A 96,474-nucleotide genomic window follows, 5' to 3' on the forward strand; every position below is an offset into this window, starting at 1 on the left:
GCAAGAGAAAAAGCAGTTCCATCTGTTTTTGCGAAAGTGAATAAACAAACTGGTGTCCCGACAAATGCGATTATTTTTACAGGAATCATCGCACTAAGCGCAACGTTTACAAGTGCGTTTGGCTACGCAGATGCAATTGGATTTTTAGTTAGTGCTGCAGTCTTTGCAAATTGGCTGATGATGGCGATTATGAATATTGCTCTGATCGTTGTCAGGGTGACACGACCAGAATTGCGTCCACAATTCCGATTTCCATTAAACATTAAAAATATTCCCGTTTTAGCAATCGTGGCGACAATTGCATGTCTGTGGATTCTGACGAATATCGCAACCTTGCCTCTCATTATCGGTATTTCATGGATCGTTCTAATCACCGCATGGTATTTCATTTATTCAAAGAACCGCTGGGATTATTTAGATGAAGAAAAAATGCTCGAACTGACAGAAGACAAACGTGCATAAAACACAAACAGGAGTGATAAACATGAAAAATGTATGGTTACAAGAAAACAAGTGGGAAGATGTAGAACATTATTTATCAACTAAAAAAACGATTCTTGTACCATTTGGTAGTGTTGAGCAGCATGCTCAACACTTACCGATGGGGACAGATGCTTTTGTTGCGCAAAAGGTCGCAGAAGAAGCAGGAAAACGGACGAACACGTTAGTTGCCCCGCTCACTTGGTACGGATGGGCTCCGCATCACATGGCTTATCCCGGAACTGTTACATTAAGACCCGAAACATTAACAGCGGTTGTCGAGGATGTTTGCCAAAGCCTTATTTACCACGGCTTTGAAAAAATCATTTTAGTGAATGGCCATCGTGAAGCGAATCTGCCGCCAATAAAAGTAGCCATTACTCGATTAAGAAATAAAACGGGAGCATTTTTAGCCATCGCTGATCCCTTTTACTTAAATTCTGAAAAAGGTAAAGAACTAAGGAAATCAGAACCAGGAGGATTAGGGCATGCTGAGGAATTAGAAACTTCTCACATGTATTATTTACACCCAGATTTATGTAACCCTGATCGAGCAGGTAAGAATATTCCTGAAAAACATCGTTTCTTGCAGCATGATCCGTATGTTGAAGGAGATCGCGTATTTAGTCCAAGTGATGTAAACACATATCGAGAAGTAACAGAACAAACCGGTCTAGTCGGAGATGCAACACCAGCTAGTGAAGAAACCGGTCAAAAATATCATGAAGCTTTAGTGGCCAACTTAAAAGAGCTGATCAAATACTGCGATGAGGACGTCACCATAACGTTAAGAAATCAGTCGATTCCTCTTTAAATTTTAAGAAAAGCGCAAGGCGCCCGCCTATCGGCGACACTCTTTACCTGCGACGAGTAACCGCAGGAGCAACGAGCGATTCTTCATTGATTTCTCTACGAGCTGCTTCGACGCATTCTCTTCTTCGATTGATCTTGCAGAGGAAGAAGCACGGGGTCTGCGACGAGTAATCGCAGGAGCAACGAGCGATTCTTCGCTGATTTCTCTACGAGCTGCTTCGACGCATTCTCTTCTTCGATTGATCTTGCAGAGAAAGAAGCACGGGGTCTGCGACGAGTAATCGCAGGAGCAACAAGCGATTCTTCGTTGATTTCTCTACGAGCTGCTTCGACGCATTCTCTTCTTCGATTGATCTTGCAGAGAAAGAAGCACATAGTCTGCAACGAGTAATCGCAGGAGCAAATCTTTTCGTGCGACGAGTAACCGCAGGAGCAACGAGCGATTCTTCATTGATTTCTCTACGAGCTGCTTCGACGCATTCTCTTCTTCGATTGATCTTGCAGAGGAAGAAGCACGGGGTCTGCGACGAGTAACCGCAGGAGCACTGTTTTTCTGCGACGAGTAATCGCAGGAGCAACAAGCGATTCTTCATTGATTTCTCTACGAGCTGCTTCGACGCATTCTCTTCTTCGATTAATCTTGCAGAGGAAGAAGCACGGGGTCTGCGACGAGTAACCGCAGGAGCAAATCTTTTCGTGCGACGAGTAATCGCAGGAGCAACGAGCGACTCTTCGCTGGTTTCTCTACGAGCTGCTTCGACGCATTCTCTTCTTCGATTGATCTTGCAGAGAAAGAAGCACATAGTCTGCAACGAGTAACCGCAGGAGCAACGAGCGACTCTTCGCTGATTTCTCTACGAGCTGCTTCGACGCATTCTCTTCTTCGATTGATCTTGCAGAGGAAGAAGCACGGGGTCTGCGACGAGTAATCGCAGGAGCAAATCTTTTCGTGCGACGAGTAACCGCAGGAGCAACGAGCGATTCTTCGCTGATTTCTCTACGAGCTGCTTCGACGCATTCTCTTCTTCGATTGATCTTGCAGAGAAAGAAGCACGGGGTCTGCGACGAGTAATCGCAGGAGCAACGAGCGATTCTTCGCTGATTTCTCTACGAGCTGCTTCGACGCATTCTCTTCTTCGATTGATCTTGCAGAGAAAGAAGCACGGGGTCTGCGACGAGTAATCGCAGGAGCAACAAGCGATTCTTCGCTGATTTCTCTACGATCTGCTTCGACGCATTCTCTTCTTCGATTGATCTTGCAGAGAAAGAAGCACAAAGTCTGCGACGAGTAACCGCAGGAGCACTGTTTTTCTGCGACGAGTAACCGCAGGAGCAAGCGCTGCCTCTTCCTCTTCTAGTATCACTTTGAAGCTAGATCCGTCAACCGGGCAATACGCCACGTTCTGTGTCATGACCGGCATTAGGACGTCCTGTCCGTCGAGGCAAATCGCTAGATCACATCTTCGGCTAAAACCCCCCGCGTCCTGCGGGAGCGACGAAGTCAGCACATCCGTGTGGAAGCTCGTGTAGTAAACGCTCGTGCCTGAAGTCTAGACAACAATCGAGAGATTGAAATTTTATACTATCTTAACCTTTAAAAAGAGGAATGTGCCACAATCCCTTTAGAAACGTGCTTTAGGATTAGCTGCTTGAAGGCAGAGTGAGGTTATGTTGATAACACTCACTCTGCTATCCTTAAAGAAGTAGCTATACGGATTCACTGTTTTTTTGCAACATCGCTTCCTCCATACAAGGTCTGAACATTTCTGTTTAATTTTTCCTTTACTCGATCCTTACATCTCTCAAGAACGGGAAGCTGCTTGGGTACTGGAAGAATCCGTGGATATTTTCCCGCAGTCCTGCCAACAGGACGGAATGGTATAAAGGTACGATTGGTGCATCGTCTACGATTAACTGCTGCGCTTCAACATAAAGATCAAGGCGTTCGTTGTCATCAGTGGACTGTCTTGCCTTCTCTAATAATGAATCAACTTTATCATTGGCATAAAAAGAGCGATTCCCTGGGCTACCTGCGTTATCAGAGTGAAACATTGGATAAAGGCCGTAGTCCGCGTCTAAAGTTACGGTACCCCAGCTTCCAACAAACATACCCACTTCGCCATTCGCCGTTGCTTCTAAATAAGTTCCGATTTCTAGCGTTTCAATACTGATCTCGATTCCTATTTCACTTAATTGAGCCTGAACAAGCTCTGCGATGTTAGATGTATTGCGATCATAGGTTAGAATGGTTGCACTGAAACCTTCATCAAAACCCGCTTCCTCCATTAACTCCTTTGCTTTATCTATATCATGCTCAATCTCATCAATATCCTCATTATAGCCGAACACTGTCGGAGCTAATGGCCCCTTTGCAGGCAGTCCCACTCCATCCAGAGCTCCCTGGATTATTTCATCTTTCTTGATTGCCATCGCTATCGCCTGACGTACCTGAAGATTGTCAAAAGGCTCTATTTCAACATTCATGCCTACATAAGTCATGCTGGCACTCTCTGATTCTTTCACATATGTTGCATCATTGGCATTAATCTCACTAATATCATTAGCATTTACAGGATAAACGATATCCGCTGCCCCCGTCTGTAATTCTCCTATCCTCGTTAAATCCTCGGGAACCACTTTAAAGGTAACAGACGCGGTCTGTACTTCGCTGCCCCAGTAATCCTCGTTTTTTACTAGCTTCGTATATTCCCCGCTCACTCTTTCTTCAAATTTGAAATATCCTGTTCCGAATGGATTTTCATTCACTGCCGTCAAGAGATTCCCTCCATTCTCAATTGTTTTATAATCTTCATTAATGGAGTTCAGGCTAATCATATGCCCACCCGGGTGCGCTAAATGGGATGGCAATGCGGAAAACGGATACTCAGTCGTAATATATACTGTATATTCATCAACAACCTCAACCGTTTCAATCATATTAAACAAGAAAGAAAGTGGTGACCCTACATCCGGGTCACGAACTCGATCTAAATTAGCCTTAACAGTTTCTGCGTTGAATTTACTTCCGTCGTGAAAAAAAAACGTCCTCCCTAAGCTTTGCTTCCCAAACCGTATCCCCTATGGGTTCAAGACTCTCTGCCAGAGCCGGCTGAATTTCTAAGTCTGTATTTAATTCTACTAAAGTATCATACATAGCATTCATGACATAAAGTGAATTTCCATCGTTAGCTCACCACCAACACAGTTAACACCAAGAATAATAAAATACTCAGCTTTTTTTTCATATTCTCTCTCCCTTTTCCTTAAAACTTTCCTAAGTATTTTCAATGTAGCAATTTACCTAACTAATATATATTAAACTTTTTAAATTTATGTAAAAAGTGTAGAATGATTCTTGAATCCGTGATGAATGATTTTATTTTTTGTATGAATCCTAAAAGTATTTCGATTTAACTTGGTGAAGTAAATACTCGAATTCGTTACTAGCCGACGCTTTCACTCCAAAGCACAAGTCCGATTATCTACTCGTGCAGCACTTGTGCCTAGAGGTGAAGGTGAGTAGGTGATGGCATATCAACACGTGTTATTACGGAATCAGGATATATAAAGATTTCCATTTTCACCGACTAACAACAAACGAGCAGATAACCAAAATAGTCACCTGCTCATGCTAATTTATTCTGTTAAAACAGCATAAATGTTATTTTCATAAAAGAAAAAGTAACCTTACAATAGTCTTCCATCTACCTTATATAAATTCATCATGTAAATGGTAAATTGCCTAAAAATTTATTAAAATGGTCCTAAATTTATAGCGAGAGCGACCATCAGTGCAATCGCCCCAATGACGACCCAAATGAATAATAAAGGCAGCATAAACTTTAACCACTTTACCCATGAAACTCCTGCCACAGCTATACTAGCCATCAATATTCCAGAAGTAGGTGCGATCGTGTTCGTAAATCCATCCCCCATGTTATATGCAAGTACAGCAATCTGCCTTGGGATCTGGATCACATCCGCAAGCGGTGCCATGATTGGCATAACGATAGCAGCTTGTCCACTGCCAGAAGTGATGATCAGATTAAACAATAAATTAAACCCATACATACTTAACGCACCGATAGCTGCAGGAAGAGGTTCGATAATTGAAGAAATACCATGCACTACGCTATCGAGTATTTGCCCGTTTTCAAGGACTACTACAATAGATCGTGCGAGCCCTACAATTAGAGCTGCGTATACCATTCCTTGAGCACCTTTGACAAATTTTTTGACAAAGTCATTTCCATTAATCTTAGAAATCACAGCTGTACCGATCCCAATGATCAGAAATATTGCCGCCATTTCATTTAAGCCCCAGTCTGCTCGGAAGACCCCAACGGTATATGTTGTTAAGCATAATGCGAAATAGAACAGAATCATTTTTCTAGTACGAGTAAATGGTAGAACATCGTCCTCATTACTGTTACGATCATCACTAAAAAGCTTATCCCCCATAACACTTTTTCCAGGATCTCTTTCAATTTTTTTAATGTAGTGAAGAATATATAGAATGGAGGATACGAGGATACATAAATAAATGATAAATCGGAACCATAGAGCACTGAACACTGGCAGACCTGCAATTTCCTGTCCAAAACCAGTTGTTATAGGATCAAGCCCCGCCACAGTATAACCAGAGTAAGCACCTAAATAAACTAAGGCAACACCTACAATGGCATCCAGTTTAAACGCTTTGGCAATTACAATGCCTACAGGAATAAAAGCGATCACAGCTGTATGCAATATTCCTAGAAAGCCTGCAATAGAAAAAACAGTACAAACAGATATGACAAGGAGAATTTTTCTGTCCTTCGTTTTATCTATCAAGCGCATAATACCAGCATTAATTGCACCTGATGATTCAATAATCGCAAACGAACCTCCTATTATTAAAACAAGGAAAATAATATTCGCTGACGCGATCATCCCTTCTTGGATCGCAATAAATAAATCCATAAACCCAACAGGGTTCCCTTCAACATCCGTATAGCTACCAGGAATAACTGTAGGAACCAACCCTTCATCCTCTCGTTCAAATGACCCTGACGGGATTAAATAAGTTGAAACCGCTGCCAACATTAACATGATAAACAAAAGAATATAAGAATCTGGCATTTTAATAGATTTCTTCGCTGTAGACTGTCGATCCTCTCCCTTTTCCACATGTAGTCCCAAAATGACTCCCTCCCCCTAAAAGGATTTTTAACCTATTATTAAATTTTCTAAGTCCCTCGGATAATAAGTAATCATCTCCATTCCATCTTCAGTAACAACAATTGTGTCTGAGTGGCGAAAAGCTCCTAACCCTTCAACATATAATCCCGGCTCGACTGAAAACACCATCCCTTTCTCTAAAATAGTGTCGTCTCCTAAATCAAAGAATGGTGCTTCATGGTTTAATAACCCCATATTATGACCAGTATGATGTCTCACATATTCCTTCAAACCTTTTTCTTCATAGTATCTCTGGACCTCTTCTTCAACTTTAGAAGCTGGGATCCCCGGTTTAATCGTTCTGAAGGCTATCTCCTGTGTTTCATACATATGGTTGAAAAAATGCTCCTGCTCTTTACTTACTTCCTTAATAAACATCGTCCGTTCTAACTCACTCTTGTAACCCCAAACATCAGCAGTTGCCTGAGAAACGACATTTTCCCCTTTTTTAAATAATGCATTTTGGTTTTGTGAATGTGGAAATGCCGAATGTGGCCCGATTTGTCCACGATAAAATGCATGAGCTGGATTGCCATAAGGTCTGTAGCCTTGTCCTAGTGTTTCAAACATTGCCTTCGTTGCTTCAGATGTAGCTCTGCTCTCCACTTCCATTTCACGTTTCCCAGGCTCTGTGTATTTTACAAGGAGGTGATGTGCAAGGTTGCCCCACCTTGCTGATTCCTTTATTAATTCAAGTTCATTTTCAGACTTAATATAACGCAGCCTTTCCACCTCACCTTTTAGAGAAACGGGATCCTTCATACCCATTAATTCAGTAATTTCCCGGCCAGTATATCCCTTTGCTGAACTGTACCCTTTTGCATCTACTCCGGTTTTTACTTTTTGAAAACCATATCCCGTCAACACTTCCTTCAGGTGCTCCATTGGATGTTTCAACCCGGGATATTCTGGATAATCATGGACATAATCGATGACAGCATATTCCTCCGCATGGGCAGTTTCCATTATCGGAACAAATAAATGTGTCTTTAAATTAGTATCAACAAAGAATGCTATCGGTCTTTCTGATGGCCTGAAATGAAAACCAGTAAGGTAAAATATATCTGTCGTACTGAATAAAATCGCCGTTTCTGCATTTTTCTTCTGCATACACTCAAAAAACTTCCTTTGGCGGTCTTTAATCTCGTCTTTCTTAATTTCTAATATCACGATGCACCCTCCATTGACTAAATTTTCTATAAATTCATACTATCAGTCCAGAATTTATATGTATAATATATAATAGATAGCTATTGATACCTTAAAAGTATAAAAGGGGAAATATGATGATGGAGTTGCGCCACCTGCGTTATTTTGTTACTGTTGCTGAACACTTGCACTTCAGTATTGCTGCCAAAAAATTAAACATTTCTCAGCCTCCACTAACGAGACAAATAAAACAGCTGGAAGAAGAGCTTGAAGTAGAATTATTTATAAGAACGAATAGAGAGGTCAAGCTTACAGAGGCAGGAAAGTACTTTTATGAAGCTGCAAAACAAACACTCGACAAAGTGGAACGGGAAAGAATAAAAGTAAAAAAAATACATAATGGTGAAACAGGATCTTTAACGATAGGGTTTGGCGGATCAGTCGTATATGACCTGCTACCGAAAATTATCCAAGTAGTACATCGAAAGTATCCTGACATACACTTAAACGTAAGGCAGCTAACGACAGAAGATCAGGTGAAATCGCTTATAAATGGAGAAATTGATGCAGGATTACTAGTTCCCCCAATAGAAAATGAAAAAATCAGCCTATTACCGATACGGGAAGAAGTTTTCGTTGCTTGCGTCCCGAAAAATCATCCTTTAGCTAAACGGGAACAAACTGTCAGTGTTGAGGAATTCGCCAATGAAAAAATAATCCTAACGCCGAAAAATGCGGGCAAGGGGTACTATAACTCTGTCATTGAATTGTGTCGTAAAGGAGGGTTTTATCCTAACATTACCCAAACTGCTCAAGAACAGCAAACACTCGTTTCACTTGTAGCATCGGAGCTTGGAATTGCCTTTGTTCCGGAATCAACTAAAAAAATCATCCACGAAAATGTTAAGTATGTAAGCCTGAAGCAACAACATAAAAAAATTACAGCTGCAGCATGGAATATCGATAACTCTGTTCCCGTTGTTAAGCTGTTCATACAATTATTAAGAAATAACTTTGTTAAAAAGTCGTAATTATTCAACAAGGAGGTCACTCGCTAAAGCATACTTAATGGCTCATCAAAGTTTCAAAAAAGGGCACTTTGAAGACTAGAGAGTGAAGTTTTTTCAAGTAATCATAACCAAATTAAGACGAGAAATTTACACCTGGTGTGTTAACTATTAGCAAAATCCTTGAATGGAATGGAAAAGCAGAGACCGGGGAATTAAAACGTCGTACACTGAAGGAAAAACGTTTGAAAAAGCCTGGCCTTGATGCTGCTTCTGCATCAAAGCCAGGCTTTCATTATTCCTCATCGTTCGTGACAGCGCCCATACAGGACTGATGGGGTTTCACCTCTTGCAAGTTATTTAACATCAGCATTGAAGGAGGATGAATCAGCTAGTTCTTCCTTTGATTTAACAGGTCTTTTTGACCAGTATGTAGCTAAGATTGGACCTGAAATGTTATGCCATACCGCCCCGGCAACACTTGGAAGTGCAGCAAGAGGACCGAAATGGACACTTGCTAAAGTTACACCGAGACCGGAGTTCTGCATACCTACTTCAAGGGAAATGGCTCTTCGTGCAGGTTCATCCAGCTTTAATGTTATAGCTGTAAAATAACCTAACAGAAGTCCAAATGCATTATGAATCGCTGCTGCAGTAAATATTAACAGTCCCGCTGAGGCAATATTTTCTACATTCCCAGCCACAACAGTTGCTACAATAATGATAATTGCTAGCACGGAAATAAGGGGGATAACCTTAATCCCTTTTTCAACCACTGTTGTTAAGTAGCGACGAATTAGCAGCCCTAAAGCAATTGGTATGATAATCACTTGTACAATCGACATAAACATAGCTCCAGCATCAACAGGTAGCCATTGCCCAGCAAGGAGAAGCAAAATAAAAGGAGTTGTTACTGGCGCTAATAATGTCGAAAGAGACGTCATAGCAATGGACAGTGGTAAATTCCCTTTTGCTAAATAAACCATGACATTCGAAGCTGTTCCCCCAGGTACAGACCCCAGCAGTACAAGACCTGCCGCAAGTTCTGCCGGCAAATTCATAACATATGCGATGGCAAAGGCACATAACGGCATAATGATAAATTGGGCACCTACACCAATAATAACGGGAAGGGGATTTTTTAATATTATTTTAAAATCGACAGCTTTTAACGTCAGTCCCATTCCAAACATAACAATTCCTAACAAAATCGTAACGTATGGACCGAACACTAAAAAGGGATCCGGCATCATGAAAGCAATGACTGCGATTAAAATGACCCAAATCGCAAAATATTTTCCAGCTGTCGTGCTAATCAACTCCAATAATTTCATTGCATTACTCCTCAACTTTCGTTTTTACGATTTTATTAGGATTCATTATTCCTTTTGGATCAAGTGTCCGCTTTAATTTTTCCATAAGGAGCAATGCCGGACCATGCTCTTTCTCCTGATATTTTTGTTTTCCTACTCCTACACCATGCTCTCCGGTGCACGTTCCACCACGTTCTAAAGCATACAATACAATCCGTTCGTTGAACTCATCCGCTCTTTCTAGCTCTTCTTGATTAGATAAATCAAGCATTAGCAGCACATGAAAATTCCCGTCTCCAACATGGCCGACAATACCGCCAATTAACATTAATGTGTCGAGCTGTTCTCTTGCGTGCTCCACTGCTCCTGCAAGCTCGGAAATAGGCAGACAAACGTCTGTCACCATCAGCTTTTTACCCGGATAACCGTGAATGTAGGCGTAAGCAAGATTATGGCGAGCCTCCCATAATTGATTCCTAGCAGCATTATCAATTTCAAAATCGATTTGTTCACAGTTATGGTCTTCAGCGATTGTTTTCATAAATTCCACATCTTGTTTTAAACCGGCTTCATTTCCATGAAATTCTAAAAACAACGTAGGCTTCTCGTTGTAGTCCGTCTGCATATGTTTGTTTACTTGTTTCATAGAAGGCTCATCAACAAGCTCCACTCTTGCAATATCAATGCCTGCCTGTAAAATGCTTACTACTGCTGCAACAGAATCTGATATTGAAGGAAATGATACCCGCGCCGCCATGACTGCTTCAGGAATTCCGTAAAGACGAAGGGTCAATTCAGTAAAACAGCCTAGTGTTCCTTCTGAACCTACAAACAATCCATTCAAATGGTAACCAGATGAAGATTTTGCTGAGAGATTCCCAGTGTTTATTACAGTACCATCAGCTAAAACAACTTCTAAATCACGAACCTGATCACGCATAATACCGTATTTAACAGATGTCGTACCACTTGCGTTTGTAGCAGCCATCCCTCCTAGTGTTGCATCAGCTCCCGGATCTACTGAAAAAAACAGCCCATACTTTTTCAGCTCTTTATTCAGCTGCGAACGAGTCACCCCAGGCTGAACCTTGACTAAAAAATCCTCTTCTCTCACTTCAAGCACTTTATCCATTAATGTAAAATCAACCGTAATTCCACCATTATATGGGATAACATGCCCTTCCAGGCTACTCCCTATTCCAAATGGAATAACGGGAATATGATATTTGTCAGCAACCTTCAAAATTGCCTGTACATCCTCTGTCGTTTGAGGATAAACAACACAGTCAGGCAGACTCGTTGAGTGATATGACTCATCTCCTCCATGCTGTTGTAACGCTGTTTCATTTGTTGTTACCTGACTTTTCGAAAGTACGCTCAATAATTCACTAATGACATTTTCATTTGTTACGTGCATGTAACTCTCCCCCAATCTTCTGTAACGATTCTGCAGAAATCCTGCCAGTTTGTCAGAAACCGACAACCAGCTTAACCTCTTTCGTCAATCTTACTAAATACTCTGAAAAAATCAACAATTCCTTTTTATAATAAGACGTTGTTGCAAGAACGGAATCCGCAAAAGTAACTAAAACAAAGCTTGTCTGGAATCAAAGGATAGGGAAAGTAAGACTTTAACGACAGATCCCTACTAATTCGGGAAATTTAATGGAGAATGCAGTATTAATTCATTTTCCAAATGGAAGTATTTTTTACTGGAGCAGAGGATTAATATTTTGAGCTATTCCTTAATCAACCACGACACTGATATCGTACTTTTATGCCATAAACTTTCGTTTTGAGCCATCTGTAGCATTAGCAAAGCGTTTACCAAATCTCCTTCAACAGGTCATCCGCCTCCTTATTACTTCATTGTAAAAAGAACTAATTTGTGAATAGCTTTATCTAATGTTTCTGCAAACTCTTGTGTGTTTGAGGTCGCTTGCCATCTGTTTTCACGTACTATATCCATGGCTTCCTCAAGTTCTTGACTCTCTATTCCTTGATTTTTCATCAGCTCTATCGCTTTTTCGAGTGAATCAACCATTCTCATCGGTCCATAGCCATGTGGCTCTCTATATAACCCCTTTGCGCTTGTCAGTACATAAGCTGCAAAGTCAAAAAGTTGCTCTTCACTCAGCCTTTCTTTATCTTCCTTGCCCGAATTTGTCATAGGAAATCACCTCATTTGTCTGTTTCATATTCTTCGGTCTTGGCGTTTGATTTGGATAGCCTAAGCTAATGAGAAGTTCTGGCTCAATTTCATCCGGTAATTGTAAAATGTATTTAACCGACTTTTGATGGAAAGACCTCGCGGGACAAGACCCGACACCGTAAGAATGTGTCACCAGCATAATATAAGAAGCGACAATTCCAATATTAACGAAACGGAGAGCTTCCAGCGTATCAAGACCCCCTCTTTTCAGCGCTTCTTCTTTATTCGAACAAATGACAACGATAGCTGCAGGGTAATCTGCAACACCTTGTGCAAAACGCTTTAACTTTTTTATTTGCCCTTTATCTTGAACGATAACAAAATGAGACTCTTGAGCGTTACTCCCCGATGGGCTGTATAAAATCGCTTCCTCAATCGATTTAAAAACTTCGGAAGGGATCGGTGTCTGCGTAAAAGCTCGGATACTCCTTCTTGTTTTAATAGCCTTTGTTATATCCAATCTCATCACCATCCTCGTATTAATTGAATGAAAATCCTCTTTTTTTAAAACTAATATTGGCTCTTTTCAAAGCCTCTAATTGATTCGTGGGAGGTTAATAGTTCGAGAGTTTTATTCCAAATAGAATCAATAACAGGTATTCCCTCTAGCTCCATCCGATTTCGTATCACTTTCCTCACTCCTATTTACAATGATACAGAGAACTTCCCTTCATCAATCACTTGTTCATCTTCAATCCAAACAGAAGGCTTCAACGTGACACAATCAATATGAACACCTGCATCAATCGTTCCACCAAACGTAACATTTGAACCGAAAGCAACGTGAATAGTACCAAATGCCTTTTCGTCCTCTAAAATGTTTCCACTCACTCTAGCTGTGTTATTCGTACCGATTCCAAACTCAGCAACAACACGTCCATCGCCATCACCTAAAAGGTTTAACAATTTACTTCCAGCTTCTTCACTAGCAGACACTAAACGGCCTTCTTTCACCTTTAGAAGGATAGGAGATGACACTTTTCCTATTCCTGCAATCGATCCATCAATTTCTATTTCCCCTTCTGACCCTTCCATGACAGGCGCCAAATAACTTTCACCAGATGGTAAGTTACCGGATGCACTAGGAGCCTCAAAAACACCTGTACTACTAATAGCCTTCCTGCTTTTAATATTTAAGTTAAGAACATATTCTTGGTTTTTACCTGTGACAATCTTTATTCGATTTGCAGAATCTAACCTTTCTGTGAATAATCTCGTAAGATTTTTTACTTGGTCATAGTCAGCTTTCATTGCTCCATCAGTAAACATGTCCATTGTAATACCTGGCATTGTTATGACCTTTGTTCCAGCCTGACTCGCTGCCTTTCTTGCGCGAGTATGGGTTAAAGAGTGCTCACAAATACAAAGGCAAACATCCGCCTCCTTCATCATAGCTGAGATTGTGGCAGGCGGTTCCTCCCCGGAACGTGACATCGTTTGCATAATACTAATTTCAGATTGAAACCCAAGAGCACACAAGCTGTCAAATACTAGTCGGCCAATGCCTTCTTTCTCTAAATCTGTTATGACGACTACTCGTTCACCTCCTGAAGCCAAAACATTTTTCTCCATCATGTTTCGAACAATTGGTAAAAAATCATCGAGCTGATTCATACTTCAATCTTTCCTTTCTTTTGTAAAAATTCATTAAACCAATACTCGTAAAAATAAAAATCAAGCCAATTAGCATCGTCCAAGTTACTTTTTCATCAAGGAAGAAATAACCGAGAAAAAGGGCAACCGTGGGCATAAGATACGTAATAAATAATGCGTAAACAGGACCGCCATAAGCGACTAAAGTATAAAAAATGACATATCCTAATCCGGAGCTCAACACTCCTAAAACAAAAAATACGAAAACGTAATTCCAATCTAGCATATACGTAATGGCATCTGGCTGAATAAACATCATGAGAAAACCACAAATAAGCATCGCTATTATTAATGTCATAAATGCAAGAATATAGGGGGATGTATGTTTTTGGTACTTTGTTGAGATCACACCCGTCATCGCGTATGACAATGTGGCAATCAGTAAGATTAAAGCCCCAAGAAATTCATTCGACTCGTATGAGACTCCTTTCATTAAAAAGATAAATACTACCCCAAAAAAACCTATTAAAATGCAGATCCACTCAAATGGCCTAGCTTTATTTTTCAAAATAATAAGACTTAAAACCATCCCAAATATGGGTGTTAACGCATTGATAACCCCACTTAAAGTCGTTTCCATATATTGTAGACTGATTGTCATCAATGTCCATGGGATAGCTGCTCCTAACAAACTTATCGTAAATAATGATGGAGAAAGCTTTATGTTAGTAAAAACTCTTTTTTTGATAAGAATGGGTAATAAAACAATAACGCCTAATAAGCAGCGAAAAAACACGATTGAAACAGGATGAAAATCGACTAATAGTATTTTTGTCCAAAAAAATGTTGAGCCCCATAACGCACTCAACAACAATAAGAAAAAAATATACAATGAACCATTCACCCCATTTCCTAAAAGCCACTCTCAAATAGCCGAAATCATTACTTTTATACTAACTCTGCAGCCACCCTAGAAACGATACTTCTGGAAAGAATGACCGGAAGACCAGTTGAAGATTTCACTCTGCGTTTCTGTTCCTCTGTATATCCCATACAATCAAGGACGATCAATGTTACTCCTTTTTTTAATAATTCATTGCCTGCACTTTCAAAGTCTGCACCTTCATAAGGAGAGGAAATAGCTACTTCAAGTGGTGTTCCTTCCCATTTCTTTGTCAGTTGATCTCTTTGTTCTTCTAACGGAATCATGAGCCCTAATTTTCCATCACCTATCACAGATTTCACAACGTATTTTAATACTTGATCGGGAAATAGTATCGGTTTTTCGTGGACAATTGTTGGAAAACTTCCTGTACAAACCAAAATAGAGCTCGATACTCTCTGTTCAATTTCTTGAACCTTCTTTTGTAAATATGGCTCAAGTTTCACTTTTGATAATTTTGCACTCTTACCATTCCTCAATCTTGATACATAAGTGAGCTCCCCTTGTTCCGGAGATAACTCACTTATGTCTTTCTCAGATAAATCGTCCAAAGCGCCAATTTCATCAAAAACAACGCCTGATCCGAGCAATGGTTGCATTTCATTGGTCATATCCGAACGTGGCGATTGACCAATTGTAATCAATCCAATGCTTTTACTCATGACTGACACCCTTACCATAAGTCTGTAAAACTTTCATTTTCCCATAAATATTTTCTAAATGATTGAATTCTTTTTCATCGAAAAATGTAATAGAACCATTTGTAAATTCTTTTGCCACCTCAATCGAAAACCTCACCGCTTGAGCGATGTCGACTTCATGACTTGCACCTGTTCCACATCCAGGTACCGCTGATTCAGCAGTAATCGCTAATCCTACGACTGGCTTATCCGTAGCGACAGACGGCTGAAGAATCGAGTTGATATGATAAACATCGTTGCCATAAGGTGTAATATCTTGCGTTGTTACAGTGAAGGTTTTCGGTAGTTCACCTGTAGACATTTGTAAGATTCGCAATAAATCATCACTAAATTTTAAGATATAACCTTCTTTGACTGTAGGCGATAAAGCAATTCCTTTATGGTTAATAATATGATTCCCTTTAGTCGTATCAATCGAAAGAATAGAATCCATTTCAGGAAGTACCTCATATTTATTCATTGTTAAAATATCAACGGGTGATCCCATGAAATCCACTGGCTCATGTGGTTGAGTAGGAGCATTTGGACAAATGTGTGTGGTGATATAAACATCTCCTTCTAATCGATCACCTTTATCCGACATTTCCGCTAATTTTGCAGCTGCTGCTACGGCAGCTACAGCCCCGTCTGCATCTGAAACCAATCCTATTCTGGAAGGTCGTGCCCCAATACCACCTAATCGACCAACAAGTCCAAACGTTTTGGCAGAACCTCCAGATGACTTTCCGTTCGTTCCTTTAACGAATATTTTGATAAAATCGGTCGTACCTTTTTCTCCTACTACTGTTTCGCTAGTTGCTTCAACATGTTCATATCCTTCAAACAATTGCACAACTTTTTCGCCGTTAATAGATGGATCATCTAGTAATTCAACAGATTGTATAGCATATTTCAATGACATCTAACATCATCCTTTCACTTCATCAAATACAACTCTTTTATTAATGACACTCTGAATTTTTTCTAATAATACATTGTTTGACATTGTAGAACTTAGAAGTAATTGTTCTTTTGGAACAGATATGACTGCTATTTTCGCACCATCTTGAATCTCAGCACTGACTAGTGGAATGCCTGTTTCAGCATCGAAGGTCATCAATAAATCTGGAAACGTCCCTTTCCTCTCACCATTCTCTTCAGCTGTCATATACTCATTCCAAAATGTAAGGTGAAGATCATCAACATAAAGCTCTCCAACATCAAAGCCACCTTTTGTAACTAATGAATAATGATGAACCTTTCCAACTTTAATGACTCTCCCTTGCAACACGGTAGCAACTGCTTCAACTTTGTTTAAAGGATTTTCTTCTTTTAAAAACACTTCTCCGACTGAAATAGCTTGACTGATTCCACCAACGGCAGCATGTTTTTGGATATAATCTACTTCTACTGGATTTCGAGCAACTCCGACCATTCCGCCAGCTTCAACAGACATTTGACGGATCACATTTGAGGTATATTCAAGACTTCCTTTGACATATCCTGATATTTCATACTCAGCTTTTCCGCCTGCCGCTGCTTGATACGACACATAATCTTCAACCTCAGATAAATTCAATGCCCCCATCGAACCGGTTGGATGTGCTCTTCCATTACATGGCGCATCAAGGACTGATAAACCAGTTAAGGCTGCCTGTATCCAACCATTAACAGTCGTAGATGCTCCATTTTCATTTGTCATGAGCGCACTTATTGAACTATGATAATTTCTTTGCAATAAGTTCACACTAGAATATAATTGTTTTGCATTCACATATTGATTTTTAGCTGCTGGTGCCCCGACCAACGCTACACAAGCAACATGATCCGTTTCATCTAATTCATCAATGGTAGTAAGGCTTACTTCACCTATTTCAAGTGCGAGCTTTCCCTTTTGTAAGCCATCCTTAATCCAGCCTCCTCCGCCACCACCTAATATAGCGCCGCCGTATACAGCCTGTTCCATTAACTCATCGTTCATAGATATCTTAGCCATATTGATCCTCCTTTTTCTCATAGGGTGCTTAACGTGCTCTCCAAATTGAACTGAAGAAGCTATACAAAGCATCACCTGCAATAAATCCTGCTGCTGTTGTAAACATAGTAGATTCAGCTTCTGGACCACGAACTTTCAAAATAATGAACCTAAGGGTAATACCAGCGATTACGGCCCAACCCGCTAATGGGTTCATAATTAATAACCCAGTTGCTAATAAAATTCCCATTTGTCGTTTAGGTCCACCAATTAATTGAACGAGTGCACCAGGCACTGCCCAAATTAATAAATAAAGCCCTATATTACCTGAAATTCCAGATTCAATTGTTGCAGCATATACATGGTTGACCGGTGGAACTAAATCTTGAGAAAAGAATACATCATGGAATAAAGCAACCATTACGATCGCAACACCAAAACCAATCATCGCTGATTTAAGCTGCATTTTCCGTCCATAAAGTTCCATTTTCATATCTTTTGTATTTCGGATAAGTGTTCCACTCTTCAAGTCATAACCAAAGTCTGCAAACGCTGGACCTGTTGCAGCTGTATAACCAACTAAGAATGCTAATGCAATTGGTGGGAATCCCATCAAAATACCAATTACTAATGAAATTAACGTAACCGCAAATGCAGGAAACCAGCCCGAGTGCATAGCAGCTACACCGACAATGACTTGTGTAGCAAGAGCAGCAAATGCTGCAAATAGTAGAAACAGCACTAACTGTCCAAATGATAGCTCTGCTAAAAGTCCACCTATTAATGAAACAACAAGTGCACCTCCGATAAATGCGACAAAGCCAAAGCCAAATCCTCTTGTTACATCTTTCTCTGTTCTACTAGGGAACCAGCCCTCTTTTTCTAATGTTACGGCTGCTAGTTCATCATTTTTCGCTTTACGATCTTTTGCTATTGTGATGACGAATTGGATGAGAGCAACTAGTCCAGCACCGATCATCATTCCATGAGGAATATAAAATTGATCTAAATCAACATTAAATAACGGGATTGAATACCCTTTTATAAGTAATCCAAGTCCGAACATTGATAAAGCCCAAATATTACCGATAAAAGCAACACCAAAGGCTGACATTGGAATACCCGCCCATGCACCAGCAACACCACCTGCAATACCGATACCAAGGAATTTTGCTTTCTTTCCCCCTTGGTCACCTGCTTTCAAAGCTTCTGCAGTTGCGATACCAGGCGGCCAAGGTTCATTAGAACCAAATAGTTTTGAATCATAAACTTTATATAAAATGAGAGCGTCAATAATTAAAGCAATCCCTGCACCAATTAACATCGGGATAATTAAATCCGGTCTTCCTAATACAAACGGCAAACCGATTGGTATTAATAAACTATTTGCAGCACCGAAAGTCGCAGAAGATATCGTTGTTTGAATAAGGTTCTGACTTTCAAGTGATTTATATCGATAAAACATTTGCATTGGAATACGAGCAATGAGCATTGCTATTAAAGCACCAATAATCGACGTATTTGGTGTAATTCCTAATGTCACGATAATTTGCATACCGATAATTGCACCGAAAATAGCGATAAAAATTGAAAAAAGAATAAAGGGTATGTCAAAATTTTTCTGATTCATATCCATTCCTCCTTTACTTTATTTTGTTAATAAATAAGCAACAGCTTGTGCTTGTACAAGGTCTATAACCGGAACATCAATGTGCTTTTTTAATTCCCTTTTCAACCCAATTGTTGAAAATCCTGTGCAAGCAAACAGTATCGAGCTAGCCCCTTGTTCTACTAACTGCTCAGCGGCTAATATCGCTTTTTTTACAGATGATTCAGTTAGTAAATCAGTTGTTTTTGTAACTCCTTCAGGACACTTATGAGCTATTAAACGTTCACCTAAAATATTTTTTATCCCTTTTGGTACATCTTGTGTAATTCCTAATACTCCTACTCGATCACTAACCATCAATGCAGCATAAGCGCCAGCTTCACCTGCACCATAGACCGGGACATCTACTATTTCCCGGCAAGATTGAACACCAGGATCAGCAGCGCAACTAACCGTAATCGCAGAAACTTGATCTTTCTCTACCATTTCTTTAGCTAACGACTCAATTTTAGGGATCGCTAATTCTTCTGTTTCCTGACTATATATTCCATGCCATTGATCAGGAATACACCTTGAAACCGTACCAATTCCAAACTCTTGATCCATTATGACTGAGTGCTCCTGTAATATTTGTTGATCCTCGGTCGTTAACACGCGAATAATTCCTAGCATAGATAAAAACACCCCCTGTACCTTTTGACCAATTATAAATTTTCAGAATAATAAAAAACATGCACAAAATGTTCCATCATTTTTAAACATTTTTGTTCACATTGTTCAGACGCACAAAAGCCATTTCAAATAATTCTAATTTATTCCAAGTGCCAGGCACCTGGAAAGTTACTTCCAGGTGCCTGGCACTTGGTAAAAATATGGGACAGGAATTTGAACAGGAATTTGGGAACAGGAATAGAAACAAAAATAACCGCATCTACAATGACGCGGTTAATAAATGTGAATCTTTTTCATCTTTAATAAAAAGTATAATAAAAAGCGAGTATCACTATCATCCAAGTTAATATTTAATAATGTCTCTATTTTATTAAGTCGATATTTTAATGTTCGCCGATGAATAAATAATCGTTCTGAAGTCTTCGATTGGTTCCCATTCTCTTTTAAAAACACGTCCAATGTGTCAATTAATTCTTCACTTTTATCGTCAAACGTTAGCGTATCTAATGTCATTTCAATGAAGTGAAGAACATCTTTATCATTTTTTAACTTTAAGAGTATTTTATCAACACCCATCTTTTCATAATGAATAATACTTTCTTTGATATCTAGGTCTTCCCTTGTTTTTAAGCAAACCTCCGCTTCATCAATCGCTTTACTTATTTCCTGCAAATGATGATGGGGAAGGCTGACTCCACAGTATATTTTAGTTTTAAATTTCGTTTCCAACTTTGTGACTATCTTTTTAAGTCTCTCAATAATCTTAGACCTGCTATGCTGATCTTTACAAGTATAAACCCCATAGAAGTAGTACTCTTTATGATACATTATCGTTCCTTCTAAATATTCATCCAACGTTTCATATAACTGTTTGTATAGTAAAAATAATGTATAATCTCTTGAATTTTGATCAACTGGACTATTCAAGATAACATCGGAAAAATCAAGTGAAAAAAAACCATAAAGATAGTTATCAAAATCTATCTTCCATTCCGGTTGCTCACCTTCCGTTAAATTTTTATCATTCAGTAAATCATCTATATATTTGTTTTCTCTCATGTACCTCTTTTCAACGTCAAATTGTTCTTTTAATAATAACAACTTAGCCTGTTCTTTAATGCTTATTTCACAGCTTTTTAACATATCAATTGTCGAATGAGGACGACCTTGTAAAATAAAGTGTAATCTTGCGACAACTTGCTCCTTTTCCGTTAGCAGCATAACTATTCTGTCTTGGTCAATCAAGCTTTCATTATTCGCATTAGAGTAATCAGCATATTCAACAGGTAAACTAAGCAAATTAAATGACTTTCTCTTTTGATTAGGTACTTTCTTTGCGGTAGCTAATAGTCGATGATCGATACTCTCTAAATAAACATTTCCGCCAGTTAATGATGACAAGCCTGAAAGAAAGCCTTTTAAACTGTTGACTTCGGTATTTAATAGCTTATTTAATAATTGAAACTGATTCGTTTGATACGCTTTTTTCTCTTCATATATTTTTTCAAATAGAGTCGTTAATATATTCACAAAAGATACTTCGACATTTAAAGCAATGATCGGCATGTGATATTCATTTGCTAAATCATACATCTCTTGTGGTAATTCTTCTACATACCTTCCAACTTTAATGACTAGACCCGCTCCATTCACATCAATTAACGTTTTAAACATATTAATTTGGGCATCTGGCCTGTCCTTAATAGAATAAAAGGTAGAGATTATTAATATTCCTTCTGTCAGCCAGTCATTGATATCAGGAACTTCCATTACTTCAGCTGCTTCGACCTTCCTATTCAACCCTCTATGACCTGCTAAAATCTTCGCATGCCGAAGATCCCCCAATTTTAATGCTTCAGAAACATCCACTACTAGCACCACCTTTTAGAAAAGGGTATTAGTACTATTATAAATTAATTTATTATTTTAAATAGATAGAATTGAAACATTTTTAAATTCACTACAACTGAAAAATATTGGATACTCTTATAAAATTTATTTATTCACTCTAGGAATAACATTAAAAATGTATTTTCGGTGAGGCGGGCGGGATTATTAAAGGAAGAGAATCATTCTTTTTGGAGACGATGAGAAAACTCGTGGAAGATTACAGAGATTTGTAACAATCCGATTAACCAGGCGGCATAGCTAGTACAGGTCATTTGCAGGAATAGCCGCATCATTTGCGTCTGATGCGGCTGCTCTAGATATGTTTTAGAAAAAATCAAATAGAGGGGCTTATATTGGATTTTAATTTGAGTCAAGTGCTAACATCATTTTTCGCCACGAAGGGGGCTGATTCTCCTCACCGCAACGGATCATAAGGGGTTAAGTCGAGATCAATGTCTTCGTTTAACGCGATTTTTGCTGCGAGCGAGCCTACATAAGGTCCCATCGTTAAACCTGATGCGCCTAAACCTGTTGCGATAATGAGATTTTTTACTTCTGGTACTTTCCCTAACAGCGGTTTGTAGTCTTGACTCATCGGTCGGAAGCCAACCCTCACTTCCTTTAATGTCGTCTCTTTCAAGCCAGGTGCCACGCTTAAACCTTCATTAAGTACTTCTTGAACACCACCTGCCGTTAAACGATAATCAAACCCGCTCCCTTCCTCACGGGTTGCTCCGAACGCAATTCGGTTGTCGTTGAAGGCAACTAAATAATGACTGCTACCTTGTGGTAAGACGACTGGCCACGAAGAAGTATCTTCGTCTGTTGTGACATGTGCAATTTGCCCGCGCTGAGCTTCTAAGTTAATAGTGAGCCCAACTGATTGCAATAGCTCCTTCGTCCAAGCACCACCCGCGACTATAACTTTATCTGCATAAATGGTTTCTTCTTCTGTTTTGATGGCAACCGTTCCATCATTTTGTTTGGTCAGTGCCACTTTATTTTCGATTAGTTTCCCACCATTTTTTTCAAAGCCACTTACTAATGCCTTTGCAAGCAGCCTTCCGTCAAGACGGGCAGATCCTGATACGTATAAAGCATGTAGCCTTTCATCAAGAGGCGGGAATAATGTTTTCGCTTCAGGCGCAGGCAGGATGTCAATCTCCCCTACTTCAGGATGAAGACTCTTCTTCTTTTCCACCTTTTCCTTTAACGCCTTTAATTCCTCTAAATCAGAGCTCGTCGCTAAAGCACCTGTAAAGCCATATCCTGTCTCCGTTTCCCCATCCTTTTCAAGAGATGCGATGAGGTCGGGATAATAAAGCGCACCCTTACTCGCTATCGCATACCAATCTGGATCATCTAACCTGGAAATCCATGGACAAATGATGCCTGCACCTGCGGATGTTGCCTTTCCTTCAAAAGCTTTATCGATTAACAGCACATCCTCCTCTTTCTTCGATAAGTAATAAGCCGCACAAGCACCGACAATTCCTCCACCAATAACTGCATATGTCATCTTCTTCCCTCCCAATAAGTATCTAGCATTCTCTTTTGAAAAATTACGAAAAATGAATTAAAAACTATTATATATGGGAGCAGTTCATTTCAGCAATAAAAGAAGTGCTTTCGACAAATCTCGGGAAGTGACTGACACTTGACGACTAGTTTTCGTCTTTTGGAGGACACAGGATCCACTATTAAGTCAAAAAGTCGATGATTACATGTGTTTTGAGGTGAATAACGGAACAGGAGTCCTCGAATGTTTAGAGAAGGGCGTTTTTTGGTCGAATAAGGTATCTGGTGTCCGCCAAAATTCACAGCAGATTGCTGGAGCACCTTGGAAGACCTATGCGGACACAGGTTCCTCTATATGCGCTTAAAAAGGCTAGTTTTCGTCTTTTGGAGTCCACAATGTCAGCAAACCTATGGAAAAAGGATAAATTCGAGGTCATAGCGAACTCGATGTCCGTTTAAGACAAGGTTCAGCAGCAATCGAATGTGCTTTGTAGAACTGCCTAAAATTCGACAAATTCCGGGAAGTGCCTGGCACTTGAAATGTCTTGCAATAATAAGGATGTTGTATGTATAATACAAATACAAACAACGTAAACTAAAAAAGACTGAGTACTACTAGTACTCAGTAATGCAACTACATGCCGCATGAAGAGCGGCTAACCTTTAATCAAGTAGATTATTTTATGAAAAAGTAACTATCTTAACCTTTGGTCGGGGCTGGACGGTTACTTTTTTCTTGTTTCATTGACGATTAAGATCATTAGAGTGACTACGCTTATCAAAACTAAGTTTGATTGCAATGTTACTGTCAATGTCTCGTATATCGTCATATTTTCCACCTCCCTTCTACCGGGAGATGGCCAACCGCCCATCCGCTTTATGTAATTGCTAATCCAATTATATCAAACAAACGTTCCCTCATACAGTTTATTATCATATCCAAATCCAATTCAATATAAAACTCTCATGCAAATACTTCTCTAAAATAGTAGACTCGCTATTTTAATATTCTAACTTATCCAAAAGACTTCCCAGTATTTTTCACTAAATTACTTTTCGTTCAAATAGAATTGCGAATTTCTACGCATCTCTGCGGGAATTTATCTGCATCACTCAAACTGTATATGGTATTTTATGTATATTTTGGAATCTATTATGTATAATGATGTGTGGAGTGAGAGCCTCCACGATTCCATCCGTTACAACTGTGAAAAAACTGACGTTCTTTACTATTGCAGTCTATTTATTTGTTATTTGCTTGATCAAACAGAGAATATTTGTGCAGGTTATTATTGTTGTAATTTTCTTGAAAAAGAGTAGTATTATTGGTGAAACAGATATGGAATTGATCATCGGTATTGCAATTGTACTTATTGTGTTTTTTCTTCCACTATTATTGAAAGGAGAATGTAAAAATATCGAAAACAATCGTGTCATAGAAATGTTGAAAGAGATTCGAGACAAATTAACTTTGATGAGTGATAATGTTTAAAGAAGCTGCAGTTGTTGTTATTTTACTGATGATGAGCGTTTGAGGAAGATTCCAATTGAAAAAATGGAGGACTTTAAATTGAATAAAACTTTATTACACCTTGAAGGTCTTGCCATCTTTGCGCTAAGTCTTTATTTTTACTGGTATAACGATTTTAGTTGGATATTATTTATTATTTTGATATTAGCACCAGATATATCTATGCTCGGTTACTTACTAAATAATAAGATTGGGGCAATGCTCTATAATTTATTTCATACTTATATAACCGCAATTGTCGTTATATTCCTAGGGATATTGTTATCCAGCTCAACTGTTTTAGCAATAGGATTAATATGGTCAGCCCATATCGGAATAGACAGAACGGTTGGTTATGGATTAAAGTACCCAACTGAATTTAAAGACACCCATTTAAATCGTGTTTGAAATCGGTCGCGAGATCAAATCAATCTAATGAATATTGTGCGGACGAGGACAATCGTTCTGTTAAACCAATAAATACGTATGGTTTTAAGGAGCTTGAGACCAGGATGGACCTTATTCGGTTTTATGAGAGCGATTTTTGGATGATTTTTATATAACGACTCCAGTGTCCGCAAACCATAATGATTACATTCAACGAACTCGATTTCCGCACAAAGAAAACTCTGCAAAAAACGGGGAACGATTCTTTAACCAGGATCGTTCTTTTTCTATATAATGAATGACATGTTAAATTATGCTAGAATAAATATTCATCATTGTTTTTGAGGAGTGGGAAAATGGGTTCGTCAAAAAGAAATAACAAGTTCGAACTAGTGTTTCATATATTTATATCATTATTTGCAACCATCATAATAATCTCGTCTATAGTAGGATTTGAGGATATGGAACGAGCTACAATGTATATTATTCTTAGTATCATCATTGTTTTCAGTAGCTTTTATCGAATCTTTAAGATTATTTATCAATGAAAATCCTTTCATGCCAACCTTTTAACGTTCTTTCATTTTATCAATAAATGTAATCCTAAAATTGCTAAATTGAGTTTTTATTTTGCGTAAAAATCATAATAATCAAAACTACCATTTGCTTTTCTACATTCCTTTTTGAAATAGTATCAAGATGATAAAGTCTTGCCCACACCTAATAGTCCACAACAAAAACCGGTGTATGTAGAACTTATACATGCATCACAGAATTCGCCGAACCTTTTATACTCCTTTATCTCAATATATCCCGTCTTTTTTTCATTATATACCTCTTTATTTTTGACATAGGTTTAGTCTGCTCCCTGTGTGATTTTCCTTTTCTTGTCATAACAATGCTTTCAGCTACTGTTTGAGTATGAGTAAGTTCTACGTTTATTATAATTTGATACCTTAGAGACGGCAGTACGTAAGTGTTTATCTTCGTTTTTGAGACTGGGTTCCAGAAGTAACTATTCCCGTGCGACTAGCATAGGCTGTAAATGTTTAATGAAATTGATTACTTTAGAAGGAGGAAAGTAATGGTAAACCAACAGAACATAGGTGTGACAGGGAATTCAAACACCAATAGTGTTGGCGTAACAAATGGATATAACTCGCTACCAAAAAAACGTTCACTACTAAATTCATTAAGGGAAGGCGGCTATATCCTTTTTGCTAGGCATGCGGAAGCAACAATAGGAGAAGATCAGTGGCATCTCGATTTTAATGATTGTTCTACGCAAAGAAATCTTTCTTATAATGGCAGAAGGCAAGCTGTAGCTTATGGAGAAGCAATTCGTCGTTTACAAATTCCTATACAGAGCCCAGTTCTTGCTAGCCCATTTTGTAGAAACGTTGAAACTGCAGCATTAGCTTTTGGTGAAACTAATGTTCGAATAGACCCATTTGGGGTTGAGATTTATTATTTAAGTGCTAATTTGAGTTTAGAACAGCAACAAAGAATACTACACTCTCTTAATTCCATTTTAGAGACTGCGCCATTAACTGGTCATAACCAGGTTATTATTTCTCATAGTTTTCCAGAAGGAATTGGTTTGGGGAGGATTCCAAACATGGGAACGGTTGTATTGGAACCTCTTGGCCAAGGTAATCGTTTTGAGGTCATCACCAGATTATCCTTACCAGAAGTGATTGGAATGGTTGAATAAAATAACTGAGTAAATTTTGTAGTAACAGTTTAAAGTGTTCGTCTTCTGGAAGTTACCGTCTTGAATTATCTGTTTTAACTGGAGTCATTGGTGGGAGTCTTTATGTCATTCCTTTGAGTGCTATTTTGTCCTAATAGTTTTTCTAATGTCATATATATAACCACTATTAGGAGGGTATCCTTAACAAAAATACCAATGCCCTTTAATGAACGGGTTGCTACTGCTTTACATGAAGCACGATTAGACATAGTGTTAACTACAATGTAATAATTATTTGGAGCATAGAAGAAGGCGTCTTTTCGACATATTTCGGGAAGTGACTGGCACTTGTCAGAAAGGTTGAATAAAGAATAGTGATATAAGAATCACCACTGCTGTCCATAGATACGCTAGATGAGCCGCCTTTTCATTCCCCTCCCCTTTCATACGACTATTGCGAACAGTTGAAAATACAAACACAAATAAGAGAAAAAGGAAATAACTAAAGAAAATATAAATTAAAAAACGCCATTGTTCTGTCCATTGAAATAAAGGTCCTAAAAATGAGCTAAACATAAAGATAAAAACCGAAACCGTCCCAACTCCAACAATGATCACCGGCATCTTATTCCACAATGGATGACTAAATAAGCGCTTACCTTTTTTAGCCTCAAATAGAAACAATAAATAAAAACAGCTTAATACTATTCCAGAAAATATAAAAAAGCCAAAACCACTATTAATAAGTGTTGAATTTCCAGATGAAACTGTTAAGTTAAGTTCCCCTGACAATACCTCAGCTAAATATAAAACACCAATAAAAGCTAGCAAAATGAGTCCTTGATAGATTGTCCATTTCGAACGTACCATGTTATCCCCCACTACGAAAATAGTATTCTAGAATGATTATATTTGTACCGTAACGATTAAATCGGATCGTAACTTAGCAGCCAAAGATTTAAAATGTGAACCGATGCATTCGACAAATCTCGGGAAGTGCCTGGCACTTTGGTTGGCACTTTGGTTAAACGTTCATGAAGAAAAGACCTTCATATACAGAACTTTTGTATATGAAGGTCTTTTTGCTTTTCGACATATTTCGGGAAGTGCCTGGCACTTGTCAGAACTTATGCGGTTTGTTGTTCATTTTCTTCGAGGTCTTCTGTTGAGTCGACGACGACACTTGCTGAAGCGTCACCTACTACGTTGACAGATGTTCTAAACATATCAAGAATTCGGTCAATTCCAGCGACTAATGCAATACCTTCGATTGGTAGATTGATCGCAGTTGCGACCATTGTCAGCATGACTAAACCGGCTCCAGGAACGCCTGCTGTACCGATTGAAGCGAGAGTCGCAATCAACACAACCATTAATATTTGACTGAATGCTAATTCCATTCCATAAAACTGCGCGATAAACATAACCGCGATCCCTTGGTATAACGCGGTTCCGTCCATGTTGATCGTCGCTCCTAACGGGAGAACGAAACTACTCGTGCTTTTCGATACACCGAGGTTTTCTTGCGTATTTTTCAATGTCACAGGTAACGTTCCAGCACTACTGCACGTTGAGAAACCAACTGTTGCTGCTGGTAAAATTCCTTTAAAAAACTTGATCGGGCTCATTTTCCCAAACGTTTTTACCATTATCGAATATGTGACGATGACGTGGACAAGCGCTGCAATCGCCATCGCGATAATAACTTTAATGAGCGGCATTAACACAGACGCACCGTGCGTTCCAACAACCGGAGCTAGTAAACCAAATACACCGATTGGAACGACTAGCATTACAATGGAAGTAATTTTGTACATCACTTCAGCTAGCCCATCAAAAAAACGTTGAACGGGCGCTGCCTTTTCACCGACCATCGTAATTCCGATTCCGATAAAGATCGCTGTAAAAATAATTTGTAAAATAGCACCACTCGTTAAAGCCTCAAACGGGTTGGTCGGAATAATATTTAATAATGTATCGACTACCCCTTCTGTTTCTGTAGGTTCAACACTTCCTGAATCTACTGAAACATCTACCCCAGTACCTGGTGATAATAGATATCCAGCAAGTAACCCGATCGAGATGGCAATCAAAGTCGTAAATAAATAATAACCAATTGTTTTTCCACCAAGTCGACCTAGTTTTTTAATGTTCCCCGCACTTGTTACACCAACAACAATCGTCGCTAAAATAAGAGGTACGATAATAAATTGAATTAAGCGTAAAAATGCATCACCGAGCGGTTGAATAAACGTTGCATTTTCGCCTAAAATTAAACCGACAATTATAGCTAAAACAAATGCAATCCCAATTTGAGCTACAAAGTTTTTCCTCATGCTTTCCCCTCCTAGAAGTCTCTTCTCTGATGTATATCATTTTATTATTAACATTATACAAGTTCAGTTCATATAATGATATATTCTTTTAAACTACTAGTTATCATGGCCTATGAAAAGCAGTCGAACAGAGGTATCACACAGTATAAAATAACTACCCAATTACACAACAAGTATCCAGTTTCCGGTTATAATGATCATACCTCCTCGGGCAGAGCGTATCTCATATGTTAAACTAGTTGAAAATAGGTATGGAGGTTTTTTAATATGAAAATCAATTTTACGAAAAAGCAGTATAAACAATTACTTAACATTGCCTTTTTAGGAAATTGGACAGCAAACTCGACGAGGTTACCTGACGAAATACATGAAGAATATCACGACATATACCAATATATTTGTTCCTTTGCTAAGAATTTTGGATATGACAATGTGATTACTTACGATAAAAAGTTCGATCAATATTTTCCAACATTGGAATTCGAAGAACCTTTACAACCAATTATTGATGAAAATGATGACAGAGTATTTTGGGAGGAACTTAGTAATCGTTTAGCCAAAAGAGACATAGCGATGACTGGTGAGGAATTCCAAACAAATGATGACTATATAGAAAAACTTTTTAAAGCAAAAGAAAAATACGAAATTGAATTTGGGCAAAACGGAATTGAAAATTTGGTTATAAAAGAGAGAACCTCCAAATGATAAGATAATATACTCTTTTTGCACACTTACTTCCCCATCACCATTTATCGTGGCATGGCTTTTTTAATTTGCACTTATTAGCGAAATCTGCGCCAAATGATTTTCAGTACAATAATTGCTTAAAAACAAGGACCTCAATCCAAACAATAACTAATCACAACAAAATTTGAACGTCCCTTCTCTATATGAATATAAGAGGATTTCCCGTTGGGATGGAGAATGAGTAAGAAAAGAGAAAATGGTAGGGGGATATTCATGATTCAAGATCAATGGTTTACAACACAAAAAATTGATCAACATACGTTCGCGATAAGTGAATACGGGCATTGGGAAAAAGTACATTCCTTTTTATTATTAGGCGAACAAAAAGCAGTACTTATCGATACTGGTCTTGGTATCGATCATATAAAAAGGATTACCGACCAGATAACCGATTTGCCGATCGATGTCATTACGACTCACGTTCACTATGATCATATTGGAAGTCATGGAGAATTCGAACGAATTTATGTCCATGCGGAAGATAAAGATTGGTTAATAAACGGAATTCAAGGCTTGCCAATCGAACAAGTGAGAAAAGATATTCAGAGAGATATCACATTACCAACTCCCAAAACGTTTAACCCGGAAAAATATGTACCATATCAAGGAGAGCCAACGGGAGTTTTATCAGATGGTAATATCATCGATTTAGGCAATCGAAAACTGGTCATATATCATACGCCAGGGCATTCTCCTGGTCACATATCGGTTTTGGACGAAACAAACGGCTATTTATTTACAGGGGACTTATTTTATGGTGAAGCACCGGTTTATGCATTCTACCCTTCAACAAACCCTGTAGATCTCGTCGACTCATGGGAAAAAATATCGGCTATCCGCAACGTGTCAATGGTTTATGGATCGCACAATACATTAGGGCTTGCACCAGAAATTTTAGAGGAAGTCAAAAGAGCAGTGACATACTTGAGAGAAAACGATTTAGCCAAATTCGGAACAGGTATTCATAAATTCAACGGATTTAGTGTGCAGTTTTAAATTTCAACGAAAGTATTACGTCGAGCCTTGTGCGAGAATTTTTTACGGACATCAGATCCCTTATCTTCTCAATTTCTACTGTTTTCGCAACTTTCACGGACATCCAGTTCGTTATTTGTCCAAATCGATGTTAAATGTGTGCCTACAGCTTTCCATAACGGAACCAGTGGCCGACAAACTCCGATTACTATGCATATTCGACGCATTAGCGAACCTCATGTCCGCACACACACCAACTCCTTCCTGCGCGGACATCTGGTTCGTTATTTGTCCAAATCGATGCTAAATGTGTGCCTCCTGCTCTCCTTAACGGAACCAGTGGCCGACAAACTCCGATTTCTTCCCGTTTTCGATACATTAGCGAACCTCGTGTCCGCATGCACACCAACTCCTCCCTGGGCGGACAACAGATCCCTTATCTTCTCTATTTCTACTGTTTTCGCACACACACTAAACCGCCTTAAGCATGCTTAAGACGGTTAAATTAAGATGCTTATCACGAGACAATACTTTGCTCCAACCTCCTTGAAGCAGCAATGATCATTACGAGTTAGCCTCTCCCGAATTGCAACATGAGCCCGTGACCTTTGAGTGATCGTATTCGTCATGTAGTCGCCACCACTCATACCGCGGGGTTTGCCTCCATCCCTCGGGCGAGTCCTCCCAATCCTCCTGTCGGCCGAGTGGTGTCATGTCTAGCCAGTTATACGTGCCGAAAAGAATGTCAGTCCCGCGTCCCGTTGTATGGTAAGTGTGAAAAACGTGGTCGTTATTCTGGTAAAAGACGCTCACACCACCCTGCTCGCCACTTTCGTCAGTAGCTCCAAAGTCATAATTGAAATCGCTGCCGTATGAGGAATACCAGGGGACATTCCAACCCATGCGCTGTTTATATGGCGTAATCTGTGAAAGTGGGGCACGGGACACCAATACCAACGTGGTGTCTCGGGCATGCAAATGAGCTAAGTGACCGATGTTGTCAACTATAAACGAGCATCCGGGACAACGGTGATCCGAACCCGGTTCCATCATGAAGTGATAGACAATAAGCTGGCGTCGACCGTCGAAAAGGTTAATCAGACTCTCATTACCGTTCGGTCCCTCAAAAACGTAATCTTTTTCGATTTCCACCATTGGCAGCCTACGCCGCTCTGCGGCTAAAGCATCTTGGGCACGTCTAGTCTCCTTCTCCTTGATGAGAAGCTCCTTACGCGCTCTGAACCACTCTTCTTGAGAAACAACTTTTGGATGTGACAACTTGTTTTTTTCTAAATGAATGTTTTCCTTGTTCATTGTAATCGTCCTTTCTCTAAAAAAGTGTAGTTGATACCGAATACTTAGACATAGATCTTGGACAGTTCAACCAATCCATCCGCCTACTCCGAAACTTACGAGATGGGAGTGGGTTAGGGCAAAGACGTCAAGGTGGCCGACAACGTCCACGGCGAGTTCGCGTAGGCTGTTCTTCAAATCCACTGGATCGAAAGTGCACAGGTCAGCCCGAAGACGCGCTTATTATAGTGCGAATAACGACCCTTGAGCTTGCTGCGAGGTGTTCGAAGCACACACTCTCCTACCTGTTCATTGGACAAGCCAACGGTGCGACGCTAATACAGATGGTTGCCGGGTTCGGGATTATGAAAAGACTCGACTAGAGGTTGCCCGTTAGGCTGCACTCTCCCTATCATTGTTATATGTCATATTATTTTCATTCTCTTTTGTATTTGCCAGCTTGCTTCCTTTTGTATTGTTTTGATCTTTTCTATCTATTTTGATCAACCTTTTCATAAGATTATCACATACACTTGCTGAACATTTCTTTTCGATTGCTCAGTGATAACCCTAGTATATAAAACGGTCTTTTTATGGGAGGCTCCCCAGAATACATATTCGAGGAAAAGTCATAGGAACTAGTCAAGTCCAATTATCGCATCATAACGGAACTCACCTTCTCAATTCCCACTGTTTTCGCAACTTTCGCGGACATCTGGTTGGTTCTTTATTTGTTCAAGTCGATGTTTAATGTGTTCTTCCAGCTCTCCTTAATGGAACCGGTGGCCGTCAACTCCGGTTTCTTCTCGTTTTCGACGCATTAGCGAACCTCATGTCCGCATGCACACCAACTCCATCCTGCGCGGACATCAGATCCCTTATCTTCTCTAAACCGTCGCTATACTTCCTCACTTATAAAAATTAACCATTGATAAAAATAATTAACATATATTATTATAAAAGTGTAAACCATTTTCAATAGATTACTGATAGGGGTGAAAAGATGAAAAGCAAATTCTTTGAACAGGCGCAGAGATTTGGGAAATCATTTATGTTACCTATTGCTGTGTTGCCTGCTGCCGGGTTGTTATTAGGGATTGGTGGAGCGTTTAGTAACCCAACGACGATAGATGCTTACCCAATTCTTGATCAGGCGTGGCTGCAAGCCATTTTTACCATTATGAGTTCAGCTGGCTCTATTGTTTTTGCCAACCTGGCCATTATTTTTGCGGTGGGGGTGGCTATTGGTTTAGCCCGCTCTGATAAAGGAACGGCTGGTTTAGCAGCGATGTTAGGTTACCTTGTCATGAATACGACTATGAATGCGATGTTGCAGATTACAGGGAACCTTGCTGAGGACAATATCGCCGAAGTAGGACAAGGAATGATCCTTGGCATTCAGTCACTTGAAACCGGAGTGTTTGGTGGAGTATTAGTAGGTCTCCTCACTTATTGGCTCCATGCCAAATATAACAAAATTGAACTCCCTCGTTTTCTTGGCTTTTTTGGAGGGTCACGTTTTATTCCGATTGTAACCGCTTTCGCATCCATCCTGTTAGCAGTAGCTCTCTATTACATTTGGCCCATCGTTCAATCCGGAATCTTTTCGATGGGTACATTGGTGGAAGCTACAGGTTATGTAGGAACACTTATATATGGGTTTGTATTACGACTGCTGGGACCATTTGGATTACATCATATCTTCTACATTCCTTTCTGGACAACCAGTTTAGGTGGATCAATGATTATTGACGGTACACTGGTAGAAGGAACCCAGCGCATCTTTTTTGCTCAGCTTGCCCAACCGGATGTTGAAGAGTTTTATATCGGTACTGCAAGATTTATGTCTGGGCGCCATATTACGATGATGTTTGGTCTTTTGGGTGCATGTTTAGCGATGTACCATATGGCTAAACCAAAAAATAAGAAGAAAGTTATGGGACTTATGCTTTCAGCAGGCCTCACTTCCTTTTTAACTGGTATTACAGAGCCTATTGAGTTCGCCTTTTTATTCATCGCACCGATCCTTTACGTTATTCATGCCTTCTTTGATGGCTTAGCCTTTATGTTGGCACATATGCTTCAAATAACAATCGGACAAACGTTTAGTGGAGGTTTTATAGACTTCTTACTTTTTGGAGTTTTGCAAGGGAATGATAAAACAAATTGGATGCTCGTCCCACTGGTAGGGATCCCATGGTTCTTTTTATACTACTTCACGTTCCGCTTTTCCATTTCAAAGTTTGACCTTAAAACACCTGGTCGTGAAGCAGACGATGAGTCTGTTTTGGAAGTAACAAAAACAGAAAGAGCATCCACTATTATTAATGGTTTAGGGAAAAAGGAAAATATTAAAGATGTAGATGCTTGTGCTACCCGCCTGCGTGTCAGCGTTTTTGACGGAGAGAAAGTGGATAAAGAGATGTTGAAATCCAGTGGTGCGCGAGGTGTCATCGTAAACGGTAATGGTGTGCAAATTATCTACGGGCCCGAAGTGACAAGTATAAAGAATGAAGTAGAAGAAGCGTTAGGAGAGTTATAACATGCACAAATTATTTAAACAGCTTAGAAATAAACTTGTTGTATCTTGTCAAGCTCTAGAAGATGAGCCTCTACATTCTTCGATGATTATGGGAAGAATGGCACTAGCCGCAAAAGAAGGCGGGGCAAATGCAATAAGAGCAAATGGTTATCACGATATAATCGAGATAAAAAAACATGTGGAACTTCCCGTTATTGGTATAGTAAAAGCTGAATACACTGAAAGTGACGTATTCATCACCCCTACAATAAAGGAGATCAAGCAGCTTTTATCTGCGAATGTGGATATGATTGCTCTAGATGCAACGAACAGGAAACGGCCAGGTAATCATGATTTAGACTCTTTATATCAGGAAATACGTCAATTAAGCCCTAATACGCCTTTGATGGCAGATATCTCAACTATTGAAGAGGCTGTATATGCTGAGAAGCTTGGTTTTGACTGCGTTGCAACTACGCTTGTAGGGTATACTGAGCATACAAAAGGACAGTCTATCGTTTCCAACCAGTTTGCCCTGTTGAAAAAGATGACAAGCACAATATCTAAACCAGTTATAGCAGAAGGTGGAATCAATACACCTGATGCGGCAAAACTTGCATTAGACTCAGGTGCACACTTTGTTGTAGTAGGAAGTGCCATTACCCGTCCCCAACTTATTACTGCAAACTTTGTTACCGCCCTAAAATAAGTATCCGCCCGTAAAACGGGCGGTTTTAATTTCGCCCTATAAGGGCACTTTACCACCAGAGTCCCTTAAGGGACCTTATTTAATTTGGTCCGTGTCAAAAGTTTTTTGAGGATATCCCTTTTCATAATCATATAGAATTCGAAATCGCTATAGGCGGACGCTTTCAGCGGGCAATGCCTCAACTTCCTAGGTGTCACACTGTGTGCACCTAGGGGATTTTCGACGATTGCTTTTCCCGCCTGAGTCACCGCCTGGCACTCTTTCGAGTAAATGATGACATTTAAATAACATTCTAATAGCATACATAGAAAAAACGAGTTGGGGGAAGTTGTATCTCAGCTCATTTTATCTCATTAAAGGGCTTTTGCTATCAAAGAAACTTATGTTCATTTCGTATCCATCATTTAAGATAATAAATGACATAACGCAAATAAAGTTGTCATCAAAAGGTGGAAGGTACTGCGCGACTCCTACGGAAAAACGGACGAGTTGAGATCCCTTCGAGCTTGATCGAAGTAGCTCAACCGTTCGTCCGTGGCAAAGAAGACACCGTGAATACGAACAAAGTGAAGTAAGAGCGGATGTCGCACTTGTGCCCTGGGGTGAAAGCAAGCAGTATACCTTCCAACTATTCTTACTTTTAAAGAGCTCTCACGAATACAACCCTTAAAGGTTTATTTTCACACAGGCAGAGCCTGTGGTTTACAAAGAATATAATAAAAGATAGGAGATCAGAGCCTTCAGCTTTGGTCTCCTATCTTATTAAATTCGTTTAAAGCGTGAAGCGTTTGTTTGCGATTTTCCATCGCACGATCTTCTTGCAGAAGAACCATACTGATGAGATCTAATATATAGAGAATAGACAGTTGAGAATTAATAAAGTCACGCTGCTCGTACTGTTTAAGGTTACTCGAAAATAAAATAAGGTCACTTAAATTACTTAAAGGGGTTTTTTCGAAATTTGTTATCGTAAGAACTTTCGCGTTGTCTCGCTTTGCTAACTCTACTGCTTCAATCATCTCCCTAGTCTTTCCAGAGTTAGAGATCGCAATGACTAAATCTCCTTCACTAATAAGAGCCGCATTCATCAACATTAAATGTGAATCTGTATGAGCATCTACTGTATAACCCATCCTCATAAGCCTGTATTTGAGCTCAGTAGCGGAGAGCCCAGAGCTTCCTAGACCGTATACTTGAATGCTTTTCGCTTCCTGAATCCAATTACTTGCGACCTCAAGCTTCTCCTGTTCTAACAGCTTATGGCTCGAGCGAATGATGGAATGATAAATGGTATCTACTTCTTCAATTAAATTCTCCGCTTCTCCCAAAAGCTCCACAGCATCTCGAAGTAAGATCTTAAAATCCACAAAACTCTTACAATCGATCCTCTTGCAAAAGCGTGTAATTGTAGCTACTGAAACACCCGTCGCACTAGCCAAATCCTTAATATGTATATTCAAAATTCCTTCTTTATTATTCAAAACGAAGTCAGCCACTTTTGTTTCACCAGGACTAAAAGAATGATACTTAATCTGAATTCTCTCAAGTATGGACATAGAGACCCTCCATTTCCAAAAAGCCTTTTCTGTCTCTATCATATCCCTAACCTATGGTCATTGTCCAGAAGGCTAGATAGTCTGTAATCAACTGTACTTGTTCGGTGCAGGAAGCACGAGAACGTCCCGCGCTTCCCCTAACATTGAAAAGGCTCCATTTATAAGAAACACAAGGCGCTGGAGTCCCGACAGGAAGAAGTCCGAGCTTAAACTTTAAGTGGCGAGGCGAAGCGACCTCGAGGCGAAAACTGCTGTCTCTTCCTATTCTAGTATCACTTTGAAGCTAGATCCGTCGTGACAACTCGTAGCCTACTCATGTAGGAAACGCTCGTGCCTGAAGTCTAGACATCAATCGAGAGATTGATATTTTATAAATTCTTATCTTTTAAAATAAGTAGAATTCTAACTCGTGATAATAATTCATATAGCGTAACTGCCTGATGAACAGAACGATATCCCCCTACGGTATTCCTTGACAGAACCCCGAGGTAGTTAGGGTAGGGAAGGGAACAAAGTGTCCAACTAACCTCTCCCCACATCGGAATATATTAAAAAATATCGATACGCTTTTTTACCTTAGTACTTGTTTGTCATTCGTTTATTCCATCAACTCAGCCACCCTGTTGTACGAAAGTACGTCATCAGTCATTTGATGAAAGGTTTGGTTTTTTATGATCTCTTCGCTCATTGTTTGCAACATAGTAATGGTAGCTCTAAATGGCGCGGATCCACAACTGACCCTTTCGATCCCGATATTTGATAACTCCGTTAAAGAAGGCATTTCTTGGTTAACGAGTAAATTGATCGGACAAGAAATTTCCTCCCTAATATGTTGAATAGCGTTCTTATCATGTAAACCTGGAATAAAAATGCAATCTGCTCCTGCTTCTTGATAGGCTTTTGCTCGCTTTACAGCTTCATTAAATCTTGTTGAAGCCTCCCCGACATTTAACCAATAGATGTCCGTTCGAGCATTAATAAATAATGGGAAATGATTGGATTCTGAGAATTCCTTGATAGCTGTTATTGTTTCTACTTGTGTTGAAAGGTCAAAGACAGGATGATCACGGTCTCCAGTACCGTCCTCGAGATTTATGCCAATAGCTCCAGCGGTAATGATTCTTTTTACCGTTTCTAAAACCTCCTCAACGTTCTCTCCATATCCGGCTTCTATGTCTGCACTTACCGGGACATCCACTGATTTTGCGATGTTTTCAACAGTTTCAACCATTTTTTCTAGAGGTAAGCTTTGTCCATCAGGGTATCCTAAGGAAGCGGCGATGCCAGCACTAGTCGTTCCAATAGCCTTAAAACCGCTTTCTTCAAATATTTTTGCACTTATGACATCCCATGCATTTGGCAAAATAAACGTAGATCCTTGCTGATGTAAGTCACGAAAATTCTTCTCCTTCAATAATTGATCATTGTTAATCATTAATGAAAGTCTCCTTTATTTAGAGTTTAAGAGTTAAATCCATTGTAATCGGAATTTATTTCGATTGACATCGAAATGTGGAATGCATAGTGAATGGGAGTGAAAGTTTCCCATTGTAAACTGTGGTCTAGTCTTTTTCGATTTTAAGCAGACTTTGAGTCCGTATGCTCACCAACCCTGTCCAGTGCCATCCGGCGCGGACATCAGATCCCTTATCTTCTCATTTTTCACTGTTTTCACAGCTTTCGCGGACATTGAGTTCGTTATTTGACAAAATTGCTGTGAATTGTGCTCTATTTTCGCTTCATAACGGAACCGTTGGCCGCCAAGCTCCGATTTCTTACCGTTTTCGGTGTGTTAACGGATCTGTTGGCCGCACAACAGCTACATATTTGATGGTGAATCCGCGCGGACATCAGATCCCTTATCTTCTCATTTTTCACTGTTTTCACAGCTTTCGCGGATATCACGTTCGTTATCTTCACAAAAAGGAATTCGATCGTTACACTACGAATGATGCTCGCTTGGTTAACATGGCAAATCCAATGAAATAATGCGCCGTCCAGCCCCTTCCGTCAAAAAATAAAAAAGGGCAACCAATACTACATGATAACCATGTAATACTAATTGACCTCATTACTAGTAACGAAGCAAACCTGTCCTTATACAGACTTTTTGATCAACCTCTTAAAGTTCTATTTGATTTCGCCTCGGACAAAATTCACTTTTCCACCTTGTGGTAGTTGAGCAATTTTCCAGCGATCTTGTGCGAGCACAGTCCCTATTGTCGAATAGCCCCCAGTTGTCTGACTATCTGCTAAAAGAACAATTGGCTGACCATGACTAGGGACTTGAACTGTTCCGAACGTCGTTGCTTCAGAAACGATATCAGCACTATTCTTATGCACTAATTTTTCCTGTCCTTTTAAAAAGTAACCCATTCTGTCACCTTTAGTAAAAACATATGACTGATTATAAAAAGCATTTACCGACTCTTCCTTAAACATTGACTCATGATGACTCGCTACAATACGAACCACAACTTCTTTAGTATATGAAGGGATGTATTTCGGCGAAAGCCCTCTACCTAATAATTCTTTTTTACATTCAACTTTAGGCGCAAAGATAACATCCCCTTTCTCCAACCTGGAGAACATCCCGCCTCGTTCATATGTTGAGCAGCTTCCTAAGATAGGGTTACATTGGATTCCACCTTGTACACCTACATAGGCACGAGCACCACACAATGGTTTCTTGAATGACAGACGTTGTCCACGGTGAACCTTAAAGCATTTCCACATCGGTGCTTTTTCTCCATCTATGTGTGGAGACAAGTCCGCACCACCAATAGCAATCACATGTTCTGCTAACACCATGAATTCTGTTCCTAAAAAACTGATTTCTATTGATGGAAAGTGTTCCTTATTACCTAATATGTAATTCGTTAACGAATGCGCATGCCGGTCCATTGCTCCAGAAACAGGAACACCATATTTTTGATATCCAAAGCGTCCTAAATCTTGAATTGAAGCATAAATACCTGGCTTTTCAACTTTAAACAATGCTTTCCCCAACTCACTCACCTATATTCCTGACATCCTTGATCGACCACTTCCTCTCGAAGTGATTTAATAGAAAAGTCTCCAGCTAATACTTCATCTTTCAACTTTGAAAATTGCTCTATATTAATAGACGTAAATTCAACATAATCTCCAATCTCTAATAAAAATGAATCGTCCGAGTTACATTGAAATAAAGGGATTGGCGTTTTTCCGATGATATTCCAACCTCCCGGAGAAGAGATAGGATAGATCCCCGTTTGTCCGCCAGCAATTCCTACACTTCCTGATTCAACTTCATGCCTAGGCTTGCTTAATCTAGGGGTCATAATCGACTGAGGAAGACCTCCCAAATAAGGAAAACCTGGCAGAAAGCCAATCATATAAACTAAATAAGAAGCAGAAGAATGACGTTTAATTACTTCCTTTTCAGTTAGACCATTTTCTTTCGCAACTCTCTGTAAATCAACACCAAATTCTCCTTCATAACAAACTGGTATTTTTACGATTGTTTTATTCTTTGTTTTGATGTTCACTGTCTCTCCGTTCAAGACTTCATCTACCCAGCATTTCACTTTCTCATATGTAACATCATTCCAACGAAAATAAATAGTCACTTTATTAAAGGTTGGAACAATGTCTAATACGCTGCTTATTTTTGCTGATTCAAGCATGTTAAAGACTTGTTTTACCGTTAGATGCAATTCATGATTGATTTCATCGCCAAAAGAGACCGTTAAGCCATTGTTTCCTAACGGGACAATTGAATAATCTAACATTTTTAGCTCCTACAAACTCTTAATACAAATACGTATACTTTTTACAAGATCATCATGAGACCAACTAGCAATTTTCCCATGCTCCACTGCTAATTGGTGAGATGCCGGAATATGAATGAAGCCTGAAGGAACTGATTTTTGATCTTTTTGGAAATAAGATAATCCACGATACATCACATTATTACATAAGTAGGTTCCTGCAGTATTAGATATTTCTGCCGGGAAGCCAGCCTTAGTTAAGTTCGATACCATATCCTTTATTGGAAGTGTTGAAAATAGACCGTCACTGCCATTCTCAACGATTCTCTCCCCATCAGGTTTGTATCCATAATTGTCTTCTTCACCATCATTACAATTGATAGCGATACGTTCAGGCGTTATTTTAAAACGTCCTCCCGCTAACCCTAGTGAGATAACAGCATCAGGGTTTACAGTTTCTATTTCTCTAATAAGCTGATCCCCACTCTTTGAAAAATCGACAGTTAATATTTTTCCAACAATACGATAATCACCTATCAATTCTCCGTCCAACTCATTTACGATCTCCATCGTTGGATTAAGCGGGAAATCTAAAAATGGTTCAAAACCCGTTAATAATAACGTATTCATTCATTTATTCCTCCTACTACATTTAATGGTCGTTTTCTTTCAACTTTCAACACATTGTTTTTCTTGCTTCTTTTGAGCTCTTGTTCATCCTTCTTGATCCAATTAACGGCTCCAAGGTCAAACCAGCGGTGAGCTCTTTTGCAAACCTCTAACGAATGGTCGTATACGGTTTCATCTGCCGCTTCAGAAATAATATCTGCACTGACCCATTCGGGGAACCGGCTAATGGCTGCAGGATTATTCGGATCAGGCTTTGTCGGCCATTTATAGAAAATAAAGTTATTCGTTAATTCAAGGGGGAATAATTCAGGCATAAAGGCATGTCCATATTTTTTATAGCGACTTAACCAATAGTCGTTTAGGTCTGCTATATCTGTTCCATCAACTTTCTTTTGGATATTACCGATTATTTTTTCTAACACTTGATTATGCTGAGGGTACATTTTTGGATCTAATTGTCGTGAAATTCCATAAATAAGTGCGTTCGGAATCCAAAATGACATTTGAAAGCGAGGAGGAATATGATAACCTGCAAACGGTTGTGTCCATTCATGACTAGGTATCCCATGATCATCAATAATAATATCTGGCGCCCAACGATTCATAATCTTTGGTACAACATTCGCTTCCCCAAAAATCGTATTTAAGTAGCGAACATGAGTAAACTCAAGCCCTACTGCATTATACCTTGCTGCATGGTGCTTCCACTTTGGGTTTTCCTTCACCATGTTCTCATGTAATCTCGATCCATCCGGATTGGCACAAGGGATGACAACGATATTCATATTTAATAGAATGTCAGGGTGCTTCGTACTGATTTCATCCAACATCTCCGTTACAGCTGGCATACTAGACACTTCATTAGCATGGTGACCAGTTTCAATTAACACCGTTGGTTTATATGCAGATAACTTAATTGGCGAATAATGGGTTTCCTCAGACTTGGAAAAGAACTCATAAACATAGATTGGTGAGCCTCGATAAGAGTGATCTGCAAGCCATAATCGAATTTCCGCCTTTTCAGGATATGGCACACCGTGCGGAATTGAATCTCTTTTGTACGATTGCGAGATTTGCACGGCATTCGTATCATCAGTATCCCGGGGTGAATACGAAGCTTCAATTGGATAATCAGACAAATGATTAAATGTTAACTGTTTTGTATCGTTTTTGTTCGCTTGTTCTGCTATCCAACTGTAAGCAACGATTTTTGCTTTTGGCTTCGAGCCAGGCCTAACTTTCATATATGGATATATTCCGCCTGGAGCAGTATATTCTTTTCCGCAAACCTCTTTACCCATAAAACCAAAGTAATCAAGTGTGTTAAAATAAAGGTCTTCATGTAAAGCTTCAAGAGAGGAAACTCGTTCTTCCTGAACGGAAAGCTCCAGCTCTTCTTCACTCATTTCAACATCTATGTCAATTCGGTCAAACAGAGGTTTCGTAAAACCTCTCTCATTATCTACTGTTTCAGCTTCTATATTTTTAAAAAGCCGAGGCAAAACATCCTCTAAATAAAATTCATAAAATCGTTCACGATCTGTTTTTATTAGTTGATCAATTAAAAAGACATCTTCGTTTTGAACTGTAATATAACTAGTAGTTGGATATGAAAATTGACCAGCTTCTACATATGGTACCTTCGATACTGGTACATTCAACTGATCTCTAAATATTTCTTGACCGTGTTTATTATTGGCAGTGACTACATAACAGAAGTCTTGTGTCTCATTTAACCCTAGATTCACCTTCGACATATGAATGGAAAGTTCGTTTGCCAACACTTCATCTACTGGATAAATTTCTTGTATCCAGCGGATTGGCAACTCTAAACCATCATTTCTTTCTTCTTTTAAACAATTGATCAAAATAGAATCTATGTCTGACTTCTTCTTTAGAGCAGGTAGCACTTCTTCTACGATCCAAAAGAATCCTGGTTTAAAGGAAGACCTTACATTGACAGTGGCATGAGGAAAACGTTGTTTAATCTCATTAGCAACTTTTTTACGTACACTCCTTGGTTCTGATATGAACAGATTGAACGCAAGAGTTCCACTTTCGTTTTCATAGTCAGATAGATGATCAAGATGCTTGTAAATGTCATGAAGCTCACCTTTATCTTCCCAATTGACCGAGAATAACTCTTTCTCTTGTCGCTCTGTCTTACCATTATCGTTCTCCCATGATGCAAAATGCCCTCCCTCAGACCAATGTTTTTCTTTAAAAAAGTAAGAAAGGGCTTTGACTAAACCACTTTCATCCCCTTTAAATCGAACGTCACCTTCTGACAGACTGATATTTGCTCCTTTACCCATGCTTTTCTCGATAGTAAATGTTGTCGCACTTAAAGAATGACTTCCCGTTACAGGGAATGTAAGACTAGTACTCGCCATACCAACTCGGGCGGCCCCATAGCAAATCTCCTTAAAGATCGTCTGATCGATTGTTTCATCAAATTCAAAGGTTACAGCACGTTTGTTTTCAGGGCTCGGTTCATCCATATGTAAAAACCCCATCCCATTCCAAAAATCAGTTAAGCTAGCAGCCACCTTCTTTTCACCAGCGTCTTCTCGTGATGGTTTAATATCCCACGTATGATCTACTAGCTTTTCACCAATATCGGTATGAATTGCAATAGAGTTCATTTGTAAGCTAATTTTCTCAACTTTTTCCCCATTGTTATCTGTGAGTTCATTTACCGGCCATTTTGCTGCAAGAAAACGGAGTAAGGTTGATAAACTTTCCTCTGTTTCAAAAAGGAAAAGAAGTCGGTTCGCTCGTATAACTAGCGAAGTCTCCTGATGACTTTCTTGGAAGTCAACCACAATCGGATAACGTTGATTGGATTTAAGAAAATCAAAAGAAAGGCTTGTCGTTTCAAATCCCAGCCTTGCACAAAAGTCTACAAGCCCCTCTGCTTTTAAATCGTTCGGTATATTAAATGAAACATTCACTCGATCAGCTACACCATCTCCATTTTGGTCTTCTACTAAACCACCAATTTCCCATAGCTTTTTTAAATCATTCATGGAATCACCTACACCTTTATATTTGGATCCAGTTTATCTCTTAACCAGTCCCCTAGCAGATTGAACCCAAGAACTGTTAACATAATAGCAAACCCTGGGAATGTTGCTGTCCACCACGCAGAACTGATATAGTTACGACTGTCTGATAGCATACCGCCCCAAGAAGGAATCGAAGGGTCAACACCAAGCCCTAAAAAGGTAAGCGAAGCTTCTAATAAAATAAATTCTGCAGTAAATAGTGTAGCTAAAACTAAAATCGATGAAAGGACATTTGGGAAAATATGTTTCACGATAATTCCTAAGTTTGGTGTACCGACTGCTTTAGCTGCTTCTACGTATTCCAACGATTTTATCGATATGACTTGCCCTCTTATTAACCTAGCAAATCCAACCCAATACGTAATTCCAAGTAAAATAATGATTTTCCAAATTCCTGTACCGAGCACACTCATTATCACAATGGCAAATAAGATAAATGGGAATGCCAGTTGTACATCCGCTGCTCTCATAATAAAATCATCCAGCCACTTTCCAAAGTAGCCAGCAAGTAGTCCTAGTACTGTTCCAATGACCATCGCTAATAAAACACCAAAAAATCCAACCTGCAAGGAGATGGAAGCTCCGTGTATAATACGGCTCAGCAAATCGCGTCCTAATTGATCAGCCCCAAGAATAAATTCCGATTCACCAGTTTCATCAGCCCAGCTAGGTGGAGCTAACCGGTCACTTAAACTCGCCGCCGTTGGATCATGTGGTGCAATCAAAGGAGCAAAGAGTGCACAAGTAACAGTGACAAGAACAAGTAACATCCCTAAAACACCTGATGGGTTCTTTTTTATAAAACGCCATACATTTTCTACTGGATTCCGTTTAATGTTTTTTTCAGGTGTTTGAGGTTCCTTCGGTTCGTTAGTTTTATCCTTTAATAACGCTTCTTGTTCCACTAGTCTTCACTCCCTCCAGCCTTAATCCTCGGATCTATGAAACTATAACTAATATCAACGATTAAGTTTACAAGAACCATTAACAAGGCAAGAATAATGACTCCACCTTGAATGACAGGGTAATCACGCTGATTGATTGCATCGATAATCATTCGACCGATCCCTGGCCAAGAAAAAACTTGTTCTATAATGACAGTACCTCCCAGCAAGGAGCCAAATTGTATGCCTAAAAACGTAATAGTAGGAATTAATGCATTCCTTAATGCATGTCTGAAAATGACGACCCATTCCTTCAATCCTTTTGAATGGGCTGTTGCAATATATTGCTGGTTTAATACTTCAAGCATGGATGAACGAACAAGTCTTGATAATATCCCTGACAAAATTAACCCTAGTGTTATAGAAGGTAATATTAAGTACTCAATCCCACCATATCCTGAAGCTGGCAGCCATTGTAACGTAACTGCAAAAATAATAATTAACATAATTCCAAGCCAAAAGTTTGGAAAGGAGATACCTATTAAAGAAAAGATTCTTCCAAAAAAGTCTAATGCCGTGCCTCTTTTGACAGCGGAAATGATTCCAACCGGAAAAGCGATCAGCATAGCAACAAAAATTCCACCTAGAGCTAAACTTAACGTGGCACCGATTCTGGAGAAAATCATTCCAGTGACTGATTCCCCAGTCCTAAATGATGTACCTAAGTCAAACATTAATAAATCTCTCATAAATATCCCATATTGAACCCATATCGGTTCATCTAAACCTAATTGAGCTCTCAAGTTATCAATTGCTGCCTGTGTCGGTTCACCTGCTGAAAACATCACTGCAACTGGATCCCCGGTTAGTCTGATAGAGAAAAAAATAATAAGGGATATAACAAAAACAACAATCACACTATGAAAAGCCCTTCGAAGTATAAACTGTAACAAACTCTTATCCCCCTTTTTATTGAGATAAGGATGAAAAGGGCAGTACGTTAGAATTACCGCCCTTTTTCAATCATTCCTTTTACTCTACCGTTACTTCCTCTAATCTCAAGCGATCCTCATGAGGCGGTTGGAAGTTTTGCACTCTCTCATTTGCTGCATACAGATCAATTGAAGCGTAAATGTTCACTTCTGGAGCTAGTTCATACAAACGTTCTGTAAGTTCCATGAAAATCTGTTCACGCTCTTCTTGGTCAACAGTAGACCTTTGAGCCTCTAATAAACGTTGAACTTCTTCATCATAGAAAGAAGGGTTCCAGAATTCACCTTCTGCATACATAAGGTATGCTGTGTTATCAAAATCAAGCGTCCATCCTCCCCAGCCTTGGCGATACATATGACCAGCATCTGCACCTGGGATTAAATCAGAAGTTAATGTATTGCTATCTACACTTTCAATATTTGCTGATAACCCAGCTTCTTCTAAGTAGAACGCTACAGCTTGAGCAATCTCTCTGAAGTTACCATCATTACCAGGTACATAGATGTCGAGCACGCTTCCTTCAGCACCTGCTTCCTCAATTAGTTCTCTAGCTTTATCCGGATCATATGCGTATTGTTCCAAATCAGGGTTGTAACCAAACGACAGTTCACTTTGGAAAGTACTAATCGGTACACCGTAACCATCTAAGATTTCATCAATAATTGCTTGTTTGTCGATTGCATAATTAATAGCTTGTCTAACCCGAACATCATCTACAGGCTCTTTTGATACATCAAAACGAAGTGAGAAAGCGGTTGGAGTTTCTACTTCATAAAGATTTAGTAGTTCTTCCTCTTCAATCGCACTTACTTGGCTAACTTCAACTCGTTTCATAATATCAATTCCGCCTGTTTGCAATTCAGCCAATCTTGTTGAACCTTCCGGAATAATTCGGAATGTTACCGTATCTAATTGTGGTTCGTCTTCTTTCCAGTAATTTTCGTTTTTTTCTAAAACAACTTTATTATCTCGATCATACTCGGTCATTTTAAATGGACCAGTACCTACTGGATTCGTACTAAAATGCTCAGCACCATGCTCCTCAATATACCCAGGTGGGACAATGACAGCACCATATCCAGATAACTTCGTTAAGAGGACCGGATCGTTCTCCAACAAATGAAAATTAACGGTATAATCATCAACGACTTCTACATAATCAATACTTGTATAGTTCTCTTGTTGCGGACCTTGAGCACCTTCTTCACCTAATAACCGATCAAACGTGTATTTTACGGCTTCAGCATTGAATGGCTCTCCGTTATGGAACTCTACCCCTTCTCGCAGTTCAAACTGAAGGGTGTGGTCATCTAAATATTCCCAGTCAGTTGCCAAACCCGGACCAACTTCAAGGTCTAAATTACGATCTGTTAATCCTTCAAAAACAGATGTTGCTATCGTGCTCCAGTCTAATAAAAAGGTAGCAATCGGATCCCAATTTTGTGGATCTCCAGGTACGCCAATGACAAGCTCATTGTCTCTTCCTTCAACTTCTGCGTCACTTTCCCCAACGGTATCTTCTGTATTACCTCCATCTGCATCGGCACCTTCATCTCCGCCACATGCTGCCAGCAGCATCATAAATCCTAACGCTAGTATGAACAACACCTGTTTTGAACTCCCATAAAATATGTTCACTACTTTTCAACCCCTTTTTCATTCATTTTTAAAATGATTATAATTTTGTTGAAAGCCAAGGCGTTTCGATATCTTGGCTGAAACCTCCCACATTGGCATAACATAAAAATGATCTTCTTTATTCTTCAGTACAGATGAAAAACCAGCAACACTTAACGAAGCTTCAACCTCACCAAATCGGTTATAAATAGGTGTTCCATATGCAGCAGTTCCTTCAGCGAGCTCTGAATCACTAAATGTATAACCTTTTTCTCTAGCTTCACGAATCGATTGCCAAACCTCTTCCTTCGTCTTTAACGTTTGTGGACCTATCGGTTCTATTGGATCTTTTAAAATATCGTGAATCAACTCATCCGGAAAAAATGAAAGCAATGCTCTTGGACAAGCACCCGCATACAACGGTGCTCTTCTTCCTATCTTTGTGTATAAACGAACAGGTCGATCATCTTCTACCTTTTCTATATATATAGAAGCATTTTGATCCGGGATCGCCAATTGAACCGACTGCCCAAGCTTCTTTTGCAATTCTCTCATATAAGGGAGCGCAATATTTCTTACTTCATACTGTCCTGCCGCAGTTTGTCCAAGTTCCAATAACCTTGTCCCCAGCTGGTATACTTCACCTTCTATTAAGTATCCTTGTTGATAGAAACTGACCTTTTGTACAAAACCTTCAGATTCAAGAGATTTTAATAGCCTATATGTAGTTGGCTTTGGAATAGACAAATGCTTAGACATTTCATCCAACCGCCAAAAAGGTTTTTCTTCTGTAAATACTTTTAATATTTGCAAAGCTTTCGCAATGGTTTTACTCATAAGGCATCATTTTCATCCTTTTCATACAAATGACAAGCAACATAACGTCCTTCACTATGTTGTAAATTAGGGCGTATCGTTTTACATTCATCCATGACATCTGGACACCTTGGGTGAAAGGCACATCCACTTGGAGGGTTTGATGGACTAGGCACATCCCCTTCTAGAATAATTCGACTAGATTTTGACTTCGGCTTTGCCTTAGGTACAGCAGAAAGTAAAGCCTTCGCGTACGGATGAAGCGGTTTACTATATAAATCATTTTTCTCAGCGACCTCCACTACTCTCCCGAGATACATCACACCAATTCTATCGCAAAAGTGTTTTACAACACTTAAATCATGAGAGATAAAAACAAATGTAAAACCATACTCTTTTTGGAGGCTTTTAAGTAAATTTAAAACTTGTGATTGTATGGAAACATCTAAAGCCGATACGGGCTCGTCAGCAATGATCAGTTTAGGGTTTGATGCTAATGCTCTCGCAATCCCTATCCTCTGACGCTGTCCCCCGCTGAATTCATGAGGAAACCGTTCCATATGGTTTTCGGTCAAGCCAACTTGCTTCATAATTTCTAAAACACGCTCTCTTATTTCTTTTTTTGTTTTGCATATACCGAAGTTAATGAGTGGCTCTTGAATAATTTGCCTTACTCGTTTCCTTGGATTGAGCGATGCGAACGGATCTTGAAAAATAATTTGGATATCTTTGCGTAAACTCCTCATCTCTTTTTCACTAACACTGGCTATATCTTTACCTTCATAAATCACTTCACCACTCGTAGGTTTTAACAGTCGTAATAACATCCGGCCAGTTGTACTTTTTCCGCATCCAGATTCGCCAACAATCCCTAAAGACTCACCTTTATAAACTTTAAAAGATATATCATCGACAGCTTTCACATAACCTTTCACTCTACCACCTAGCAGTCCCCCTCCTTTAATTGGGAAGTATTTTTTTAGTTGGTTTACTTCTAAAATCGCTTCACGCTCCACTATACTTCCTCCTTATTCTGCTTATCATGTCTAACAACTTCTTCACTATAGAGCCAGCATTTAGCACTGGAATTGCTCTTCACTTTAAACTCTTCCGGCTCATGTTTAAAACAATAATCAAATGCCTCAGGACATCTATCTGCAAACCGACATCCCCGAGGCATTTCATGTGGAGATGGGACCGTTCCAGGAATAGATGATAAAATTTCAACCTCTTCATCAATATCAGGTATGGATGATAGCAATCCTTTCGTATATGGGTGCTTCGGCTCTTCAAAGAGTTCATCTACTGTCGACCGTTCAACAACGTCTCCAGCATACATTACAGCAACATCATCACACGCTTCGGCAACAACGCCTAAATCATGTGTAATGAGTACAATTGACATATTCATTTCATCTTGTAATGAGCGCATTAACTCTAGTATTTGTGCTTGGATCGTGACATCTAAAGCAGTCGTAGGCTCATCAGCAATTAATAATTTTGGATAACAAGACAATGCCAAGGCAATCATTACCCTTTGTCTCATTCCTCCAGATAATTGGTGAGGATAATCATTAATGACTTCCTCAGCTCTTGGAATTCCAACAAGCTTGAGCATATGTAATGCATGTCTATATGCTTCTTTCTTAGATATATCTTTGTGGTTTCGTACGATTTCAACAATTTGGTAACCAATTTTAAATACCGGATTCAGAGACGTCATTGGCTCTTGGAAAATCATAGCCATATCTTTCCCACGAAGCTTTCTTCTTTCATTTTTAGATAGAGTTGTCAGCTCGCGTCCGTCTAATTGAATACTCCCATTGTTAATTTTTAAGTTTTTAGGTAATAAACCCATTATGGACAATGAAGTCAAGCTCTTCCCACACCCTGATTCACCAACAATCCCTAATGTTTTCCCTTTTGAAACTGACAAAGAAATTCCATTAACTATATTGACATCTCCGTCATCTTCCGGAATTGCCACTTCTAAATCTTTTATTTCTAAAATATCGGTCACGTTCCAATCCCTCCGTTTCATTATATGAAACGCAATTTCATTTTTGGTTTTGTTTATCATACTCTATTTTCTGAATCTTGTAAATAAACTTTAAAATCAAAAAAGGTGAACGATTCTATCATTAAATACAATACTCAAAGTCGTTATACGAGTAATGCTAGTTTATTTTCGTAAAATGATATCCCTCAATGAACATCGACGATCTAGGCAGCTCTATTTGATTTTGAGCAGATATATTGAGTCCGTATACTCACCAACTCCATCCGCAGCCATCCGGCGCGGACACCAGATCCCTTATTTTCTCAATTTCCACAGTTTTCGCAGCTTCGCGGACATCGAGTTCGTACGACACTCGAAGTGAGAGTTACTTCGAAAACCACCAATCTGTGATCCCTCTTTCGGACATGAGATCCGTTATTTGTGAACAAACACGTATCTTTTTAATGTTGGCGGACATCAGATTCGTTATTGCTTAAAATTAACCCCGATTTTGCCAACTTTAAAGGTAATAAGGTCCCTCATGGCCGCTAAATTGTAAATATTGCTAAAATTCATCAAATAAGGGATCGTGTGGCCGCCGAGCTGGATGATTATCTCTCGAGGACATGAGTTCCGCTATTTGTGAACAAAACTGCACCCTTCCAATGTTGGCGGACATCAGGTTCGCTATTGCTTAAAATTAACCCTGATTTAGCTAACTTTAGACGAAATAAGGTCTCTCATGGCCGCTAAATTGTAAATATCGCTTATATTTATCAAATAAAGGATCCTATGACCGTCGAGCTGGATGATTATCTCTCGAGGACATGAGTTCCGCTATTTGTGAACAAAACAGCACCCTTCCAATGTTGGCGGACATCAGGTTCGCTATTGCTTAAAATTAACCCCAATTTTGCCAACTTTAAAGGTAATAAGGTCCCTCATGGCCGCTAAATTGTAAATATCGCTAAAATTTATCAAATAAGGGATCCTATGGCCGCTTGCTATCGTGACCATGATAAAGTCTCGCACCTGTGAGGCGATTTAATAGCAAAATAAAGGATAGTGGAAACTGCCCACTATCCTTCGTTTGAGTTCTATATTAAGAGCTAAATTAAAATGGATTACACAATACGTTGTATTCCATCTTGCTTTTTATACTTCCATCAATAATAGAGGTGCCCTATAGTACAGTCAACTTACATGTTGTCATTTCGCATAAAGCTATTCTTTCAAAGTAGTTTATTTATATCTACTACTTTTCATAAGGTATAAAATTCCCGTCAAACGTAATTACGATACGCTCTCCTTCCGGATCTTTATCGTCTGGACGTTTGTCAACTTTTTAACTAAATTTATAGCACTCATAATGCCATCGCCAAACATTTCATTAATAAGTGACTTTAGGGTCGTTCTATAAACTTGTGTAATTTCATAAAAACGATAGCTAAGGGGTCAACCGTGACATCCGATCAAGAGATCCACGTAACGGTGGCTCTTACAGCACATATGTAAACCGAGAATCCACCTCAAGAAGTTCAGCTAAACGGAAAGCATCTTCTCTTTTCATGGACTTCTGTCCGAGCAAAGCGGCTGCTACCCACTCCTTGCTACCACCAATGGTAGTAGCGATTTCCTCAACGGTTAATTGTTTCATTCGTTTGGCTACTAATAATTCCTGGGAAACCACTGCGCGATTCACATATGACCCTGTTGGAAAAGGATGAGGCTGATAGGACTGCTGTTCATCAAATGCTTGATGTACATGAAAATTCTCCACTAAAATTCACTCCCTCGTCAAAACTCTATGTAGTTTATCCCGATACCTAATGCGAGGTGTCCGTCTCTCCTACTCCCTTTCACGTTAGTGCAAAGCATTAACCAATTACTTTTTTAGATTTGCCTTCATTAATGAGGCGATCTGTTGCTCGTCTGTTTTTGGAATTTGTTCTAGTTGATTAATCACTCGCTCTTGCCGCTGTAATGAATGGTTTTGACTTAACTTCGCTTTCCCTTCTATCTTGTTAATTTTTATTTTGAAGCCTTGAACTCCTTTGTTCATACCTGCAAGAAACTCAGCATCGACATCCTCCAATCTGTATGAACTGTCAGTAGTTTCATATTTCAATACCATTTCATGTAAGGAACCCATTAACTCATTTTCGTCCTCTAAAAGCTCGACTTCTCCATAAACATGAACGGTCACGTAATTCCATGTTGGTACTGCTTTATTCGTTTCATACCACGATGGGGAGATATAACAATGTGGACCATGGAAAATAACTAGAACGGTTTGATTTTCGATATCTTTCCACTGAGAATTTGCACGTGCGAAGTGTCCATATAAGTATGTATTCTCGTTGTTCAAAATTAACGGTAAATGAGTTGCAAAAGGCATTCCATCATGCTTTGAAAAAAGAGTCGCAAAACTATGTTCTTTCATAATGTCGTAATTCATTGATTCATCTGTGACTTTAAAATGTTTAGGAATATACATAAAAAACCACCTTTCACAAAAGTTATACGAGTGTTTTGATCATGATAAAGTCTATTTGTTCCTCATCACCCATATAAAAAGAGTGGGTTCCAGTTTGAACAAACCCCATTTTCATATAAAAGGAAATCGCATTTTCATTTTTTTCCCATACACCAAGCCAGATTTTCTTTTTATCATATTCCATTGCAATTTCTTTAGCTTTATTTAGTAGATAATGACCAAGCCCATTTTTTTGAAATTTATTCTTTATATAAATCCTTTCGATTTCAAGTGATTCATCACCCATTTTTTCAGACTGAGCATCATTCGTGTTGACTTTTAAATATCCTGCTACTTCATGATTAAAATAAACAAAAAAGAATTGCGAAGAAAGCGTAGATAATTCCTTTTCTAATTGTTTTAAATTAAATGCCTTTTCCAAATAAGCGTTCATATTTTCTGGTGAATTTTGATGCTTAAATGTTTCATTAAATGTTTCATAACTAATTTCTTGAAGTTGTCGTAAATCTTCTAGGGTACACTTTTTTATACTTTTCGTCATTTTAATATGTCACTCCTTTTCTATCATCAATAATTTCTCTTGTTGCCCTTTTTTACATGCTCCCAGTCTTTTTCTATATTTTTTCTGACTCTTTGAAGAAGATAGGAAATCGCTTCTACTTCCCCTTCTGAAAATCCATCTAACGCGACACGATTCGAATATTCATTTTCTCTTATGATGAAAGGATAAACCTGTTTCCCTTTATCTGTTGGAAAGAGCTTTTTAATTTTTTTGTTATCATTGTCGTCTTTCTTTTCAATAAAGCCATTATTCTCAAGTTTTTTTATAGCACGGGCCGCTGTTGTTCGGTCTACTTTTATCATCTCAGCTAACTTTTCTTGAATGATCCCTGGGTTTTCACATATTCGTACAAGGTATAAATACTGACCTTTTGTCAGGTCATATTCTTTAAATTCTATATTACTTATAGAATCTAACGCTCTAGCAATCATTCCAATTTCACGAAGAATTTCCTTCATCATTACCTCCTCAGCTCTTATTTTTATTGCAAATGCAACAAAAATAGCATACATTAAATGTAATTCAATTTAGTTGTATTTGCAACAAAAATATTTAAAAATGAAGTACAGATTTTCAGTGTTTCACATGTTTTAGTGTGACCTTTGACAATTTCATTCGTTAGTACTATTGAGAGTCAAACAGAGAGAGGAGTGGGTGTTATTGGATTATGAGAAAAACCTACAGATAATGAATGATTGGTATCACGCTTATAGTAATGATATTTATAAATTTATATTGTATATGATACATGACCATGAACAAGCGAAGGATTTAATGCAAGATACGTTTATTCGAGCCTATCACAATCTCGACTTTTTTCAGGAGGAGAATACAAAAGGTTGGTTGTTTCGTATTGCCAGAAATATAACGATAGATTTTATGAGAAGAAAAAGGCCAATCTATTATATGATCGATCATTCTATTTTTCACCCATCTCAAACGTTGACTCCCGAACAAGCACTTGCATTAAACGAACAGGAAAAAGAATTGTATATGGCACTAACAAAATTAAAGCGTTCCTACCGTGAAGTCATCATCTTAAGAAAAATCAAGGAGTTTTCGATAAAGGAAACGGCTCAGATCCTTGGTTGGAGTGAAGGGAAAATAAAAACGAATTTATGGCGAGCGATGAATTCGTTAAAAAAACAGTTAGAAAAGGAGGGGTATCAACATGAATCGATTAAATGACGACGATAAAAACATGAATCGTGTTTTTAAATCCATGGATAGGAAACTAGACATCTCCGAGCAGGAAAAACATGATATCCTCTCACAAATGAACAATCGAATCAATCAACAGAGCCAACCTTCTACTCTTAAAAAATATAAGTATTACGTATCATTAACAATAACTTCAACATTCACAGTAAAAGGAAAAGACTATGAAACCGTCCTAAGAGGTGTTGAAGGAGAAGCTGCCTTCCTTGATACGATGGATTTAAAAGCAGGTCAAGAAGGTAAAACGAGATGGTTTTTTTGGGGAGAAGAATTGCAACAAGTTAATGAGGAAAACTTTATATTAATCGGTACTCACCATGAAACAGGCGAAGAAAGAATACTTTTGGATTCGAACGGTTGGGAAATATTGAACCTGGAACATGAAGATAATAGTATGAGATCTCAGCTAGGTGCACAAGCGTCTCAGCATGCCGTTTATGCGATTCCTTCTGCTGGTTTATGGCGTTTAGACGCATATATCGGGGAAAAACTTTATGGTAGTGTCGTGATTGAAGTAGCAGAGTGAATATTCCCTCCACTTGATTACTAACGACACTCGAAGTGGGAGCTACTAGAAAGCCGTCAATCTGCTACCCCTCTATAGGGACATGAGATCCGTTATTTGTGAACAAACACGTACCTTTTCAATGTTGGCGGACATCAGGTTCGCTATTCATTAAAAATGGCTCTAATTTAGCCAACTTTAGACGAAATAAGCTCCCTCATGGCCGCTAAATTCATAAAATGGCTTAATTTCATCAAATAAGAGATCCTATGGCCGCCGAGCAGAATGATTAACTTTCGGGGACATGAGTTCCGCTATTTGTGAACAAAACAGCAACCTTCCAATGTTGGCGGACACCAGGTTCGCTATTGCTTAAAAATAGCCTTCATTTCACTAGTTTTCATGGTAATAAGAGATCTCATGGCCGCTAAATTGATAATATCGCTTAAATTCATCAAATAAGGGATCCTGTGGCCGCCTAGCTGGATGAGTAACTTTTTGGGACATGAGATCCGTTATTTGTGAACAAACACGTACCTTTTCAATGTTGGCGGACATCAGGTTCGCTATTGAATAAAAGTGGCTCTGATTTAGGCGAATTTAAAGGAAATAAGGTCCCTCATGGCCGCTAAATTCATAAAATGGCTTAAATTCAGCAAATAAAGGATCCTATGGCCGCTTCCTTTCGTGACCATTATAAATCCTTGCATTTGTGAGACATAACAAAGGATAGTGGAAACAGACCACTATCCTCTCATCATATATGCGGATTCAAACCAACTTTCGTGTTATCGATCTGCCCAGCTTTCGATTTCGACCACTTCCGTATAGTCATCTTCGGAGAACAAATAAACGCGGTTTTCCATTTGTCTGTCGCCGATTAAATCTTCACCGTCACTGTTTTGTTCACGTGTTCCCCAGCCGCCACGGGTGAATTTGTATTGGACCATTGAAAACGCCTTATCCTCTATCGTAATTTCATACGTATTGTCGTCTACTCTCTCCATGATAAATTGTTCATCTTCAGGATCCCAGCTGTTAAATTCACCGACAAGGTAAATATCGTCATCTTCTGGAGTATCGTCTGGCACGATGACTTCGAATGTCACTGTGTAATCAAGATCTGGAACTTCTGCTACGACCTCTTCGACCGGGACTGCTCCTTCTTCTGATTGTAAAATCACAGTATTGTACGGTTGTAGAGTAAGGACATCGCCATCGGAATATTCAGTATCGGTTAACAGATCAACTACAGATTTCTCCACTACATCCACCGTTTTTTCTTCATCTCTTTGATTGTGAATAATCGTAAGCTGATCAGCCGAATCATCTGCATTTACTGTGTAACCGTAAAGTCCAAATTCTGTATCAATCGTTTCGTAGTCACCTGCAAATAGCATCGGATGCTCCTGACGGATGGAGATTAATTTTTTATAATGCTCATACATACTGTCCTCGTCACCGTCTTGTTCTTCAAGCGAAACGCCGTCATTCGGGTGAGTAAAAGCACTTTCATGAAAGAAATTATCGTCCATTATTGTCATGCCAGGTCCTTCAGCATCTTCGTACCAACTGAATGGCTCTCGTCTATTATCATCAGGCAGCTGCCCTTCTTGGCCAAGCTCTTCACCGTAATAAATGAACGGTGTACCTGGTAACGTGAATAAGAAACTTGCTGCCAGTTTTGCTTTATCACGGTCTCCATCAAACCTCGTAACGACCCGGTCCATGTCGTGGTTCCCAATCATCGTCGAGTCAATGATAAAGTCTTGACCTCTCGACGTTGAGAATCGCTCATACACGCTGTGCATCTCATTGATTTCCTCAACAATATCAACCGTCACACCATTTGCAAGACCGAGGAGTTCTTCGGTTAAGACGAAATTAAAGGACGACTCCATCGCACTGTAATAAGGTCTAATGTCGTCAGTCGTATGAAACCAGTTTTCCCCTACGATAAACGCTTCAGGGTTTTCAAGCTTCACGTGTGCATTAAATTCTCTCCACCAATCAAGTGTGTTATTTTCGTCCACATCAATCTCTGGGGCTCCATCTAGTCTAAATCCGTCAACCCCTTTATCGAGCCAAAAACTCGCGATCTCTTTCACTTCCTCGCGAACAGCTGGGTTACGGAAGTTCAGGTCCGGCATATTATCATTAAAATGTCCTGAATAAACCTTCCCATCGATTTCATGCCAGCCATCTTCTTGCCCAGGCTCCTGCCCATCATACGTTTCATGGTCGTCCCAAATATAATAATCATAATAGTCACTGTCTGGGTCTTCTAAAGCTTCTTGAAACCACTCATGCTCGCTGGAAGTATGGTTAACGACGAAGTCAATAATGACTTTTATGTCATTCTCGTGCGCTTCCGCTAAAAAGGCTTCAAAATCCTCCATCGTCCCGTAGTCTGGGTCAATGGCATAATAATCTTCAACGTCATAACCGTGGTAGGAGCTCGCCTCTTTCATCGGCATGAGCCATAAGGCATCTACCCCGAGGTCCGTTAAATATGGGACTTGTTCTTTTAGCCCTTTAAAGTCACCAATTCCATCACCTGATCCATCGTAAAAACTTCGAACAAACACTTGATAAAAGATAGACTCTTGCGCCCACTCTACATTTTGTTCAACGTCTGCTAAGGCAACCGTCTCTTGAGTGGATTCCTGGCCATTCTCATCTTCATCTGTTTCCTCACTCTGTTCATCGATACTTTCTGCCTCGTCCTCATCAACGTTTGTTTCCTCTTCTTCTGGCGAGCATGCAAACAACAACATACTGAAGCTTAAGAGAACGAGTATCATAAATTGCCTTTTCAACATTCAAATCCCCCTTTTGTAAAAAATAAACTCTGTATAAGTTCTTTCCCTAGCTCACTGGCGTTTGCGACTAAATTTTTTCATAAAACTTCCGCCACGATTATCTTCTAAAGTCAACAGATATAGTACCGGTGCTATTTTCAGGTGTAGTGTACATATGATTGTCACCACTTTCCCAAGTGACATTACCGTTACTGTCAATAATCAAAAACTTGAATTCCAACTCTTCCCCTGCGGGTACACTGACATCGTAATACCATGTTGGATATGAATAAACAACTTGGTTAAACATCGGACCAATCGATTGATCTGGGTCCCAATTCCCCAATTCCGGTACATTTCCGACGAGATAAACATTTTCGCCAAGAGAGGTTTCTGCGTTATTGACGACAAACCTTACAGAAACTTGTGATCCTGACAACAATTCAAATTCGTACCCGTTACTTCCTTCACCTGTTGCACGTGTGACAGTTAAGTCTTGCTTCCCACCTTCAATATTAGGCAGACTTACTGTTATGCTTTCATCATTCCAATATATAACGTCCAGTTCTTCATCTCCTAAATGTACACGACCTTGGGTATCTCCAAATCCGGTGCCACTAATCTTGATATCATCTCCTGGTTTCCCCATTGGAGGACCGACTTGACCAATTTCAGGCGAAAGGTTGTCGTCATTCGTAAATTGCCAAACACTCACTTCACCTGGAGACAAAGTAAAAGGAGCAACCGAACCATTTTCATTGACTGTTATCGACTGACCGTCCAAAAGACCACCTAATACGTCCTCATAGCTCTGCGCCGGCATATCCGTGATTAACTGTTCAATGTTATACGATTGATTAACGTTACGATTAAGCGCAACGAGAGCATATTCACCATTAAAGGAGCGTTCATAGATGAACACATCGTCATTTACCCATCGTTCTGTTGTATTTCCGTATGCGATCGCGGTATTTTCCTGACGCATCGATGATAGCGTTTGAATCACTTGATACGCTGTCGTCGAACGGTCAAAGCTGCTGTCCATCATTTCACGGTTTCCCGGATCGCCTTCCCCGGTCATGTAATGCTCAGTTCCATAGTAAATCGTTGGTACTCCGCGAGAAGTTAGTAGAAACGCTAGCGCCAAGTCGGTAGTCCGGGTAGATTGTCCGTCAACCGTAAACCTATCGATATCATGGTTATCAATGAATGTAACTTGGTCTTGTGGACGATCGTATGCATTTTCAGTATTCGAAAGCATATGTTCAATGTCATGCATCGTTCCGTTATGATTTCTTAAAACATCCTGTACCACTTGTGCATAACGGAAATCAAGTGCACTCATACCGCTGTTGTTTACAAAATGATGATATTCCTCACTGCCTTCAGCACTCGTAAACCATTCACCGAATGTAAACACAGGTTGATGATCGTAAATCGTATCGACGAACGTTTTTTGCCAACCAAATGGCATATGTGCGACAGCATCAATGCGAAGACCGTCAACTCCCATATCAAGCCACATTTCGATAGATTCTTTAAGGTAATCATCAATAAACGGATGTTGTTGATTTAAACTTGCTAAGTCATATAAATTTCGGTAAATTCCATCTTCATAACTAGAAAAATCGGATCCTCCGTAATGATAGAAGTATCCTTGATCATCGTTTGAATATTCCCCTACAAAGTTCCCATCATCATATAAGACACCATCTTCAATATCTACCGGCGAAGTATGGTTCGGTACAAAATCAATCACGACTTTTATATCATAATCGTGTGCTGTTTGAATGAGTTGTGAAAAGTCTTCAAAATCACCGAAAAACGGATTTGTTCGTTTAAAGTCTCTTGCCCAGTAGCCATGATAAGAAGCAAATCCTTCTGGATGAAGACCTGTCACGTTTTCAACTGGAGGAGAAATCCAAATCGTTGTGATGCCCATTTCCGGCAAATAGCCACTTTCAATTTTATCGATAATCCCTTGCCAATCACCACCACAGTATTTCGTCAAGTCTTCACAGCCCGGACTATACAGTTCACCTTCTGGGTTATTCGACGGATCCCCATCATGAAACCGATCTGTCACAATTTGATAAATTACTTCCTGAGCATAATTGACACTTTCCAAGTCGGTCGAAGAATCACTTGATACAACATGTTCATCTTTCATCAAAAATAACGAACTGACACCAACTGTCATTACGATTGCTAACATTAGTTTACGAAACATTCCCGCACCGCCTTTTTAAGATTAATAAAGTCCTTTTCAACGTCAACGGTTGCATGTCTCGATGCTATTAACTAATAGGAGTTTTACTACTGACAGGCTGACGTTTCATCCTTACAATCTAAAACGTTATACTCTCCCCCTTCAATGTTTTTTCCTTTTTTTGTGCAATCGTTTGCACTTGTAACCGTTTTCAAACTATTCTAAACATATTCCACCTTAACTTTCAAGAGGGAATTACACTTATTTACAAGGATAGGAAATTTTCCACACACTTGTGTCCTCTAGTGCTTAACGTTTGCACAAATCGACAATATTCAATTCATCACACATAAACTGATTAGATATGGAATGACTGAGGAAACGAGGAATAGATGAAGAAGGCCACCGGATCTTTGACCCACAAAATGGAAGGGGATCCCTTTTTGTGCCACCGGAACAGGGATTTCACAAATAGACAAGGTCTATTCAATACATATATTTGGAAGTTTATTGGAATTGGTAATAAAAAAGCCCAAATATGCATTTAAATAAACGAATACATACTTAGGCTCCTTCAACGCTAACTTGTACTGTTAAACGATTATAAATCCCAATGTGGATTCCAAACTACTTCCCAAAGATGTCCGTCTGGATCTTGGAAATGTCCAGAGTACCCACCCCAAAAGGTATCGTGTGCTTGATCTGTAATGACAGCACCAGCTTTTTCAGCCTGTTCTATAACGATATCAACTTCTTCTTTACTACTTACATTATGCCCAATCGTACATTCGGTTGGACTTGGTGAAGTTTGACGAACTTTGGCTTCATGGGCAATATCTTTTCGATTCCACAATGCTAACTTCAAGCCGTTTTGTAAATCAAAGAAGACAACAGCTCCATGCTCGAATTCTTTCCCTTGTATACCTTCCGTCGGTAGTCCAAGACCATCTCGGTAAAACTTCATGGACCTTTCCAAATCATCAACACCGAGTGTAATGACCGTAATTTTTGGTTTCATAAATTATAAATACCTCCTCATATCCCCCATCAACAGGGAGGGTTTACTGGATCTCAGTGACTATGATAATATTCGTTAACCGAATTGCAATTGTAAAAAACGGACAGCTTCGGTTAATTTGTTATAAAAATATAAGAAGGTGCCATACCGTACATTTGTTTGAAACTTTTTATGAAATGTGATTGGTCATAATAACCATATCTTAAAGCGACATCAGTGAAATGAGGTTGTGGGGATGAGTATAATTCTTTTAATAAAAATTGAAATCTAATGATATCCATCAGTTCTTTTGGGCTGACTCCAACCTCTTTTTTAAAAGTTCTACTAATATGTCTCTCACTGTAATTGAGTATTTCCGATAAAGAGTGAATGGACATTAAGCCCTGATGATCAACCATATATTGCAGCCCCGTCCTTAGTAAGGAATCGGTTTTTAATCCATTAAGAGAAAGGAATTTCATTAATTTTGCCTCAACCTTTTCGATTATTTCTGACATTTTAGTAGAAGATAGGATATCCTCTACCCAAAACTTAGCTTCATTCCCCCATACATCATCAAGAAATACTTCCTGTCCTTTGAACTCAGAAATAGGATATCGAAAAAAATGAGCAGCTGTATTTAAAAAGAAGCGAATGCCAAATAAAGAACAATTTTGAGAAAGGTCGAGAACTTGATATTTAGTCATCAATTCAGATATAAAAGCACTCTTGTTTATAGAGGGTGTTTTTAAGTCAAAAATAATATCTACGCAACCATCTGGAAGGATGCGATGTAACTTATTCGAATTTTCAGCCTTGAACTGAACGGTCCAATAGCAAGCTACATATGATTGCAAAGGTTTTGACGGTAAATACTCTTTATATTGATAATTCATTTCAACCGGGTCATGCTGTATGATTGGCGGTTGCAATGGGCGAAAGAGTTGCACTTTGATTCACTTCCTAAAGAAATAATAGTGTGCCGTAAATCTATTTTATAAATAATTCCACAGCATTAGCAATCTATATATAAAACTAATGCCCAATTCTACCTCCTACCACATAAACACACTTCAAATTAAATAACATAGACATTGACTAGACACGAATTGGTGTCATATAATTATGACACCAATTCGTGTCTTATACATACAAAGGAGGGAGGATTTTGAATAATACTTGTCAAGAGCGTGACGTTTATGTAGCTATTGCAGATCCAACGAGACGTAAGTTAATACGTCTGCTAGCAGATTCAGATGAGTTACCCCTTTACGAACTAACTCCTCATTTTCAAATAGGGCGTACTGCTGTTTCGAAACATTTGACGATCCTGAAAGAAGCTGATTTAGTAAAAAACCGCAAAATAGGTAGAGAAACTAGATATCGACTAAATCCAGCTCCGTTACAGGAAGTGAAAGATTGGTTATCTTTTTATGAGAAGTTTTGGAATGAAAATGCGTTATTACTAAAAAATATATTGGAGGAATGAATCATGGCAGATTTATCATTAGATTTTCAATTTAAAAGCCCTATCGAAAAGGTATGGGATGCATTAACACATTCAGATATTCTTGCGCAATGGGTAATGGAAAATAATTTCAAGCCGGTCGTAGGATACAAATGCCAATTTCGAAATGAGGAAATCGGCTTAATCGTAAATAGTGAAGTTTTAGTAGTGGAAAAGCCTTATAAATTGTCTTACACATGGGTCGGTGGGCCGATAAACACTGTCGTCACATGGATGTTAAAACAAGAGGGTGACATAACCTACTTACATCTTAAACAATCAGGATTCGAACAAGAAAATCAAGCGTTCAATGGTGCGAAATATGGTTGGACAAGTATGATAGATCAACTAAAAAACTTGTTAGAAGATTAGAATCGTCCTTTAACGAAGGAGGTAATGATATGGGCTTCATAAAAGATACATTTTCTATTTTCAAAAAGAATGAACTGACATTTTTAAAAAGGTATAAAGAATCTGATGGTGTCTATACCTTTATATTCGAAAAAGAAAAAGATTTAACATGGAATGCAGGGCAACACGGTTTATTCACGATCACCCACAAGAAAATAAAAAACGCTACTCGGCCATTCACTTTGGCATCTTCTCCTACAGAGGGTGTTCTTCAAATTACAACAGCAATTAATAATAAGCCGAGTAATTTTAAAAAAGCGTTACTAGAATTAGAAACAGGTATGAAAATTAGTATGAGTGGTCCTGTCGGATCATTTTATTTAAAAGACAAAAATCCTTCACTCTTAATTGCGGGCGGCATAGGGATTACACCTTTTCGAGCAATTGCAAAGCAGTTAGAAACTGAAGGTGACGGAGACGAGAAACAAGTAAGTCTACTCTATTTAGATAGCAACAAATCATATATATATAAAGAGGAACTTGATGAAATTAGTAAGAATACCTCAATAGATGTCAATTACCTTGAATCAAGGGATCAACTATATGAAGAAATAAATAAATATATTACGACATATAAAAATGATTGTAATTACTTTATTGCAGGCTCGAAGTCAATGGTAAGCTCCATTACGAATCATTTGAAAAGTCATAACATCTCAAAACGGAATATTAAAAAGGATACCTTCATCGGTATTCATTAAAAGGCTTTTGTCGGAACAAAAAACTATAATCGTCCTTATTTGTGTCTTAGCTCGCCGACTCCATCCCACTGGATGAACTTACCCGATTGAAAAATGGAAGTAGCTGGAGTTGAAACGACAAATCGATTTGAGGAAGTTCGATATCATTTTTAGTTTAGGAGGAAACAACACCATGGAAGTTTTTGAAAAATATTTAGCAAGTATTGATAACCCTGAACACCGTGATCAAATAGAGGAAGTTTTGACATGGGTGGCAACTAAATTCCCAAATCTAGAACCGATAATCAAGTGGAATACACCAATGTTCTCCGATCATGGTACATATATTATCGGCATTGACGCAGCGAAGCACCATTTGAGCTTCGCACCAGAATATGTAGCGATGGAGCACTTTGCCAATGACATTGCACAAGCTGGCTACAGCTCGACGAAAGGCTTGTTTAAAATTCGTTGGAATGAGCCGGTAAAGTACGAATTGCTTGAGAAAATAATTAAATTTAATATTCAGGATAAAGCCGACTGTACAACTTTTTGGAGAAAGTAGTTTACATGAACAGGTTGGATACCCTTTGAACAATTAGAATAATATTAATTGTAGGACGTCACTGTCCATTCGAGATAAGCAGTCGATTTTCATTACAGCTGTATTAGTTGGCTGAAAAGGAGTTTCCTTAATGACAAATAGTAGCACAAATCGTAAAGTTGATGGATTTTTAAGAAAAGCTAAAACGTGGAAGGAAGAATATGAGCAGTTGAGAAACATCGTCCTTGACTGTGAGCTGACTGAAGAGTTTAAGTGGATGCATCCTTGTTACACATTTGACGATAAAAATATCGTTTTAATACATGGATTTAAAAATTATTGTGCACTTCTGTTTCACAAAGGTGCCTTGTTAAAGGATACCCATGGGATACTAGTCCAGCAAACGGAAAATGTGCAGGCAGCGCGTCAAATTCGGTTCACTAATGTTCAAGAAATCGTTGAATTAGAGCCTATTTTGAAAGCTTATATTCATGAAGCGATCGAAGTTGAAAAAGCCGGTTTGACAGTCGATTTTAAAAAGAATACAGAACTCACCATTCCTGAAGAGCTCCAACATAAATTCTATGAAATGCCTCAATTGAAAACGGCCTTTGAAGCATTGACTCCGGGGCGGCAAAGAGCATACATTCTTTATATTTCTAAAGCAAAACAAGCTAAAACTCGGGAGTCAAGAGTTGAAAAATATATTGAAAAAATTCTCGATGGAAAAGGATTGAATGACTAGTTTTATGTGGAGCCTTGGCCTTATCTCTTATCTGCTGTCAAGCGGACACACGATCCCTTATTTGATAAATTTTAGCTATTTTTCATTTTTATCGGCCATGAGGGACCTTATTTCCTTTAATATAGGCTAAATCAAGGCTTTTTTTAAGCAATAGCGTACCTCATGTCCGCAAACTTTGAAAAGATACCGATTTGTTCACAAATAACGGATCTCATGTCCTCAAGAGTTAATCATCCTGCTCGGCGGACACACAATCTCTTATTTGATGAATTTCAGCCATTTTTCATTTTTATCGGCCATGAGGGACCTTATCTCCTTTAAAATTAACGAAATAAGGTCCTTACTTGTGTAATAACGAACCTGATGTCCGCCAACTTTGAAAAGATGCCGATTTGTTCATATATAACGAACCTCATGTCCTCAAGAGTTAATCATCCTGCTCGGCGGACACACGATCCCTTATTTGATAAATTTCAGCCATTTTTCATTTTTATCGGCCATGAGGGACCTTATTTCATTTAATATAGGCTAAATCAAGACCTTTTTTAATCAATAGCGAACCTGATGTCCGCCAACTTTGAAAAAATACCAGTTTGTTCACAAATAACGAACCTCATGTCCCCCAAGAGGTTATAATACTGATGATTGAACCGTTCCGTTTATATTGATTTACAAACGGTACTCATGTCCGAAAGAGGTTATAAATCGGCCATATAGATGTTTTGAGTAGCTTTGGATCGGCAACCATCATTTTACAAATAATATTGCCTCAACTTATCCTCAAATAAAACGATTGTAAGACACCCCCAAGTAACCACTGGAACGATGCTACTGATCAAATCTAGAAGTTACAATATTTTGATATACCCTTCTGTTCCATGCACCCGAATTCGCTGCCCATCTTTTATAAGTTTGGTGGCATTTTCCACGCCAATAACTGCTGGTAAGCCATATTCTCGTGCGATAACTGCTCATGATGTCATCAGTCCACCAACTTCGGTGACTAGGCCTTTTATAGATACAAACAAAGGTGTCCAGCTAGGGTCAGTAAAGGAGGTAACTAATATGTCTCCATCTTCTAGATCAGCATCTTCCATATTTAAGATGACACGTGCACGCCCCTCTATCATTCCAGCAGAAACTGGTAAACCTATAATAGCTTCAGCTGGTAGATTTTCTCGTCTGTACTTACCTGTAATGATTTCACCATCAGACGTGATAACACGTGGGGGCGTTAATTTTCCATATAATTTGTATTCGTCCTTTCGTTTGTTGATGATCCGGTAATCTAGAGTATTCGTGCGTAAAACTTCGCCAAGCTCTTCAAAAGTGAGATAGTATATATCTTCTTTTTCATGAATAACGTTCTCTTTTAAGAGTTTGTCGGCTTCTTTTAATAAAGCCTGTTTATAAACAAAATAACGATTTACCATGCCGTATTTTGGATATTCACGAAAACCAATGAAATTACGGATGATGCTAATCATTCTTTTAGTCTCTTTCGCTTTTTGTTTACCATCGGGCAATTGCTCTAATCGATCTAATAACTCTTTTTCTTTCACCAATGCTTCCTGTCGCCCTTGCTCAAATTTCCTATTGCTAGCATTAGGCTCAAAGTTTTTAATATTATTGAGAATCAAGGGGACAAGTTTAGTTGGCTTTTCGCTCCAACGACTTCTTGTAATATCGATTTCTCCAGCACATCTCATTCCATATTTGTTGAGATAAGCATAGATAGCATCTTTGGTTTCCTGTCCACCATCAACCGCAACCAATTCATCCAAAAAGTTATCATCTTTTATATGTTGTAAATAATCAATTACGTCTGGATAAGGGCGAATCACATCTGCAACATCCATTAGCGCAAGACCCATTTCCGAAGTAATATTGTTTGGTACAGATTGAGAAAGCGTATCTGCTACGTTTTTTTCCCCTAACCACTCGTTTATTTTTTCATTGATCCATGTTGAAGCATCCATAGCAGCCATAATCACACCCATACTTTGTCGGTCAAATAAAATCTTCTTTAATTGCTCGATATCATCTAGAATAAAATCAAATAAATCTGATCCTGATTTCGTTTGGATGTTTTGTTTTAACTCTTCTAGCGATGTTTGACTACTTTTAATCAAATCAGAAACGATTGTCGGATCGTTTTCGATTTGTGCTTGAAAACCTGCAGACGACATACCTTGATTGCTTTTGTTGGGACTCCGTTCTTTTTTATCATTTGGTAGCGATTTGATAAAATCTCCTCGCTCTATTATGGTCATAAGTGCGTCTTTTATGAGCGGATCAGATTGCCCTAAAGTATTTAATAAATTTTCCCTGCTAACAGATGAAGCAAGATTATCGGTGGTATCAACAAACAACCTTCCACCAGCTTTACGCATCGGTGCATTAGTTGTTAACTGGAAAAAAGATAATCCTAATGGTTTCATGGGGTCGGTCATCATTTGTTGATGACCTACAGATACGTAAACGTGATTTTCTTGATCATTCGCTTTAGGAATCGGGTACAAAGTAGTTATTGGTCGACTCTGAACAATATAAAATGTACCATCCGCCAAACACCATTCGATATCTTGTGGACAGCCAAAATGAGCTTCGATCTGTCTACCAATTTGTGTCAGTTGTAAAATTTGTTGTTCAGTTAGTGTTTGAGACTTTTGCTGACTAGGATTGAGCTGCTTAGTCTCTGTTCCGCCTTCTTTCCGTCCATAGATAGCTAATTTTTTCGTTGCTATCATCTTCTCGACGATTTTATCTCCCCGTACTTTATAACAATCTGCAGATACCAAGCCAGAGACCAGTGCCTCCCCAAGTCCAAAGCTGGCATCAATTGATAGTAGATTTCGGTTAGAAGTAATCGGATCAGCGGTAAATAAAATCCCTGAGGCCTGTGGGAAAACCATCTTTTGGACGATAACGGATAAATAAACTTGTCTATGGTCATAATTATTTTGCATTCGGTAGACTACTGCACGATCCGTAAATAGGGAAGCCCAACATTTTTTGATATGCTGCAAAATCGCTTCTTTTCCGATGATATTTAAATAGGTGTCTTGTTGACCAGCAAAAGAGGCATGCGGTAAGTCCTCAGCGGTAGCACTAGAACGCACTGCATAAGCATGTTCCTCGCCAAACAGGGAGAGATAATGAGTAACTTCCTTCACAACACCGGAAGGAATTTCTACTTCCATAATGATTTGTCGAATCTTACTGCTGATAACACTAATTTGATCTAGATCTTCTACTTTTAACATTGTCAGTTGATCCAACAAAGCATGATACGTTTCGTTTTGTTCGATGGCTTTTTGAAACCCCACTGTTGTAATACAAAATCCTTCCGGTACTTGTATTCCATGAATTTTTGATAACTCGCCTAAATTCAACCCTTTTCCACCAACGAGCAAAAGCTGATTATTTTCTATTTCCTGAAAATCGACAGCCAAAGAACTCATTCTACATCTCTCCTAACCATTAATGTTCTATTCCCTTGGGTTCTACCCCACTTGGCGTTTTTAATCTACTTTTCGCAAGTGATACTCCATTCTGATTTGTTTACTTAAAATCCAACTAAGTTAAGCTTCAATGTACCCTTCCTGCAATCCGTTTTGTAAAAATAGACTCGGTTCACCTACGCTGTAAAGCTGCAGCTGATGCATCGCTCTCGTGCACACTGTGTAGAATACTCTTCGCAAGCCTTCATCACCGTATACATGCTCCGACGCATCATAAATGATGACACCATCGAACTCGATCCCCTTGGACAAATATGACGGTACGACAACGACCCCTTGCTCATATTCAATCGAGCTGCTTTTCAAACGTTTTATTCCATCGATGCTGGACAGAGATTCAAATGCACGTAAACTTTCTTCGGCAGATTTACATATGATCGCAATACTAGTAAGTCCTTGATTGCGCCATTCTTCAACTTTGGCGGCAATGCAGCTATGCAGTTCTACGTAATTGTCGACTTGTTTTAGCATTGGCAGCTCTCCGTCTCGTTCAAAAGGAACAATCTGATCTCCATTCGGAACGAGTCTTCGTGTAAATTCAATGATCGGTTTCGTAGACCGGTAACTCCGTGTAATATTGATCAATTCCGTTTTATCCGGACCATAAAGGCTAGTAAGTGTATTGAAATCAACATTTTCGCTCGCATGGGCGAAGATCGCTTGATTAAAGTCACCGAGCACTGTCATCCTTGCCACCGGAAACAGACGTCTTAAAAACTCAAATTGAAATGGAGAATAATCCTGAGCCTCATCAACAACGATGTGTTTGATCGCCCTGTTCGACTGAAAGCCTTGAATAATCTCTTTCAAAAGTAAAAACGGAGTAGCATCCTCATACAATAGTTGATCTTCATCCAGTCTTTCTAGCGTCATTTGACAAATAGCCACCCATTGGATTGGTGTCTCCCCGTCAATCCAACTTTTGATCTGCTCAGGATCAGCAAAAAGCTGTTTGTAAATCCCTTTAAAGTCGATGAAACGAAATGCACGGACTTGTTTTCGTAACGGCTCCAATTGTCGGTGAACAATTAAAAGGGCAAGTGCTTCTGGCTCCATTTCATAGTCGGCAACCGCTTCTCTTTCGAAGCCTCGTTTTTTCGCTAAGTAAATATGTGCCTTATGGTATTCCTCGTTGCTAAGCAACTCGATTTCTTCCTGTACCCATGACTTTTCCCTTTCGACCTTTTGGACCTCTTTTATTTTTTTCAATAGCCAATCCATCAATTTCTCAAGTCTATTATGAAACCGGAGTGACGTGTCCTGACTGTAAAACCTTTCTTCTATTTGTTGTGCAGTCACAATCGGCTCCCCTCTGAAGATCATGTCCTTAAATCGCATTCCCGATGATTCTAATGACTGTCTATATGATTGGATCGCTTCAAAAAAACGGGTTGATGCTTTAAAACGGATACTCGCGATCCTAGCCCTGTACGAAAGGGTATTTTCCGCAGTTAAAACATATTCTAATTGCTCGTAAGGATCTTCAACTTGAAACTCTTGACTCAGACGGTGATCCAAATACCCTTGGAATGTGACCTGTTTCATATTCTCTTCACCAAGCTCTGGCAGCACGTTGGACACATAATGGCTAAACATCGTATTTGGTGAAAAAAGAATGATTTGATCAGCATTCAGTTGATCTCGATATTTATAGAGCAAATAAGCAATTCGTTGCATGGCAGCCGAGGTTTTACCACTGCCTGCTGCACCATGAACAATGAGCAACCGCCCACGGTCATGACGGATGATCTGGTTTTGCTCCTGTTGAATGGTTGCTACTATATTGTGCATTTGTTTGTCAGTATGTTTGCCAAGCACCTGCTGTAAAATCTCGTCTCCAATGGTGAGACTTGTATCGAACATAGATTGAAGAACACCGCCGCGAATAAGATATTGCCACTTTTTCTCTAATGAGCCTAGGATTGTACCTCCAGGTGATTCATACTCAGCTGGACCTGGCTGGCAATCATAGTAGATACTTGAGATCGGCGCCCTCCAGTCGTAGATTAAGAAATTTTCTCCACTCGCATCTCTAAGTGAGGAGATCCCAATATAAATTTGTTCCTCAGTTGACTCCCCTTCTTCAATAAAATCGATTCGGCCAAAATAGGGAATCTCCTGCATTCGATACAACGTGGATAAACGCTTGGAAGCATATCTATGGGTGTTTTCACTTACAGACAAAGCTTGAGCCTCTTGCCGCAAGCCAATAATCGTCTCAAGATAATCATCAAAGGTATCCGTATTCACTTTGACTTCATCCCAAAAATGCTTGCGGATCTGAACCACTTCGTCTTTACGCCTAGAAGTTTCTCCTTCTAATCGGTTAATTTCCTCCTCAATTCTCTCCATGACATTGTCTACTCGTTTTTGTTCCTGCTGAAGTTCGGAATCCATGGCAAGCACTCCTCGTAAAAAAATTTTATAAAAGTGTTGACTACGCATTGACGACGATGTATAATTAAAATAGAGATAATATACTCAAAAAACAATGTGTCAATGCATACCTATATAATTTACCATAGAATTGCATTCATTTCAATGTCTTAGACGTGAATTGGATGAATAAATCTTTGGCATGAAAAAGAGCCGTATTTACGCTAAATACGACTCTTTTATTTTTTTGTATAGCAATGGTTCCGCATGGTTCTGGTTTCCAAGCGGACATACGATCCGTTATTTTATGAATTTGAGCCCTTTTTTCGTTTTGCCGGCCATGAGAGACCTTATTTGCCTTATCATTGGCTAAATCAAGGCTATTTTTTAGTAATAGCGAACCTGATGTCCGCCAACTTTGAAAATTCACTAGTTTGTTCACAAATAACGGATCTCGTGTCCTCGGAGAGATAAGCATCCTGCTCGGCGGCCATAGGATCCTTTATTTGATCAATTTCAGCCCTTTTTTTCGTTTTGCCGGCCATGAGAGACCTTATTTGCCTTATCATTGGCTAAATCAAGGCTATTTTTTAGTAATAGCGAACCTGATGTCCGCCAACTTTGAAAATTCACTAGTTTGTTCACAAATAACGGATCTCATGTCCTCAAGAAGGTTGTAAAACCGATGATTGACCTGTCCGAATTGATTACAGCTTTGAAATTTGTTTAAGGCTTTATAACGGTTCCCAAGCGGACACACGTTCCGTTATTTTATGAATTTGAGCCTTTTTTTCGTTTTGCCGGCCATGAGGGACCTTATTTGCTTTAATATTAGCTAAATCAGGACCATTTTTGAGCAATAGCGTACCTGATGGCCGCCAACTTTAGAAAAACACCGATTTGTTCACAAATAACGGATCTCGTGTCCTCGAGAGTTAAATTGCTATGAGCTCAAAGTCTTTTTTTGTATTTCCGATCTTACCTCTTTATTTACCACCACCTTCTAAAAGCGCTCAAGAAATAACGAACAACACAAAAATAATATATCCATTTCCATGAAAAGTTATTGCATTTAATATATCAGTACCCACCAAAAAACTTATAAAAATATAGAACTAATATGTTCCTACCATTTGCCAATTTCTTATCTGTCACATTTATTCACCTCATAAACAATCATTACAAAAAGGCATTCCCACTTACTCAAGGATAATGTACCAACCCTTATTCAATTATTCTGCTCAATACTTCGATAAGATGAAGAACAATTACAACGACAGCTCCTTCACTATTGCTCTCCAATAGTTTAAGTATAATATTTCACACCCTAATAGTTGGAATAAGAAAAAAAGCTACCTTCATCTTGAAAAAATCTCACTCGCTTTATATAATAAGGAAGATTATTTATTATAGAAACCATTCGCCCTGAGCGATTTTTTCTACTTGTCCCCCTACATTTACTATGATTTCGCCGTTTTCTTCACTTGCCTTTAAAAACAATAAAGATGGTCTTTTAATTTCATACCCTTGTTCTACACGAATATTAATTTCACTCTTATCAAAATACCGATATTTAACTAAGTAAGAAGCTAAACATCCATTAGAACTTCCAGTAGCTGCGTCTTCCGGAATACCAAGATAATCTGCAAAATCTCGAACGTTTAATTATTATCGGAACTATATGTTTCGGGAGAGAATACCATAATTGCTTTTGCATCAGTGTGTTCAATTAACTCAAAGTATTTTTCTTTATTTATTCGAACTTTTTTAACTGCCTCTAAAGACCTTAAAGGGACAATAATTACAGGAAGTCCTGTTGAAACCTCTTGGATAGGAAATCTATCATCTATATATTCTTTATCTATATTTAAAACACCAGAAACCTTATTTGTATCTAAAATACGACCGAATGTGGGTTTATTTTGTTCCATCCAAAGTATATGTTCTTGTTTATCGAACGATACGGGAGTCTGTCCAGTTTTAAAATTTAAAATAAGGGATTCAACTGGTTCCTCTACTATTTCATTTTGAATGATATATGCAGTACCTAAAGTCGGGTGTCCAGCAAAAGGAACCTCTTCATTAGGTGTAAAAATACGAACATGATAGCAATTATCTTTTTTTGTATCTGATAAAATAAAAGTAGTTTCTGAGTAATTAATCTCCTTGGCTATTTGTTGCATTTTATTACCCGAAATGTTTTCAGCATTCTTAAACACAGCAAGTTGATTTCCTGTATATTTACCTTGTGAAAAAACATCTACAATTGAGTAATTAATTTTCCCCATAAAATCTATCCCCCACAGTGTTTTAAAACATATTGAACGTTTGCACCTTCATTATTTCAACAAGAGAAAGGCGATAACCTTATACAGCTGTCGCTCTCCATTACTTGAACTAAAAACATCCTAAATAATCCCTAATTCTTTTTGAATCTTATGTTTGTAATTAATATATCCCTGATCAAAATCAGGACTTTCATTTTCAAATTTGCTCATTTTATAATCCCATTGTTTTATTTCATAACTGAAAATACCATTTTTAACAGCAGGGTCATTTTCAGCAAATTTAATAACATCTTCTTCCTTTGCTGCATCAATAACTATTGCTCCTCCAGTTGAGCCTCCAAATGGTCCAGCTAAAATTATATTCCCATTATTATATTCAGTTTGAATATAAACAGCATGTTCAGGCATGAACGGTTGATTATGTAAAACTACACCATCTCTCCAATTTATTGATGGAGTTAACAATATTAGATATCTCATAGACATTCCTCCTTTATTTTTTTGAGGGTATTAAACTCTACTCCCCGTTAAGAACTCAATTGTTTTAATGCCTCATTCACTGCCCAACTTTGATGTTCGTGGAATAAGTTTTCTATTGCTTCGGATAGCTCTATCCATTTAAGAAAATGGTCTTCTTCTAATGGCTTTCCTATTTGTTTACCCATATTACATAGGTAAAAATAGCCTTCACTAAGGTAATATTTTAATTCATTTGTAGAGTAAAAATATCTTCTAGCACACCCTATAAAGTCACCCTTTTCAATATCTATTCCCATTTCTTCTATCGCTTCTCTTTTCAGACATTCTTCATGTGTCTCATTGTTTTCTATTCCACCGCCAGGAAGAAAATACTCCTCATCGCTAGTTTGAATAATTGCCACTTTTTTTCTTCGTTTATTGAACATAAGACAATAAACAGCAGGTCTCAATGTGTATTCTTTACCTTCTTCTTTTTTACCAAAAGTAATCATATCCATAAGCAAATTGCACCACTCTTCCTCTAATTCTTATTCAACCCCCCCCCGTTTATTAAATCATTATACTTAAAAATAAAATCATTCCAGAAAAAAGGAAATTAATAGTAGCACTTACTTTTCGCTTATCTTGAATTTCAGTAATTCCCATAACTAAAAGCGCTAACCCAAAGAGTAATATAACATAAGGTATTAATCTATCTTCACTGGTTATTAAACTATATCGTATAAAGTAATCACTATAATCGCTAAAATAGTTCTTAATATATTCATCATCCCCATTCACCTCCATGAAATTGATTTAAATTCACTTTATTTTCTTATAAATGATACTCCCCATTACTGGAACAGGAGAAGCGACAACTTATTCAGCTATTGCTCCCGTTTGTTGAAGATGGAGTAATAATGTCCCCCTTTATTTTTTCTGGAGATGAAAAGCCTTTATTAATAGGTGTAATCACTTCTCCATCCCAAAACAACGCACATCCATTTGGAATAGCTTTGGTCTGGTAAAGGGAAAGTTTAATTGAGTTACCGTATCGGCACTAGCAACATCACTTCATGCAAGTGTAATTATCATGTACATAACAGCCAAAATAATAGTAAAACCAAAGTATAAACTCTTACCCGAGGTTACTATAAGATGGAGATCTATAATCTTAACTTTTTAACAAACGTAGCAGTAGCAAACCATCAGATGGGTGACAGTGATAAATCCCCATCCAACGAGGATACGTTACGGGAATTATAGTTCCAATGAACTGAATAAGGTTAAATAATGTTGTCCCCCAGAAAAAAGAGCGTAAATTCCCTTGAGGTACATACATGGCTATCATTCCAAATAAAAACACTAGTAATAAAGACATGATAGGTCCTCCAGCCAAAGCAGCTGCTCTCTGTTTTTTGTTTAAATCTCCTTCCCAACTAACAAAACCTACGTAAGACCAATATAGATGAAAATGTATTCTTCCAAATTTAAAATTTTCTCTATTCTCCTTATTTCTTTTTCCTAAATAAACACGCGCATGAAAGTTTGAAGTAGAGACAACACCAATACTATGTCCTATTTCATGCAATAAGACACAAATTGGGATAACCATAATATAAAAAAGTAGGAATAATAACATTCTTCACAACCCTCTACTACTAATTATTTCTTAATCTAACTCTTCTCCTGCTTGTTGAACAAGAGCAGTGATTGTTCTTGTACACCTCCCTCGTCAAATTACATCAGCTTCTTTAATCGTTTCATTGCAGAATGTACCGTAAGTCTATGGAATGAAATCAATTCATTTTTATAAATTACTCCATAGATCCCATAAGGTGTAGGTGAAAGTTTCAATAATTCTTCTCTGTCCTTTAAATCAATTATCTCAGCTTTTATGCCTAATTTTTTTGCAGCCTCGATCACATTGTCAGTTGCAATATTTACAAATGGACATTGCTGTGTTCGTAGTATTGTTAAATCCTTTAATTTTTTCAATCTCTCCTCCCAATCATTCGGGAAATACGGGTATGGTGAATCCCCGATTTTATAAACAAGTAATTCAAAACCATGAGGAGCTTGTTCAATTTCAATAAAGTTATTTTTTAGAAAAACATCTTTAGATGGTGTCCAAGAAGTATCTGGGTTTGTAATGACGATAACTCCATTTCTATTTTGTTCCTTCGCATCTTGAATACATTTATCAATCAATTTTGATGCATATCCTTTCCCAGTCACATTTACCCATAGGCAATGGATAACCAAATAATTTTCACCATGAACAACTCTTGAAGAATATTCAATTGGAGTATATTCTATAAAGCCTGCTGGTTTACTCTCCTCCATTATTTTTATATATTTTAACCCTTCATTAAATCTCCCTTTAAGCCAGTTGTTTTTATTAGTGTATCCTATTGAATTTGGTTTGCTGCGAAGACAATAACACCCTGTATCTTCTAGATTTTCTGCGTTTAACTCGACCATATCAACTTTTACCAATCTATATCTCCCCTCCATCTTATAGATATGCAAATTCAAGTGTTCTTCTCCCCATTAGTTTAACATCATTTTCCAATTAACAGACAACAAAAAAAGCCGCGAAATGCAGCTTATTAGATCTTAGACCATCGCTTTCCGTTACTTTAATAAGCAAAAACGTCAAGCTGTGGTAAAATTAGATGTGTATTATATTATTTTTTGTAAGTTGTGATAAAACAATGAACTTATTTGAAAAACTATATACCCTTATTATTTTCCTCGCAGTAATTGTTGGTATAGGTATAGGACAAGTTGAACTAATAAGGGAAAATGCGGAAAGCTTTATTGTTCCTTTATTAGTAGCAATGCTTTATATTACTTTCTTACAAATTCCTATTGAAGAAATAAAAAAAGCATTTACAAACATCAAGTTTACATATACTTCAGGCATTATAAACTTCGTCTGGACACCTATCCTAGCATGGGTGCTAGCAATGGTGTTTTTAGGAGATAACCCAGCGTTATATATTGGATTTATTATGCTCATGGTTACTCCATGCACTGACTGGTACTTGATTTTTACAGGGATAGCAAAAGGAAATGTTGCGTTATCAACGTCAATCTTACCTTTAAACTTAATCTTACAAGTGATTTTGCTACCTATTTATCTTCTTATTTTTGGCGGAACAACAGGTGTTATAGAGCTTTCGTTTCTAGTGGAAAGTATCTTAATTGTACTATTCATACCATTAGTTTTAGCTTTTCTAACAAAAATGTTCTTGAGTAACAAACAACAGTTAAAAGAGATTTTTATATCCAATCTTAGTGTTTTACCGATAATTTTTCTAAGCTTTGCAATCGTTACTATGTTTGCTTCGCAAGGTCAGTTACTACTTGATAATTTAGATTTAATGTGGCAAATCACTATACCTATTCTTTTATTCTTCATTGTCACTTTCTTCGTTGGTCAGAAGGTTGGACAGCTTATGAAGTTCCCGAACTCCGATAGAACAAGTTTAAGCTTAACGACTTTAGCAAGAAATTCGCCAATTGCTTTAGCAATTGCTATGACAGCATTTCCAGACCAACCCTTAATAGCTTTAACATTAGTTATTGGTCCATTATTGGAATTGCCTATTCTAGCTATCATTACTCAACTTTTATTATTTTTTTCTAAAAAAAGTACAAAAAAAACTCGAAAGCACACATCAATGTGATTTAAGGGTGTGTGCTTTTATATTGCATTAACCTGTTTCAATACTTCGATAAAAAGAACCGTTACAACGACAGCCCCTCAACTATTGCACTCCGTTTGTATAATAAAGAATGTTTTAATCAAGGACCTATGCTTGGTGGGTTTTTAAGATGTTCTGCGAATGCCTTTTTATACGGACAAGTACCAATAAGGATTTCCTCGATGGCTTTATCTACATTGTATTCAGTTACTTTCAACTCTATTTCTTTATCAATCAATAACCAGCAAGCCCCTGTTGCTTTACTTTGGAGACCCACGCTACCAGCATTGACTATTCTTTTATTAGCTACTAAACGGTCAAATTGAATATGAGTATGTCCACATACTATTATGTCTTCTTTAGTGTTTTTTATTATTTCGAACACTTCACTGTCCTTGGTATCAAACCTAATTGCTTCTTCGTCACTTCTGGGGGAACCGTGAACGAACAATATGTTACCGATACCTTTAACAGCAATACTCTGTCTTTCATCCAACTTTTTTAGAAACTGTAGGTGTTCTTCTGTAAGTTGGTCTGCACACCATGTATTTAGTTCAGCAACAAACCCATCACACCCCTCTTGTGGTCCATAGCGATATGCAACCTCTCTGTCCGCATTCCCCATTATAAACAAGAATTTGTCTTTAAATTCCATCAGTGTATCCATAACTTCTCTTGGCTGCGGTCCCCAAACTAAATCACCACCGACCACAACAGCATGAACATTTTCTCTTCTTAATTCATTTAAAACTGCTTCTAATGCATAATTGTTCCCATGAATATCATATAAAGCAGCCATTTTCATAAAGGCATACCCCTAACAATTATTTGGTGATAACTATCTAAAACATTTGTTTTCTTAAACATCTAACGATCTTAAAAGATGCTGGACTTGTATCAAGCAATCACGTTGGGCTCAACATCTCGCAGTGTAATTCCCTTCAAGAACTACTGTGCCAGATTAAAGCTAATAGCCATAAAATATTTAATATATGAAGCTGCTAGTTAGTTCAATGTCAGAATCTCCATCTTGCTAAAGTTAGCTCCTCCGAAAACGACACAAGGTCAGCAACAACTTCGGCATAATTGTCCATTATTATTGATTATCAAAAATGACTACTAAACGAGCAGCTTTTTCATAGATAATACAAACCAACTTGTTGATAATAAAAAAATAAGCTTTTTCGCCTCACATATTGTTTATTGGGCAACAGTTTTATCATTATTAGCTGTAACAAAAGATATAATAGAAAATATGGTTATTAACATGCCAAGAAATCCAAAAGCTCCACCTTCGAATCCCCTAATGTTAATAAAACCAATATAGAAGGAGATAACAGCAACTATAATCGCTATGATTCCTGGTAGCATCCTTATAAGAAAAGCGCAAGGCGCCCGCCTATCGGCGAAAAGCGCTGGAGTCCCGACAGGAAGAAGTCCGAACTTAGACTTCAAGTGGCGGGGCGAAGCGACCTCGAGCCGATGGCGCCTGAAGTCTAGACATCAATCGAGAGATTGATAATTTTTATAAGTTCTTATCTTTCAAGAAAGGAAAACCCCTTTTTACTAAACCAGTAGGTAAGAGTCAAAATAATAATCCCTAGTATAAGAACTGTCAGAAAAGGTACTAAAAGCATCATTTAATACGCCTCCATTCACCACATTAACATTATTCCACTTTATTGAGTGTTATTTTTCCATCTTTAAACTAAGTCCCTTTATTTTAACATCATTTTCCAATTTACAACCAATAAAAAATCCGAATATACAGACACCAAGTATTTGACCGAGATAATGTAATGATCGGTAATGTCTTTGTTATTTGAAACCGTAAATATTCTGAATTTTCCTATTTTTACTTGTAATAAATAATCATATTACTATAAACTTATAAATATGGAAGTCAATTGGAAGGGAATATATTCATTTATTCAAAAAAAGAAGTATGAGAAAAACTAATATGTAAAAACGTGTTATGCCAGGGAGGCCATTCACATGTAACTAATTTAGAAGTAAATAGTAAGGGGGAAATTATGGTATCTGCAATTAATTGTTGCAATATTCAGAAATCATATTTAGGAGATAGTATTGAAACTAAGGCTTTGCAGGAAATCAATTTGACATTTATGAAGGGGGAATTCACTTCTATTATAGGGCCATCAGGGTCAGGGAAATCTACTCTCTTAAGTCTAATCGGTACGCTGGATAAACCATCACAAGGAAGAATTTTATATGACGAAGAAGAAATACTTAGCAAAAGTAGCCGAAAGATTGCTGACTTCAGATTTAAAGAAATTGGATTTATTTTTCAGCAATTTCATCTGCTTCCGGCACTGACAGCAATGGAAAATGTCCTGACCCCGTTGTTTGGACGAAAGGTTCCTTATAATAAATCAAAAAGGGCAAAAGAGGTCCTTTCCCGTGTCGGATTAGCAGATAAGATGCATGCTCTTCCATCTCAGCTATCCGGTGGCCAGCAGCAAAGAGTGGCGATAGCGAGAGCCATTGTTAATAAGCCTGGCTGGCTCCTTGCCGATGAGCCCACGGGAAACCTCGATTCTGAAACTGGTGATTTAATTTTTGATTTACTAAAGGAGTTCAATGAGAAAGAAGGGTGCGGGGTACTATTTGTAACCCACGAAAATCGGCTTGCCAGAAAAGCCAACCGTATTATTACGATGAAAGATAGTATTGTTATAACAGATGGCAGTGGTGAACCAGTATGATTAGGCTCATTTGGCAGAACTGGTGGAGAAATAAGGAGCGATTTTTGCTTCTCATAATTGGAGCATTCATTATTAGCGCCGGCCTTACATACCTGGTGGGACTCTCAGATGTCAACAGAGGGACAGTAACAGAAACCTTACAGGAGAGCTGGACAGCTTCTTACGATATTGTTGTCCGTCCTGAAGGCACCCGCAGTCATACAGAAACTCAAGGTCTCCTCGAGCCAAACTATTTGAGCGGGATGAGCGGTGGGATCAGCTTGGAGCAATACGATACAATTAAAAGTATTGAAAACGTGGAAGTAGCCGCACCAATTGCAATGATCGGCTTCGCTGACTATCAAGTGAATTTTGATCCTATTGAAGTCGAAGAGAATGGCATATACCGTTGGAGAAAAGAGGAAATTGTTAACAATGGTGTCCAGGACCTGGTTAGGACAAGTGCAGAGTATTTTCCAATAGGTTTTTGGAATCCGTATGAGAACAGTGACCCTTCTTACGGCGTCGTAGCTCCACCAAACTTTAACTATGTGTATGAGCAGACATTGCTTGCTGGGATCGATCCGGAACAGGAAGCCAAGCTTATTGGCCTAGATGAGGCTATAGTGTCTATAGGAAACAGCCGCTATTTTAATATGGATGATGAAGTCCGTACACAGGAAGACCAATTCGGTGGAGGCTTTACTACTATTGATATTCCAATTATTGTGAGTAATCACACCTATCTTGATAAGGAAGTAAGTTTTATTCTCGAACGCCTGAATTATCCTTTTGACAGTCGGGAAACAGCTGATGGAACTATGGAACAAATAAAAGAAGCTGGTGGTCAGTCTTACCTGGATACAGTTGACGGTACAGAAGTTGCCCGTCACGTATACTCAAGCGAGGAAGCCTTTCGTATTTTTATAAACACAATGGCTGGTGTTGATCTTGAGACCGGTGAGCCTGTCACAAATAACTCTGTACATGAAGCAGCAGGTGGAAGTTGGATTACAATGCGCCCTTCTCCGCTGGAATACCACGCCGTTTCAAGCCCTTATCCGGAGCGATGGCCCTACTCCTATCAGGCAGTCACTCATTTAACTAATGAAGATGCTCCTCAATTTGTTCGGGAGGATCGTGAGACGTTCCGTGTACCCGAGACATTTGGTCAGTCAGCTGATGACTGGCCGCGAATTAATCCGGACTGGATCGGTTTTTATGACCCGAGTAGGCTGAACATTTCCACAGATCCAACGAATGAGCTTCCGATGGAAACGTATCGCCCGGCTACAGCGGATCTGGTCATTGATGCTGAAAGAAACCCGATTAACCCGCCAATACAGCTAAAACCGACAGACAACCCGTACGACTTTTTGTCTAATCCACCGGGAATGTTAACGACAATAGAAGCCGCTGAAGAGATATTAGGCGATGAACCAATCTCAGCTATTCGTGTTAAAGCCGCAGGCGTGTCAGAAGTTGGAGAGGACAGCCAGGAAATTCTTGATAACATCGTAGCAGCCATCGAGTCCGAAACCGGTCTAATTACTGACATTACCCTGGGCTCCTCACCTCAACCGACCTTAACACATATTCCGCAAATAAATGACCGTGAAGAGTTAGGGTGGTTCCAGCAGCCGTGGGTTAATATCGGTTCATCGATCTCCATTTTCAGGGAGACGAATATTGGATTTTTAGGTGTTGTTACGTGCGTTTTTATTGTGGCAATTGTTTACATTTGGGCTTCGAATCTCGTCTCTCTTTTGGCGCGCAGAAAGGAATTTGCTATTCTTCTTGCTGTTGGATGGAGGCCGGGACAGTTGGCAAGACTATTGTTCACCGAAGCTGTGATTGTCGGCGGATTCGTTGCAGTGGTAAGCTGGACCTTACTAGGTACGATTTACTTATCCAGTAATATAGAATTGTCACCGATCCGCTTTTTGCTGACCGGATCTACTGGGTTTGGAATTTATATTCTCGGTGCATTGTTCCCTACTATTTTAGTACGCCGTATCGCTCCGTATGAGGCTATGAGATCGGGAGAGATAAGCAAAACAAGTAAAAGAACTCACGTAACGAAAGGCATCTTCTCCATGGCGTACAATCATTTTATGGGTAAATGGAAAAGAGGAATCCTTTCAGTTGCAGCCATCGCTCTCCCAACAAGTCTCCTGGCAATTTTCATCTATATTACGTATCGTCTGCAGGGCATTATGTATGCTACCTGGCTAGGCCAATATGCAGCGCTTGAAATAGGTCCAACTCATTTCATGGCTATTGGTGTAGCTTCAATCATAGCGATATTAACTACCGCAGAAATTATGTGGCAAAACATTTCGGAGCGAAAAGAAGAAATTTCATTGTTAAAAGCGGTCGGCTGGCAAAACTCCCGGATTCGGATGCTTATCCTGTATGAGGGACTTCTCACCGGTGTGTTTGCTGCATTGATCGGCATTACGTTAGCGTTTCTTGGGATATGGAGTTTCTATCAACAATTCCCGCTGGCTGAACTTCCCGTACTGCTTCTGACAGGTATCGTTCCTTTGGCTATTGGCCTTCTCGGAACGGTCATTCCCGCAGAAAAAGCTGTTCGGATGCTTCCATACCAGGGAATGGGCGGAAGATATACGACGATAAAAAAAGCTGAAAAACAAATGAAAACTGCAGTAATTTCCTTTTCATTGTTAATTATGGCCGGGTTTGGCTATATACTTATTCAAATTGTTCCGACCTTTGGAGAAATCCAACAGTCCTCTACTAATGGTGAGGGATCTGATATTATCCCTACACAAGGAGATCTGGTTGAAAGGAATGAAACCGAAAGAACAGAGGAAGAAGAGGAAGATACAGAAGAAGAGGAGAACATCCAGACTGTCAATGCCAATCAGTTTGATGGCTATACTGAAGAAGGAGAACCTCTCAGTGGCTGGAGTCATTTCGACTTCATTGCAGAGAGAATAGAGGTAAAAGAAGACGACGGTAGTAAAGTTGTTACCGTGGAGTTTGAATTTATTAATAAGGACACTCATCAGATTGATTTACGCACCAGCAACTTCTCACTGGTTACAACGGAAGGGAATAAACGGGCTAATGAAGTGGAGATTATCGAGTCCAAAGAATGGGAAGACGAGCATTGGCTGCATAACGATGGGATATTAAGAGCTCACCTGTCGTTTATTCTTCCAGAAGGCACAGAAACAAATGGTTTCCTTTTCCGATCCAGCAGAGAATTCAGGAATGGTTTTTATGTGAATTTTGAGTAGAATTTTATCCGCTTCCTATTATTAAACTACATGAGTATCCTACTAGTTTAGAAATTAAAAGCAGAGAATTAACTCTGCTTTTAATTTATCGTTCCTTCGTAAACCTCTCCAACTAAAGCTCACCGTTTGTTTAAGTACATTTATTCACAAACTACCCAAAAATTTGAGCTGCAATCCCGAATAATGTATTGTTTCTAGAAGGCATATTTTCTGAATTTATTACCATTATAGGAGGTTGACTTACATGAACAAATCCACTTTTCTCCAAAAACATCATAAACTCACCATTATCTGATGGGACATCAATTCTTAATTTTCCTTGATGCTTTGAAGATAATTTATCTATTAAAACTGAGGCTATATGAAAGTCTGGGGCTACTATAGGACCTAATATGAGATTAATTGGTCCTAATATGGAAAGTCCATACCCGACAATTGTTCCATTATTATCTTTTACAACTAAGCATTTTTCAGATTGTTTTATTCTATTCATAAGAAACTGAGTTCTTTTGTCTCCAAAAGCACCCTCATCAAGCTTAAGTAATTCATTAAAGTCAACTACACTAAACTCTTCAATGATTATATCACTGTTAACCAACGGGTTAGTATCAATTATATAATTATCGCATAGATATTTATGAACAACATCAACAGTATTAAAGCCCATTTTTTCATAAAGGGGTTTTCCTTCTTCTGTTGCAATTAGCATAATGGCAGTTTCCTTAGAAACACTTTCTATACATTTCCTAGTAGCTTTTTTCCCTAACCCCATACCTCTATAATCTTTATTAACTATAACCATACCAATTGAGGCGAAAGTAGTATCATACGGAATTATTGCAGCACTAGACACAATTTTCCCCTCAGCATTTTTATGTCCAAATATCATACCTGATGCCAGAATAGTTCCAATTTCTTTTTCATCATAATCCCACCCAACCGATGCAGACAGCTCGATTAATCCTGGAACATCACATTTATCAAATTGTAATAATTCTAATATAGGTTTATTGCATGTGACCATAACGATTCCTCCTTCGAAACATCATTTTAATCCTCTTATGCAAAATTATACTATAATTAATTTTATTTAATTGTAACAACGTTTGAATCACTTATTTCAAGATTCTTAGCCCGTTACTGTAAGCATATTTCACCAAATCGAAAATTTTCAATCTATTTGAATATAATTCAAAGCAAATATGTTACAATTCAATAGTCTAATAATTGTGATAGTTTTAGACAATCTTTGTTTGGAGGTAGATATTATGACAAATAAAAGAAACGGTTGCTTGAAAATTTATAAGGGGATCACGACTAACTAATCAAACTCTTTAGCGTTTCCCCAAAATTTGAAAGGGGAATATTGTTTGAAACAAACATTATTAATTATTGATGCACAACAAGAATTAATTGACGGAAATCAAGATTCTAGTCCAATTTTCATTAAAGAGCAACTTATTACCAACATCAATAAATTGATTGAAAAAGCAAGAGAAGCAGAGATTCCAGTTGTATTTGTAAGGGATCTTGATGTTGCTGAAGGAGAAGGTAATGGATTTCGAATTCACAATGAAATTAATGTACCTGCTGAAGCAAAGGTTTTCGATAAATTTGCAACCAATTCCTTTTATGGAACAGGATTGTTAGAACATTTAAAATCACAGCATATTGAACATATTGTGATTATGGGCTGTGAAACACAGCACTGTATAGATAGTGCAGTCAGAACAGCAACTATTAATGGTTTTGATGTAACATTAGTTGGTGATGGGCATTCAACATTGGGAAATGATGTTTTAAGTGTAGAACAAATTATAAAACATCATAATACTACACTTCACGGTCATTATAATATTGACCACTTTTCTATTGTCAGAAATTCAGGGGAAGATTTATTTCATCCAACTCACAATTCATATAGGGAAAGTGAAAAGTAGCACTAAATATCGTGGTGATTACCTTCTGAGAAAACAACAAAATAAAGGTACTTTTATGTCAAAATAAGCAGGGGAAGCTCCCTGCTTATTTTATATGCGAATATTAGATTCTTCAATTAGACTCCCTCTATAATTTTTTTGTATTCTTATGTTAGCTCTGTTTATCTAAAAATTCCTTACTTAATACTTTCACTAGACATTGTTTCCATGGTTAGTTTTAGCTTTTCTTTTAAAAAATAGATAATTATTAACTTGATACTGAGCTAATGGAGACTGAAAAAGCACTTACTGACTGTCGGCATAAGGCAATAGATAGTCCTTAAAATAATATAAAGGTCTAAATTCATCATCTTTAATACTACTTGTAAAAGCCGCTACCAATTGATAGTCAGGTACAACAATAATATACTTTCCCTCACGTCCATACGCAAAATAACTCCTACCTAATTGATTGTCAGATGTTATATTCCACCAGTGATATGCGTATGAAAAAGAATCATTACTTTTGAATTTTGGACTTGTAGATTGCTCAATCCAATGATATGGTACGATTTGCTTGGATTTCCATACTCCATTTTTTAAATATAGTGTACCGATTTTCAACATATCAACCGTTTTCATCGTTAATCCGAATCCACCAATGGCAATACCTTGAGCATCGCGGTTCCACTTATAATCTGTAATTCCTAGAGGTGTAAATAAATGCTTTTTAGCGAAGACTTCTGTATTTATTCCAGAAGTCTTTTGTAAGATTGCACTTAACAAGTGTGAAGAACCACAACTGTAGACCATTTCTTTTCCAGGTGGATGATCAATGTCCTGCTGAAGTACAAATTTGACCCAATTTTTGCTTGGTATCATATCACTATTACCCGGCCAGCGTAACCCTGAAGTCATTGTTAGCAGGTGCATGATTGTAATTTTTTGACTCTCTTTACCTTTGTTCAATTGTGGAAAATAATCATTTATTGGTGTGTTAACATTTTCGATATACCCTTTGTCTATCGCAATTCCAATCAGTGCTGATAAGATGCTCTTTGTGACAGAATATATTTTATGTTGTTTTTCTTTCATTTTTTTGTTTCGATAATATTCAAATATCACAGTATTATTCCTCTGGACAAGGAAACTATCAATTTTGTCTTTTTTTAGTATTTTTGCAAAATCGGTTAAAGATTTCAATCACCTTGCCTCCCCGCTGTTACTGGTATTCACCCATTAGGTTTACGCTTACCTATATCCTATTATGTAATAAAGCAAAACACCTACCGTCATTCCTAAAGAGAATCCTATTCCAACATCCGCAATTTGAATAAATACAATATCGAACATCTTTATAATTGTTTTTAATATTAAGTCACTTAAAAATCCAAAAGCCAATCCTTATACTAGATAGTTTTCTAGTTTTGCTTCTTATTATTTGTATGATCAGCCATACCGGTCCCCTTATCCTCTTACGATTGTAACTCTCCACTCTTTGCTCATTTTCCCCAAGCGGACACACGATCCCTTATTTTATGGATATGAGCTATTTTTTTATTTTATCGGCCATGAGGGACCTTATTTCCTTCATCATTGGCTAAATCAACGCTAGTTTTTAGTAATAGCGTACCTGATGTCCGCCTACTTTGAAAAAACACCGGTTTGTTCACAAATAACGGATCTCGTGTCCTCAAGATGGTTGCAAAACCGATGAGTGAACCGTTCGTATTGATCTACAGCTTTGAAATTTGTTTGAGCTTTTATAATGGTTTCTAGGCGGACACACGATCCCTTATTTTATGGATATGAGACCTTTTTTCGTTTTGCCGGCCATGAGGGACCTTATTTCCTTCATCATTGGCTAAATCAACGCTAGTTTTTAGTAATAGCGTACCTGATGTCCGCCTACTTTGAAAAAACACCGGTTTGTTCACAAATAACGGATCTCGTGTCCTCAAGATGGTTGCAAAACCGATGAGTGAACCGGTCGTATTGATCTACAGCTTTGAAATTTGTTTGAGCTTTTATAATGGTTTCTAGGCGGACACTGGATCCCTTATTTGATGAATTTGAGACCTTTTTTCGTTTTGCCGGCCATGAGAGACCTTATTTCCTTCATCATTGGCTAAATCAAGGCTAGTTTTTAGTAATAACGTACCTGATGTCCGCCTACTTTAAAAAAACACCGGTTTGTTCACAAATAACGGATCTCGTGTCCTCACCAATTCATGCAGGACAATTCGCCACCCATCCCGCACTCTCGATGGTTACCCCAGCGTTATTCTTCAAAAGTTTGAATCAGTTGCCGGTCACTTTTCATAAATTACTTCCTTTTGTCATTCCATATTATTTTATTATGTCCTAAATGAAAAGAGCATGTTTTGAAAAAAATTAATCCAAACATGCTCTTCTTGTGTCTTCTATAAAAACTCATTAATATTAATTCCTTTTTCAACAAAAGCCCTCCGTTAGTTAAGTAAAGTATGTCAGATTATTTATTCTTTAAATGATAACCCTTCTTCTTCTAATGAAGTTCTCAAAGTAGGTAAGGAAGCTGGTCCAATGCCATGAATTTTCAATATTTCTTTTTCCGTATACTTCGAAAGCTTTTGCAAAGTGTCAATTCCTTCGTGAACCAATGCATTTCTTGCAGGTGAACTAAGTTTCGAAAGGAACCCGCTATCAGGCTTACTTTCTTTATCACAGGTAGGGCAACTTTGACAATCACTACTTTTGTAATACTTATGTCCCTTTTCACAGATCCTTAAACTTTTTTCTACTGGCAAAATAATCCCTCCTAACAAATTATATGTTTAATTTTAGTATAATATATTTTGGAGAAGTTGCGCACAAACCCGGTGATGTTGCGTACAAACCTGGTGATGTTGCGTACAAACCTGGAGATGTTGCGCACAAACCCGGTGATGTTGCGCACAAACCCGGTGATGTTGCGTACAAACCCGGTGATGTTGCGTACAAACCTGGTGATGTTGCGCACAAACCCGGTGATGTTGCGTCCTGTATATTAGTTATACAATCTCGACAAAACTAATGTATGTCCCTCAATGATCCCCTTTACTTTGAGCCACTTCGCTCATGAAAACGTGAGCCACTCCATTTCCAGTTAGAACATCGTCTTGATATGGAGTGATAGGCATGATAGGCTTGTTGCCCCTCGAAACAGCCTGCTGTGTCACCTTTCGAGCTAACTTCTGCCTCTGGAGGCTACATGTCAAGAGTTTCAAATTTAGAATTGGCTCACGAAGATGTAATCGGAGTGGCTCAAAATTCAATTATCAAATACACCTTTACTTTTAAGTGTAATAAAGATGTACAAACTTCCCTTTACATCACCTACTCTTTCAACATTCAATCTCATTTTCCATTTGAAATAAATCAAAAAGTTTTTCTTTTTCAATCATGACCGTTTTAAATAATTTGGTGATTTCACTTCCCGTATAAAAATGATTGCATCATATTGTTCTTGAGGATAAATTACCTTTGGTGATAGACCTGAGTATCCCGATTCCAATAACCACCATTTTCTTTTGAACCACATTTTCTTATCCTTAGTTTGATTTTTCACATTCAATGGGAGAAATAAATCCGTTTCTGCTGTTTCATAAAGTAATGATTCTAAATGATTTTTATTCGTTGCATTTACTGGTAACACCACTCTTAACTGTGTTGCAAACTCCCCACTTCCAGCGTACAACCCAATAGAATAAAAATCATTAGGATACTTACGCTGTAACCAATACCCTACTGACTTTATTCCTAAAATTTTTGCAGTAATCGTTTGCCTTTTTCGTATATGGAAGTTATGAGCCCATACAATTATCTTTTCATTTTTATAGTAGTCATTCATTAGCCACTCTAAATTTTGGAACATATTAAAACCTCTTTGAATACCAGAAGAGAGAAACCCTTTTAAGTTTATCTTCAACCATTTCATTCTATTTTGCATTCCTTGTTTGACTAATTGAAGCCTCTTTTGAATTTCAGGATTCATATAGATTTCTCGTTTTTCATCTATTAAATATATAAGGCTTTCATATTCTTTTATCGTAATCTTCATTCTCTCTTTTAAAGTTTTTGTTACTTTTAGCTTCGTTCTCATTTCATCATCTATTTCAAAAAAACGTTTTTCCATTACTTTTATAGTCTGATACAATTCATTATCAGTATGAAGTTTTAACCAATCTATCAAACATTCTGATATTAATGGATATGTAGGCTGAGGGTCCATTCCAGAAATTATTAATGATTGACTCCATTCCTCGAAAAAAAGTGGCTTTATTTCTTCATTGTGATATATATCCAAAAAGCAGCTTTGAATCTGATTATCAGGGGATTTATCATTTAAAAAATCTTTGCACAGCGTCGCTTCCAATAGTCCACTTTCAAATGCCACAACGTTAAACCCATGATACTGATGCAAATAACGGATTAAGTCAGTTTTAGTTGTGAAATAGTCTGCAACTCCGTGTGAGCTTTCACCAAGAAGTATAATTCGCTTACCTCTTACAAAGCTATCAATAAATGAAAAGTCATTACTTTTTTTAATTTCAAAACCAGTTCCTTTAATTTGTTCTTTCCAACGATTTCTCGTTTTTTCTCTGACGAAATTCATATACATCATAGTCCCCATTTCGAAATTACTGCATCGTTAGATACACATAAATTTGCGACAGCCTTTAATACTATGGACGTTAGTATAATAATGACTGGTATACTATTTTTTATGACAGCTTCCTATTTATTCTATTAAAGGCTTAACCTAACCATTGACCATAATAAGCCATTCCCCCTAAAACTGCTCCAATTAAAACACATATTACAGTTGTTATTTTTGGTATTTTAAATATTCTTTCAATCCGAACTCCTCCTTTCTTGTAAAAAAACTGCTTCATTAGTTCAACAACAGAAACTAACCCTAGTTAAAGGATTCTCCCCTTTTGTAGAACGAGAGAAAAGAAAGCTTGTTATGCTATCGCTACCCGTTTGCTTAATCCTTTGTTTCAACATCTAATACAATAAATACTTTCTCCGTGATAAATATCAAGCTTCCATATACCGCTTTGAGGAAATTCCAAAACCGAGGGTACGTGTGCATCAGCACCATTACTTGAAGAACCTATCCCGCCCTGAACTATTTATAAAAAATAAACCAATTACTTCTCCGGTTTTTTCGTGTGTAGCTTTTATGTCAAAATTTTTTGTTCTAAGAAAATCTCTATCCCCCAAAAATACCACTTCTGTTTTGACTTTTCATTTTCTATTAACCCTTTTCCAAGAAAAAGTCCTAACTTCTCTTCAATGCCTACCATCTCTACTCCGTTGGATAAAAATGAATCAGTAGGCTCAAACTTGGTTTTATCAGAAGACTCCCTAAAGAAAAACATAACTGAAAAAATAATTATTGCAACAATACTAAAACCTAAGTACTGTTTTTTATCCCCAATTTCAACAAACCACCCCGCTAGCACTATTACACCCCTGGCAGCTTCTTGAAGTATTTTACCCGTTACTTTAGGTACATTTATTCACAATAGCGCATTGCTACTATCAACAAATATCATTGAATTTTATATTTAGATAAGGAGCATCATTTTCAATCTTTGTTCTCATGCCTTTCAGTATATCTTTTACTTTTTCATTATTCTTTTGCTCTTCGCTAAGAAAATTCATAAAATATATATAGGAGAATATTTGCCTGTAATCTAAGAAAAAGGGAATTTTCGATAGCCAGTATTTATCAAGGTTATTTTCTGTAAAATATCCTTGTAAAAATGAATCAATAAAAAGGAGGGCGAAATCCTTTCTTCCTTGTGTATCACTCTCATCTTTAGTTTGTATAGCGTGATATAAAACAATTGCAATATCATACACAAACCAGTTATATTCACAATCCCCAAAGTCAAATAACACTATCGCTTTTTTGTATAAATAGAAATTTTTATGATGGAGGTCATTATGTATCATTCCATAACTGTTTATATCTTTCGGCAATTTATCAATGAAATTAATGAATGTATTCCATTTGTCAGAAACAACTCTACTAATACCCTCAATATTCTTAGTAAATAATAGCCCTTTATTCCAATCTTGCTTTTTTATATTTTTATCTATTGGTGTATATGTTTTTGATAACGAATGTAACTTTCCAAGTGTTTTTCCCCAATGATAAAAGAATTTATTATTCCAATTATTTGCATCTGAAGTGTTAATAATAGTCCCTTTTGCTTTTTCAAATGCCAAGACGTAGCATTCAACGTTATTTTCTCCCTGAGTAATCTCTAAATAATTCCCATTTATAGATGGTAAAGGAGCAGTAACATTCACTCCTGATTTGTGCAAATACCTTATCCAGTCTAACTCTGCTCTAACAGACTCTTTTTTGTACGTAGTACTTGGATAAAATTTAAGAATAAAAGTCTCGCCATTCTTGTTACACACAAAAACATTATTCGAAAATCCCCCAATTAGTTTTAATTGTTTTACATCAGCATTAAACAGAGTAGCCCCTTTAGATAAATAAACATAATCCAATATATTATCCCTCCCCCCACTAATTATACAAAAAATTCTGTAAGTAACCTTTGTTAACTAAACTCTCTGTTACTTTAATAAAGAAAGTTAATTAACTTGTATATGAATGGATAAAATTAAATATATGTAATCAATCATGCCTGTTCTGATTCTTGATTTCGCCTAAAAGACTAATAATGAGATAATTTTGTTCAATTACTTTCTCATTTTGTTTCCGTAATTTTGAAAATTCCCATACGCAAACGATCAAAATGATTACCATAAAAATAAAAGCCATTTACTTCACCTCAAATTTAACTTCCAAAATTTCAACCATTACTAATGATAACTTACTTAAAGACTTCTTTGGGAGTTCTATATCTTTTTTCTTTATTCAAGTCTTCTCCCCAATACTCCAATCGCTTTTTCAATGTTAACACTCATTCCCTATTATTTGGGATTAAAATGTAAAAAAGCGTATCCTCTTGTTGCAGAAACGCTCCCTTAACTACAAAAAGAAAAAACTGTAAATTGACATTGACTTAACTAAGTACCTCATTATATGATGTACTTAGTTAGATAAGGAAGGCGATGCGAAATGGATAAAGAACAGTTAAGAGGCAGTCTAGATTTAATCATTCTATCTAGAATTATTAAATCTGATAATTACGGAGGTGGCATTATTAGAGAAGTTTATAATGCGAGTGGAAACGAACTACAAATAGGAGAAGGAACATTATATTCCTTACTAAAAAGGCTAGAAAAAAAAGGGCTTATTGAATCATATTGGGGTGAAGAGCATTTAGGGGGCAGAAGGAAATATTATAAAATTACGAACAAGGGTCGGGAGTTATTTTTTGAAAGATTAGAGGGTTGGAGGAAGATAAATAAACTGATTGAATCAGCATTAAAGGGGGATTAAAATGTCAGCCATCAGTCAATATATAGACTCTATATTAATTCATATTGAAGCTAATAAAAAAGAATATGATGGTTTAAAGGCTGAATTAACTGCTTATATCGAAGAGAAAAAACTTTATTACATTCAGAAAGGCTATCCCGAATCGAAGGCAGCAGAGAAAGCCATTAGCGACTTTGGCAGTTATGATGAGGTCGGTCAAGCATTATCTAAATCCATATTTCCTCAGCGACGATATGCATTAAGCTCACTTTTAATTATTTCCATTATATACACTGTTTTTGTATCAATTATGGTGTATATTGAACATTCTATCATCCCAGTATTCTTGCTACTTATAGTAACCTTTTTATCTTTAACTAATTTATGGTTAACAAAAAGACAATTACTTATTGCAAGGTACAGATTAGCATTTATAGGTTTTGGCTTTATTTATGTTATCACCTGGTTTTATGGTTCTTTCTATATAGATGGGGTTAGCAGCGGTATTTTAACGTGGTTACTTATGGCAATTGCGCTAATTTATTTACTAACAATTGTAGTAAATATCGTTCTTGGTGCCATATACCAACCTATAAGCAGATACTTCATGAAGGCTCCAGTTAAAAATAGAGTTTTAATTATTATAAGTAATTCAATTAGTGGAATCATTGTTTTAAGTTATTTGTTAAGTACTTTATTTGGATTTCTAATTTTTGGTTCACCAGATATTCGATATACGTTATATATCTTAATTCCTAGTGTCTTAACAACTAGCATTTGGATTATCTCTATAATAATTAGCAGCAGGTTTCATAAACTAGCATGGGTAAGTACAATATTGCAGTTCTTAATATGTGCTTATGTTATTTATTATTGGTTCTTAGCATTCTCAGTTTGATCCTTTTTCGCACCCTTATGAAGTTAATGAGGGTGTCTTTTAATAAATTCCTCCTCTTAAACACCCCTCCTGGACGTGCTGTATAAATTATAGCTCTTAACGGGTAAGTTTAAAAAATACAATATATGATAATGAAAAAACCTTCATTATTCATTACAAGTTCCGTCATTATGAACAACTTCCCCTTGTATGAAGCTGCTAGTTAGTCAAATTTCAGAATACCATCTTGTTAAAGTTACCTCCTCCGAAAGTGACAAAAGGTCAGCAACAACTTTAGCATCCCCACCGATTACTAAAATATTTTTCATTTGGAATGATCCGAAAATAGTGTGGAAATGTTCCTTTTGTAGACCCTGTGTGACTGCTAAACTAAATGTAACAGTTCTCGTTTGATAAGATTTAACACTTCTTGTCCATTAAGACTCTGGTGACTCTCCAAGAGATCCAGGAAAAATACTAATTTTTCTTCTTAGACACTAGATATAATAGATTTGTATATCTGAAAGTGTTTGAGGAGGTTTGAAAGGTGGATAAGTGGCAAGTGTATATGGAAATTGATCAACTGTTAAAACAAGGTTTTAGTAAGAGTAAGGTTGCAGAAAAGCTAGGGATTTCAAGACCAACGTTATATCGTTATTTAAATAGAAATCCGCAGGAGATGGCAGAATGGATGGTTACTATTCAATCAAGAGAAAAGAAGCTTGATAAGTATAAAGAATTAATTCTTTCCTGGTTGAGGCAGTACCCAGATATGACGGCAGCTCAAGTACAAGATTGGCTGCTTGAGAAATATCCATCTTTTGAAGTGGGAGAAAGTACTGTTAGATCTTATGTGAGAGAACTAAGAAAAGAATACAACATCCTGAAGGAGATATCGCCTAGATCATATGAGGCTTTACCCGATCCTCCATTAGGAGAACAAGTCCAAGTGGACTTCGGCCAGACGAAAAACAAGAAATCTAATGGAGCAGGAACAGTTAAACTATATTTCATTGCATTTGTATTATCTCATTCTCGTTATAAATACATGTATTGGCTAGACCGTCCTTTTACAACGAAAGACGTTATTGAATCACATGAGTTAGCCTTCCAATGGTTTCATGGTATCCCTAATGAGTTGGTATATGACCAAGATAATTTACTCGTTGTTAGTGAAAATAATGGAGATTTAATTTTGACTGAGGAGTTTCAAAGGTATAAAGAAGCAAAGAAGTTCAACTTATTTGTTTGTAGAAAAGCGGATCCTGAGAGTAAAGGTAAAATAGAAAATGTCGTAGGTTTTATCAAGCATAATTACGCTAAGCATAGACTATTTCACAACTTAGAATCATGGAATGAACATGCGATAGAATGGCTCAACCGAACTGGAAACGCCAAAGTTCATAACACCACAAAAAAAAGACCGGTTGAAGTGTTTGCCCTTGAAAAACAACACTTAAAACCAGTCACGAACATCATTGATGTTCAACATAACAACAATAACAGTATATCAAGGTCTATACGTAAGGACAATACCATACGGTATTTATCTAATCGATACTCACTACCATTAGGGAGTTTCCATAAATACAAGGAGGTTTATCTTACAGTCGTTGATGATGAAAAGCTCATCATTTGTAGTCCTGACGGGGAGATCTTGGCTAAGCATCAAATATCAATAGAGAAAGGAAAACTTATTCAAGATCGTAAACATCAACGTGACCGTACAAAAGGAATAGATGCCTTTATCGATTCTGTGGCAACTTATTTTGATAATCAAGAATTAGCTCATGAGTTTATATCAAGAGTAAGAGAAAAGAATCCACGTTACATTCGCGACCAGTTACAACTGATATTAAATTCGATCAAAGGAAATCATTCTATGATTATTAATAGTGCGCTCGATGAATGTATTCACCGAAACCTTTATAGTGGTACAGATTTCAGCGATATCATTGGGTACCTAAAACGACAACGATCGTTACACATTACTCGAAACGATAACGCTGAACAAATGAAACGACCTACAACGATGACTTCGAATTGGGTAATGGATACAAATGCATCAAAAAGAGAAATGGACAAGTATTACTCTATATTAGAAGGTGATTGTCAATGACACAGCTCAATCAATTACAAGAACTTATGAGAACCTTACGGTTCGTTGAGACATCTAATCACCTAACAGAATTAATTAAACAAGCTGAACAAAATGACCATTCTTATACAAGGTTTTTACTTGATATTATGCAATATGAACAAAAACGCCGAGAAGAAAAACAAGTTGAAAAACGTTTGAAATGGGCGACATTTCCAGACTATAAAACACTCGAAGAGTTTGATATTAAAGAGCAACAGTCATTAAGTAAGAAACAACTCAATCAGTTGGGTGATCTGACATGGATTGACCAGCTGTACAATTTAGTTTTATTGGGTCCTCCAGGTGTGGGAAAAACGCACCTGGCCATAGGGCTAGGAATCAAAGCAATATATGAAGGGTATAAAGTTATCTTCACTTCAATGGGTGATCTTGTGCATGCATTAAAAACAGAAGAAATAACACGTAAATCAAAAACAAGCTTAAAACGAATGAGAGATGCCGATTTAGTTATTATTGATGACTTAATGTTTATGGCAATGGATCAGCAAGAAGCAAACCTATTTTTCCATTTGATT

General features: G+C 38.1%; 81 protein-coding genes and 4 pseudogenes (1 of these 85 cut by a window edge). 25 read left to right on the forward strand and 60 right to left on the reverse strand.

What is annotated here, in order from left to right:
• Positions 1-462: the end of an APC family permease gene (locus CD001_RS00245; RefSeq protein ID WP_096185623.1), read on the forward strand. It extends 921 nt beyond the left edge of the window; only the last 462 of its 1,383 coding nucleotides appear in the window; its start codon lies off the left edge, out of view; it ends in the stop codon at positions 460-462.
• Between the two features lie 22 nt (positions 463-484).
• Positions 485-1,294: a creatininase family protein gene (locus CD001_RS00250; RefSeq protein WP_096185624.1), complete on the forward strand. Its 810-nt coding sequence runs from the start codon at positions 485-487 to the stop codon at positions 1,292-1,294.
• A gap of 205 nt (positions 1,295-1,499) precedes the next feature.
• On the opposite strand, the gene CD001_RS25830 is transcribed toward CD001_RS00250, so the two are convergent.
• The 5 genes from CD001_RS25830 to CD001_RS00270 form a co-directional block, all read right to left on the reverse strand.
• Positions 1,500-2,105 (reverse strand): hypothetical protein, encoded by a 606-nt coding sequence (locus CD001_RS25830; protein WP_142303520.1) that lies wholly within the window; start codon positions 2,103-2,105, stop codon positions 1,500-1,502.
• A gap of 405 nt (positions 2,106-2,510) precedes the next feature.
• A complete protein-coding gene (locus CD001_RS26660) occupies positions 2,511-2,714 on the reverse strand; it encodes a hypothetical protein (RefSeq protein ID WP_096185626.1) in 204 nt (67 codons plus the stop codon).
• A 361-nt stretch (positions 2,715-3,075) separates the two neighbouring features.
• On the reverse strand, positions 3,076-4,368 hold the full coding sequence (locus tag CD001_RS00260) for a glutathione ABC transporter substrate-binding protein (RefSeq protein ID WP_257009952.1): 1,293 nt from the start codon (positions 4,366-4,368) through the stop codon (positions 3,076-3,078).
• A 678-nt stretch (positions 4,369-5,046) separates the two neighbouring features.
• Positions 5,047-6,474, reverse strand: coding sequence for a YfcC family protein (locus tag CD001_RS00265; protein WP_257009670.1), 1,428 nt, complete (start codon positions 6,472-6,474; stop codon positions 5,047-5,049).
• A gap of 27 nt (positions 6,475-6,501) precedes the next feature.
• Positions 6,502-7,683, reverse strand: a complete 1,182-nt coding sequence (locus CD001_RS00270; protein ID WP_096185628.1) for a M24 family metallopeptidase — start codon at positions 7,681-7,683, stop codon at positions 6,502-6,504.
• Positions 7,684-7,796: 113 nt separating this feature from the next.
• On the opposite strand from CD001_RS00270, the gene CD001_RS00275 reads away from it, so the two are divergent.
• Positions 7,797-8,693 carry a LysR family transcriptional regulator gene (locus tag CD001_RS00275; RefSeq protein ID WP_096185629.1) on the forward strand — a complete coding sequence of 299 codons (897 nt, stop codon included), beginning with the start codon at positions 7,797-7,799 and terminating at the stop codon, positions 8,691-8,693.
• 332 nt (positions 8,694-9,025) lie between these two features.
• Here CD001_RS00275 and CD001_RS00280 read toward each other — a convergent pair whose 3' ends face one another.
• The 13 genes from CD001_RS00280 to CD001_RS00340 form a co-directional block, all read right to left on the reverse strand.
• A complete protein-coding gene (locus CD001_RS00280; RefSeq protein ID WP_096185630.1) occupies positions 9,026-10,003 on the reverse strand; it encodes a bile acid:sodium symporter family protein in 978 nt (325 codons plus the stop codon).
• Between the two features lie 4 nt (positions 10,004-10,007).
• Positions 10,008-11,399, reverse strand: coding sequence for an FAD-binding oxidoreductase (locus CD001_RS00285; RefSeq protein ID WP_096185631.1), 1,392 nt, complete (start codon positions 11,397-11,399; stop codon positions 10,008-10,010).
• A 444-nt stretch (positions 11,400-11,843) separates the two neighbouring features.
• The gene (locus CD001_RS00290; RefSeq protein ID WP_096185632.1) at positions 11,844-12,152 is read right to left on the reverse strand and encodes a DUF6092 family protein; all 309 of its coding nucleotides are present in this window, start codon (positions 12,150-12,152) and stop codon (positions 11,844-11,846) included.
• Positions 12,127-12,660, reverse strand: a complete 534-nt coding sequence (locus CD001_RS00295; RefSeq protein WP_257009671.1) for a nitroreductase family protein — start codon at positions 12,658-12,660, stop codon at positions 12,127-12,129. Before CD001_RS00295 ends, CD001_RS00290 begins: the two co-directional genes overlap by 26 nt.
• Before the next feature lie 179 nt (positions 12,661-12,839).
• Positions 12,840-13,808, reverse strand: coding sequence for an aminopeptidase (locus tag CD001_RS00300; protein ID WP_096185634.1), 969 nt, complete (start codon positions 13,806-13,808; stop codon positions 12,840-12,842).
• Positions 13,792-14,679 (reverse strand): DMT family transporter, encoded by an 888-nt coding sequence (locus CD001_RS00305; protein WP_179298540.1) that lies wholly within the window; start codon positions 14,677-14,679, stop codon positions 13,792-13,794. The genes CD001_RS00300 and CD001_RS00305 overlap by 17 nt, the downstream gene beginning before the upstream one ends.
• A 56-nt stretch (positions 14,680-14,735) precedes the next feature.
• Positions 14,736-15,392, reverse strand: a complete 657-nt coding sequence (locus tag CD001_RS00310) for an AroM family protein (protein ID WP_179298541.1) — start codon at positions 15,390-15,392, stop codon at positions 14,736-14,738.
• Positions 15,385-16,332, reverse strand: a complete 948-nt coding sequence (locus tag CD001_RS00315; RefSeq protein WP_096185638.1) for a DUF1177 domain-containing protein — start codon at positions 16,330-16,332, stop codon at positions 15,385-15,387. Before CD001_RS00315 ends, CD001_RS00310 begins: the two co-directional genes overlap by 8 nt.
• A gap of 6 nt (positions 16,333-16,338) precedes the next feature.
• The gene (locus tag CD001_RS00320; RefSeq protein ID WP_096185639.1) at positions 16,339-17,406 is read right to left on the reverse strand and encodes a DUF917 domain-containing protein; all 1,068 of its coding nucleotides are present in this window, start codon (positions 17,404-17,406) and stop codon (positions 16,339-16,341) included.
• A 28-nt stretch (positions 17,407-17,434) separates the two neighbouring features.
• The gene (locus CD001_RS00325; protein ID WP_096185640.1) at positions 17,435-19,015 is read right to left on the reverse strand and encodes an OPT/YSL family transporter; all 1,581 of its coding nucleotides are present in this window, start codon (positions 19,013-19,015) and stop codon (positions 17,435-17,437) included.
• Positions 19,016-19,033: 18 nt separating this feature from the next.
• Positions 19,034-19,666 carry an aspartate/glutamate racemase family protein gene (locus tag CD001_RS00330; protein ID WP_096185641.1) on the reverse strand — a complete coding sequence of 211 codons (633 nt, stop codon included), beginning with the start codon at positions 19,664-19,666 and terminating at the stop codon, positions 19,034-19,036.
• 273 nt (positions 19,667-19,939) lie between these two features.
• Complete coding sequence (locus tag CD001_RS00335) at positions 19,940-21,535, reverse strand: PucR family transcriptional regulator (RefSeq protein ID WP_179298542.1); 1,596 nt, start codon at positions 21,533-21,535, stop codon at positions 19,940-19,942.
• Between the two features lie 436 nt (positions 21,536-21,971).
• A complete protein-coding gene (locus CD001_RS00340) occupies positions 21,972-23,075 on the reverse strand; it encodes an NAD(P)/FAD-dependent oxidoreductase (protein WP_096185643.1) in 1,104 nt (367 codons plus the stop codon).
• A 1,173-nt stretch (positions 23,076-24,248) separates the two neighbouring features.
• Between CD001_RS00340 and CD001_RS00345 the strand changes: the two genes are divergently transcribed.
• Positions 24,249-24,566, forward strand: coding sequence for a hypothetical protein (locus tag CD001_RS00345; RefSeq protein ID WP_142303522.1), 318 nt, complete (start codon positions 24,249-24,251; stop codon positions 24,564-24,566).
• Between the two features lie 78 nt (positions 24,567-24,644).
• Positions 24,645-24,992: a DUF4260 domain-containing protein gene (locus tag CD001_RS00350; protein ID WP_096185647.1), complete on the forward strand. Its 348-nt coding sequence runs from the start codon at positions 24,645-24,647 to the stop codon at positions 24,990-24,992.
• A gap of 676 nt (positions 24,993-25,668) precedes the next feature.
• Here CD001_RS00350 and CD001_RS26665 read toward each other — a convergent pair.
• Positions 25,669-25,779: pseudogene (locus CD001_RS26665) on the reverse strand (AAA family ATPase); the annotation flags it as partial.
• A 276-nt stretch (positions 25,780-26,055) separates the two neighbouring features.
• Here CD001_RS26665 and CD001_RS00360 point away from each other — a divergent pair.
• Positions 26,056-26,685, forward strand: coding sequence for a histidine phosphatase family protein (locus CD001_RS00360; protein WP_142303523.1), 630 nt, complete (start codon positions 26,056-26,058; stop codon positions 26,683-26,685).
• A gap of 330 nt (positions 26,686-27,015) precedes the next feature.
• Here the strand turns inward: CD001_RS00360 and CD001_RS00365 are convergent, their stop codons facing one another.
• The gene (locus CD001_RS00365; RefSeq protein WP_096185650.1) at positions 27,016-27,534 is read right to left on the reverse strand and encodes a hypothetical protein; all 519 of its coding nucleotides are present in this window, start codon (positions 27,532-27,534) and stop codon (positions 27,016-27,018) included.
• 257 nt (positions 27,535-27,791) lie between these two features.
• Positions 27,792-29,000, reverse strand: a complete 1,209-nt coding sequence (locus tag CD001_RS00370) for a dicarboxylate/amino acid:cation symporter (protein WP_096185651.1) — start codon at positions 28,998-29,000, stop codon at positions 27,792-27,794.
• Between the two features lie 267 nt (positions 29,001-29,267).
• Between CD001_RS00370 and CD001_RS00375 the strand changes: the two genes are divergently transcribed.
• Positions 29,268-29,705: a hypothetical protein gene (locus tag CD001_RS00375; RefSeq protein WP_096185653.1), complete on the forward strand. Its 438-nt coding sequence runs from the start codon at positions 29,268-29,270 to the stop codon at positions 29,703-29,705.
• 255 nt (positions 29,706-29,960) lie between these two features.
• The gene (locus CD001_RS00380; protein ID WP_096185655.1) at positions 29,961-30,743 is read left to right on the forward strand and encodes an MBL fold metallo-hydrolase; all 783 of its coding nucleotides are present in this window, start codon (positions 29,961-29,963) and stop codon (positions 30,741-30,743) included.
• A gap of 205 nt (positions 30,744-30,948) precedes the next feature.
• Here CD001_RS00380 and CD001_RS26165 read toward each other — a convergent pair whose 3' ends face one another.
• Both CD001_RS26165 and CD001_RS00385 read right to left on the reverse strand, forming a co-directional pair.
• Positions 30,949-31,122: a hypothetical protein gene (locus CD001_RS26165; protein WP_179298543.1), complete on the reverse strand. Its 174-nt coding sequence runs from the start codon at positions 31,120-31,122 to the stop codon at positions 30,949-30,951.
• A 164-nt stretch (positions 31,123-31,286) separates the two neighbouring features.
• Positions 31,287-32,036 carry a DUF899 domain-containing protein gene (locus CD001_RS00385; RefSeq protein ID WP_218839227.1) on the reverse strand — a complete coding sequence of 250 codons (750 nt, stop codon included), beginning with the start codon at positions 32,034-32,036 and terminating at the stop codon, positions 31,287-31,289.
• A gap of 982 nt (positions 32,037-33,018) precedes the next feature.
• On the opposite strand from CD001_RS00385, the gene CD001_RS00390 reads away from it, so the two are divergent.
• Both CD001_RS00390 and CD001_RS00395 read left to right on the forward strand, forming a co-directional pair.
• Positions 33,019-34,557 carry a PTS transporter subunit EIIC gene (locus CD001_RS00390; protein WP_096185656.1) on the forward strand — a complete coding sequence of 513 codons (1,539 nt, stop codon included), beginning with the start codon at positions 33,019-33,021 and terminating at the stop codon, positions 34,555-34,557.
• 1 nt (position 34,558) lies between these two features.
• Positions 34,559-35,245: an N-acetylmannosamine-6-phosphate 2-epimerase gene (locus CD001_RS00395; RefSeq protein WP_096185658.1), complete on the forward strand. Its 687-nt coding sequence runs from the start codon at positions 34,559-34,561 to the stop codon at positions 35,243-35,245.
• A 740-nt stretch (positions 35,246-35,985) separates the two neighbouring features.
• Here the strand turns inward: CD001_RS00395 and CD001_RS00400 are convergent.
• From CD001_RS00400 to CD001_RS00480, 17 genes and pseudogenes are all read right to left on the reverse strand, one after another.
• Positions 35,986-36,801 carry a MurR/RpiR family transcriptional regulator gene (locus CD001_RS00400; protein ID WP_096185659.1) on the reverse strand — a complete coding sequence of 272 codons (816 nt, stop codon included), beginning with the start codon at positions 36,799-36,801 and terminating at the stop codon, positions 35,986-35,988.
• Positions 36,802-37,399: 598 nt separating this feature from the next.
• Positions 37,400-38,236: an isocitrate lyase/PEP mutase family protein gene (locus tag CD001_RS00405; RefSeq protein WP_096185661.1), complete on the reverse strand. Its 837-nt coding sequence runs from the start codon at positions 38,234-38,236 to the stop codon at positions 37,400-37,402.
• Positions 38,237-38,931: 695 nt separating this feature from the next.
• Positions 38,932-39,810 carry a 5-oxoprolinase subunit C family protein gene (locus CD001_RS00410; protein WP_179298544.1) on the reverse strand — a complete coding sequence of 293 codons (879 nt, stop codon included), beginning with the start codon at positions 39,808-39,810 and terminating at the stop codon, positions 38,932-38,934.
• A gap of 5 nt (positions 39,811-39,815) precedes the next feature.
• Positions 39,816-40,574, reverse strand: coding sequence for a 5-oxoprolinase subunit PxpB (gene pxpB, locus CD001_RS00415; RefSeq protein WP_096185664.1), 759 nt, complete (start codon positions 40,572-40,574; stop codon positions 39,816-39,818).
• Between the two features lie 9 nt (positions 40,575-40,583).
• Positions 40,584-41,183: a pyroglutamyl-peptidase I gene (locus CD001_RS00420; RefSeq protein ID WP_096185665.1), complete on the reverse strand. Its 600-nt coding sequence runs from the start codon at positions 41,181-41,183 to the stop codon at positions 40,584-40,586.
• The gene (locus CD001_RS00425; protein ID WP_096185667.1) at positions 41,180-44,212 is read right to left on the reverse strand and encodes a M14 family metallopeptidase; all 3,033 of its coding nucleotides are present in this window, start codon (positions 44,210-44,212) and stop codon (positions 41,180-41,182) included. The genes CD001_RS00420 and CD001_RS00425 overlap by 4 nt, the downstream gene beginning before the upstream one ends.
• 8 nt (positions 44,213-44,220) lie before the next feature.
• Positions 44,221-45,087, reverse strand: a complete 867-nt coding sequence (locus CD001_RS00430; RefSeq protein ID WP_257009953.1) for an ABC transporter permease — start codon at positions 45,085-45,087, stop codon at positions 44,221-44,223.
• A gap of 68 nt (positions 45,088-45,155) precedes the next feature.
• Complete coding sequence (gene nikB / locus CD001_RS00435; RefSeq protein ID WP_096185668.1) at positions 45,156-46,088, reverse strand: nickel ABC transporter permease; 933 nt, start codon at positions 46,086-46,088, stop codon at positions 45,156-45,158.
• Between the two features lie 79 nt (positions 46,089-46,167).
• Positions 46,168-47,709, reverse strand: coding sequence for an ABC transporter substrate-binding protein (locus tag CD001_RS00440; protein WP_096190436.1), 1,542 nt, complete (start codon positions 47,707-47,709; stop codon positions 46,168-46,170).
• 75 nt (positions 47,710-47,784) lie between these two features.
• The gene (locus CD001_RS00445; RefSeq protein ID WP_096185669.1) at positions 47,785-48,582 is read right to left on the reverse strand and encodes an IclR family transcriptional regulator; all 798 of its coding nucleotides are present in this window, start codon (positions 48,580-48,582) and stop codon (positions 47,785-47,787) included.
• On the reverse strand, positions 48,579-49,577 hold the full coding sequence (locus tag CD001_RS00450) for an ABC transporter ATP-binding protein (RefSeq protein ID WP_096185670.1): 999 nt from the start codon (positions 49,575-49,577) through the stop codon (positions 48,579-48,581). Before CD001_RS00450 ends, CD001_RS00445 begins: the two co-directional genes overlap by 4 nt.
• Entirely contained in the window at positions 49,577-50,602 is a 1,026-nt protein-coding gene (locus CD001_RS00455) for an ABC transporter ATP-binding protein (RefSeq protein WP_096190437.1), read from the reverse strand. The genes CD001_RS00450 and CD001_RS00455 overlap by 1 nt, the downstream gene beginning before the upstream one ends.
• Before the next feature lie 1,251 nt (positions 50,603-51,853).
• Positions 51,854-52,003: pseudogene (locus tag CD001_RS27185) on the reverse strand (cyanase); the annotation flags it as partial.
• A 55-nt stretch (positions 52,004-52,058) separates the two neighbouring features.
• The gene (locus tag CD001_RS00465) at positions 52,059-52,340 is read right to left on the reverse strand and encodes a hypothetical protein (protein WP_096185672.1); all 282 of its coding nucleotides are present in this window, start codon (positions 52,338-52,340) and stop codon (positions 52,059-52,061) included.
• Between the two features lie 105 nt (positions 52,341-52,445).
• Positions 52,446-53,057: an FMN-binding negative transcriptional regulator gene (locus CD001_RS00470; protein WP_096185673.1), complete on the reverse strand. Its 612-nt coding sequence runs from the start codon at positions 53,055-53,057 to the stop codon at positions 52,446-52,448.
• Positions 53,058-53,079: 22 nt separating this feature from the next.
• The gene (locus tag CD001_RS00475) at positions 53,080-53,598 is read right to left on the reverse strand and encodes a GNAT family N-acetyltransferase (protein WP_096185674.1); all 519 of its coding nucleotides are present in this window, start codon (positions 53,596-53,598) and stop codon (positions 53,080-53,082) included.
• Between the two features lie 26 nt (positions 53,599-53,624).
• Positions 53,625-54,077 (reverse strand): MarR family winged helix-turn-helix transcriptional regulator, encoded by a 453-nt coding sequence (locus tag CD001_RS00480; RefSeq protein WP_096185676.1) that lies wholly within the window; start codon positions 54,075-54,077, stop codon positions 53,625-53,627.
• A gap of 202 nt (positions 54,078-54,279) precedes the next feature.
• Between CD001_RS00480 and CD001_RS00485 the strand changes: the two genes are divergently transcribed.
• Together CD001_RS00485 and CD001_RS00490 are read left to right on the forward strand one after the other, a co-directional pair.
• Positions 54,280-54,807 (forward strand): RNA polymerase sigma factor, encoded by a 528-nt coding sequence (locus CD001_RS00485; RefSeq protein ID WP_257009672.1) that lies wholly within the window; start codon positions 54,280-54,282, stop codon positions 54,805-54,807.
• Complete coding sequence (locus CD001_RS00490; protein ID WP_096185677.1) at positions 54,791-55,363, forward strand: hypothetical protein; 573 nt, start codon at positions 54,791-54,793, stop codon at positions 55,361-55,363. Before CD001_RS00485 ends, CD001_RS00490 begins: the two co-directional genes overlap by 17 nt.
• A gap of 767 nt (positions 55,364-56,130) precedes the next feature.
• On the opposite strand, the gene CD001_RS00495 is transcribed toward CD001_RS00490, so the two are convergent.
• The 4 genes from CD001_RS00495 to CD001_RS00510 all read right to left on the reverse strand — a co-directional run bounded on the left by CD001_RS00495 (position 56,131) and on the right by CD001_RS00510 (position 62,245).
• A complete protein-coding gene (locus tag CD001_RS00495) occupies positions 56,131-58,164 on the reverse strand; it encodes an alpha-amylase family glycosyl hydrolase (RefSeq protein WP_096185679.1) in 2,034 nt (677 codons plus the stop codon).
• 97 nt (positions 58,165-58,261) lie between these two features.
• Positions 58,262-60,373: an alpha-amylase family glycosyl hydrolase gene (locus CD001_RS00500; RefSeq protein ID WP_096185680.1), complete on the reverse strand. Its 2,112-nt coding sequence runs from the start codon at positions 60,371-60,373 to the stop codon at positions 58,262-58,264.
• A gap of 580 nt (positions 60,374-60,953) precedes the next feature.
• Positions 60,954-61,370 (reverse strand): VOC family protein, encoded by a 417-nt coding sequence (locus CD001_RS00505; RefSeq protein WP_096185681.1) that lies wholly within the window; start codon positions 61,368-61,370, stop codon positions 60,954-60,956.
• Positions 61,371-61,483: 113 nt separating this feature from the next.
• The gene (locus CD001_RS00510) at positions 61,484-62,245 is read right to left on the reverse strand and encodes an AraC family transcriptional regulator (protein WP_142303524.1); all 762 of its coding nucleotides are present in this window, start codon (positions 62,243-62,245) and stop codon (positions 61,484-61,486) included.
• Positions 62,246-62,517: 272 nt separating this feature from the next.
• Here CD001_RS00510 and CD001_RS00515 point away from each other — a divergent pair, with 272 nt between their 5' ends.
• The 5 genes from CD001_RS00515 to CD001_RS00535 all read left to right on the forward strand — a co-directional run bounded on the left by CD001_RS00515 (position 62,518) and on the right by CD001_RS00535 (position 65,236).
• A complete protein-coding gene (locus tag CD001_RS00515) occupies positions 62,518-62,838 on the forward strand; it encodes an ArsR/SmtB family transcription factor (protein ID WP_096185684.1) in 321 nt (106 codons plus the stop codon).
• 3 nt (positions 62,839-62,841) lie between these two features.
• Entirely contained in the window at positions 62,842-63,228 is a 387-nt protein-coding gene (locus CD001_RS00520) for an SRPBCC family protein (protein ID WP_096185686.1), read from the forward strand.
• Between the two features lie 29 nt (positions 63,229-63,257).
• Entirely contained in the window at positions 63,258-63,968 is a 711-nt protein-coding gene (locus CD001_RS00525) for an FAD-dependent oxidoreductase (protein WP_096185688.1), read from the forward strand.
• A 172-nt stretch (positions 63,969-64,140) separates the two neighbouring features.
• A complete protein-coding gene (locus tag CD001_RS00530) occupies positions 64,141-64,512 on the forward strand; it encodes an iron chaperone (RefSeq protein WP_096185689.1) in 372 nt (123 codons plus the stop codon).
• A gap of 130 nt (positions 64,513-64,642) precedes the next feature.
• Positions 64,643-65,236, forward strand: a complete 594-nt coding sequence (locus tag CD001_RS00535; RefSeq protein ID WP_096185690.1) for a YdeI/OmpD-associated family protein — start codon at positions 64,643-64,645, stop codon at positions 65,234-65,236.
• A gap of 848 nt (positions 65,237-66,084) precedes the next feature.
• Here CD001_RS00535 and ppsA read toward each other — a convergent pair.
• The 8 genes and pseudogenes from ppsA to CD001_RS00575 all read right to left on the reverse strand — a co-directional run bounded on the left by ppsA (position 66,085) and on the right by CD001_RS00575 (position 76,367).
• Positions 66,085-68,700, reverse strand: a pseudogene (gene ppsA, locus CD001_RS00540) (phosphoenolpyruvate synthase).
• A 120-nt stretch (positions 68,701-68,820) separates the two neighbouring features.
• On the reverse strand, positions 68,821-71,157 hold the full coding sequence (helD, locus tag CD001_RS00545; RefSeq protein ID WP_096185691.1) for an RNA polymerase recycling motor HelD: 2,337 nt from the start codon (positions 71,155-71,157) through the stop codon (positions 68,821-68,823).
• Between the two features lie 1,386 nt (positions 71,158-72,543).
• A pseudogene (locus tag CD001_RS00550) lies at positions 72,544-73,424 on the reverse strand (PhzF family phenazine biosynthesis protein).
• Positions 73,425-73,544: 120 nt separating this feature from the next.
• Positions 73,545-73,904 (reverse strand): YciI family protein, encoded by a 360-nt coding sequence (locus tag CD001_RS00555; protein WP_096185692.1) that lies wholly within the window; start codon positions 73,902-73,904, stop codon positions 73,545-73,547.
• Positions 73,905-73,951: 47 nt separating this feature from the next.
• Positions 73,952-74,401 (reverse strand): NUDIX hydrolase, encoded by a 450-nt coding sequence (locus CD001_RS00560; RefSeq protein WP_257009673.1) that lies wholly within the window; start codon positions 74,399-74,401, stop codon positions 73,952-73,954.
• A gap of 52 nt (positions 74,402-74,453) precedes the next feature.
• Entirely contained in the window at positions 74,454-74,690 is a 237-nt protein-coding gene (locus tag CD001_RS27190; RefSeq protein WP_096185693.1) for a DUF3953 domain-containing protein, read from the reverse strand.
• A 367-nt stretch (positions 74,691-75,057) separates the two neighbouring features.
• Positions 75,058-75,525 carry a hypothetical protein gene (locus CD001_RS00570; protein WP_096185695.1) on the reverse strand — a complete coding sequence of 156 codons (468 nt, stop codon included), beginning with the start codon at positions 75,523-75,525 and terminating at the stop codon, positions 75,058-75,060.
• Positions 75,526-75,623: 98 nt separating this feature from the next.
• A complete protein-coding gene (locus tag CD001_RS00575; RefSeq protein WP_407081127.1) occupies positions 75,624-76,367 on the reverse strand; it encodes a GNAT family N-acetyltransferase in 744 nt (247 codons plus the stop codon).
• 233 nt (positions 76,368-76,600) lie between these two features.
• On the opposite strand from CD001_RS00575, the gene CD001_RS00580 reads away from it, so the two are divergent.
• A complete protein-coding gene (locus CD001_RS00580; protein ID WP_096190440.1) occupies positions 76,601-77,578 on the forward strand; it encodes an arsenic resistance protein in 978 nt (325 codons plus the stop codon).
• A 118-nt stretch (positions 77,579-77,696) separates the two neighbouring features.
• On the opposite strand, the gene CD001_RS00585 is transcribed toward CD001_RS00580, so the two are convergent.
• On the reverse strand, positions 77,697-78,401 hold the full coding sequence (locus tag CD001_RS00585; RefSeq protein ID WP_096185699.1) for a metallophosphoesterase family protein: 705 nt from the start codon (positions 78,399-78,401) through the stop codon (positions 77,697-77,699).
• A 1,228-nt stretch (positions 78,402-79,629) separates the two neighbouring features.
• Here CD001_RS00585 and CD001_RS00595 point away from each other — a divergent pair.
• Both CD001_RS00595 and CD001_RS00600 read left to right on the forward strand, forming a co-directional pair.
• On the forward strand, positions 79,630-80,322 hold the full coding sequence (locus tag CD001_RS00595) for an ABC transporter ATP-binding protein (protein WP_096185701.1): 693 nt from the start codon (positions 79,630-79,632) through the stop codon (positions 80,320-80,322).
• Complete coding sequence (locus tag CD001_RS00600) at positions 80,319-83,567, forward strand: ABC transporter permease (protein ID WP_096185702.1); 3,249 nt, start codon at positions 80,319-80,321, stop codon at positions 83,565-83,567. The genes CD001_RS00595 and CD001_RS00600 overlap by 4 nt, the downstream gene beginning before the upstream one ends.
• Before the next feature lie 151 nt (positions 83,568-83,718).
• On the opposite strand, the gene CD001_RS00605 is transcribed toward CD001_RS00600, so the two are convergent.
• Positions 83,719-84,591, reverse strand: a complete 873-nt coding sequence (locus CD001_RS00605; RefSeq protein ID WP_096185703.1) for a GNAT family N-acetyltransferase — start codon at positions 84,589-84,591, stop codon at positions 83,719-83,721.
• Positions 84,592-84,937: 346 nt separating this feature from the next.
• Here CD001_RS00605 and CD001_RS00610 point away from each other — a divergent pair, with 346 nt between their 5' ends.
• Positions 84,938-85,507 carry a cysteine hydrolase family protein gene (locus tag CD001_RS00610; RefSeq protein WP_096185704.1) on the forward strand — a complete coding sequence of 190 codons (570 nt, stop codon included), beginning with the start codon at positions 84,938-84,940 and terminating at the stop codon, positions 85,505-85,507.
• Between the two features lie 285 nt (positions 85,508-85,792).
• Here the strand turns inward: CD001_RS00610 and CD001_RS00615 are convergent, their stop codons facing one another.
• The 6 genes from CD001_RS00615 to CD001_RS00645 form a co-directional block, all read right to left on the reverse strand.
• Positions 85,793-86,689 (reverse strand): serine hydrolase domain-containing protein, encoded by an 897-nt coding sequence (locus CD001_RS00615; RefSeq protein WP_096185706.1) that lies wholly within the window; start codon positions 86,687-86,689, stop codon positions 85,793-85,795.
• Positions 86,690-87,984: 1,295 nt separating this feature from the next.
• Positions 87,985-88,275, reverse strand: a complete 291-nt coding sequence (locus CD001_RS00620) for an RNA polymerase alpha subunit C-terminal domain-containing protein (protein WP_096185707.1) — start codon at positions 88,273-88,275, stop codon at positions 87,985-87,987.
• 19 nt (positions 88,276-88,294) lie between these two features.
• Positions 88,295-88,522 (reverse strand): hypothetical protein, encoded by a 228-nt coding sequence (locus CD001_RS27195; RefSeq protein ID WP_407081128.1) that lies wholly within the window; start codon positions 88,520-88,522, stop codon positions 88,295-88,297.
• Between the two features lie 385 nt (positions 88,523-88,907).
• On the reverse strand, positions 88,908-90,122 hold the full coding sequence (locus tag CD001_RS00635) for an erythromycin esterase family protein (protein WP_218839228.1): 1,215 nt from the start codon (positions 90,120-90,122) through the stop codon (positions 88,908-88,910).
• 571 nt (positions 90,123-90,693) lie between these two features.
• Positions 90,694-90,978 carry a hypothetical protein gene (locus CD001_RS00640; RefSeq protein WP_096185712.1) on the reverse strand — a complete coding sequence of 95 codons (285 nt, stop codon included), beginning with the start codon at positions 90,976-90,978 and terminating at the stop codon, positions 90,694-90,696.
• 79 nt (positions 90,979-91,057) lie between these two features.
• Positions 91,058-92,041 carry a phosphotransferase enzyme family protein gene (locus tag CD001_RS00645; protein ID WP_179298547.1) on the reverse strand — a complete coding sequence of 328 codons (984 nt, stop codon included), beginning with the start codon at positions 92,039-92,041 and terminating at the stop codon, positions 91,058-91,060.
• 577 nt (positions 92,042-92,618) lie between these two features.
• On the opposite strand from CD001_RS00645, the gene CD001_RS00650 reads away from it, so the two are divergent.
• The 4 genes from CD001_RS00650 to CD001_RS00665 all read left to right on the forward strand — a co-directional run.
• Complete coding sequence (locus CD001_RS00650; protein ID WP_096185714.1) at positions 92,619-92,942, forward strand: PadR family transcriptional regulator; 324 nt, start codon at positions 92,619-92,621, stop codon at positions 92,940-92,942.
• Position 92,943: 1 nt separating this feature from the next.
• Positions 92,944-93,819 (forward strand): permease prefix domain 1-containing protein, encoded by an 876-nt coding sequence (locus CD001_RS00655; protein ID WP_096185715.1) that lies wholly within the window; start codon positions 92,944-92,946, stop codon positions 93,817-93,819.
• Positions 93,820-94,345: 526 nt separating this feature from the next.
• Positions 94,346-95,917 carry an IS21 family transposase gene (gene istA, locus CD001_RS00660; RefSeq protein WP_096185716.1) on the forward strand — a complete coding sequence of 524 codons (1,572 nt, stop codon included), beginning with the start codon at positions 94,346-94,348 and terminating at the stop codon, positions 95,915-95,917.
• Positions 95,914-96,474: ATP-binding protein (locus CD001_RS00665; protein ID WP_142303652.1), on the forward strand; the 561-nt coding region annotated here is incomplete at its 3' end. The genes istA and CD001_RS00665, both read left to right, overlap by 4 nt.

Origin of the sequence: Evansella halocellulosilytica (assembly GCF_002335745.1) — a bacterium.
GTDB classification, from domain to species: Bacteria; Bacillota; Bacilli; order Bacillales; family Salisediminibacteriaceae; genus Bacillus_CA; species Bacillus_CA halocellulosilytica.

Excerpts from the sequence above, each read along its gene's own strand:
- CD001_RS00250 (WP_096185624.1), top strand. The coding sequence starts at position 485 with ATGAAAAATGTATGGTTACAAGAAAACAAGTGGGAAGATGTAGAACAT.
- CD001_RS26660 (WP_096185626.1), bottom strand. The coding sequence starts at position 2,714 with ATGCCGGTCATGACACAGAACGTGGCGTATTGCCCGGTTGACGGATCT.
- CD001_RS00275 (WP_096185629.1), top strand. The coding sequence starts at position 7,797 with ATGATGATGGAGTTGCGCCACCTGCGTTATTTTGTTACTGTTGCTGAA.
- CD001_RS00280 (WP_096185630.1), bottom strand. The coding sequence starts at position 10,003 with ATGAAATTATTGGAGTTGATTAGCACGACAGCTGGAAAATATTTTGCG.
- CD001_RS00285 (WP_096185631.1), bottom strand. The coding sequence starts at position 11,399 with ATGCACGTAACAAATGAAAATGTCATTAGTGAATTATTGAGCGTACTT.
- CD001_RS00290 (WP_096185632.1), bottom strand. The coding sequence starts at position 12,152 with ATGACAAATTCGGGCAAGGAAGATAAAGAAAGGCTGAGTGAAGAGCAA.
- CD001_RS00295 (WP_257009671.1), bottom strand. The coding sequence starts at position 12,660 with ATGAGATTGGATATAACAAAGGCTATTAAAACAAGAAGGAGTATCCGA.
- CD001_RS00300 (WP_096185634.1), bottom strand. The coding sequence starts at position 13,808 with ATGAATCAGCTCGATGATTTTTTACCAATTGTTCGAAACATGATGGAG.
- CD001_RS00310 (WP_179298541.1), bottom strand. The coding sequence starts at position 15,392 with ATGAGTAAAAGCATTGGATTGATTACAATTGGTCAATCGCCACGTTCG.
- CD001_RS00315 (WP_096185638.1), bottom strand. The coding sequence starts at position 16,332 with ATGTCATTGAAATATGCTATACAATCTGTTGAATTACTAGATGATCCA.
- CD001_RS00320 (WP_096185639.1), bottom strand. The coding sequence starts at position 17,406 with ATGGCTAAGATATCTATGAACGATGAGTTAATGGAACAGGCTGTATAC.
- CD001_RS00325 (WP_096185640.1), bottom strand. The coding sequence starts at position 19,015 with ATGAATCAGAAAAATTTTGACATACCCTTTATTCTTTTTTCAATTTTT.
- CD001_RS00330 (WP_096185641.1), bottom strand. The coding sequence starts at position 19,666 with ATGCTAGGAATTATTCGCGTGTTAACGACCGAGGATCAACAAATATTA.
- CD001_RS00340 (WP_096185643.1), bottom strand. The coding sequence starts at position 23,075 with ATGACATATGCAGTTATTGGTGGAGGAATTGTCGGTGCTTGTGCGGCT.
- CD001_RS00360 (WP_142303523.1), top strand. The coding sequence starts at position 26,056 with ATGGTAAACCAACAGAACATAGGTGTGACAGGGAATTCAAACACCAAT.
- CD001_RS00365 (WP_096185650.1), bottom strand. The coding sequence starts at position 27,534 with ATGGTACGTTCGAAATGGACAATCTATCAAGGACTCATTTTGCTAGCT.
- CD001_RS00370 (WP_096185651.1), bottom strand. The coding sequence starts at position 29,000 with ATGAGGAAAAACTTTGTAGCTCAAATTGGGATTGCATTTGTTTTAGCT.
- CD001_RS00375 (WP_096185653.1), top strand. The coding sequence starts at position 29,268 with ATGAAAATCAATTTTACGAAAAAGCAGTATAAACAATTACTTAACATT.
- CD001_RS00380 (WP_096185655.1), top strand. The coding sequence starts at position 29,961 with ATGATTCAAGATCAATGGTTTACAACACAAAAAATTGATCAACATACG.
- CD001_RS26165 (WP_179298543.1), bottom strand. The coding sequence starts at position 31,122 with ATGCGGACACGAGGTTCGCTAATGTATCGAAAACGGGAAGAAATCGGA.
- CD001_RS00385 (WP_218839227.1), bottom strand. The coding sequence starts at position 32,036 with ATGAACAAGGAAAACATTCATTTAGAAAAAAACAAGTTGTCACATCCA.
- CD001_RS00390 (WP_096185656.1), top strand. The coding sequence starts at position 33,019 with ATGAAAAGCAAATTCTTTGAACAGGCGCAGAGATTTGGGAAATCATTT.
- CD001_RS00395 (WP_096185658.1), top strand. The coding sequence starts at position 34,559 with ATGCACAAATTATTTAAACAGCTTAGAAATAAACTTGTTGTATCTTGT.
- CD001_RS00400 (WP_096185659.1), bottom strand. The coding sequence starts at position 36,801 with ATGTCCATACTTGAGAGAATTCAGATTAAGTATCATTCTTTTAGTCCT.
- CD001_RS00405 (WP_096185661.1), bottom strand. The coding sequence starts at position 38,236 with ATGATTAACAATGATCAATTATTGAAGGAGAAGAATTTTCGTGACTTA.
- pxpB (WP_096185664.1), bottom strand. The coding sequence starts at position 40,574 with ATGTTAGATTATTCAATTGTCCCGTTAGGAAACAATGGCTTAACGGTC.
- CD001_RS00420 (WP_096185665.1), bottom strand. The coding sequence starts at position 41,183 with ATGAATACGTTATTATTAACGGGTTTTGAACCATTTTTAGATTTCCCG.
- CD001_RS00425 (WP_096185667.1), bottom strand. The coding sequence starts at position 44,212 with ATGAATGATTTAAAAAAGCTATGGGAAATTGGTGGTTTAGTAGAAGAC.
- CD001_RS00440 (WP_096190436.1), bottom strand. The coding sequence starts at position 47,709 with ATGATGCTGCTGGCAGCATGTGGCGGAGATGAAGGTGCCGATGCAGAT.
- CD001_RS00445 (WP_096185669.1), bottom strand. The coding sequence starts at position 48,582 with ATGAGTAAAACCATTGCGAAAGCTTTGCAAATATTAAAAGTATTTACA.
- CD001_RS00455 (WP_096190437.1), bottom strand. The coding sequence starts at position 50,602 with ATGAAACGGAGGGATTGGAACGTGACCGATATTTTAGAAATAAAAGAT.
- CD001_RS00470 (WP_096185673.1), bottom strand. The coding sequence starts at position 53,057 with ATGTATATTCCTAAACATTTTAAAGTCACAGATGAATCAATGAATTAC.
- CD001_RS00475 (WP_096185674.1), bottom strand. The coding sequence starts at position 53,598 with ATGACGAAAAGTATAAAAAAGTGTACCCTAGAAGATTTACGACAACTT.
- CD001_RS00480 (WP_096185676.1), bottom strand. The coding sequence starts at position 54,077 with ATGAAGGAAATTCTTCGTGAAATTGGAATGATTGCTAGAGCGTTAGAT.
- CD001_RS00490 (WP_096185677.1), top strand. The coding sequence starts at position 54,791 with ATGAATCGATTAAATGACGACGATAAAAACATGAATCGTGTTTTTAAA.
- CD001_RS00495 (WP_096185679.1), bottom strand. The coding sequence starts at position 58,164 with ATGTTGAAAAGGCAATTTATGATACTCGTTCTCTTAAGCTTCAGTATG.
- CD001_RS00500 (WP_096185680.1), bottom strand. The coding sequence starts at position 60,373 with ATGTTTCGTAAACTAATGTTAGCAATCGTAATGACAGTTGGTGTCAGT.
- CD001_RS00505 (WP_096185681.1), bottom strand. The coding sequence starts at position 61,370 with ATGAAACCAAAAATTACGGTCATTACACTCGGTGTTGATGATTTGGAA.
- CD001_RS00510 (WP_142303524.1), bottom strand. The coding sequence starts at position 62,245 with ATGAATTATCAATATAAAGAGTATTTACCGTCAAAACCTTTGCAATCA.
- CD001_RS00520 (WP_096185686.1), top strand. The coding sequence starts at position 62,842 with ATGGCAGATTTATCATTAGATTTTCAATTTAAAAGCCCTATCGAAAAG.
- CD001_RS00525 (WP_096185688.1), top strand. The coding sequence starts at position 63,258 with ATGGGCTTCATAAAAGATACATTTTCTATTTTCAAAAAGAATGAACTG.
- CD001_RS00530 (WP_096185689.1), top strand. The coding sequence starts at position 64,141 with ATGGAAGTTTTTGAAAAATATTTAGCAAGTATTGATAACCCTGAACAC.
- CD001_RS00535 (WP_096185690.1), top strand. The coding sequence starts at position 64,643 with ATGACAAATAGTAGCACAAATCGTAAAGTTGATGGATTTTTAAGAAAA.
- helD (WP_096185691.1), bottom strand. The coding sequence starts at position 71,157 with ATGGATTCCGAACTTCAGCAGGAACAAAAACGAGTAGACAATGTCATG.
- CD001_RS00555 (WP_096185692.1), bottom strand. The coding sequence starts at position 73,904 with ATGAGATATCTAATATTGTTAACTCCATCAATAAATTGGAGAGATGGT.
- CD001_RS00560 (WP_257009673.1), bottom strand. The coding sequence starts at position 74,401 with ATGGATATGATTACTTTTGGTAAAAAAGAAGAAGGTAAAGAATACACA.
- CD001_RS27190 (WP_096185693.1), bottom strand. The coding sequence starts at position 74,690 with ATGGAGGTGAATGGGGATGATGAATATATTAAGAACTATTTTAGCGAT.
- CD001_RS00570 (WP_096185695.1), bottom strand. The coding sequence starts at position 75,525 with ATGTTATTATTCCTACTTTTTTATATTATGGTTATCCCAATTTGTGTC.
- CD001_RS00575 (WP_407081127.1), bottom strand. The coding sequence starts at position 76,367 with ATGGTCGAGTTAAACGCAGAAAATCTAGAAGATACAGGGTGTTATTGT.
- CD001_RS00580 (WP_096190440.1), top strand. The coding sequence starts at position 76,601 with ATGAACTTATTTGAAAAACTATATACCCTTATTATTTTCCTCGCAGTA.
- CD001_RS00585 (WP_096185699.1), bottom strand. The coding sequence starts at position 78,401 with ATGAAAATGGCTGCTTTATATGATATTCATGGGAACAATTATGCATTA.
- CD001_RS00595 (WP_096185701.1), top strand. The coding sequence starts at position 79,630 with ATGGTATCTGCAATTAATTGTTGCAATATTCAGAAATCATATTTAGGA.
- CD001_RS00600 (WP_096185702.1), top strand. The coding sequence starts at position 80,319 with ATGATTAGGCTCATTTGGCAGAACTGGTGGAGAAATAAGGAGCGATTT.
- CD001_RS00605 (WP_096185703.1), bottom strand. The coding sequence starts at position 84,591 with ATGGTCACATGCAATAAACCTATATTAGAATTATTACAATTTGATAAA.
- CD001_RS00635 (WP_218839228.1), bottom strand. The coding sequence starts at position 90,122 with ATGAATTTCGTCAGAGAAAAAACGAGAAATCGTTGGAAAGAACAAATT.
- CD001_RS00650 (WP_096185714.1), top strand. The coding sequence starts at position 92,619 with ATGGATAAAGAACAGTTAAGAGGCAGTCTAGATTTAATCATTCTATCT.
- CD001_RS00655 (WP_096185715.1), top strand. The coding sequence starts at position 92,944 with ATGTCAGCCATCAGTCAATATATAGACTCTATATTAATTCATATTGAA.